The organism is Pectobacterium carotovorum (genome assembly GCF_900129615.1).
GTDB lineage: Bacteria > Pseudomonadota > Gammaproteobacteria > Enterobacterales > Enterobacteriaceae > Pectobacterium > Pectobacterium carotovorum.
The window spans coordinates 1-115,343 of the sequence record NZ_FQWI01000005.1 but is presented as its reverse complement, the minus strand read 5'-3'; the positions used below and the strand labels follow the sequence as shown (position 1 = coordinate 115,343).

Below are 115,343 nucleotides of genomic sequence, written 5' to 3'. Positions count from 1 at the left end.
TAACTGCCCCTATCAGGATCGTCTGCGCTATCTATGCTGAAGCCCGCGAATCGCTGGAACAGGAGGCAAGCAAGTGAAGAAAGGGATCGACATAAAGCTGACCATGCTCCGTGGAATTATTGACCTAATGACCAGTTGCGACGACTCAACCGAACTTGACACCCTACGCAATGTTGCCCTAACGGCACTTGTGATCGTGGACGACATCAGTGATGAATATTGCCGTGAACAGTTCGACGAGAAGCGTACAAAAGCGAATAACGTCACAGTGTAAACATGCCCGTATTTCCGGAATAAAAGTGTTCACCTTATATTCTCCTGAACGAGCTATACACGCCAGGTTCGATGATATAAATGGTCGCGTAATTGGGTGAGCATAATTTCAAGGAAAGATTGCTAATGATTATTATCAAAATAAATATAAAAATATCTATATATCGAAAAACGCATAGCAGGAAAATAAACCTAATAATGAGAGGTATAAAAAAAATTATACCTCCCTTACCATCATAATTATTTAGACGCCGTTAAGCTGGCAGCCGTAAATTCTGGATAACCAGCCGGTCGGCCATTATTCAGGTTAGTCAGGAAATTACTGTCTTTAAGCGGAATCGAGGCAGAACCGTAGTCAAACGCATTTAATCGGTTACGCAGTTCCTCGTTACTAATACCGTCACCCGACATCGCATACCAGCTGACAATGTCCGGCGTCACAAAGTTGCCGTAAGGGTTTTCCGCCTGTTCATTCGTTTTGGCAAACCGGAAAGCGTGTGTTAACGCGCCGTCTTTGTGGTACACAAATTTTAGGCGACCGCCCTGCTTATCGATATTCGCTGCGGCTTCCGTCGTCAGTTTACCGTGCGCGCTGAAACTACCGTGTGTTACCGCGCCGTTTTTAGTCCAGATGGCAACATGTTCCCAGTCATGTCGATGACCCGTATTCAAACCGCCCAATACCTGATCTTTTAAGAAATAGAGCGCATAGAAGCTACCACAATAGCGAGAGCCACCGGAATCAACACAGGCGTATCGGTGCAATGTATTTGACGATTCGAGAAAATTTCCCCATCGGCATCCGCCTGTCAGACTTCCTGTCGGCTTCAAGCCACCGTTTTGTATCCCGCCTCGGCTAAACCCGGCACTGGGCAAACAACCATCACTGTCGAAATCAAATACCGGCGCAATCGCAAGCGCATTAATACCTGACGGTAGCGCTTGATCCAACTTAGAGAAATTATCCGCATGCGCAGAAAAAGCGACACATAATATGGATATCGCCATGATCGTTTTCTTTCCTGAAAGCATTTTCACTCCTTTAGCAGAAAATAGCCCCTTTATGGACTCGTACCCTTGCAGTTACAATGAAGATAAAACGCAATATTGATAAAAAAATGAAGGCGGGATTATTTTTAACAAGAAAGGAGTGGAAATAAAAATCATTTATTTCCAACAATGAACACCAATATATTTAGCCTGCAAAATAATGCAGAGAATTTATCTATGAAAAACCGCTAACGTTCCTAACGCGTTAGAACCCTTACCCTTACTCACCGACCACACCATAACGCTGACTTGCCGCATCAAAACGGTATTCCAGCAGAATATCACCTCCGCCGTGGGAATAGCAGTTCAGCAGGATGCTGCGATTATCTCCGCCATTTTCAATATTCATATAAACCGGAGTCATGAAGAAGCCAAATTGGCATTGTTGAAAATCAGGCTGGAGAAGCTGATCGACATTGCCGCTCTTCTTGTTAATCGCCTTGATTCCCTCAACGACCATTCCTGCATCACTGTTTTGATACACACCGACGAAACTGTGAGTCGCCGTTTGCCCCCAGAAAGGAATATCAATCTGCCCTTCGACTTTGACGGGCTGCTCGCTATCGTCAAAGGATGCCACGCGCCGTAGGCTAACATCATAACGCGCCTTTCCGTCTGACCACTCGCCGCGGAGTTCTTCCCCTGTCTCGGTCAATTTAAACGGGCAGTGCGTCATATCGCTGTCGGACTTAGCGCCCTGGATGATATATTTGTCATAGTCCTGCGGGGTATGGATTTCGCAGATTTCAAGCGAGGTTTCGGAGAGTCGTCCATACAGAGGGATCGGCGCTCTGTATTTATCGTAAAAGTAGCTCCCAAGAAGGTTCTTCTCCTGGTCAATACTGTATTTCTGCAATGAAAAATGTACTGGATAAGGCCCAATGTGACCTTCGTAATTGCTCACGACATACCAGCCGGCTTGCGCACCCCATGTTGCCGCCCACAGTCCACAGGCTATTAAGGTTGATACCGCTGCTCTCATACATTCACCTTGTCTACCCGTCATACTTCAGGCTGCTTATGCGTTGGTTTGTCTGCAACTCGCATTGTGTTTTAGCGTGTCAATCATGAAGCCGAACGTTCAAAATGGCTTAGCCTATCTGGCTAATCATGGTGGCAGCAGGGGCAGATTTCCACCTCAGACACCATCATGGCTGTTGTGCCTTCACAATCCCATTCAACACGTACGGCCTGCGCTTCTCGCCCTGAGTGGTGCAAATACTTCTCGACCGGGCTTTCCGTCATTCCGGTAATCACCTCCGTGGCAATGAGTTCATCACCAACAAAAACGCGGGCCGTTGCCTGTGAGGCTTCGCGCGTTTCGCCGACTTGCCGATACAAATAATTAACCGTCAGTTTAATGCTAGGCATAGCGCTTCTTAACAGAGGAAAAGACAGGGAAAACAGTGTATCGCGTTCCCCCGCGCTTGTAGAGAAGATATGAAGAAAGGGTTATCACTGCATCACGCTAATACCCTGATAGTTTTCTATTTTTTAAAAATAGAGAGGTTTGGTCACATAAGTTCGCACGATTGGTAATCAAAAAGTTAAATCTTATGCCTTTTGGATATTAATGAAGCAGAAAAAACAGCCGATACCTTTTCCGATAGGGTGTTTTTTAATGCAATTGCATTTTGCATAAATAGTGTTTGGCATAAATACTTTTTACATTAACCGTGTTCTCACTGAACCATTTCGTTAACGTCATAGTGTTGAATAATAGGAAATTATCTCCGGCAGATTGATCCGTCTTTCACGGAAGATAATTATCCTGCTGGTGTTGGTGACCTGAATTTCAACGATTGCGGTATTAACGTATGTGGTTTTAACACACTGAAGTAACTCACTGGTAAAACCATTACCAGCATTAAATAGATATAAGAAGGAGTTATACTGTGGTGATTCCAGATATTCAACTCGTGAATGCGACTACTCCGGCAACCATGCCTCCGATTGGCGCGGCTGCTAACCCGACGGTCGTTGCAGCTATCAGCCCGGGGAATAAAACCGACACATCAACAAACTCCGACTCTCAAAATATGCCGGGCTCAAACGAGAGCACGAAGGTCACGCTGTCTTCTCAAAAGAAGCGCGCCGCTGAAGAGAAAGATGCCCCTCCACCTGAGCAAGTTAAGGCACAGCAGAAAGCCGCCACCGAATACTCACTGGCAATGACGGGTATTCCTTTGTACAACGGCAAGCTCATTTCCGTGGTTAAATACCCAGATGGTAATTCTGAAATGTTCGATGCCTTTACCGGGCAGCGCATTACACAAGAAGATCTGGCACTCATGGGCGCACTTCATAGTTCCGGTGGTGAACAGGTATTACATTTTGAGAGCAAAACGTCATATAGCAATTTGTCTGCTGCCGAAGTTTATCAGCAGATTCAGGAAATGCTGCATGGCTCAGGCGATCAAGAAGAGCTGGCTTAATAAAAAATAGATGCCAAGACAACGCTATTCATTGCCCTGGCATTAAAGAAAAATATAACGTTATCTTAATAATGTAATATGGCTACTTGATGGAAACTGACCGATTAACGAGTATCAATGAGCGCCTCTGAAAACTCAGCTAATCTTGTCAGACCATATTCCCAGGGACCAAATCCCGCTTCTGCATTAATGTGCCCTGCCTCACCGACATCAACCAGTTCACTGTTCCACGCATGCGCCCAGTATTGGGCGCGAGTGAAGCTCATCAGTGGATCGTTATGACTGGCAAATGTCAGCGTCGGAACCGACAACGGTGTAGCCTGAATACGATCGTCAATCTCAAAGCGCATCGGCTCCGCAGGGGCCACCAGCATCACGCCGGCGATCCCTTCCTGACCCTGCTGCACAACATGACAGGAAGCCAGCGCGCCAAAGCTGTGGCCGATCAGAATCACGGGCTGTGTACAGATGCTAAGCTCACGACGGATCGCCAACACCCAGCGATCCAGATCGGCCTGATACCATTCCCGCTGGCGTATACGATGCCAGTAAGGGAAACGCCGTTCCCAATGGCTTTGCCAGTGTTCATCATCGCTGTCCCGCAATCCCGGCACCAGCACCATCGTTAGCTGCTGGCTCACTTCCGTTAGCCGCCGATCGATTTCTGTTGTCTGCATCCGCCTTTAACACTCCTGTCAGTTACCCGTGGCCCTTCTGTCTGGTATATCAGCCACCGATTACTTTAACAATCTGGCCTTGCAGCTTTTTCCTTTGATTTTACCTTTCTGGAGCTGCTGCAACGCGCGCTTAGCACTGGCTTTACGGATTGCCACATAGGCATGCATCGGGAACATATCAATTTTCCCCACTTCTGCTGCCGTTAATCCTGCATCACCGGTTAACGCCCCGAGGATATCGCCGGGACGAATTTTGGCTTTTCTGCCACCATCAATGCACAGCGTCATCATCTCAGGTTCGAGCGCAACCTCGCCACTGCGGCCAATCTCATCCGCCGGTGTCCATTTAATGCGTATACCGAGATAGTCTTCAATCAGATTCGCGCGGTTCATTTCCTGTGGTGTACACAGGCTCACCGCCAGCCCCTTCGTACCCGCGCGTCCCGTTCTGCCAATGCGGTGAACGTGAACTTCAGGGTCGAAAGCCAGCTCAAAATTCACCACCAGCTCCAGCTCTTTGATATCGAGGCCGCGAGCCGCAACATCGGTTGCCACCAGCACACGGCAGCTGCGGTTAGCAAAACGCACCAGAACCTGATCGCGATCGCGCTGCTCCAGATCGCCATGCAGCGCGGATACGCTAATCCCACGCATGTCCAGCGCGTCAAATACGCTCTGGCAATCACGTTTCGTATTACAGAACACCACGCAGGACGCAGGCTGATAATGGTCCAAAATGGCAATCAACAGCGGCAGGCGCTGCTCTTTCGTCGTCTCATAGAAACGTTGTTCAATAGCTGGCTCTTCTACACCATCTGCAACCTCGAAACGTTGCGGCTGACGCTGAACGCGTGCGCTGATCTGCTCGATCTCTTCCGGATAGGTAGCAGAAAATAGCAGAGTTTGACGATCGGTCGGCGTATAGGAAATCACATCATCAATCGCGTCAGTAAAGCCCATGTCCAACATGCGATCCGCTTCATCCAGCACCAGCACTTTCAGGCTATCCAGAGACAGCGACTGCTTGCGTAAATGGTCCTGAATACGACCCGGCGTCCCGACGACAATATGCGGGGCGTGAACCAGCGAATCGAGCTGCTGGCCCATCGGCTGACCGCCGCACAGTGTCAGAATCTTAATATTTTGCGCAAAACGCGCCAGACGACGCAGCTCTTTGCTGACCTGATCGGCCAGCTCACGCGTCGGGCACAGTACCAGCGCCTGCGTGGTAAAATCGCTCACGACAATACGATCCAGCAGCCCAATGCCAAATGCCGCCGTTTTGCCGCTACCAGTTTTCGCCTTGGCCCGCACGTCTGCACCGCTCAGAACGGCTGGCAGCGTCGCCGCCTGGACTGGCGTCATTTCGGTATAGCCCAGTTCATTAAGGTTGGATAACTGCTCTGCGGGCAGCGCGAGGGAAGAAAAAGAGGTTGTACTCACAGTGATTACTCTACCAAGGACGAGATAACGAAAGGTGACGCCGAGCTAAAGAGCGGCGCAGATATGCCGCAATCATAGCAGAGTTCCTCATCGTTGACCGATTTACCTCCCGTTCTGCAACTAAAACAGCGAGGCGAATCCTTTGCTCACCAGAAAGCCTTGTCCTTCAGGTGATAAAAGGTAGTTCGCCAGCAGCCGCGCTTCACGCCGGGCAGGCTTCATAACGGCCAGCATGTACTCGGCATCAATACGATAGAGATCGGGTAAATGAACCACATGCAGATCCGGTTGATTGAGCAGTAACGGCAGATAGCTGGCATAGCCAATGTGCATATCGCTCTGCCCAGTCCGAATCAGGTAACTTCCCGCCGTCATACCTGCTGGGATGGCATGGTCAAGCGCTCCACCCACCAGCGGTTTTGCTTTGTCGCGCAGTTGATTTCCCCATCCCCGATGCAGACGTTCGATGCGATCAAAGAGTTGAAATGCATAATCCCCACCGGGATCGCTGCCGGGCGTTGAGGTTGACAGCACAAAACGCGGGTCACGCAGCGCCATCAGCCAGGATTGCGTGGTGAGTTCCGGTACGTTACGCATCACAATACACAGATGGTTGCGCGTAAACACGGTGGTTTCCTCCGCCAGCCCCAGCGCTTTCAAGCGTAAAGGGTGCGCGCAATTCGCCGAGGCGAAAATATCCACCGCATCGCCGTGCATCATTTTTTCACTCAGCAGCCCCGCCGGGCCGAAAGTCGGCACAACGTCCACCGCATAGCGTTCGCTGAACGTCGCCAACAGCGGAGCGAATGCAAGGCGCAGACTGCCAGCCGCATACAGGCGCAGGGGGGTAATCATAGTGACTCCGTCATGGTCAATATCGGTATCAGCGCATAATACGGCTGCGGCGCGATGTCCACGCAGACCTGCCGCATCGGAATGCCGTACAGCCGTGACAGGTTATCCTCCGTCACAACCTCATCACAGCGGCCATAAAGATAGTGCTGATTATCCATCAGAAGCAGTGCTCGATCGGCAATGGCCAGCGCGTGAGAGGGATCGTGTGTGGTCAGAAGAATGCTCAAATGCTGCGTTTTAGCCAGATGCTTCAATAACCGCAGCACCTGCGCCTGATTTTGCACATCAAGCGCCGCCGTCGGTTCGTCCAGAATCAGCACCTGACACTCCGAGGCCAACGCGCGCGCGATGAGCACGAGCTGTCGCTGCCCGCCGGACAACGCACTAAATTCACATTCAGCAAGGGAGGCGATTCCCAGCATGGTCAGTGCATTCTGAGCCACGGTGATGTCATGCGCAGAAGGCATGGCAAACAGCCGGACACGCCCCGCACGCCCCATCAGCACCATGTCCAGAACGCTATAAGAAAACGGCGGCGTAAATAGCTGCGGCACAAAGCCAATGTGCCCATCGCGCTGGATCGTCCCGGAAAGCGGCGATAAATGCCCCATCAGCGTATTCAGCAGCGTCGTTTTCCCTCTGCCGTTCGCGCCCAGAATCGCCGTAATTTCCCCTTCCAGACAGCACAGATTCAACGGTGAAAAAAAGCCCTGCCTCTGTTGGTAGCCATACACCAATTCTTCTGTCGATAACCTGATAGTCGGCATGCTAGCGTCCTCTCCCCTGTCGCTGTGTTTTATACAACAGCACGGCAAAAAGCGGTGCGCCAAGTAGCGCCGTCAGAATGCCCAGCGGAATCTCCGCCTCAGTGAGATTGCGAGCCAGATCGTCCACCAACACCATAAAGCCCCCACCCAACCACAGCGACACCGGCAGCAGGCGACGGTGATCGGCTCCCACCAGCATGCGTGCGACATGAGGAATCACCAGCCCAATCCAGCCAATACTCCCGCTGACCGCCACCTGCGCGGCGACTATCGCGGCACACAAGCTCAAAATCAGCCAGCGCAAGGGCTGTACGGCGACACCCAGCGCACGCGCATCCTGCTCACCCATCGACAACACGTTGATGTGCCAACGCAGCCGCAGCAGTAACCCACCCGCAAGGCCTAGCGGCACCGCCATGGTCATCAGCGAGTTCCAGTGTGCGGTGGCAAAACTGCCTAACAGCCAGAAAACGATGCTCGGCAGCTTCTCTTCGGTATCCGCCAGATATTGCATCAGACTGACCAACGCACCGAAAAAGCCGCTGAGGATGACGCCCGCCAGAATCAGGATCAGCACGTTCTGTTTGCCGAATGCGGCGGCCATCATGAAAATCAGCAAGAGCGCCAGCATGCCGAATGTAAACGCAGACAGCAGCAAAAGCAGCGGCGTCCAGCTTAATAGAATCGCCAGCGTGCCGCCGAAGGCCGCGCCTGCGGACACACCGATAATATGCGGATCGACCAGCGGGTTACGGAAAACGCCTTGCAGCGTAGCCCCGCTCAGTGCAAGCGCCGCACCCGCACACCAGGCTAATAACACGCGGGGTAAACGTACGCTCCACACCACTTGCCGCTCGATATCCCCAAGCAGCGGTTTTTTTCCGAACAGCAGATCGTTGCCAGACAGCGGCTCGACAAGGATCTGGATGATGCGCCACGGGGATAAGCTAAAACGCCCTATCCCCAGTGAGCACACGGCAATCAACAGCGTAGACACCACCACCGTCAGCAGCGTGATCCGATAGGTGCGATAACTCATTGTGCCGCAGAGGCGTCCGCACGGTAGTCCATACGGTAGAAGCGTTGGTAATACGCATCGGCCGCTTTTTGCATATCGATATCGGCAAAGCGCTCAGGGTACAGCTTTTTCGCCATCCACAGTTCGCCAATCGCTAACGCTTCCGGCATCGGGTAACCCCAGGCTTTGGCGTATTCCGGCATCAGATACACGCGATGCTGTTTCACCGCCTCAATCGCCTGCCAGGCCGGATCGTTAACGATCTGTTTCACCACATCCGGGTAGCGATCCTGCACAAAAATCACCTCTGGATTCCAGGCCAGCACATTTTCAATTGATACCTGTTTAAAGCCTTTTATCGAAGCGGCCGCCACATTCAGCGCCCCTGCATGCGACATCATCAGGCCGGTATATTTCCCTGAGCCGTAGGTTGTCAGGTCAGGGTTAGCCATATACACGCGGATTCGCTTTTCTTCTGGAATCGACTCCAGACGCGCACTCACATTTTGCCGCTGCGTAAACGTATAGTCGATCAGCGCTTCCGCCTGTTTTTGACGCTCAACGACGTCACCAATCAGCCGAATCCCTGCCTTAAGCCCTTCGTTATATGCCGTGTTTTCATCACTCATCGTAGGATTGATTTTGTCGGCCTCTCCCGGCTGATCCTGACGCAGCGAGATCGCCACTACCGGAATGCCTGTCCGCTCAATCTGCGCAATCATTTCCGGCGGCGCATAGTTAGCGACAAAAACCACCTGCGGTGACAGCTTTAGCAGGCTTTCAATATTGACCTGCGTGAGATCGCCCGGCATCGGTAAATCCGCCAGACGAGGAGCCAGCCGCACATAATGCTCGCCCAGCTGTTTCTTCCAACTGGAAAGCACACCCACTACGCTCTCTTGTGCATCCAATTGCACCAGCAGATTTAAGGTTTGATGCTGTAACACCACCACGCGGTTAACGTGGTCGGGAATCGTTACATTACGCCCCAGTTGATCGGTCACCTGACGCACTGCCCAAGCGTTAGAAAACACCAAAAACAGCCCAGCAACCCACAGCGTGTAGCCAAATTTCTTTATCATGTTGGTATCCTGATTTTCGCTATATATAAAATGATACAGCGTTAGCGACAAAGAAAATACTGATCTCGCTCATAATAATATCTGGATACCAATTTTGGGGTAGATAAACCCAGACTGGGTTTTCTGCTTGAGTTTTCTGCTAAATAACCAGCGGCGATTTATTCTTCAAAATATTAGTCAGATAAACTGAATTATTACGTTAAAAAAATCATATTTATTCTCACTATTAATCGCGTAGAGTGCTTCTATTACTGATCTATATACCCTTGCTGTGCAGGGTAAATATGCTAAATATTTGTCTGAATATAAGGATAAATACCCTATGAAGAAGATTGGCTTTTTATCATTCGGCCACTGGGCCCCATCGCCGCAGTCTGGCACACGTTCAGCGGCTGACGCACTACTGCAATCTATCGACCTTGCCGTTGCCGCTGAAGAGCTGGGGGCTGACGGCGCTTATTTCAGGGTGCACCACTTTGCCCGTCAGTTGGGTTCGCCTTTCCCACTGCTGTCCGCGATTGGGGCAAAAACCAAAAGCATTGAGATTGGTACTGGCGTCATCGACATGCGCTACGAAAATCCGCTGTACATGGCTGAAAACGCCAGCGCCGCCGATCTGATCTCTGGCGGACGCTTGCAGCTCGGCATCAGCCGTGGCTCACCTGAACAGGTGATCGATGGCTGGCGCTACTTTGGCTACCAGCCGACAGACGGGGAATCGGAAGCAGACATGGCACGGCGTCATACCGAAGTGCTGTTGGATGTGCTGCGTGGCGAAGGGTTTGCAAAACCGAATCCACAGCCTATGTTCCCGAATCCACCGGGCCTTTTGCGTCTGGAGCCTTATTCTGATGGGTTACGTGAACGAATCTGGTGGGGTGCCGGATCGAATGCTACGGCAGTATGGGCAGCGAAGCTGGGCATGAACCTGCAAAGCTCCACGCTAAAGGATGATGAAACAGGCGAGCCTTTTCATATCCAACAGGCACAGCAAATTCGTGCCTATCGAGCTGCCTGGGCTGAGGCGGGACATACGCGCACGCCACGTGTCTCCGTCAGCCGTAGTATTTTTGCATTGATGGATCACCGCGATCGCGCCTATTTCGGCGGAAGCAGTAACGATAGCGACAAGGTGGGTTTTCTGGATGAAAACACGCGCGCGATTTTCGGCCGCAGCTATGCCGCCGAACCAGAAGCACTCATCCAACAGTTAAAACAGGATGAAGCGATTGCCGAAGCGGATACGCTATTACTAACAGTGCCGAACCAACTGGGCGTGGATTACAATGCGCATGTGATTGAATCAATTCTGAAGCATGTCGCGCCTGCGATGGGATGGCGGGATTAGGTCTACGGCCTAACAATGAAAGCCTATTCAGCAGGCGTAAAACCGACGATAACAGCGTCAAGAATCGGGGAGATTGAGGGGTTATTTTTACTCGTATCTCCCCGTTTTTTTCAGCCTGTGAAACGGCTCGACGCTTTTTAATGCTATTTTGAAAATATAGTTTCTGGACCTCTTGAATTCCCCCCCTCACTGGGCGTAGATTTAGCGCCGATCCCGTCATAACTGGTGTGACTCTGGTGATGACAACGGGAAAGATTACCCTTCGGTGACATCACCGGCAGCGTAATTATTTCCTTCCATAATAAAACGCACAATCGGGATCGTTGCTGGCGTGGTTTCTGCTGGAGAATAAATCGGTGAAGTATTTTTTTATGGGTATCTCATTCTGTTTAGTCGTTTGGGTGAGTACCTTTATGCTGATGGTAGAATAACCTGTCATTTGCCCGGCAAAGATTTATTCATTGAAGGGCACACACAGATAAAGATAAAAAAGGCTGATGGTATTTATACCCTCAGCCTATTTTTATGCCTGCCGATCTATGTTCAGCCGACGGTTATTCAGCCGATAATTCGTATTGCCTTTGTCATTCTCTACAGATTAAATCCGTTCATTATCACGCCGAACACCCCACCGATTGCCAGCCAGGGGCCAAAGGCCAGCGGTTTAGCCGTATCCTCTTTACGCAACCCGCGCCAGATGAGAGTCACGGCCAGCCCGCTCAGCGCCGCCACCAAAACCAGATTCGGCAATGCCTGCCAGCCCAGCCAAGCCCCCAGCGCAGCCAGCAACTTAAAATCACCGTACCCCAGCGCTTCTTTGCCCGTTGCGTATTTGAATGCCCAATAAAGTAGCCACAGAGATAAATAACCGGCCATCGCGCCGACTAAGGCATCATTCAATGAGACAAATGTCCCTGACAGATTAAACAGCAACCCCATCCACAGAAGCGACAGCGTAAGCACATCCGGCAGCAGCAGCGTTTTTATATCAATAACGGTCAGCACCAACAGGAAGGACAGTAGGATCAACGCCCCCCACAGCGCCATACCGGGCAACCAGAGCAAACCTGCCGCCAGAAAAGCCAGCATGGTGATGACTTCCACTAACGGATATTGCACAGAGACCGATTGATGGCAGCAGCGGGAGCGGCCGCGCAGCCACAGCCAGCTGAATAGCGGGATATTATCTTTTAGCGCAATAGCCTGCTGGCAGTGCGGGCAAGACGAAGGCGGCCACCACAGGTTGTAGCGCGTATCAGGATCGGAATCGGCCACGCCCGTTTCAAGCTCGATGTCCTGCCGCCAGCGACGCTCCAGCATAATCGGCAAGCGGTAAATCACCACGTTCAGAAAACTGCCAACAATCAACCCCAACACGCCCAGCGCCCCAAACCACCACGCCGGAAACAGCTGTGCGAATTCCCTTAAATCGTCCACGTTAGTCCCTGATTGTTGATAAAGAAACGATATGAATGAGCGGTTTATTTTTGCGCTCGACTACGCGGCACCGACAGCGCTTACCGCTATTACAGCAAGCGCCCCTGAAAATTCAGCGTTCTGGCACCCTGATCATCGGCTTTACCGGTGGTTGCCAGCAGTTTTTTCATCGTCGCGGGTAAGTCATTTCCGCTGCTAAGCTGCCCCGTAAAACGATATTCGCCTTTCGGGGTGACGCTGCCTTTGCCAGACAATTGCAGATGTGAGGAGGTCTGCCGCAGGCTCGCTTCTAGCGCGCCTTGCTGGCAGCGTAACGTGGCCTGCGGTGTCGCAAGCACTAGTCCACCGAGCGGCGTTTTCACCCGCGCGCCCGGCCAGGTTACGTTGGCATCCAGAGATTGGCAGCCCGAACGGTCTACCGTCGCCTCTTGTAGATTTAGCTGCACGTTTCCTTCGGCCCCGATTGGCACAATAAAGCGCATATGGCTAAATAAATAGCCTGCCGGTACAGAAAGCTGCCATTGATAAAACTGCGGCTGCTGCCAGCCGCGAATGATCCCACGGCCTGCAATGCCTTCTGGGTTTTTAAACGCAATATCCAACGCGGGCATAAAATCCGAGAACGTGATGTTCCAGTGCACATCATCCAGCGTTAACGTGCGCCAGCTAAACCGTTGCAGGCTCCCCTGCCACAGCGTTCCGGCGGCCTCTGCAACCACCATTCCAGCAGGCAGCGGCACGGCAGTGAGCAAGCGGGCAGGCGCATAGCTCGCCAGGAACAGCCCATAGGCCAGAACCAGAGCGACACCAGTGCCGATGCCGGACTTAAGCTTCATCCGTCCGTTCCAACATCAGTCTGGTAACATCTACGATTCCTGGGCTTTGCTCGACGGCATTCACATCCAGCGATATCACTTTCACGCCATTTTTCTGTTCCAGTTCACCAAGCCAACGCAGCAGACTATTAAAATCACTCTGCCCCAGCGTCACCGATGCCTGACTGCCCTGCGGCTGCAAACGCACGACGGTCAGCCCGTAACGCTTGGTACTTTGCGAAATCAAAATCGGCAGACTGACGTCGCGCTGACTATTGTCCCCCTGCGCCTGATTTCCCTGCGGAATCGATGAGGCCTGTTTCTGCATCCAGTTGACGGTCTGCTGCTCGCGGGAAATTGTGCGACCCCACAGATCTTCCCGCTCCTGCCAAGGCTGGAGGATAGCGTAATACACCACACAGAGCAGAAGCACCGCCGCGCACACCACCATAAGCTGACGTTCGCGCTGGCTCATCGCCTGCCAGCGTTGCCGTAATTCATTCATTGCTGGCTCCTTAATGTTAAGCGACCTTCAACCCGATCGTTCTCCTGCCGCATCTCTCCCGCCTGTACCTGATAATAAGCGGCAGCCTGCTGCTGAAATTGCTCGAGTTCCTGATATGACGTGCCCTGCAACGCCAGCCGGAACTCACCCGCAGCGCCGTCGTAAGACAGCGACTGAATTTTGATCGCACTATTCTGTGTCATGAGCTGCTGCAAAGGAGTCAATTGATCCAGCAGTGCTTTCCCTGCTCCCCCGGCTGCCGTACGTTGCAGGTGCTGCTGCATCTGCGCGCGCGGGTTAACGACATTCGTCTCGGAAGGGAAAATCTGCCGATAGACACGCACGCTTTCCTGCCGCCAATGTTCGGCCTGTTGATAAAGCTGATAGTGCGCCCAGCCAGCATCCGCCACGACAAGCAGGAGGTAACAGGCAAACGCGATCCCGACGCCGCGCCACGGCAGCAGAGTGTTTTGCCAGGCTTTATCCGGCGTATAGTCGCCTTGTCGCAGATCGACCGAGGCAGGTAAGTGCGCCGTTGCCGCCAGCGTGAAGAGATCCGTTTCCGGCTGCGCCTTCCATTCGCCCTCTTCCTGCCATTCGTACTGCGACAACTCACCGCCGACCGATGCAGAGCTGTAGCTGTATATTGCTGGCAGCGGCATAGACGCTTTCAGCAGGTCGCCGCACCAGGAGGATTCCGCCGCCATCGCATGGCCCGTCGGCTGGCGAAACAGCCACATGTCATCATGCTGCAACGCGCTCCAGCCATCCTGATGTTTCGGCAATACGCGCGCGTCAGGCAATAACGTATCGACGCTGAGGCCCAGCGCATCACACTGTGCCAGCCAACGCTGCATCCGGTTTTTTTCCACCACGGCAACCGTGCCGTCGTCGCCATGAATTTCCAGCACGGCAAAATGCAGCTTTTCAATTTCCGTCGCCAGTTGGTCTTCCAGCATAAACGGCACGACTTGCGTCAGCTGACGCCTCGCCTGTCGGGGCAACGTCAGGGCATAAAACGTTACGTCAGTGGCTGGTACCAGAACGCGGGTAAACGTCACGGACGGGTAGGCCGCCAACGCAGGACGAACCTGCTCTATGCTACCGCGCCCCTGACTCAGTAAACTTTCCCCATTGGATGAACGCACCTGCCATTCGATCTCTCCCTGCTCTTCTACCGGAAGACGAACAATGAGGCACGGATGTCGAGCGACCGTTCCTCGATGTAATGGGGCTTTTGCGGCTTTTCGCTTCCATTTTCCCGCTATTTTCATGGATTCACCGTCCTATATCCTCCATATTGCCGCTGCACGACCTGTACCTTTTGTCCACTCAGATGAAGCAAGCTACGTTGATGAAAATCGCTGTCGCCGACACGCACCTGAAGTTTTACAAAGAACCATTCACTTTTTACTGCCAGCACTCGCTGCGCGGTATTTTTACTATTCGGGGGCAATAGCCCGGTTTGTTGCAGAACCTCAAGACTTGCCCACCCCATACGTGGGCGCTGCTGCACCAGCGCTTTTGCCTGCGACATCGTCATTTCGTTCAGGAATACGGCAGATAACAGTGGGGCATCAAATTCGGTTAGCGTGTTGATATTAATGGACATCGCATCCACCGGCAGCGCACAGACATAGGGCAACAGCCGACGATAGAGATCGCTATCAATACCATACACTGAGCGTAATTCACTGATTTCACTCATTCTCTGATTCGCGGTACGATAAGGCACTGGCAGCGTGGCATAGACGTCGTCTTCTGCGCCGTTCGCCGACGGATAGTTATCCGCGTCGATCCAGTCACGCACCGCCGCGGTAATTTTTTCTGCACGATCCGTTTCCTCGCCCAAATTTTTCAACAGCAAACGAAAAACCTGTGCCGGATAAGGCGTCTTCACCAGCGTGCTTTCGTTATCCACGCCTTGATTGATCGCATTCACATTAAAGCAGGTACGCGCATCGCTAATCTGGCCCGTGATCTCCCCACCGTCCACGGGGAAACGCAGCCCCGGCTGCGACCAGTTCTGTCCGGCAAACGTGCGCCCCGGCATATTCCGCGCATCGCGCTGTAATATCTGCCCGCTTAGCGTTTCCGCGCCCAATGCATACCATTTCGCCTGCTGACGGCTCAAATGACTTTCGGTGCGCAAAAACGCTTTGCCCGTGCGTTCCGTAATCACCGCGGCAATCGTCACCATTAATGCCAGAATCAGGAGCACCACCAGCAGTGCCGCGCCGCGCTGACGCGACCTCATTTAACCGGCCCGGTGGTAATCAAGAACATACGCGACATCTCTCCGTAATCCCTTAAGGTCAGCACCACTTCAATCCCTTGTGGCAATTGCGTACTGTTGTCCCAGCGATCGCGCCAGGTTTTATTGCTGAAAAAGCGCAGGCGGAAGCCATCGACCTGGGTGAGAAGCGGTTTTACACCGGGATCGAGCCCTTCAATCGGGTCAGGAGTCACATGCGTTAACCGTTCCAGCGTGTGTTCCCGCAGCCGATAGGCCACAGGCTGAAGTTCAGAGCGTGGCAGAATGCCAAACGGGTTCTGCCAGCCATTGCGCATGAAGCTGACACCCCAGTCATCACTTTTTAACTGATCGCGACCGGCGTAAAACATCGAGGTACTTCCTCTGCTGCCGCGTGCGATCATCTGGGAGAAATCGTTGTCCATTTGTGAGAATGCGCGCTGTATTTCAGCCAGACGCTCGGCTTTACGCTGCGAAATTTCATCATTACGCATCACGCCGTTCAGCACCTGAAACGCGCTAAGGCTCAGCGCCGCAAAAATAGCGATCGCCAGAATCATCTCCAGCAGCGTAAACCCCTGATGGCGCTTCTGTCGCGCGGGCTCTCGCCCCCTTCTTGTTTGGCTACACGTCCCTGTTTTACTAGACATTATTGCTTCACCACATAGGTGCGCAGGGAAGCATCGGCGGCAAAGGCATCTTTATTACGTCGCACTTCCACATCCAGCGCTTTGGTCTGAGGATCGCCGGTCTCTACGCCCTGCCAGCGCCAATGCCAGCGCTGGCCTGCGAACTGTGTTTCGCCTCTCACCCACGACGCTTCCGGCCAGCGCTGTTCAAGCCGCAGTTGAACCTGCTGGTTTTCCGCCACCCAGCCTGCAAACGTCTTCTCTTCCAGCCGGCTCAGGCTGCTTGCCTGTCTGGCTGTCGTTTGTAAAACGGCAATGCCCGCCAGCGCAAAAACACTCAGCGCGACCAGCACCTCCACCAGCGTCATCCCTTTCTGTCGTCTCATCGTTTCTTGCCCTGACTCATCGACGTCACAAATCGTCCGGTGTTATCCACCTGGAGCCAATTCGAGAGCGCTTTGTTTTCAGATTTAACGAGCAGACGGAAAGGCGTGATTTCGCCACCGGGCAAAATCAGGATATCGGGGTCGCCGCTCTGCGTTTTATCCACCTTTTTCCCATCAGCCTGTAATAGCTCAAGCCGTAATGCCTCGGGTAGCGTCGCCGATGCGCTCACCCGATGCGGTTGCCACGGCTGCCATTTATAGCCCTGCCAGCGATCGCCGCTCGGGATCGGTATCCCTTCTGATGTAGCGGGTCGCTGGAGCTGATAAAACTGCCAGCGATCGGGATAGATACGAACACCCAGCATGTATTCGTTAACCTGACTGCTTTCAGCGGCAAACTCTAGCTGCGCCTGAAAACGAGCCAACTGCCAGGCGCTGTCATTCTGGCGCTCGGGAGGAAACGCCATGACCACCATGCCAGCGGCAATGCCAGCCAGTAACACGACCAGCATCATTTCCAGCAGGGTGAACCCCTGCTGCTTCCTAGTTGACCGCTTCATTGCGCTTTTGCCGTCCTTTTCCCGCCGCCATTGATAGCAACTACCCACAACAGTCATCCACTGCCGTCATCAATAAAGACAGGCATATTTATTTGAGGTTGCCGACAAAGTCCGTATGGCGGTAGTAACGGATAGATCGTAAAGACGCTGTAAATACATCCCTGTACGCTCGGATTGCGCCATCCATGGCGCAAACGCTTTACTCTTCTATTCCGTTACTCCCGTTCTCGTTCAATAAATAGGTTTGTCAACAATCTGCAACAAAGACCGACGTCTTTATTTTTTATCAAGATTCCAGTTGCCGATGTCATCTTCCGTCCCCGGCATGCCATCTGGCCCCAGAGAGAAGATATCCAGTTTGCCGTGCTGGCCAGGGTTCAGAAGTTGATAGTCCGTACCCCACGGATCCTGCGGAAGGCGGCGAATATAGCCATCGGCTGGATAGTTACGTGGTTCCGGCTGTACCGTCGGCTTCGTTACCAGCGCCTTCAGCCCCTGCTCTGTGGACGGATAGCGGTTGTTATCCAGCTTGTACATGTCGAGTGCGCTTTCCAGAGAAACAATATCGCTGACGGCTTTTTGCCGATCCGCCTTTTCCTTATTCCCCATCAGATTGGGCACCACCAGACTCGCCAGTACGCCGAGAATGACGATGACCACCATAATCTCCAACAGGGTAAAACCACGCTGACGATAACCGCTCTGACCATAACTATTTTGTCCACAACCACGCTGAGACTGTTGCATCCTTACTTTTCCTCATTCAATTGTTGGTTCTCTTACGAACTCATTAACGTATTCAGTTGCAGAATCGGTTGTAAAATCGCGAGTACGATAAACAACACCACCGCCGCCATGCTAACCACCAGCAGAGGCTCAAATAGCCCCAGTGCCAGCGTCATCTGCGAACTGAATTCCCGATCCTGATTATCCGCCGCCCGTTCCAGCATGCTGTCCAGCTCGCCGCTGCGTTCACCGCTGGCGATCATATGGCGCATCATTGGGGGGAAGAGCGCCGTCTGTTCCAGCGCTTTGTGCAGGCTGACGCCCTCTCGTACCGCATCCGTCGCCAGAGAGAGCCGATGGCGGGCATAGTCATTACTCATGACATCGCCGCTAATGCGCATCGCCTGTAACAGCGGCACCGCACTGGCGTTAAGAATACTGAGCGTCCGCGCGTAACGTGCCGTATTTAAGCCACGCGCTATGCGGCCGATCAACGGTAAATGCAGCAAGCGTCGATGAAAACTGACGCGTCGCTTTTCCTGCCGCAGCATCACGCGGAACGCCATAAATCCCGCCAGCAATGCCAGCAACATCCACGGTCCAAACGTGCGCACGGCATCACTCATCCCCATCAATACGCGGGTTGAAAGCGGCAACGCCTGCTTCATATGAATAAATTGCTCAACAACTTTCGGCACCACGACGGACAGCAAAATGCTGACCACGGCAATCGCGACCACGGTTAGCACGCACGGGTAGATCATCGCCTGCTGGATGCGGCTGCGCATCTGCTGGCGCTGCTCGGTGTAGTCGGCTAACCGGTTCAACACGGCATCAAGGTGACCGGATGTCTCGCCTGCGGCAACCATCGCGCAGTACAGCCGTTCAAAGCTGCCGGGGAAGCATTTCATGGCATCGGCCAGCGAGTGCCCCTCCATGACCTTGCTGCGTACCGCCGCCATCAACTGGCTCAGATGTGGCTTTTCGCTCTGTTTTGCCACCGCATCGAGCGCTTCTTCCAGCGGCAACGACGCCGCCACCAGCGTAGCCAACTGGCGAGTCAATAGCGCCAAATCTGAGGTGCTGAGCCGAATTTTGCGGCGCAGAGAGAGTCCTGTAGAACCGGATTTCTGCTGATCGCCTCGGTTTTCATCAACCGACAGCGGCACCAGCCCGCGCTCCCGCAATAGCTGACGCGCCTGTCTGGCAGAGTCGGCCTCCTGAGTGCCACGGCATTTTTTCCCCTGCGCATCCAGCGCCTGATAGTGGTACTGTGCCATATCATTCCTCTTTGGTTACGCGGATCACTTCTTCCCAGGTCGTGAGCCCCGCCAGTACCTTATTCAACCCGTCCTGACGAATGGTGGTTCGACTCCCCCCCAGAATCTGCGCAATCGCCATTTCACCGTCACTGCGGTGGATCGCGGCGCGGACGTCGTCATTAATCAGCACCAGCTCATGAATGCCGATACGTCCCCGGTAGCCGGTAAAGCTACACTGCGGACAGCCAACGGGATTATGCAGTAGCGTACCGGGCGCGATCCCCATCTGTTCAGCCTGAACCGGATCGACCGGCTGCGGTTGGCTACAGTCAGAACACAGCGTCCTGACCAGACGCTGCGCGAGTACGCCCAGTAGAGAGGTTGACAGCAGGAAAGGCTCGACGCCCATATCCTGTAAACGAGACAGCGCGCCCAGCGCACTATTGGTATGCAGAGTGGATAACACGAGGTGACCGGTCAGCGAGGCCTGCACAGCAATCTGCGCCGTTTCACCATCACGAATTTCCCCCACCAGCACGACGTCCGGATCCTGACGCAGAATGGCACGCAGCCCGCGGGCAAACGTCATATCGACCTTGGTGTTGACCTGCGTTTGCCCGATGCCTTCCAGTTCATACTCGATGGGATCTTCCACCGTCATGATGTTACGTTCCGAAGCATTCAGGCGACTGAGCGCAGCGTAAAGCGTGGTACTTTTCCCCGAGCCTGTCGGGCCGGTGACCAGAATAATGCCATGAGGACGATGGATCAGGCTGTCCAGCAGTTGTCGATTGCGTTCCGACATCCCCAGCAGCTCAAGATCGAGCTTAACGCTGTTTTTATCCAGCAAACGCAGCACGACGCGCTCGCCGTAGTTCGACGGCAGCGTGGAGACACGGACATCAATCGCCCGCCCCCCTACTCGCAGCGCCATACGTCCATCCTGCGGGACACGCTTTTCGGCAATATCCAGCTTTGCCATCACCTTGATACGCGACACCAGCAGCGAAGCCAGCTTACGCTGTGGACGCAAAATCTCACGCAATACGCCGTCAACGCGGAAGCGGATCAGCAAATAGCGCTCATACGTTTCGATATGAATATCCGACGCTTTATTCTTAATCGCTTCGGTCAACATGGCGTTGATGAGGCGGATAATCGGCGCGTCGTCATCGGCATCAAGCAAGTCATCGCTATCTGGCAGTTCTTCCACCAGCGTATAGAAGTCCATCTCATTACCGATGTCCTCCATCATACGGCGCGCTTCTTCCGAGTCGCGCTGATAGCTAATGACTAATTGCCGCTCAAATTCCTCATCCGTAACGCGCTCAATCTTGAGCGAACAGCCCGCAATCCGGCGCGCTTCCAGCAAAGCGGCTAGCGGCGTTTGCGCGACGCAAATTGTCTGCAGGCTCGCGTCATTTTCCCTCTGCAACAGCAGAATTTGCTGCGATCGCGCATAGGCAAAAGGCAGTATGGGGCGTAATTCTATAATCTGGGAGGCAACGTCACTCATTTCCCGCCCGCCGGATAGAACGCCACAATGGAGGACTGAACCTGACGGAACGTATAAGCATTCCCACCTTCCGGCAGACGCAGCAAATCGTTATCCAGAAGCCCTCCCTCACCATTACTCACGTTTCGCTGTTTATTTTCTTCAGCACTGAACGAGTGATACTTACTGGCAGAGGCGCTCTGGAATTGGCTGCGATCGCGAATAATGGAAGGACGGATAAACAGCATCAGGTTACGTTTTTTCGTTTCCTGACTGTTGGAACGGAATAAGTATCCCAGAACGGGAATATCCCCTAAAAATGGCACCTTACTTGCAGACTCATTCGTACTTTTATCCAGCAAGCCGCCTACCACCACGGTTTCGCCGCTGCTGACCAGCACCGCGTTATTAACGGTACGCGTATTGAAGGTTGCCCCTAGATTGGTACTGCTGCTGGAGGCCGCATCTGCCACGCTGGAGACTTCCTGCTCGATTTCCAGCAAAACGGAGTCACCTTCGTTGATTTGCGGCTTCACCTTCAGCTTGATACCGACCGTTTTACGCTCTACCGTTTGGAAAACGTTGTCACCGGATGTCGTCTGTGAACCCGCCAATACGGGCACTTCCTGACCGACATTAAACGTCGCTTCCATATTGTCCAGCGTCACAATGCTGGGCGTCGCCAGAATATCGTTCTTGCTGTTGCTGGACAGCGCCGTCATCAGCATGCCCCAGTTGCCCTGATAGAAGCCCGCGGCAATGCCGTTGAAGCTGCCAAGTGCACTTGTCGCTGCCGTGCCAAGCGTTCCATCACGCCGATACTGGTCCGCTCCCGCCATCATGGTCGTGATCGGTAACCCGGTATTCGTGAACTGCGTTACCCCCGCATTTTTATTGGCCCACTGCACGCCGAGGTTCATCCCATCGGCATCTTGCACTTCCGCAATAATCGCTTCGACCAACACCTGCGGACGGCGGATATCCAGCTGTGAGATCACCTGTTCCAGATCGCGCATGATGTCCGGTGCGGCATTCACAATCAGGGAGTTAGTTTGTTCGTGCGCCTTAATCGAAATGTCTTTACGCAGCGCAGGCAGCGCATTTTGCTGATCGGTTTGGATACTGTCCCCGACGCCGGTGAGCACTTCGACCAGATCGGCAGCCTTGGCATATTTGAGGTAGATAACTTTGGTGTTGCCCTGTACCGCCTGCTGGCGATCGAGCTGCTTGATCATATCAATCACGCGCTGGCGTGAATTCGGCTCACCGCGCACCAGCACCGAGTTGGTTCGTTCGTCAGCCACCACGTTGGCGGTCAACATGCCGGGCAAGGCGGATTTCTCATCCATCTTGTTCAGCTCATTCACCATCTTCACCACTTCCGTTGAGGAAGCGTAAGACAGCGGTATGCTGGTCACATTCCGATCGCCCGTCTGATCAACCCGTTCGACAATCGTCATCAGCCGCTGGATCACCCCCGCGCGGCCGGTCATCAGCAGCACGTTCGATGGTTCGTAATGCACCACGCTCCCGGCACCGGCGTTGTCGTTCAACTGGCGCAGCAGCGGTGCCAAATCGCGGGCCGCAACGTTGTTGACGGGCACGACGCGCGTCACCACCTCATCACCAATGCCCGGCTGTTCATCAGTCGCCAGCGGCATAGACGTCGATTTCGCATCCTTCGAGCGAATAATTTTCAGGACGTTGTTATCCATCGGAATCACGGTGAACCCATAGACATCCAGCACGCTCAGGAAGAACTGGTAATACTGTTCTTCATTCATCATGTCATAGCTGCGTACGGTAATCGTTCCGCTGACCGACGGATCGATAATGACCGTCTTATTTAGATTCTTACTGACGGTATTAATAAACTCCTGAATATCGGTGCCTTTAAAACTGGCGGAGAATTCGGCACTCCACGCCAATGATGACGCCATCAGCAGAACACTCCCGCTGAGCAATAGCATGCTCTTGCGGCGTACCTGACCAAGCCATTGGTTTTTATTCTTCGAAAAAACCTGACGCTTAAAAAATCCCTGTCCCTTGCTAAACAAATTAGTGGTCTCCATCCAGTGCCAGATATATATCCTGCTGTTGACCATCACGCTCGACGGTCAAATTAAATTTGCTCATCCCTGCCAGTTGCGCCATCGCCTGCTGTGCCTGATCCGCATCACGTAAATCCATGCCATTTAATGACACGGCGAGATCGTTATCCTGCAAGCCTGCGCGGTAGAAAAGATCGGGATTTTTGCCGGGGTTTAACTGATATCCTTTCAGGACTTCTTCTTCCGTGACGGGAGAAATGGTCAGGTAGTCCTGCGCCGAGAAGGGATCTTTTTGTATCTCATCTTTCACCTGATTAAATGCGCCAGACGACGACGGCGCGCCAGTCGCTTCTTCTTCCTGATACAAATGCAGCGCCTCATAGCGCCCCTGATACTGGAGCACGACACGATCGGCAGAGATAGTCACAATTTTGGCTTCATAGCCCGGAATGGCATCGCCGACGTTGCGACTGTATTGCTGACTATCTTTAGCGATAATGGCAATCGAACGCTTGGCGTCTCCACTCGCCAACACCCCAGTCAGGCTGATATTTAACGAGGTTAGCGGAATATCGCCGGATAATGCGGCGTCGTTAACCGCAGACGCATCTGCATCGGGGGCATGGCCGAATAAGGTAAAATCACCCGGCGTTGAGGGCTTTTCTTTCGCCTGAGCAGGCGTGACCGACACGCCAACAATGCGTGAGTCTTCAGGTAGGAGAAAGCGCCAGGTCAATACGGCCAACTGCTGACAAATCAGCAGCAAAATCAGCCCCAACACAATACGGCGGATCAGCGGAGCTGGCAGTGACCGAAAAGTGGCAACCAACGAATGAAAAGACGGATCTTTGAAAGCTTGCAATCGTGCCATAGATAATCATCCATAATACTCCCCACGCCGATTGGCGTGGGGAAAATGCCTTATTCCGTTGCGGCTTCCCGGGTGATGGTTTCATCACCGCTGGTCGTCAGCGCGGCATCCTTATTTACACGGTCTTCGAGCCTGATATTTTCAATATGACCGAAATTCCAGGCTCCCGGTACATTCTCAAAAATGACATTTTTAAATTCACTGTTCTTCAGGAACGTAATGTCCGTCGCTTTTACATTTTTGAATTTTACATTCTCAAAATGCAAGCCTTGGTGATAGGCATCACGTCCAAAAGAGAACTTATACGCATCAGCCATTTCAGCCACAGTCATCCCATCGACCATGATACTGTTTTTCTTCGCTGTACCATCAACCGTGACGTTGGAAACGGTCACATCACGGAACTGTGCAGGCTCAGCGGCAGGCTGGGTATCGTTCACGTCCGCTTTATATTTAATCGTGAACACAAACGGCTCGTTGACAATATCACGCATCGCGTTATTACGGAATACCACGTCACGCGAGCCACCACCATAATAGGGTCGGCTCTTCATGCGCAGGCCAACATCCGTCTTATTCATTACGTTATCTTCAGCAACAATTTTTTCAATCCAGGCACCGGTATGGCTACCCGTGACCACCGCACCATGCCCACGGCGGAAGTAGTTATTGAAGATCCAGGCACCACTCTGCGCTTTTTGCCCCAGCGTGGCGACTTCGGCACCGTATCCCGCGGCAAAGTTTACACTGTCATCACCTGTGTCAAAAAAGTTATTGAATACCATGACGTTCTGGCTGTTGCCGAATTCAATACCATCCGCATTATTGGCATCGTACGTCGTGTGTACCAGCGCATTCATCGCCACATTTTCGGATTCAAGCACCATCACACCGTGGAAAGCCGGGTTCAGAATCGTCAGCCCTTCCAGATACATGTTGCTCACGCCGCGCAGCGTCATCAGGCTGGAGCGCCGGTTTTTGTACGCCTCATCCAGTAACATTCCTTCAGCAACGGCTTTTGCCGTTTGGTCTTTTGCCAGAATACCGTCACTACCAACATTGGCGGCTTTGCTCGCACGGTAGAGCGGCAATTCATTCTTTAATTCATCAATTTCAGTAATGTTTGTATCGCTGGCTTTAATGCCACGCGTCCAGCCGTTGCCATCAATGGTGCCCTGCCCGACGATACGAATATTTTTAAAGGTGCCTGCATGGCTGCTGCCCTGATCGTCCGCTTCCAGTACGTTAATCAGCGAAGGTGGGCGCTTCGGCAATTTAGGTGAACTGTAAGGGTAGAGATAGTAGCCGCGGGCGAGCGGGTAATCGTCACCGTTTGCCGATCCCAGCAATATGGCACCTTTCGCGACTTCAAACGTCATATCACTGTGCAGGAACAGCGCGCCAGTTTTAAACGTTCCCCCCTCAACCACGACCTTACATCCTTTCGGATACGCGGCTGGCGTACAGTCATCAATCGCCTTCTGAATCGCCACCGTGTCGTTGGTTACACCATCCCCTTTCGCACCATAGTTGGTCACATTCAATGAAGCTGGCGTCGCCGTCGTTTTCTGCACGACGGTTTCACTATCAACGGATTCTTTGCCATCGTCATAAAGCGCACGCACCGTGAAACGGTATTCCGTTTCCGGTGACAGATTAGCCACTTTGAAATTATGGAAGCTGACGCGGACATGCCAGTTATCGGTATCGATCGAATTGTAGAAGTTATCGATATACGGCTTGGCCGGCGAATGGGTGTTCTGGTTATCAATAGTTCCGCCCAGCAAGGTTCCATTCATGTAGACACGGTAATCCTTAATGCCAGCGGCAGGTTTGGTCGGTTTTTCCCAGGCCAGTACCACGCTGCTGTCATCATAAGCCAACGTCGGCACTTTAAGATTTTGTGGCGCGGCGGAACGATCAATACCGACATCCGGCGTTGAGTCGCTATCGCTGCATCCGGCAATCAGGCCGCTCAGAACTAATGTCGCGCAGAGCGTAAGACGGGTACGAGGTAAAAAGTCAGTCATAGCATTTCCTGTATTTTTACTATTATTTTGTCCGATGTATTTCGCCCTGCGGCAGGATCGTTGCCACAGAGCGAAACTTATCGGCAGAGGGCTTACAGATAAAAATAATGCGTTGGAACAGACGTTCTACGGCAGAGAAATATCCAATTTCCCCGCACCAGCATTGTCCAGAACGTATTTCTCAACGGCGGCGATGGATTTCCCAGCGCTATAGGCATAAGGCGGACTCCATTCCAATTCATTGGTGCAGGTTTCCAGCGCCCATGCCGGAGCGGCTTTCCCAGAAGTCGTGGCGGCGGCCTTCTCGGCTTCTTGCAATACACTGCATTTGTCTACTGCGATTTGATTCAAATTGCTTGCCGGATTGCCATTGAACCAGGAGCCGTTGTCTTTAAATTTACTTCCCTTGTAGGCACCGATGATCAGCTTTTCATCCGCACCGCCGCCCTGGAAATTAAACACGTTACTTTCGGAAAGAATGGATGAATCGAAGCCCATCCCAATGGCATAGAGAATGGGGTAATTCGTATCCGTTGCCCCGCGATGGTAGTTATTGAGCAAATGCACCTGGCCAAAGCGTACACGCGGTGAACGCTGCACGCTGTTGTCCCATAAATTGCCTTCAAAGGTGATTCGGTATTCCCCTTTATCACCATCGCCGGAGCCAATTAATACCGTTTTGTCATGCTCGGCAAAAATGTTGTAGGAAATCGTCAGGTAGTCGGCACCGTCTTCGATATCCAGCAAGCCGTCGTGGCGTTGGATATGCTTGCCAAATAGCACCGGTTCCTGATAGTCAGGATGTTCACCATCCGTAAAGGTACAGTGATCGACCCAGACATTTTTGCTGGCGTTAATCGACACGGAATCATAACGCGCATTCCAGTTCCCTTTATCTCCGTCGCCCGCATCCCAAGCCGGAGCAAAGTCACGCGGTGCCTGAAACGTAATATTACGGATAATGATATTGCTGTTATCCGTTTTGCCGAACGTGTGGCTCAGGGTATTGAGGGATAAATAACCTTCCACCAGTTTTGCTTCGCTACCCACGCCTAAAATCGTGGTATTTGGCGGTACCTGAAATTGAATCTGCGCCTTCTGGTTGTTGGCATACTGCGAGCGTTGACCATTTTGCTTTTTAAGCAGGCTAAGTTCAGCGCTAGCCGCCGCCGCATCGCTGCCGCCAGCATCCGCCGTCGCTTTCAACTGCGCCATGTAATCCTGATCGAACGCTTTGACATATAAATCAAAATCAAACGTCGTTTTATTCGGCTTGGTTTTATAATACTCAGCATCCGCATAGCGTCCATTACCTAAATCATCGCCGCGAACCGTGCCTTGCCAGTAGATAATTTTGGGCTCTAACTTCGCCTTCAATTCCGCATCAGCATCACCGGCGATATAACGGGGGCTGCGGATATTATTTAATGCATCTTTTAATTCCTGACGGCTGGTGACGACATAAATGCTATTTTCATGCGCACCCTCGCCCCCCGTCGTCGCATAAAATTTACCATCCGTATTATGATATTGCGCAGCCCAACCAAACGGTGCCGTTTTCACCTGTAAATCTGGCGGAACCGCTTCTTCCACGGGCTGCTGACTATTATCACACCCAGAAAGCACGATCCCGGAAAGGGCAATAGCTACCGCACAGGTGCGTAAACGACCAGTCCCAATAACCGCTCTAAACATTTTATCCCTCAGTATTTTTTAATTATTAAAATAACAAAATAAATCCGCACAAAACCCTGCGATATTAATCGCATACTTTAAAAGTACTTTTATTCTTAATGTCGTGGCAGATTGACACGTCCCTTATTGATAAAAAAGCAGCGCACTCTCTGTAGTAAAAAACCACATAATAGTACTGCCCATTTAGCACTCGGGACTGTTAATTAAATGATGATGGCACCACCCCACGCTGATTGATTATCGACCACCAAAAAGAAACGTTATACCTACAATGGTAAAACATGGTTTCATTAAAGCAAATTCACACGTTTTTTTTGCGACCCGCATCAAGATTCCATCTGTGATTATTATGACTGTAATAGTTTTTAATCAAAATGGAGGAACTGTCACATAACCGAGAGATTCAGTTTTCTGGCTCTTTCTATTTTTTGCAAAATAAGGCAGACGGCACCATCCTACGCACCCGACTTTCGTTTATGATGTGATGCTACACGGACTAAGTACCCCCTAAAAATGAAGGATGAGCGCGTGGATAACGCACCGGACGCACAGACACACTCACAGCCAGCGCTGCTTGCCAGATACCCAATGCCCGGTTATCTGATGGTTATTTATGCTCTGCTTTTTATCGCTCTCGGCTGGTTCAGCCACCAGCGCTGGGGGAGCCCTGCTTCTCCTGAGCTCGCTTTGGCTGCTCAAGCTGCTACCTTGCCTATGGTAGAAGAGCAAACGCCAACCGTTCCCACAGCAACGTCTCATCAAGAAGCGCCCCATACCGATACGCCAGTTCCCCCAGAGAAAAGGACCACACTGTCGTTACCCGCCATCAGCAACGGTGAGATTCCACCGCTGACCTACAGCGCACATGTTTATACGTCGGATGAAACCAAGCGCAGCATCACGCTCAACGGCCTGCAATTCCGCGAAGGGGATTCGCCAATAGAAGGGCTGACCATAGAGCAAATTCAGCAGGATATGACCATTTTTAGCGTAGAAGGTGAAGTGTTTATTCTGGAAGCACTGGAAGATTGGCCGGGCGGAAAATTCAACGAGAATGAACGTTCCGCCGACGATGAAAGTGGAAACGCTACGCCTTAGCCCCGGCTGCGAATGGCGTCAATAAACGGCGTCAGCGTACGGTTAAATTCCGAACACTGCGCCTCTTTTGGCGTACTGTCTTTCAATAACCCTTGATACAGGCTTTCACTGCGCTGCGGTAAAGCCTGATAGCTCGCGACATTCCAGCCTCGCTGTTTCGCTACAGCCAACGCGACATTGGCAATCGTCGCATCATCAGGCAGATCGCTGCGATTACACTTCGATTTGAGATAGCGGGTAGCCGCAACCAGCGACGCCAGTTGATTCATTTGATCGTTAGGAGAAACCGTTACCGCAGAAGACTGACCTGCCACCGTTCCTTTTTGGGCAGACGTTCCTGTTTGTTGGCACCCGGCCAGCGTGACGCAAAGCAGCGTTAACGCAGAAATTTTAAACAGAGATAATGACATGACAAACTCATCCTGATTGAGATTAACGGTAGGCATTCTAGCAAATGATAAGCCGCTGTCACGGCATGTTTATGTGCTCCCGGTCAGACAACCGGGAGCCGTGGACATCAGGAAATCACTATCAGGCAGCCGTGCCCTTGCCGGGTAAGGATTTGGTGGTTGGTAGGAGACCGTCAGCACGGAACATGGCCTTAATACCGCGCACCGCCTGCCGAATACGATCCTGATTCTCAATTAAGGCAAACCTCACATGGGTATCACCATAATCGCCAAAGCCAATACCGGGGGAAACGCAAACCTTCGCTTCCGACAGCAGTCGCTTGGCAAACTCCAGCGACCCCATATGCGCATAGGCTTCAGGAATTTTCGCCCAGACGTACATTGACGCTTTCGGTTCATCAACCATCCAGCCAGCCTCGTGCAGACCACGCACCAACACGTTACGGCGCTGGCGATACTGCTCGGCAATATCCCGCACACATTGCTGATCGCCTTCCAACGCAGCAATCGCCGCCACCTGCAACGGCGTGAACGTGCCGTAATCATGGTAGCTCTTAATCCGCGCCAGCGCGCTGACCAGCTCCGGGTTGCCGACCATAAAGCCGATGCGCCAGCCCGCCATGTTGTAGCTTTTTGACAGCGTGAAGAACTCTACCGCGATATCCTTCGCGCCGGGAACCTGCATGATCGACGGCGCTTTCCAACCGTCATACACGATATCGGCATAAGCCAGATCGTGGATCACTAACACGCCGTACTGTTTCGCCAACGCTACAACGCGTTCAAAGAAATCCAGCTCGACACACTGCGCTGTCGGATTCGACGGAAAACCGAGAATCATCATTTTCGGCTTCGGAATACTCTCGCGGATCGCGCGTTCTAATTCATTGAAGAAATCAACGCCTTCTACCAGCGGCACAGAACGCACCTGCGCCCCGGCAATCACCGCACCATAAATGTGAATCGGGTAACTGGGGTTAGGCACCAGCACCGTATCGCCATGATCCAACGTTGCCAGCATCAGGTGCGCCAGCCCCTCTTTGGAGCCAATCGTGACGATAGCTTCGCTTTCAGGATCGATATCAACCTCATAGCGATCGGCGTACCAGCGGGAGATCGCACGACGTAAGCGCGGAATGCCTCGGGATGTCGAATACCCGTGAGTATCTTCGCGTTGTGCAACCGTACAGAGTTTTTCCACGATATGAGGAGGTGTCGGGCCGTCAGGGTTACCCATGCTGAAATCAATAATATCTTCGCCACGACGACGCGCAGCCATTTTTAATTCAGCAGTAATATTAAATACATACGGGGGAAGACGATCGATGCGCGTAAAACGGCGCGGAGAAGTAGAATCAGCCATAACATCCTCAGATTAACGTGAGCGCCCGGACCGTCCGAGCGACGCAGTGCCTGTAAAGGCACTCTACTCAGCATCATTCAAATCGCAGTAAACCCGTTTTCGTTGACGACAGCTTTCGTTGACGACAGCTTTCGTTAACTACAGCTTTCGTTAACTACAAGGGTACAGGCGACCTGAAGTGTGATGAGCTTATTCAAGCTATCTCAGATAATTCGTCCTGTCGATACCGTGCTCATAAATTTTTCCGGCCCAGAATTAAGCCTCATCAATTTCTGGCTAAAATCGCGAAAAATGAAGAATACGCACCGAAAGAAGCATTACACTTGATGACCCGCTCAGGCCTTGTAAATAAGGCACTTATGCCAGTGAGGCACAGGATAGTTAATCCGAGAGTAAGCTTATGACTGAGATGCGATATTTCACCGAGAGTTGGCCAATAGAAGGCGCCTTTACCATTTCACGCGGCAGCAAGCGTCAGGCGGATGTCGTTGTGGTGGCGCTCCAGTCTGGCAACGTGGCAGGCTATGGCGAGTGTGTCCCTTATTCACGCTACGGCGAGTCCCTCGACAGCGTAATGGAACAGATTGCCTCACTGCACAGCGACTTTTGTAACGGTTTAGATCGGGAGACGCTGCAAACCATCCTGCCTGCCGGCGCGGCACGCAATGCGCTCGATTGTGCATTCTGGGATCTGGAGTGCAAACAACATCAGCAGCGCATTTGGCAGCGTTTGGATCTCCCTTCGCCTACAGCGTTGGAGACGGCCTATACGCTATCGCTGGATACACCAGACCGTATGCGCCACGCCGCAATACATCATGCCACTCGCCCTCTTCTCAAACTAAAACTGGCAGACGCAGACGATCTGGCCAGAGTTGCAGCCGTGCGCGAAGGCGCGCCATTAGCACGTCTGATTGTGGACGCCAACGAAGGGTGGGATATCGAGCGCTATCTGGCACTGGTTCCTGAACTCGCCGCGCTTGGCGTAACAATGATCGAGCAACCTTTCCCGGCAGGCAAAGACGATGTGCTAGCAGAATTGCCCCGTCCGATTCCCGTTTGTGCCGATGAATCCTGTCATGACAGTCAGTCGCTGGCCGCTCTGGTCGGTCGCTATGACATGATCAACATCAAGCTGGATAAAACCGGCGGACTCACTGAAGCCCTGCGTCTGCGAAAATACGCACAGGCGCAAGGTTTAAAAATTATGGTCGGCTGCATGGTGAGTACATCACTCTCGATGGCACCCGCATTTGTCGTGGCACAAGGTGCCGCCGTGGTCGATTTGGATGGCCCGCTGCTCTTGCAGCGCGATCGCACTAACGGGCTGCACTATAACGGTAGCGAAATATTACCGCCCAACGCATTATTGTGGGGATAACGCGCGTTAACCTGCATTGAGCAACTATTAAGGAGTGTTGTGATGCAACGTCTTGTTTATGTTGATGGACAGTATTTAGAAGAAAATGAAGCAAAAATATCTGTATTTGACCGTGGTTTCCTGTTTGCCGATGCCGTCTATGAAGTGACAGCGGTCATCGATGGCAAGCTGGTTGATTTTCCCGATCATATCACTCGCCTGCAACGCTCCTGCCACGAGCTATCGCTCACGTTGCCTGTCACACCTGAGGCACTCAAAGAGATTCACGATGAGCTGATCAATAAAAACGATCTGAAAGAAGGCGCGATCTATTTACAGCTTAGCCGTGGCAATGCTGGCGATCGTGATTTCTATTTCCCTTCTGCTGACGTCAAATCCACGCTGGTTTTATTCACTCAGGCACGTTCGCTGGTCGGTAACCCGAAAGCCACCACGGGCCTGCACGTTGTCACCACCGAGGATATTCGCTGGCAGCGTCGGGACATCAAAACCGTCAGCCTGCTCGCCGCCAGCCTGGCAAAAGAGTATGCCCATGCCAACCAGGCCGACGACGCTTTCTTTGTTGAAGAAGGTTTCATTACCGAAGGCAGTTCCTGCAACTGCTACATCGTCCTGCATGACAACACGGTTGTGACCCGCCCACTGAGCAACGCTATTCTGCACGGCATTACACGTCAGTCGCTGCTCAAATTGGCAGAAAAGGATGGCATTGCGCTGGAAGAACGCTTTTTTACGCCGGAAGAGGCGTATCACGCCAAAGAGATTTTTGTCAGTTCAGCCACCATGCTCGTTCTCCCCGTCGTGATGCTGGATGGAAAAACGATCGGCGACGGCAAGCCCGGAAAAATTACTCAGCGGTTGCGTGAAATCTATCTCGATATGATTAAACAACAGGAAAGATAGCCGCACTTCACATCCTGTAAGCACGGCTTCGATGTTCATCCGTTACCCGTTCAATGCCGGATAACGGATGGCTGAGCACATTATTTATCCTCACCCGAAATGCCGTCAGGCAGCGCAAATCCTGAGTTTTCCAGCACCATCTTCTGCGGTACGGCCAGCGGAATATTTGATGCCCGTAGCCGCTTGATAATCTCAAACAGCAGATCGCTCTTCGCTTCCGATACCATTCTCGGGCTGCTGACATAGCCCGTGACGCTCAGCACCATGCCCGTTGGGTTTAACTGACTGAACTTCACTGACGGTGCGGGTGTTTCCAGAATCGCCTCATGGCTGATGTAAGCATCCAGCAAAAGCGTCCGAACTTCTTCAGGATCGATATCGAGCGGGAACGTCAGCGCCAGCGTAGCGACCCCAAACGGATTTCCCATCGTAATATTGCGTACATTCTGTGAAATGAATTGAGAGTTCGGCACAATCACCGTCGAACGGTCGCCCAGCTGAATTTCTGTTGCCCGCACGTTAATCCGCCGGATATCCCCTTCAACGCCGCTGATACTGACCGAGTCGCCGACTTTCACCGGGCGCTCCGTCAACAAAATCAGGCCAGAGATAAAGTTCTTCACGATCTCCTGTAAACCAAAACCGATACCCACCGACAGCGCGCTGACAATCCATGCCAGCTTGTTCCATTCAATCCCTAATGTCGCCAACGTCAGCAGGATAATCAGGATGTAGCCGATGTTGCTGAACAGCGTCACCAGCGACGCCCGGATTCCGCGTTCTAACGTCGTTTTAGGAAGAAATTCATCTTCCAGCCAGCGTTTTGAGGAACGTAAAACATAAATCCCCACCACCAGAAAGAGAACAGCATTGACCAGATGCGCCGGCACGATGCTCAGCGTTTCCAGCCCTTTCCCGCCCCAGATTTCAACGGCTTTTTGCACGAGTTCCAGAGGGGTCGTCGTACCAAACGTTCCGTTAAGTAAGGCGACGGCTGCCATTAAAATTAACAGGACTTTACCGCCGGCCGACAGAATCAATGTGGCCTGAGCCAAATGCCGATCGTCCAGATTAAGCGAATTTTTCATTCGCTTGCCGCAGGCATTGTTGGGAGAAAAGAGGCTTTCGCAGATATCGGTAATAAACGTTGAGAACAAATACAGACAGGAGAACACCATGCCGATCCACACCAGTTCGAACGCCAGGAAGCGAGCCAGTGAGATATAACCGATGACCAGCGACACCAAAATAGCAAACGCCGTCGCCAATACGGCAAGATGAATAATGCCGGATAATGTCGAACGCGCTTCCGGCTGTTCCCCTGAGTGCACCATCTGCCGACGGATCTGATCGCTTTTCAGCGTGATCGTCCCCGCAGTAAAGGCCAGGAACAGTGCAGATAAGCCATTCACCATAATGGTTGCCGCGACCGATGTCCCTACCGTCGCCGTGATTTGTTCAATAAAACCGAAGATCAGAATAATGCCAGCGGCAACCACGGGAAACGGCTTCATGGCTTTTGCGACGGGGTTAGCAATCGCAGGCAAACGCCATGAAGGGCGTTGATTCGAAAGAAACGCACGTCCCAATCCAGCGATCATCGAACAGAAAATTGCCTGTCTCACCAATGCATCAAGGAACGACACGACGCGTTCTGAAGCCTCACCGTGGCGCGTAAACGTAAAGTCGATCAGATTTACCGCAATACCGATCGTGACCACGGTTGAAATAACCGACGCCGTGGCTAAAAAGCTCCGCCGCAGACGCCCTTCCGGCAGCCAGTTAATTCCCGCCCAGGCCAGACATTTCTCCATATACCGACGCCCCGCCGAACTCATAGCCATGGCGATCAAAATCAGGAGTGCGGAACCGTAACGCCAGTCTGGCTCCCAGGCCACCGTAAAGGCATCACTTAATTGATCCTGAAAGGTGCTCAGGCGGCGTACATCCTCAGCCTGCGGAGCCACAAGCGGTGCCCAGAAGCGACCGCCCAGAATACTACCGGAATTCAATGCCAGCTGCGTTTTCAGCGCATTACGGCGCAGAGTCACTATTTGCGCGGACAGATTGGCCGCTCCGGTGCGTAAGGCCTGAATCTGCTCGATCTGCGCATCCATTTTTGCTTTTTGCGCATTCAGACTGTTTCGCTTACGCGTCACTTCGCTGGTTTCATTAATGCTGGATCCAGACTCTGGCGCTGGCCCTAAGACATCCAACTGAGCCTGAATTTGAGCGCGCTGCGGTGCTACCGCATTAGCAAGCTCGTTGGCGCTATTCACCAGTTCCTGCGTTGTGTCATTCAACGCGCCGAATTTGCTGTCGTTATTGGTGCCTGAAACCTGCTGCTTGATGTTATCTAACTGTTTTTGCAGCTTGATCAACTCGGCATCAACATTAATTTTTACGGGCGCATCGGTCTGCGCGGGCTGTGGGTCAGGATCAGAATCCGCACTCGCCGCCGATGCATATCCAACAGGCAGCAGCAACATCGCCAGCAGACAAACGCGCAAGAATGCGGATGAAAGAATGTTCATAAATCAAAAGATTCCAAAGTTCGACAAAATAGCGGATCCACAAATGACCGGACGATAAGCCCGACACGTGAAAGCAGCCCACACTCATCCAAAACCCAACGAATGCGGGCATAGTGTACCAACAGCGCAGGATGCAGAATACGCCCGATCATAACTTGAAAAGAATTACTGGAAGCATCTAGCAGATAAAACTGAAATTTTCATTGCTATGTGTAGTTCATGTGGACGAAGCTCGCAATTGTGCAAAAAAGTCACACCAGAGAAAGCGACAGTTACCAAAGTTGTACAGGGATTCACCGTATAGCGTAAATCCAGCGCCAACCCGTTGACTCACTGGGACGTGTGGGTATAATCCAGCCCACTGTTGTAACAAGCAACAGCCATTTCTTTTTGAAATGCGCCCTTAGCTCAGTTGGATAGAGCAACGGCCTTCTAAGCCGTAGGTCACAGGTTCGAGCCCTGTAGGGCGTACCATAATTTCGTCTTCTGACGTCTTTTAAAGTCTACAATTCCCTTTAAAATCAGAACTATCCTCTACGGAATGGGCTATCAAGGTCTAGTGTGGTCTCTTGAGTTCTAGCATCACTTGGGGGTATGTTTGGGGGTATTCGCAGGTTCAATAGAAGTGATACCCCCAAATGAAGCTAACTGCTCGCCAAGTAGAAACAGCTAAACCCAAAGATAAGCCCTATAAGCTTACTGATGGTGCTGGATTATATCTGCTGGTTAACACCAATGGCTCACGCTACTGGCGTTTAAAGTATCGTTATGCAGGAAAAGAAAAACTGCTTTCTATTGGCACATATCCCGATATCTCACTGGCTAATGCAAGAACAAAACGTGGGGAAGCCAAAAAGCTTCTTGCGAATGGCGGCGATCCGAGCGAAGAAAAGCAGGTTGAGAAACAGGCAAAAATCGCGGCAGTCAACAACAGCTTTCAGCTTATCGCATTAGAGTGGCACGAACATAAGCGCCCTAACTGGTCGAAGGGCTATGCTGAAGACATTCTTGAATATCTGAAAAAAGACATTTTCCCCTACCTTGGTAAACGGCCAATCACTGACATCAAGCCAAAAGATATGCTGGATGTGCTGAGAAAAATGGAACAGCGGGGCGTACTGGATAAACTGAAAAAGACTCGTCAGGCTTGCCGACAGATTTTCACCTACGCCATCGTATCCGGTCGGGCTGAATATAATCCGGTAACGGATTTAGCTGGGGTATTGAAAGCGCCGAAGCAAAAACACTTCCCTCACCTGTTGGCTGATGAACTTGGTCCCTTTATTCAGGCACTGAGTGGCTATAGCGGTAGTCGCATTACTCAAATTGCCACCCGCCTGCTGATGCTGACCGGACTGAGAACCATCGAGCTACGATCTGCTGAATGGCAGGAAATCGATTTTGGCAAGAAGATCTGGCAGATCCCCAAAGAGCGTATGAAAATGCGCCGTCCCCATCTGGTTCCCCTATCCACTCAGGTTTGTGATCTGTTGTCGGAACTACAAAACATCACTGGGGGTTTTCAGTTGGTTTTTCCGGGTCGGAACGATTCCAGTAAATCAATGAGCGAAGCGAGTATCAATCAGGTCATCAAACGTGTCGGATACGATAAAAAACTGACTGGACACGGTTTTCGCCATACGATGAGCACCATCCTTCATGAGCAGGGTTTTAATAGTGCATGGATTGAACTCCAGTTAGCCCATGTCGATAAAAACGCTATCCGTGCCACTTATAACCACGCGCTATATCTGGATGGTCGGCGGGAAATGCTTCAATGGTATGCGGATTATGTTGATAAGTTGGGAAAGAGTAATATCTCTGAATTCAGTCTTATTGCTTAGTATTGCTTTCTGAGAGCAACAGGATGTGTAGAAGAAAAATCAGATGGGTCATCAAGAACGCAATCAGGCTTAGCATCTCGATGAGCGTAAGCTGATGATGCAATGGTGGGCAGATTTTCTGGATGCAAACCGCAATCACGTGATAAGGCTATTGAGTCTGCTAATAGAGGATAGATCTCACAGTAAAGAATAGCTTACACTGTAAAATATCTTCACTCAAAGAGTTTTCTGTCATTACCCCCTGAAACCATGCGGTCTAGTCCACTAAAGCAAATCTTGTAATGATGAGTAATTTTCTCAGCATTAACTAATGAAGTGAATAGTCTGGCTGTTTAGATTTGCAAAAAGAAATATAAAATCTAATATACAGATATGGTTGAATAACAACTATTGTATATTAACTTCAATCGCAATTATTTTTTAATTCCAAAATATTATATCATACATATCTTGAGGGAAAAATGAGCATAAGCATATTCTTAAGTCATAATAACAGCGATAAGGATTTTGTCAGAAAATTGGCAAGAGATCTGGAAAATCATGGTGTTCGATATTGGCTTGATGAAGCAGAAATGAAAATTGGTGATTCATTAATAATGAAAATTAGAGAGGGCATAGATAATGTAGATTACTTTGCCGTTATTCTCTCCCCCAATTCCATTAATGCTCCTTGGGTAGTAAATGAACTTGATGTGGCAATGAATCAACAAATAAGTGGAAGGAAAATAAAAGTCTTACCAATAATGCTTAAAGAGTGTGAACCACCTGGGTTTTTATTGGGGAAACTTTATGGTGACTTTAGATGTGAAGAAAATTACGAAGAATCATTTAGAATACTAATAAACAGTATTGGAATAGTTTTCAATAAAAACATAATGAGAAATGAGAAAACTCCTCATAATTTATCGACCGCATTAGATAAAGCATTCTATAAAAACTTACCAATGATGTCTAAACCATTTCACCGACCATTTCAGTATATAGGAATGACAACTTCTCAAGTGGAGAAAGAAACTGGATGTAAAGCCAATGATGTAGGGAATATCATCATTGAAGATGAAGATTGCCATATGCTACTTGAGGCAGAGGGTAATTTTATAAGTTATGTTGAAATTGATCTTAAAAAGACAGCCCCTCATTATCAGAACCAAGAATTTGACTCTGAAATTCCACTCGGCGCATTGAGTATAGGGCTATCAGAAATAGAGTTAGCAAGAAAAAAAACTCATTATCATACATATTATGACCACCGTAAGAAACTAAAAATCAGTGTTAGCTGCTCATATGATGGAGCACCTTTGACTGTTGGTTTTAGTTCAAAGTATTATGGAATGTGATATCAAAGATCAATACTATCATATAATTTTTTCAATTATTTATTGAAGACCTCGCTATAAAGCCTCATAATCGGGGCTAATAAGGAGGTTCATATCGGCCAAATACTCGGAGAAAACATATTATATATTTTAAATAGAAGTACTTATTTTTTGAAATGATTTGTATATGATAAAAAATCTAGATTTTAATTGCAAAATTATATGGGATACTTACACGACCTAAAACTCTTCACTCCTAATTATAGTTAATCTTTAGGAGTGATTATAACGATAGAATTGTCAATATACATTTTAGTTGCCTGTTCTTTATTAAATTTCATTATTTCCGCCAAAATATCAATATCTACATCCTTGCATCTCACCAAGATTTGATTAAATACTTCTGACTGGTTTATATAAGATTGAAGTAAAACATAATTTTTGAGATATTTCTTTTTTATCAATTCAGCCGCTTTAGACGGAAAATTTTTCAAAAAATCATTAATCGTGATTAAGAGATCGTCGACTAATGTTATAAACTTTTCTGTCAAATCAACATACTTCATAAGCAAATCTTCGCTCAGCAAATCCCTCACATCTTTGGTTTTTATTTCGCCATTTATATCTGCACGGGAAAGCAACGGTGCTAAATTTCCTTTCACTTTTTCATCAAGTTCATTTCTTATTGTTAGCAATTCTACAAACATATTAAAGTTAGCATATGTTGCAATAAATGAAGATATATTCATCCACGGATATTTTTCAAAATCTATTTTTCGCACATACAATAGCTGTGCTAATTCGTGTGGTTTGAGATTCACTGTTTCAATTTTTATAGGCATTATTGGAACATTCAAAGCCCGTTGTATCGGGTGTGTAGTTAAATCCTCACAATAATTTTTCTTCACTGCAATTAGATTTGATTGCATGATCTGCATTTGCAGAATAACAGTATTAATTAAATCAGCCTTCATGCGTTCAGTTTTCGATGCTTCCTGATATTGGTAGCCTCGAATGGCGATAATATATGCTGTTATAGCTGAGAGAATAACAACAAAAACAGGCATAAAATAGTCTTTAAAAAAGTTTGTTTGGTTTGCAGCATCCACAGCATCTATTAGATGATTTAAAGCAAAGACAATCGAGTAATGGTCGAATGATTTCATGAATAAATCCTTAGAGTTTTAGTGTAAGGTTTCCGTTCATCCCTTCGGCTCAATCCCCTGCTTGCGAAGCTCTTTACGGGCAAGTTCTTTGAACCAGTTCCCAAGGCTGACGCCCTCTTTTGCAACTATCTCATCAAGCTGTTCGCGTAGCTCAGGGGAGATGCGTATCTGGAAGGTTGGTGATTTACCTGCTGATGAAGATTTTTTCGTATCGCGTTTTATCGTTGACATGTACGTACCTTTTTAACTATGCTGGGTTTTATAGGTACGTACCCTATCACAAAAGCATCTTATACACATCACCCGTTTCGCCCCTGAAAGGTAGTGGAATACCAAACAGGGGCTGACCACAACGTTATAGGACTAACGATATGCCTATCAACAAGTCTAGCAATTCCCTTTTTGAAGATCAGCAAGTTAAGCAGTCTATTAATCGTTATTTTAAGCGGTTCCTGCAAGAGAGTGTGGAGGTGCGTTATGTTCGATAACACACCATTAGAGCAGGAAGAAATTATTGATCAGTGCCGGGCCTTGATCTATGCCGTTATCGAGACCAAACAGCCACAGGTTAAAGAGATCCTGACGTTCATCCTCTGGGAAAGACTCGACTGGCTGTATCAGGATGTTCATGCGGAAGAAGCTGTATAGATATTTTATTCGACTGTATTCATAATATATCGCTCTGAGACTATAGCTTTAAAAGCAAATTTTATTCACAACTGATCGTTAGTATCTATATTAACGATCAGCATTTATTTATCAATTAAACAACCTCATTAATTATTTTTTGGCCTATAAGATTTCTTCTTATATATTAAGTCATCTACGGGTATTTTACATATTCTAACCTCATAACCAAAGTTAGAAATAGATTTATAAAAATTCTTAAGATTTATCTTTGAAAACAGTGGGAGTTCATTAGGTATATTTTTATTAGTTGCTATTGCAAAAATTATTTTATAATTTCTTGCATCTGGTCTCAATATGTGATCTTTTAGTTTTAAATTAACAGGGAGTTTATCATTAAGTTTTTCTCTGAACTCAGAATCACTTATAAAAAGTTCTGAGCTAATAAATCCCTGAGAGAACAAATGGCTCATGCTTTGAGAACCATTATAATATTTTACGTGTATGAAATCGTTACTTCCTCGGATTAAATCGCAAAACTCAATCTTACTTTTCCCACTGCCATGATGTATAAATTTTTGATCCATATGGGTAAAGGAGGCATCAAGCCCACATATATTGCTATTATAATCCTCTTCTCTTTTAAAAGAATAAATAGGAAATTTATCAGCATTTTCATAAGGTAAAATTTTACTTATTTCATCATCTATAGTTGACAGAAATTTCCGGTCAGCCACGTACCAAATTGAATCTCTCAGGATATAGTTTTGATCGCCATTTTTTATCTCAGCATAAAGACATCTATAGATTGACCATTTCTTTATTGATTGATAATCAGCATCTAATATGTGTATGTTTTTTTCTTTCAAATTATCAACTGTGATTTCTATTTCTTTCTCTTCGAAAAAATCACAAACATGGTTCATAGATAAGCTTTCATAAATTATGCTACGTTGCCGCTTCTCAAAGCAATAACCTATCTGACTTTCCCAATCAACAATTTCAGGTTCACCAAGCCAAATGTCAGAAAAATCTTTCGCTTTAATTAAGTCCATAAGTAATAAATCAAGTATTTCAATTTCTGACTCATCTGCTTCTTGTATATTATTTACCCATTCGAATTCCTCAGGAAGAGGAAGGCTATATATATCAATGATTTTTTCCAATAAATCTGGGATACTATTTAAAACAACATCTGGTGTTATGACAAAAGCATCTCTTCCCGTTATTTTATTACCTAATATCTCTTCCGTAGAGGTTCCTGTTAAAGTTGTTAATATATCTAATTCTGAGTCTATTTTTAAATTATAAATATCAACTTCTTTACTGCTCTGGTTTCGAGTAAGGAGATTTGTCTCGTTATGATTTCCTTTATCAATACTACGTATTTTTTTATGTTCAATGCAGTTAAGAGTTGTTTTAAGACCAAATCCTTTAACTATATAATTATCATTAATTAGATGATGACCAGTTCCAAATGGAATGAGGTATCTTTCGTCATTAAGCTCCACAACAAGAACCGCACCAGTGTTGCTATTCTTTCCAAAAAAATCATAACCTAGATCTAAATTAGCATTTATAAACAACGTTGCCCATTCAGGTACTTGTGGCTCAACATATTCTTTAGCATATAGATACATTCGTGCTTTTTCATTCTCAAATTCAATGGAAGATTTCACTCTTTCCAGATTTAATACCTGATCAATACTGTCACTAATTTTTTTTGCTTTATATATTGATAGTTTAATCTTCATTGAATTTACTCTCTAATATTTATAATTAATGGTCTAAATCACAGAGGTAATGTAGTGATGGGTATACAGGATTTTCGTAGAAGGGATTGGTATGAATAAAGAATCGTTCAAATTCAAACTTGATGGTATCGTCAAAGGACTCAAAAGAGACGATCCAGTCGTTGTTATCTACTCCCAGTTGCCATCTCGTGTAAGTAGACATCCAATGCGAACTATTTATCATCACCCATTCAGAATGTTTTTTTTCTATAGTTTTTATAAACATTGCTGTCCTGTTTAATTAATAACAATTTAAAAAAATTACAGACGTAAAATATTTTTATGCTAATGATTTTTAAAATACTACTTATACGATATAGCTCTACTATCAGAAAAGATCCACCTGAGAGATAAAAATAATCATTTAATGGTCTTCGGCCACATAAAGATAGCAAGGTAATAATATTAACATTGTTTAATTCGCATTCAACTAATAAGCATGTTCGAAAGTCCTCTCTTCTGCTAGATTGGAAGAGTTACCAGACAATACGCCGATGATGCAGCAGTACTTTTCTAGACAATCTAAGTTAATGATCTAAAATGAATAAAAATAAAAATCCTCATCAAAGGTTACATATAGGCTACATATGAAAAGAATAATCGGTTATCTCCTTACCTTACTTTTACTTGTTATCCTTGTGTATGCAGGATTAGTAAAGGGTGATGTGTTCCCTGAATGGATCATGAGCAAGAAGCTAATGATCCGTTGTGGACTGATCGGAGTGCTTGGTGGGACTCTTTACTGCCTCCGTGGTGTATATCTAAACAAGTGTGTTAGAAACTGCTGGGATGACCGCTGGCATGTTTGGTATGTGTTGAGACCTATCGTTAGTGGTATCTGTGGTGTTGTGGCCTACCTGTTCCTTAAAGCGGGTTTGATAGTGTTAGATGCATCACAAAACGGTAGTGGTGGCGATTATGGATATATGGCATTTGCCTTCTTTGCTGGCTTGAATGTAGATAAATTCGTTGGCAAAATCGAGGATGTAGGTATGGCTATTTTTGGGATTGAGAAATCTCGCACAGCAAGATCGGGAGATAATACCGATCAGAAATAATTAATAAGGATATAATATGTCTGCAAAGATATGTTTCTTCCCCGTTGGTAATGGGGATATGACCCTCATCCAAACGGAAGATGGGCAAAATATTTTAATCGATTGCCACATAAGAAAAGGGAAGGAACACCCTGATGTTCTTTCTCAGTTAAGAGAAAAGCTGGATCGTGATGAGAAAGGTAGATTATTTATCCACCTATTTATTTGGTCTCATCCCGATAAAGATCATTGTTCTGGAATTTCTGAGCACTTCCATTTAGGCAAACCCGAAGACTGGAGTGAAAGGTCAGATAAAATCTTTATTAATGAAATCTGGTCCAGTCCGATAGTATTTAGGCGACACCATGCGCAAAATCATAATTTAGTCCAAGATGCAAGAGATCTTAATTCAGAAGTAAAACGAAGAGTTAATCTTTACAAAGAAAAACGATATTTAGATGGTGTCGGTAATCAAGTTTTAGTCTTAGGTAAAGATGAAAATGGTAAAACTGATGATATCCCTAATATTGTACTGCACCTTGATAATACAACTCGACTAATTAATGGTGCATATTCATACAATTTTGAAGCTCATTTGCTTGCACCATCACCAAAAAAAGATTTGGATGAGGATGAAGATAAGTTAGGTAAGAATCATTCAAGTGTAATTATCAATTTTGAGTTAAAAGGCGATAATAAAACAGCATTCTTTTTAAGTGGTGGTGATGCGGAAGTTGTTTGTTGGGAAGGTGTCCGTAACCGCCTGTTTAAAAATTACAATATGTCGTGGCTTGATTACGATATACTACAAACCCCACATCATTGCTCTTGGCGATCTTTATCGCATGATAGTTCAAGCGGTAAAGGTGATGAAGCAAAAACCTCCGAACTGGCGATGGAAGTATTCAACCGGGCAAAACAAAATGCATTCATAATTGCAAGTTCAGATCCTATTGCAGATGATGCTAATGATCCCCCATCATATCGAGCAAAAAAAGAATACGAAAATATTGTTGATAATGTACAAGGTCAATTTTTATGTGTATCGGACCATAAAAAGAATGGAGAGAATATTCCGTTAGAAATTGAAATTTCAGATAATGGTATTAAGAAAATTGCAGCATCTGCATTAGGCATGGCTGAATCATCAAGTGCCGCTGTAAATAGACAAGGTGGTGGTGGTTATGCCTGATTGTCTTAAAAAAAAGATAGATCAGTTGAGCACAATCCTTGCACCTTATGGTGCAAGGAAGCTTTCTATGAATGAATTAATAAAATTCGATAATAGATATGCTTGCGCTTGGGAGTTACCAACTGATTTAGAATTTAGTAATGAACCTATTGTATTGCAACTAAGATACAAAACTCTTAGTCAATTTGACATTCCAGATGTGTTTATTTCCTCACCTAAAATTGATGTTTGCCAACTCCCGCACTTAGAAAAAAATGGCAAGTTATGTGTTTGGCCTGACAGTTATATCATCGATCATAATGATATGACCTATGCAGTCGACTTACTAAACGATGCTATACTAATGCTAAGAAAAGGAATAAATGGAGATTTAAATGAGGATTTTATTGATGAGTTCCAGAACTATTGGATTTATCAATGTAATAAAACAGATCGACTTATAAGCCTGTGTGATCTAACAAATAAAAACACAAGGTTGGTTTTCGGTTATCGGACTCGGAAATTTGGAGTAATATATTCTGACACACAAAAAGAATTAATTAACTGGTTGGAAAACCAAAAAATATTGCTAATAGAATCGGATGAAAGTAATTCAAAAGATAAGCGAATAAGGCAACAGCAACTCTCTAAAATAATTTCAATTCCATTGATATTCTTCGATGAAGCCTGGTATCCGAGTCAGTATCCCAAAACTGCAAGGGATTTTTTTGAACTAATAAATCAGCAACAGGAAGATTCAGAAAGCACTATTGAATTGATCTTAAGATCTTGTGCTAATATGTTCAATGTCAAGCCAATAATTCTAATTTCATTCCCAACCCCTTCTGGGATGAATATTATAGGAATACAGATTCCTAAGGGAGTTAGTGATCTTGCCTCCGATCGTTTCGATACCAGAGGTATTAGTCGGGGTCGATTCAGGAATACAGCTTTATTAGATGGTTATAGAAATTACATCGATGGAAAGATTTTAAAAAATAGAATAAGTCAAACTAAAACAGAAAATCTCATAGTAGACCGTTCTGACGATTTTTGGTTAACTGGCCGTGAGCATAACAAAACTTACAAGAAAATCTCTGAACATAAAGTAGCTATCGTCGGATGTGGTTCAGTAGGTTCTTCGGTCTCAAGACTATTACTTCAATCAGGCGTTAGAAAAATGATGCTTTGGGATGATGATTTAATGAAGAGTGAAAACTCCTCTCGTCATCTATTAGGATTTGATTCTGTTTATAAAAATAAAGCATTAGCTCTTGCCTCAAGACTACGGGAAGAGTTTCCAAATGCCTATATAGAAGCATTTAATGAAGATTGGACAGAAGATTCCAAGAATAACCAGAAAATTGCAGAAGCTGACATTATAGTAAGCTGCACTGCACATTGGAATACTGAACAGCAGTTAATTAAAAGACAGTCGGAAGACATTCTTGGTGCTATTGTCTTTGCATTTGTTGAAGCTCATGCAATGGCTGGGCATGTAATAGTCAATCAAGTGGATTCTAATGCTTTTAATAGCTGGCATATTACAGAAGGTAAATATATTGGTGCATTAAAATATCCTGCTACTTACTGGAAAGAAAATACTCGCAAAAGAATAGCTGCATGTGCCGGAGAGTTCCAGCCATACGGAGCTATCCCATTGACTAATTTACATGCTCTAACTGCAAGAACAGTAATAGATCTTATTATGACTCGTTTTTCAAATGAATCTTTTGCTTATAGTTATTTAGGAAGAGAAGCAGAACTATTAGAGCTGGGTGGAAAATGGAATAATAAATGGATAGCACAATTCGGAAATCCAGAAAAAGGTGATTGTATTATACCTCTTATTTTTAAAAATTCTAATTGGGAAAAAATGTGATGCATAAATTTCATTGTACCGAATTAGATTTTAAAATATGCATCAGCCAAAGCATAGTAGATGAATTATTTTCTCATCGTCAAACTCACTGTTTCAGTAAAGAATCTGGAGGTATGTTATTTTCAAATAATCTTAATGATTCAGAGGTTGAAATTAATAAAATTACTATCCCCGGCCCTTCTGACTTGCGGAGAAGAAATTATTTCAAGTTAGACGAGAAGAAAGCCAAAGAAGATATTACTTCCTTATTTAAAGAGGGATTTCACTATTTGGGTGATTGGCATACACATAACGAAGCCGTAGCAAACCCTTCTGGGACGGATATCCGCAGTATCCAAGACTTATTTATAAAATCAGGACATACAAGACCCTTTTTCATCATGCTAATAATTCCGAACAAAGCGAATATTTCCAATTGTTATTTGGTAGCAGCAGATGGGGGAAAATTACATAAATTTAAATATTGTTTAGAAAGGAAGGGTTTTGAATGAATAACTCATTACATCCAAACTGTATCAAAGCTGCATTAGGGATAGTGGGCATTGGATTTATAGCTGTTATAGTGGTAGTCATTGTAAAAGAACTCAACAATGAAATCCTTTCTAAATATTGGTTGCTAGTTCCTCCAATTTTAATATCTTTTGGTTTTTCTATTTTCTACGAAAAATTGAAAAAGATTGCAGAGTTTATTTTCTCCATTGCTTCTGCATTGGGAGCATTGACTTTGTGTATTGATACTTTGGCAAATACACAGAATAATCTATTCCCATATTTTTTTCAAAGTGTTATAGGGTATTTAATTATAGTTGTAATAGCTTCTCTTTCATTAGCAAAAATAATTTCCGCAATTATATTAAAAAGATTACCATAAATACGGATGAATGCTAATAATGCGGAGATTATACCTTATCTCTGCATTTATTTTCAAAAAAGTAAAAGAATGGGAAAGCCATCATGTAAAAGAAACTAGCTAATACTACTAATACCTCCACGACACTTCCATCTTTATATAATGGCTGACTGAATGGTAGATTAAAGAAAAAACAGACTACAAAGATTATGGCCATTAAATTTTGATATCTTTTATTACCCTTCATATATACCTCTTTTATATAATTGCTATGTTTAATTCTTTATACATTATGAAACAAGTTTGTCAATTATCTAAACTTCTTATATTATTATTTAGCAAGGGCTAACTCAGCGAAGCGCTACGCTTGCTTCTTCGAGTTGCTCCTTGTTTTTTCGCCCTTTGGTTGAAAAAATAAAAAGCAGAATCAACACCATCCATTGACATTTTTAGCATCTATCATATAAATAAAATAAGCATCACGGACATGCTTATTTTACTTCACTATATGAAAGGAGTTCATATGAATGGTGAAAATCGTACTTTTAATAAAATTATTTCAGATAGAAAAATTAGCGATATTAACTCTAATTCGTCTAAATTTCCTGCCCAGAAGATACGCTCTCATTGTATAAGTGTCAGATTGAATGATGACGAGTTATCACACGTTGACGGCGCACGAGAGCATCTCAATCGTGCGGTGTGGATTCGTATGTCGGCTTTAGAGCATCTCCCACAAAAAATTCCTGAAATAAATCTGACTGTCTGGAAGGCTTTGGCTAGAGCATCTCAGGATCTGAACAACCTTGTTCAGCATCTCAACAATAAATCACATGATAGTCCTTTTACCATCACCGAAATTTATACCGTACAAAAAAGAATAAAAGCATTGAGAGATGCTCTGATCTCAGCAACTCCATCAGTCAGTGATAAATAATGAAGATAATGTTGAGGTTTAGTGATTTTTTCACCTAAAATATTAACACCCTAGTTTCGTAGTAGCATAGCGAAGATTAAAACAACTTGGGTGTTCCCTTATAATTTTGATAAACCTCAACTCTACAATTTCATACACATAATTAACAAAGGAAAAATTAACACATGAATACAAATGAATTCGAACAATGGTTGAGTCAGGCCGACCCCGATGGGACAGAAGAAATATATGCACTATATGAAGCTGTAACTACGGAGGAAGGTGATGGAATTTGGAATGTCACTAGAAAAGGAAAAAAATTAATAATATCTATTGGTCATGTAGAAGATGATTTGATCATAGACTCTGAAGAAGCTAAAGCCAATTTTCTTAGCATTTTAAAAGAAGATTACATGTCTGGAGCTGATGATGTAGAAAGTTGGTATGGCTTTCAAAGAAATATGGATAATCCTAAAGCTTAAAAATGCTATAATTTTAATCCATTTCGACGGATACAAAAGCCTAAGTTATAAATTAGTTTAATTATAAACTCTCCCTTATTAAGTTAGTTCTTATAGGGGAGAGTTGTTAATATATCGATCTAGGTATTTTAAAATAAAATCACTTTTAAAATGGTTAGAAACCATCCCCTACCTCGATGTGATTTATCTTATGCTGAAAAACCTCAAAATCCCAACCCTTAAGCGCCCAGGAAAACACAAAACCATTACTGGCGTGAGGATGGTAGATATAACGCCGTCAACCCCAAAAACCGGCATTGATACACCACATAAATCCCGCAGAACTTCGCTGTCAATGTAGGGCTGGCAAGCCTTCTGATAACTCTTTCTTTATACGTATAGACTGATAAAACGATCGATATAAACGATCTATAATCAATTTATGATAGTTAATAGCTATTATAATTCATGCATCGATCGGTACAAGTGATTTGCCTTTCCTGTAAACCCAGTCAAAATGTGATTTCACGCCAAAGAACATAACAGACTGATTTACCTAGTCTATTTACGCACTCAACTAACACGCAGGTTTTGAAATGGCTGATACCGTCTCATCTGTAGTCCCTGATTTCTTCATACATCGAATATGAATTTCACATCTAACACAAAGGAACTTGTATGAGTATCACCACCACGAAACGCCACAGTGAAGAAACTAAAGCTGGTCTTTCTGATCGTCTGAAAACCGAGATTACAGCGCCCAAGTTTGATCTGTTTGGTGAAACTTACACGTTTGTTGAGACTTTCTCTCGTACCGTCATTGATTCCGATCCAAATAATGGTCAGATCTGGGTAAAAACCGACGCCGGGGATGAGAAGCAGATTTCCGACTATGGTATCCCGTTCAGAAGTTCACACACTATCCATAAATACGAGCTTCGTCGGTATAGTGAAGATGGTTCGTATGATGCGTATAAAGATGCCCTTATCGTTAATAAGAACACGGGTGAACATGAAGTAAACTTAAACAGGAAAACAGTTGTTATCCCCGCTTTTATGACAATGCTTTTCCATAATGCTTCCACAGCTTCGTATTACAGAGCAATGCCTGTTCCAAAGATGTTCTCCGTTATTTTTATTTTACTTTGTGCTGTTGCACTTATTTCATTTCTCACATTGCCTTGGGGCTTTAAAGACGGCTACATGTGGAGCGACCACAAATATATGTGGTTTACGTATCTTTTCTCAAGAATTGGAAGTTTTATTTGCATCAAGTTGATGAAAAGAAGAAGCGAAAGATTTGAAAATGAACTCAGAAACCTTATTGAGTCAGTAAAACGCTAAAAGTTAAAAATAAAAAGGAAAGTGTTGTATGAAAAAAATCATTATCTCAGCATTCGTTTCTCTGGCTCTTGTGGGTTGTTCTTCTGTGGGTAATCAGTCCCTGAAAAATGAGACGCAGGAAAGTGTGAAAACCAAAATTGTTAAAGGCAAAACTACAAAACAGGACGTGTTAGCATCGTTCGGTGAACCTGACAGCCATTCCTTGATCGATGGTGAAGAGCAATGGTCATACACTATGTATAACAGCCAGTCCAAAGCAACCTCTTTCATCCCCGTTGTGGGACTGCTTGCAGGCGGAGCAGACTCACAAACGAAATCTCTGACAGTTTCTTTCAAAGGCGAGAAAGTAAGCTCTTACATCTTTAATGCCGGAAAAAGCAACGTGAAGACGGGTGTTTTTTAATATCACAATGAGAAGATGTTTTGGTGAAGTGAAATAACCTATCAAAATATCTTCTTATAAATAAAGCAACAGGGAAATTATTTTCACTTATATTTGACAAAGAAAAAAATGTACGTCATAAGATGAATAATATGGCTACCAGCGCGAACTGGTAGCCATACATCAGCACAACTTAGTATAGTGATGAGCTATACAAGAGTAGGCTGATAAAAATTACCATCCTTAGCACTTGTAGGTGATTATTTTTCATAACTCACCTCCTTTTTTATTATTGTTATTTTTAAGGACTCATGGTCCAAGCGTATAGTAACAGCAAAAGCATCCATTAGGATGCTTTTTTTATAGGCAATTAACTTCTACGAATAATAATTAACCATGAAATAATTACAATTAATGATGATTTTTATTATATTATTCAACAATGAAAAATAAATTAAAACTGCTTATTCTACAACAATCACAATCCATATTTTCTTTTCTTCTCTTTCATGGATAACTCTTTTTTTAACATATTTTCATCATGCTTATTTTTCTCATGAACATAGATTTTTTCAGTTCTGCTACCATTGTTAATCATGAAATTAATCAATGAAGAACATACGCTTTTCATTCGTCCTTTATCGATCATGTCATTCTCAATTTTATTGATATAACAATAATAAGAGAGAAGTAAAAAATTCAACACTACTTCCCTGTTTGAGAACGTTAGTTTTTCTATTTCAGACTGATATTTAATGTAGAACCCAGCACAAAACAGGTATGATTTTTCTATAATTTCTTTTTCTTCAAAGCCTGATTGCGTAAGCTTATCAACAAACCTATCAAGCAGAATAAGGTATCTTTCCATTAGATTGATATTCATCTTTTTCATAATATGCATCCTTGCAGTGATTTTGTCATCCTGACATCAAATAAATATCAGCATTAAATTAAAAATCAAGCACTCCGTAAAAATATATTTACACAGTAAATATTAACTTACATTTCGAGTGCGTTTTTCAGGTAATGATGCATTAAGTTGATGTTCTTTCATCCCATGCTTATAAGCACCATATTGCCATCGGGTGAATTGCTCTTTATACCTGTTATTCTGCTTTTTGAGTAATTCGATTTCTGCGGCCATATATTTAATTGTCTTCGCCGCAATGGTAAGGTTTGCAGGCTTCTTTAACGGAATATCGATTTCTTTGATCAGCTTCTTTTTCAATAAATACGCATCAACAATATCTTTATGCATGTTTAATGACTGTCGGGTTGGTCTTTTTCCGATACGTGATTTTACCGCTTCACACAGCGCTTCCCATGTTAATTTCCCTTCCCACAGATGAATAACGCCTTTGATTTTATTAATATCGGATTGTGTTAAATGCTTCGCCATACTGCCTCCTGTTTATTTCATTAATTTTTATAAGTTATTTTTAATTTTTCTGGTTATTTTTATCTAAAATGAACAACACTTCTTCGTAGTGAGCAACCCACCTATCGGCACCATAATGATCATCATCCACAGCATCTTTAGCTGTTTGCCAGAGTGAGCGGATTTTTTTAATGTTTTGTTCTCTTTGCTGTTCGCTCATTTCGTTATGTCCTGCCCATCCATAATGAGTGGTTTCGGATAATTTCCTGCAAGGGGGAATGACATAATTGTGAATACAATATCCATGAGGCGTTAAGTGAATCGCTCCACTCACTGAATCATGAAACACCTCAGCCCCGACAGGCAGAGTCTCACCAGGCTTGTCGTCAGGTTTGGGCTGGTAGCAATAACGATGGTTCCCCAGCTTCAGCGTCCCGACTTTTTCAAGCATCTCTTCCTGCGAAGTATGGTTGTAGTCTCGGTTTTGCATCACGCTGACTCTACCCGACCATTTTGCGATATCTAATTCTGATAATTCACCGAGATGAGCAAGTGTGTTTAACAGATGTCTTGGCTGATGAGAACGCAGGTATAACGCTTTGCCTGAATCATTCAGATAACCGTAACGGGCAAAGATATTTTTCATTGCCTGTCTGTTCTTTCTCTCCTTCTCTATATCCTGCGTAAAGAAGTCATAGGTTGGTCGGTATAATATGTAATCAACCGTCATTTTCAGTTCATGGCACTGATGCAGATTCAACAAACACAATGCATTGCTGTATTTCACTGACTTCTCTTCATCAAACCAGGGAAAATCCGCTGGAAATAGGCCAGTTATCATTTTCCATAGTGTTCTCAGTGTGTAATGCCCGTCTGTCGGGTTAAGAAATGTAATGCCACCGTCAAGACTCGTGCGCTTCAGTTTTTCAATGCATTGTTTCTTATCATTCAGTGGATAACCCAGCGCGTGGCAAACCTGAATAACATCAAGTGATTCATCTTCATTTACTTCTGGGCAAAGCGGGTGTCTGTAAAATTTATCCGGCGAGGATTCATACCATCCTGCAAGCGTGCGTGCGTTTTCAGACAGCCTGCGCAGTCTGCTAATGGCTTTTCTCGCAACGGGCACCATTACGTCAGGTATCCACTTAATAGTAGCGCCATAGCCTTTTACGGAATAAAAACGCAGCCCGTAGCGCTCTACCCCGCTTTTATCATTTCGGGTAATTTCACAGTCAGCAGGCAAGGCCAGTATTTCTGAGGCACGACTTGGTGAACACATCAGTAGCGCAAAAGCAGAGGTTGTAAACAGATCTCTCTCACTGAGTTCTTCATCCGGTCGGGAAAAAATTTCAGCGATAGCGAGTAAAGCTCGCTCATCCGGTAATTTATTTTTTCTGTCTTCATCTTCTTTCTCAGGAAGATAATTATTTTTAGTATGTGGTTTAACCGGATTGACCCAACCAAGGAAGCCACATTTCACAAAATGATGTTCAGACAAAAACTTAGCCAGTTTTTCAATCTCATAACCACACTTATACAGGACATTATTTTCATAATACTGACCTGCAATCTGCAAAGCTTCATCAATAACAATGACTGAAGTATTATAAACATAAGCGTTCTGATGAACCTGTAAAAGTGCTTTTTCCAGGCACTTCAAGGCCGTTATTGCTGTGCCAGGCTTTTTAACTGGGTTCAGTGCCTGCTGATATCGAATATAGCTTTTTGCAAAATCTACAAAGTTTTTATCTAACAGGTATTCATCTTTAAATGCGCCACTGCCAGTGTCCAATTTTCTAAAAATGGCAATACCTTTCCAGACAGGTGAATCCCATTTCAGCTCTGTTCCGAACACGGTTAATTTATCACGGCAAAAGCTGATAAATTCCTGAACATTTCTTTCCGCATCTAAATCGGAGTGAGATTTGAATACAACGACATTATTCATATATCACCTCTTTGTTATCAACATTATTGTGTAATGGTCTGAAATAAATACAGCTATGACAGGGTATTGCTGAAGTATCGGCGCAGGATGAACATGTTTTTTTCGTCAATAAACCATGATTGCCACTGGCTCTATCCCCCTCAACTTTCCCAAGAAAAACATCAGCAAGAAAGGCCAGTTTCTCAGAAACTGCCTGACTGATTTTTTCGGCATTATCGGGCAGGTTTTCAATATAAATTCCTGCACTGGCGATTGAAGAGTGATCTAACAGTTCGGCAATAATCTGTACACTACACCCTTCGCGGGCTAATCTTGTCCCAATGGTATAACGAAGCCTGTGCGCACTCATTTTCATGGGCTGTGCCGTTCTTTCCGAAATCACATTTTCTTTTTTGATAATCTTTTTCAGGATAATGTCGACAGTATGCTTTGACGCATGAAGTCTGTCAGAAACCAGTAAGCCTAAAACATCCTCGCTCCCGACCAGCATCTTACAATGTGTTTTGTCAGGGAATACGGGAGCCTCATCCTTTTCTGCTGGCTTGAGTGCCCTGCCAATATGCGATTCAATAAGCTCAACAGAGGCACTGGCCTGTTGGCTGAGGATATCAAAAAGGGACTTATTAACATTCAACGACCTGAAAGCCTGTCTGAACCTAAGACCTTGTTTTATTCTGGGGATGTTTATAAAAAACCTCACCTCGCCATTGTGTGTCTTTTCTTTTACTATGTCCTTCAATTTTAGTGACGTGATTTGTAATGACCTTCGCCCTGAAAAACTCACTAATAATGCCGCAGAAAATTCATGCAGTGCTATTTTTTTATTTCTGTAAGCACTGTATATAGCCTTATTAAAAATCTCATGCTCATTATCTGTCAATGCCCCTTTATCTGGGTTGTCCTGTCTTATGATATCCCCTGCCTCTTTAACTCTTAACCTTGTTGCTTTCAGAAGTGTTATTACTTTTTCATCGATACCATAGTAGCCAAGAGAATGCCATTTGGTGAAAAAACATCTCAGACTCACTAAATTCTGAATTTCCCATTTAGATAGTGAAGACCTGTAGTTTAAGATAACTGACTCATCAATATAATCAGGAGATACCTTACCGATAAAATCGGTCATGGCATTATTTATTTTCAATACATAGCTAGGACTGTATCGGCAGGCATAAAAAGCAAGTGTATTGAGGTATCCATCAATTAATTTTGGTTCAAGGAGAAGCGATACCGCCTCAACATTAACAAGGCTATTTCTGTTTAATCTCCACTTCTCATCATTGATACAAAACGAATAATCAGGCTGTTTTGCTTTTAAAAATACGCTATCTTCCTGATAGTTTAAATCATTCATTAATGTATCCCTCCATAAGTTGGTTCTGCATGGCAAGAGAAGTTTTGTGAGCCTCTTCAACAAGATGTCTTCTGTTATAAATTTGCGCCGTTCCAGAACCCGTTTTCCATCCCATAAGATACGATCTGATTTGTTCTTCCTTTTCCTCCGAAAAAGTCTCATCCATTCCATCTACCAGTGAGGAAAACTCATAATTCCATGTATGTCTTAATTTATGTCCTGTCAGTTCAGCCAGTTCAGGTGAAGTCTCGCTTATCATATTAATAATTTTATGATACGCAGAAAAAGACAATGGCTTTCCCTGTGAATATCCTTTTTTATAGGTAATGAAGAGAAAATCATTATCTTTTGAATTTTTCACATTACGTCTATCCTGCGTAATATAATTAAATAACTCAGCCATTAATGCATTGCCCACAGAAAACATTCTCTCACAAGTCTTCACAAGTGGTTGATTAACTCTTGGGTCAAACTTATCATCGGGTCGCCTTTTTATTACAATCCTTCCAGAAGAAAAATCAATGTCCCTGATGCGAAGATTCAACAGTTCTCCTGCCCTGATCCCAAAAGAAAAAAGCAGTAATATAATCAATCGGTTTCTTGACTGAACTTCATCAGCAAAAGGATTGAGTTCAGAGCCGGGCCTGACCACCTCAAATAAAATATCAAGCTGTTCTCTGCTTAATGTTTTCTCAGGAATTTGGTTTTTATATCTGTCTTCATTTGAGGGTCTTTTATTTTTTAGCTTATCAATAAAACTGTCCATCATTTTTTGATTATCTTTACTCTTAGTTCCGATTGCGTTGACTTCACACAGCCATTCAAGATAATTAAAAATAACGGTTAATCTGAAATACTTTGTCGGTTCTTTAACAATACTACGCTCATGCAAAGATGTTGTTCTTTTGTTTTTGAAGTTTTTCGAAGCGAAATCAGCCAAATCATCAATTTCATTAAGCGCCAGGAATTGTAATGTAGCTATTCTTTCTCTGATATCTATTCTTCTGAGAGAGAAAAAACGATAAAGTAATGCCAGACTTCCGGCAACAGCCTCCATCGTGTTAATCGACTCTGACCTGTTCCTGACTCGTGTCGTTATATAGAGAGTAGGGTCATACAATGGTTCCCCTGTCTTCTTATCAATGACATGGCAGTATCTTTCACCATTTTCAAACATAAATGTATTTGTTACTATCCTTTCCATCACTGCGTCCTTTTTATTTAATTTTACAAATTGATAGAGGTGAGATATATAATCAAATATAGAAATTTATTTTACAAAAATATCTTCATAGGAATTATCTGTTTGTTGTCTGATAACAAAGAGAAAACCAAAAATAATTACATATATCAGTAGTGGTGAATCTAGTTATCTTTGTATTCACCAATTACCTCCAGACACGCATCAAACCCTTTAAATAAAAGCCTCTCCGAAAAGCTGTAAAATATTCTGTAAAATAAACCGCTGTTTTTCGCTTTAAATTTTACATTTTACTTTAAGCGACATGGTTTCTTGAATTTTCGATAGTTAATTGAATCCACTCATCGATTTCGCTTTCAACAAAAGCGATGGCACGAATACCGATTTTTACTGGCCGGGGAAAGCGATTTTGGCTGATAAGACGGTAAATCCAGGCTTTACCGAATCCTGTTCTTTCTAAAACTTCCGACAGGCGAATAAGACGTGTACATGGCTGATTCATGGTATTTTCCTCATCTGGGTTGACGGAAATGACTATACGAATGAATCAGCGGTGAAAAGAGCGACCTTCATATCGCTGGGGGTATGGACATCAGTCTTTTTCAGAATCAGCGATTTTCATCACGTCTGAAACTCTGATGTTTTATTTATATGCATAAAATACGAAAAGCTATGTAAACAAACATCAACAATACTAATGAAATTATTTTATATAGAATAATTAGCAATGTAGGTTAGTTATAAAGTCGCAGTTTAGTTAATTTAATGAGATGTAGTGTTTTGATGAAAAATCATTAGACATTTTAAGTTATTCATAGATATATTATGCGAACTAACCTACCCAACTAATGAAACCTTTATTTAAAATAAGATGGAGTTATTTAATGTCCGAGCAACTTAAAAAATGCATTGTGTGTAATAAGGAACTGAGTGCATTAGCAACAACATGCAATGGGTGCAACTCTCCTGATCCATTTGGACACAACCAAGCAAGGATCAGATTACATAACCGTATTACTTTATTAATTATTGCCGTCATTTTTTCTGGTTTAGCTTTATGGTACTTTGGTGTTATTGATCCCATCAAATTATTAGGCCTTGATAAAATCATCAAGTAATTTTTTCATTGCATCAAAATCTTGCTCCAAAGATTTCCTCCAATATTTAAATGATTTTTTTCGTGGATTCTCTGGAGCAAGGCGGTAAACAATTTCATAATCACCATTGAAGTTAGCTATCAGACTCCACCCCCAGTTTAATTTTCCCAATGAAGATTCTGAATCATCTCTTAAGATTTTTTCTAACTGCTTTGCTTTAAGTTCCGTAGTTTTAAAGGCAATATAAGGTTTAACTATATTAGTAGGAATACCATGCCCTTGACACGAAGCATAAGTATCATATCCAACCTTATTCATGAAAATCACAAGATCTTTTATTTTTGGTTCTATATATACATTCATATTAACTCCTTTTTTATTTTAACTAATATTCAATTAATATAAACATGTCAATATGCGGTTATTATTTTATGCAATAACCTGAATAGATGAGATTTGTCCCGTTATTCCTTATCAGAATCCGCGATTTTCATCACGTCTGAAACTCTGATGTTTTTGAGATGGCTATTCTTATTGATAAACAGATGAAACTGCCTGATAAAAGGTATACTCGCCGCCTTTAAAGCTAGTGGTCTGTCCGTATCCCTAATCTGATGGTTAAGGCGGGTTTGTTCTTCATCATCATCGTCCGTGTAAAGGAGGCGGGAAAGACGATCTTCTGATATCCGAACCTTGTGCAGGTTTGACCATACCAAAATGTCGATCATGGGTATCAGTCTGTAATTGATGATTTTCTTGATAGTGCCATAGCCAAAACGAACAGCATCCGTTATGTCCGGTTCTATACCAAGGACTTTACGCCATTGCGGAAGTGCGGCTTTCAGGGATTCAGCGATTTCTTCGTCAGTGCCACTGGATAGATCGATTTCTACCATCACCGTATTAGTAAACAGACGTGGCAGCACCTCCGACACCGGAGCATCGAGATATTCACGGTTTACCGAATACTCATCGCCACCATCCCAGAAAAACAGTGAATTTAGGCCATTAATACTCAACTGTGCCAGCCTTTCAGTTGTCGTCAAAAAGAAGTGTGGTGGCTGATACAACGTATCTTCTCTTGTGAGATAGCCAAGGTGTTTTTCAGTAATGAGGAAAGGATTACCACTGAAAATCCGTTCAATGTATAGACCGACCGCTTTCGCTTCAAATTCTTCATGGTAGGGTTTGAAGAACAGTGTCCTTGCCAGTAGCTCATGATAAAGCTGTATGAGCGAAAGCGCTTCAAATCCGCGATATGTATCGACATCCAGCCATTTTTTAACTTCTTTGGTGTGTTCCGTTGACCAGTTTTTCATGATTGCCATTCAGTGTCTTTTGTTCTTCCATCCAGAAAGGATAGTTGATCCAGACTGAGCAACCACATGAAAAAGTGTATTATGAATTCGGCTAATAAATAAGTTTGTTTTCCTGTCGTTTTTTTGAACAAAAAATGTAATAGCATTCGTCAGTAAAAAAGTTGGGGGTATTATTGGGGGTGTCAACAATCGCTGAACAAAAAATCTTTAAATAAAAACAATATCCTACTCTTCAGTATCGAATCCTGTAGGGACCATTTCGAAGTAAACAGACGTCAACTGACGTCTTTTTTTATGCCTAAAATTCAGTAAACCAGAAGACAATTAGCCGGAGCCGTTCCGGCTTTCACACAGGTTGTATGCCGGCCACTGATTTAATCGGGATCACGTTAGAGAGATTCAGTGGAACTGGAATATCCAAATACCCATCGGAAGATAACAACTCAATATCAGATGGGTTAGCTATTGCTCAACAGAACACCAAACAGACAGCTTATTTAGCCAAAAGTTGTTAACACAGGGGTGACTAACCAGTTAGCATGTGCCTGTGAAAAGACTCTGGAGGAATGTCCGTCAGCTAATAATCTAACTGAATATACCAGATGGATGTAAGACTTAAGACGCCCTTGACAGACCGATTTTGAAACCCGCCTCTTTTCATATGCGCAATGGAAAATATAAATATGTTAATCAAAGCAGCGGTTCTTGCTGACACCAAAGAATTGGAAGAAATTTACTCCTCCTCTTTTGAATCAAATGCCGCCTTTTTCCCTGATGATATGGAAGAAGAAGATGACGATGGTGAAGAAGATTTCTCATTTGAGTCCGCAATAACAATGTCGAACAAAACCGTCCTGGGATTTTGGGAAAATGCTCGTCTGATAGGACGAGCAGTTATTTCACAAGATGTTTGCGAAATAAACCTACTTGAGAGGTTATTTATTCTGCCTGAAAAACAGGGAAAAGGTTATGGTTACCGTGCATGGATGGAAATTGAGAGGATGTATCCGTGCGTTAGAGAATGGAGACTGAGAACGCCGACATGTCTTATCAATAATGTATGTTTCTACGTCAACAAGTGCGGCTTTTCAATCGTTCGTGTAGAAGATATGGGTAATGATGGCGTTGGAATGTATGTCTTCTCAAAACCAGTACGCTAAAACGTCAGCTTATCAACAGTAATGCTTCTTTAGGCTGCGCTATCGCATGGATGTTAAGCAGCCTATCCACTGACCTATCTCGTTTGTAATTTAAAACGGTCAATAACACCTTGTACGAAATGATATTTTCATTGCGTACAAGGATAAAAATTAAATAACTAACAAGGCCTTAACTACCGATACGCTTATCCGACGCAAGTATGCCGGACAAAGCGATTACGATCGCCGCGAGTATGAAGCAAAAAGCAACGATCGGCCAACTTGTACCAACCGGGAAAATAGAGATGATGATCGTCCCAATACAGCCTAATAATATTCCACCTAAACAGAAATAAACGGCAGTAACCGTTCCTGCAATCTCATCAAATCCCTGTAAAGCACCATTAGGGGCAATGGAAACCGACATAGCAATGCCCATTCCTATTATCCACATTGGTGCAATAAAACCTGGAACCCAAAACGGCAACAATAATTCACTTATCATCAGCATCATTCCGCCTAAAATAAGACATCCCATCGCTATTCGCATTACTTTAAGGCTTCCCCAGACAGGAATTAATTTCCCTATTATTCGAGCCGTTATCATCATTGCGATAGCGACGGTAGCAAAAACCATGCTGAATAAAAGCGGTGACAGGCCTTGTCTACCCATCATTATTTGTGGGGCGGTTGAGAAAAAAACAAAAAAGCTCCCCATCCCTGCGCTGTAACAAAAAGTATAAAGCCAGAAGTTCATTTTTTTCAGCGGGAGTAAAAACTGTGACCAGCTTAAATCAGTGGTACGCTGATGCCGGGTTTCAGGCCAGAATCGCCATGCAGATACATAAGCTATTGCCATCAAAATACCGAGGACGGCAAAAATTAGCCGCCATCCCATCCACATATCGATTAACGCCCCCATAATAGGCCCAACCGCCGGTACAATGGCGAGCATTGAACCTAGAATTCCATAGATAACATTGCTTTCCTCACGGCCTGCGTAGATGTCGCGCACAGTTGCAAACATCGCCACCAAGCAAGCTGAAGCCCCACATGCCTGAGCAAAGCGGCATACCAGAAATAGATCTATTGAAGATGAGACCGCAAGTCCAAATGATGCAAGCAGGTAAACAAAACTGCCCCACAGTAATATTGGGCGACGGCCAAAACGGTCAGATAGCGGGCCGAATAGCAATTGTCCGACACCGAGCATGACGAGGTAAATTGATAATGTTAGCTGAATGACGTTCGGGGTCGTGCCTATAGCATCCGGCATATAGGATACAACGGGCAGATACATATCCATGCCCAGTGAAGCCAACAGATCAAAGGGTGATAATAGCAGTAAAGTTACTGTAAGAGAGTAAGGCCAGATAGTGTGAGTTGAGCGCACCAGATTATCTCCTGAATAAAGGATTTAGCGGCGCTCTTAAAGAACAAAGAGAGTTTTGAGAACGCCGCAACAACGTAAATGAGAGTTGTTGCGGCTTAGTTATCTGCTTTTTTGGTCATGCTCTCAGTTTTCATCACTCAGGGATAATGTCGCATAGTAACGGATAAGCCGTGCCCTGTCCTCACCCAGAATAGGATATCCCCCTACTACGGATAACCCGCAAAAATCCAGCCAGAAGGATTTAAGGTCCATCGAGCTTTACCGGGAAAAGCGCAATAAACCATAAAAAAACCCCAGATAAACCTATCCGGGGTCTTTAAATAGTGAAGAATCGGCACTGATTCAGGCTTAGCCGCGATTCTCTTCAATGTAGCGAGCCAAATCCGCAGGGGTTTTCAATACGGTAGCGACTTCGGTTGGCGGGATCACGCAGCCATAAACGTCCTGCACTTCCAGCACCAAATCGACTGCCAGAATAGAGTCGAGAATATCGGACTCAATTAGCTCATCGTTAAAGCCCACTTTACGGGATAAGATCTTTTCAAACAGCGCGAGTATTTCTTGTTCCATCATTTTTCCTGGGTAATTAGATCGTGCGGGCATGGGTATCCAGCAGCTTACGGTCGATTTTGCCGTTAGGATTAAGCGGCAACGCGTCTTTGATAATAATTTGGGAAGGTACCATGTAGGGTGGAATCACCTTCGAGAGCGACGTTTTAATCGCTTCTGGCGCTAAGTTCGTCACGCAGAACGCGGCGATGCGAAGAACGCCACCACCCGATTTCATCAGCGGCAGAACAACCGCTTCGCTGATGTCGGATATTGCCAGCAGACGATTTTCAATCTCATTGATTTCAATGCGATAGCCATTCAATTTGATCTGGCTGTCATTGCGACCCTGACAGTACAGCAGCCCGTCTTCGTAGCCCAAGTCGCCGGTTCTGTAGCCGCGGAACGCTTCGCTCTCCCGGTGCAGCAGTTTTTCCGCATTCTCTTTCGCGAGCCCGAGGTAGCCACGCATCACGTTTTTACCCCAAATGATCAGCTCCCCCTCAGACGTAATTTCCATTCTGGAGTCCGGCATCATCGCACCAACCGGCAGCAGGTCGTTTTCACTGTGCAGGATTTCATCGGTGATTTCTATGACGGTGGTCGCGATCGTTGCTTCCGTTGGGCCATAGGAGTTGAGAATTTTGGCGTGTGGGAAGCGGCGGCGTAACTGTTTTACCAGCGCTTTGTTGAGCACTTCGCCAATGAACACGAAGACGTTGAGTTCAGGTAAATATTCACTGTTGAACTGGGGAGAAAGCAGCCTCTGGTAGGCGAAAGAAGGCGTTGAAACCCAGACGGAAACGCCGTTGTCTTTCAGGCGGTCGAGCCAGTTTTCTGTCGCGATATCCTCTTTCGCATTCAGAACGATGTGCCCTCCGGTTGCCAGATTCGCCAGCAGCGGGATCAGAGAGAGATCGAAGCTGAACACCGCATGGTTCATCAGCACAGGCACGTCAGGCAGCTCAAAGTCCTCACGCACCCACTTCATGAAATGCCACAGGCTTTCACGTCCGATCTGCACCCCTTTGGGTTTTCCGGTGCTGCCAGAGGTGAACATGATATAGGCGAGATCTTGCTCGACCAGCGCCTGACCCGCCTCACCGGTAGCAATGAACTGTCTGGTCGCCACATCGTAATAATAAGGGGCGCTCGCCAGATGGCAAATCTCGTTGAGCCGCTCCTGCGGATAGATGCAATCCACCGGGATATAAGGAATGTTGTGTAGCAGACAGCTATAGATTGCCACGGCAAACTCGGCCTGCTGATGTCCATATAACACAACCGGCGATCCAGCAGGCTGCTGACAATGCTGATAGCGATCAGACCAGTCGGTAACGGCGACAGAGAGTTGTTGCCAGGTCATCGCGTCATCGCTTCCGCTAATCGCCAACTGATCTGGGTTCGCGGGGTCGAGTAATGCCGCCCGGAGGAAATCTTGCAGTTCCTGAAGCTCTGAGTGAAGGTTCATAGAGGAGACATTCCGCTAAAGATGTAGAGGGAGGCCGCAGCGCTTGCCAGCGTCAGAATGCGACCGATGAACACAATAACCGGATGATGTAGACAACTGCTCAGCGCTGGACTGCGTTTGGCTGACCACTGCAGCATGTTGTGAGCAACGGAAATAGCGCCAAACAGCGCGCCGCTAATGACATAGTGTCGTTCGAGCCCGTTCCATGCCCCCATACAAAACAGGGTGCAGAAGATGCCAATATTCTGCGCCAATGTTTTGTTCTGTCGGAAAAAGTCGAGCTTCATCAGATTCATATAAATTGGCATAAAGACTACATCCCTCAGCCATTCAGACAGGCTGATGTGGAAGCGTCGCCAGAAGTCCTGCGGGTTTTTCGCCAGAATAGGCATATTGAAGTTCGCTGGGATGTTCAGACCAAATAAGCGCCCTGCCCCGATAGCCATATTGCTGTAACCGGCAAAATCAAAGTAAAGGTAGGCGCTGTAGGCCAGCGACATCACGACACCCACACTTAATGTAAACGGGCGCTGACTCCACGACTCAATAACCAGATTATTGATCAGCATGGCGAATAAGAACTTCTGGATAATACCGGTGAAAATTTGCTCCATCGCCACTAAAAACTGCTCACGGGTAATAATGAAGACCGGTTTATTAATGTCATTCACCCATGTCCGCCAGCGATACATCGGGCCAGCCAGAATAATGAAAGGCATAAAGAGGTAGCAGAAGTAATGCAGGACGTTATGACCATCTTTTTTGCTGCGATAAAGCAGCACATCAATGGCACGGAAGGTCATAAAGGACAGGCCTATCATGCCCCAATGGTTGTTGAGGTGTAATTTCACCAAGAACAACGGGAGCAACGTTAGGCTGACCGCTTGCCAGGTTTTTAACCAACCTTTCTCTTTTAAGGTGACGAGAACATAAAAGCTCAGGAACACGGCCACGGGAACAATGTAATCCCCTTGGAAAATATACCCCCAGCCGAATACAGCCAATATGGAAAAGGCGGATAAATACGTCAGCCGATAACTGAATACGCGATTAACCAGCGCAAACAATAATGCTGATGAAAACAGAAGGAAAAAAAACATTCCGGAGCTGTACATCATTCATCCTTCAGAATTTTTGATATTCAAAATGCACTTTTAAACTCATGCTTTCATCAACAGAGGTCCACGCGACAATGGTGACTGCCAGAAAGAGATAAAGGAAAAAAAGGCGAATGGCGGTTTTCATCATTTAAAACTCTCTGCAATAAATTGATCCATCGCGACCCATGCTGGTTCAGTTGGATGCAGGCGATCCCAATTCCAGCCGTTCTGATAAGGCTGCGCATACATATCAAAATAACGAACCTGATTTTCTTCCAGCATCGACCTGATCTGGCTGTCGACTGGCTGGAATTTCTGGGAGTTATTAATCGCCCACGGATTAATCGGATCAACAATGACCACAAACTGGACATTGCGCGCTTTCAGCAGTTGGATCGTCGCCCGTAATGCTTCCATCTGCGCCGGAACAATCGGTGCGTTATCCCACTCTTCCGGCGTTTGATCGTCTGCAAACACAGTTTTATCCATCCACAATGTTTCTGCACTTTGCTGGCGAGATTGGTTCAGCACATGAGCCTGCGCCAACTCGTGATTCCAGTCTGGAATCATGTTGGACGTTGGCTGCTGAGGCCACCGTTGTGCAGGCTGAGGGACAATATGTAGCATCGCCAGCCAGTCGTTTTTTATCAGCTCGCAGAAATTAGCAAATTGATAACTCACTTCCTGCCAGATAATTTGCGGATCCCAACCATAGACCTTCATTTGGCCAAAGGTTAAATGGCTTATCTCTTCTTTATCGATATGCTGTAGATAATTGACCAAAAAGGGACGCGCCTGCTCATCCTTCATCAGCGGATTAAAAACAGGTGCAGGGAAATTGTTGGCAAAAATGGCCGGGGGAATACCGTCTGAATAAAAACTATCGGGCGCAAGCAGCAAAACAACCTTACTGTTTGCGTTAAGATCGTTTTTAAAGCGCGAGAGCAGTAAAAAATGTGTGACGCTATCGACATAGCTATCACCATAGGCCACGACCGGACGATGTAGCTGGTTATTAAAGTAATTATATACCGCGTAATGTTCGTCTTCAGATGTCGAAACCTCAGAAGCCCCGAGAAAGAAAATCGCATTCCCCTGTAAGGCATGGGAAATGGTGGCAATTTTTTCCTTTTGTTCTTTTGCCGTCCCTTCCATTGTGTTAATCAGCGGCTGGAACGTTAGTGCCGGATCAATGCTCGCCACTAGCGGGGGAACGCTAAGAAACAGGATGGCAAGGGTAGCCATCAGGATATGTAAGCAGAGAGTATTTTTGATTTTCATTATAAAGTAAGGCTACATAATATTTATTGTTTAAAATTTGTGAATTTTTATCTTCACGGTAAATCGATCCCTGTGTTTTGGGATTATATACCAGGCTTATCTGCGATGATGAGCGTTGCTGTGTAACGGTATGTACAGTGTTTATGTCCGTCACATAATAGGGCCAACGCCCCACACGAGATCGAGGCAGGAGAAGGGTTCTCTGACATTCATTCGCCCTTACGCGGTTCGAATATGCGGTAGTAAAAGCTCGATGGCGGGAACCAGTTAAGACTCAGTTTACTTGTGATTGCGGAGATGATGAGGTTCAAGCGCTTTAGGCGTTATGTGAATAAGGATCAGTAACGTCCAGTTCAGTCCTTGACTGCTTCTTGTACAGTGAATTTGATTCAGAGAAATGTAGAATGGCAGGATGGGAAAATAGCGGTCATTATTGAAAATAACCGCTATTTACTTCAATTCGCTACCCGATCTAAATCGCCACGAAATGAATACGTATCGATTATTTCAAGCGTTTTTTAATTGCCTGACTCATGTAAGGAGGCAGTGAATTTATCATCGTCACTATTGCATCAATGGTGCTGTTTTCTTCATCAGCCACGCTGCTGTTTCTCATTACAGAGACTCTCAGCAACTTATTAGGTAATTTGCCAAAAGAGGACAACAGTTCCGCAACCTTCCCCATCAACAGCTCTTTTTCTTTTCCCTCTGCGGCAACGGAGAAACGCGATAAATTACTTTCGGACGTGCGCCCATCAAGGTTGTCCAGATGTTGAATGTATTTGTCTCTATCCATCCCTGCATAACCGACATATTTGCTCGGGGCAAGAAGCCAGCCATCACGTGATTTATAAGCGTACCAGGCCCGAAAATAAGGCAGGTAATCGTAGAGTTTATGGTCAGTTGATGACAAAATTTCATCGTTGAATTTTTCAATATTTTCAATGCACTGGGATTCGTTCGTGATAGGTTCCATGATCATCATTCCTTTCAACGTCATATAACGCTTATTGCGTTGAAATAATAGTACAACATGAAGTTCATCATGTTCAAGAACTTTATCATCATAATTTTCGTTCAGAGGAAAATGTCACAAAACGATTGCCGCTGGCGGAGTCAAAGCACTCCGCCTTACTGGCATCCCCCCAACCGCTAACGCGGGTAGCGCAGCGCTTCCACAAACAGTGAGAAGGCAGTGGTATGCTGTTTACGGCTGGGATAATACAAGTAATAGCCGGGGAACGGTGAGCACCATTCCGTTAGCACCCGAGTCAGACGCCCACTGGCAATGTCATCTCGTACCGCATCTTCCGGCACATAGGCCAGACCGAGCCCGATGAGTGCCGCGTCGATCCGCTGGCGCAGGCTATTCATGGTCAGCTGTCCCTCAACGCGCACCTTGATTTCCCGACCGTTTTTTTCAAACTCCCATGCATAAATGCCGCCCATCGTCGGCAGACGCATGTTAATACAGCGGTGATGCTGCAAATCCTGTGGCGTCGCGGGGGCAGGATTACGGGCGAAATAGTTCGGGGAACCGACCACCGCCATGCTCATTTCCGGTGCGACACGCACAGCAATCATGTCTTTCTCCACCTGTTCCCCCAGGCGAATACCCGCATCAAAGCGGCCGAGAACGATATCGGCTAAAGCGTTATCCATCGTAATTTCGACGTTAATATCGGGGTAATTCGCCAAAAATGGCTTTAACACCGGCCATAATACCGAATCAACCGCATGCTCCCCTGCCGTGATACGAATGTTCCCCGCAGGCCGCTCGCGCATGTCGCCCAGCGCCACCAGCTCACTTTCAATATCCGCGAAGTGCGGGCCGAGGCTATGTGCCAGCTTCTCTCCCGCTTCCGTCGGCGCGACGCTGCGCGTGGTTCGGGTCAGCAAACGCACGCCAAGTCGTTCTTCAAGGCCGCGAATCGAATGGCTTAGCGCCGACTGGGAAAGCCCGAGCTTCGCCGCCGCTTTGGTAAAACTACGTTCTCTTGCCACCACAAGGAACGAAATGAGGTCATTAAAATTTTCTTTTAACATCAGCGTGTCCGAAGAGTGGTGTCATGAATGATGCCCATGTGAAACGATCAATCGCTAATTAAACCACGCTGAAAATCAACAGCGGGACTTAGCGTCCTGCATTACGCGGCGTAATTAATGAATATAATTCATAGCCGCTTGCTGGTTTTGTCCTCTGGTGCTTCTCCGTAAATCGCAGTAACGTTTTGCACAGCCGCTGTCTTTCATCTTTCACCAACCCTGAATAGTTCAATTACAGCGAATCTTTCAGTAACTACAAATTTTTCAACAACAGCTACGCTTTCCATGAGATGACTTACCGCCTCTGCCGTGATGTTATCCATGTTAGCCTCGGCAGTGATTGCCGAAAGGGAGGAAAAATTGAAAATTACCCGCAGTGGTTCACACCCGTCCCAGCCTGGCCCGGAAAGCTATTTTTCCGGCAACGTTCGTATCGATGCGCCCTTTCAGGGCACCGCCCCCGCTCGGGTTGGCGGCGCGACGGTCACCTTTGAACCCGGCGCACGCACCGCATGGCATACCCATCCGCTAGGTCAAACACTGATCGTCACGCAGGGTCGGGGCTGGCTTCAGGAATGGGGCGGCGACATTCAGGAGATCAATCAGGGTGATATCGTCTGGATACCCGAAGGTGTAAAACACTGGCACGGCGCGACGGCACAAACCGCGATGACGCACATTGCCATTGCCGAGTCACTTAACGGCAGCCCGGTCGACTGGCTGGAAAAAGTCAGCGACGAGCAGTACGGAAACGGGAAATAGCATAAGGAAAGCGTCGCTATAAGAAAAATAGCGGCGGGCAGAAACAGCAAAGCCACTCAGCGTGAAACTGAATGGCTTTTCCCTTTGCTCAACGATGCAGCTAGCGCATGTGGAGATTGACGCCAGAGACCTCTTTTCTGAGTTCAATAATCTCTTCAGCCAGCTCACGGCATAGCATCGCATTCATCAGGTGATCCTGCGCGTGTACAACAATAAGTTCGATATTGGCTTTTTCCTTACTCTGGTTGCCAATAAATCCGGCCTGGATCAACTGCGCCCGGTTCAGCGCCACCGCCGCCATTTTTAATAGTTCATCGACGTGATCCCACTCCCCTCGACGAGCGGATCTCAGTGCTTCCATTGCGCAGGAACGTGTTTCGCCAGATTTAACGATAAGCTCAATCATCCGCGTTTCTACATCCATTTTTCCATCCCCCGAATATCAGTTGCTGTGTCACCTTTTTGTCGGTCAATTAACCCCAAATTGCAGACAAGCGCACGTGACACCGAGGCAAATACGGTGCATTTGTTGTATCGCTACTCACAGCCTGCACAGTAAATATAGATGATGAATCAGTATTTGTTTCTGTAAATCATGACGTTATATCTCATTTCCGATGAAATAAATTTCACAGAAGCGTCAGCCTGCTTTTTAGGCGATAGATTTATACACATTCACACTGCGACACGCGTTGAAATAAAGTGATGCCCGAAATATCACATTCACCGGAACCTTAATTTAACCTTAAGAAAGCGAAATAATAATAACTATCATTATTATTACCGATATGTAGAATTCTTTTCCGACTGCCACTACATCCCGTCCTGTGTCGCCAAATAGCATGGCTATCGTGAGCGGCGTGGGGAACGCATGTAGGCCAGCAATACGCAAACACGACAGGTATTGATAAGGGTAAATAATATGAAGCTTGGTTTTGGATTACTGAGTTCTGCCGTTTTATTCGCTTCCGGTTTGGCTCTCAGCGCATCGGCAACTGCAGCAGAAAACGATGAAGGGATTGTGATTTACAATGCCCAACATGAAAACCTCGTGAAATCCTGGGTTGATGGTTTTACCAAAGAAACCGGCATTAAGGTGACACTGCGCAATGGCAGCGACACCGAATTGGGCAACCAACTGGTGCAGGAAGGGAAATCGTCCCCTGCCGATGTCTTCCTGACTGAAAACTCACCGTCGATGGTGCTGGTCGATAATGCCGATCTCTTTGCTCCGCTGGATAACGCGACCCTTGCTCAGGTGCCGTCCGACTATCGTCCGTCCCACGGCCGCTGGATCGGGATTGCCGCACGCTCCACCGTCTTTGTCTACAATCCGACCAAATTTACCGACGCTCAACTGCCGAAATCCCTAGCCGATCTGGCGAAACCAGAATGGAAAGGCCGCTGGGCGGCCTCCCCATCCGGTGCAGATTTTCAGGCCATCGTCAGCGCCTATCTGGAGCTGAAGGGCGAGAAAGCCACGCAAGAATGGCTGAAAGGCATGAAAGAGAACTTCACCGCCTACAAAGGCAACAGCACGGTGATGAAAGCCGTGAACGCAGGCCAGATTGATAGCGGCGTGATCTATCACTATTACCGTTTTGTCGATCAGGCTAAAACCGGCGAAAACAGTAACAACACGAAGCTGTACTACTTCAAGCATAAAGATCCGGGCGCGTTCGTCAGCATTTCAGGCGGCGGCGTACTGGCATCCAGCAAACATGCGAAAGAGGCACAGGCCTTTATTCAGTGGATTACGGGCAAATCCGGTCAGGAGGTCTTGCGTACCAACAATGCGTTTGAATATGCCGTTGGCGTCAACGCAGCCTCAAATGACAAACTGGTTCCGCTGAAAGATCTGGATGCACCAAAAGTCGATGCCGCCAAGCTCAACAGCAAAAAAGTCGTGGATCTGATGACGCAAGCTGGCTTGCTGTAACGCATCGATCGTAACGCGTGGATTGTAATACAGAGGCTGTAACGACAGCCCCTTTCGTCAGGGCGTTCGCGTCCTGACGAATCTTCACCCGAATGCCCGCTCAGCGCGGCTTCATCGTCTTAAAATACCGTCTTGACGAGGCAGCTACAGGCCGTATGACAAACGTTAGCTATAGCGAAACCACCACGTTCACCGCCCCCTCACCGCCATTACGCAAGCCAGCCGCGCTGCTTACGATCGTCGCCCTGACGCTATCCCTGTTAGGGTTCGTTCCGCTGGGCTTTGTGATTGGCGTCAGCATTGATACCGGCTGGGAAACGGCCCGCGCCCTGCTCTTGCGCCCACGCGTCGGTGAACTCCTGACAAATACGGTGCTGCTGGTTGTTCTGACGCTGCCGATTTGTACGGTGCTGGGCGTGCTGCTGGCCTGGCTGACAGAACGTACGACTCTGCCTGCCCGACGCCTGTGGTCACTGCTGCTCACCGCGCCACTGGCGATCCCCGCATTTGTACAAAGCTATGCCTGGATCAGCGCTGCGCCCGGTCTGCATGGCCTGCCGGCTGGCGTGTTTTTATCCGTCGTCGCCTATTTACCGTTTCTGTATTTACCCTGCGCCGCAACGCTGCGACGCCTTAACCCGGCGCTGGAAGATGTCGCGGCTACGCTGGGCGTCCCTCCTATTACCGTGTTTTTCCGCGTGGTGCTGCCACAGCTAAAGCTGGCTATCGGCGGCGGGCTGCTGCTGATTGCGCTGCATCTGCTGGCGGAATATGGCCTGTTTGCCATGATCCGCTTCGATACCTTTACTACCGCGATTTTCGATCAGTTTCAGTCAACGTTTAATGGTCCGGCAGCTAACATGCTGGCTGGCGTGCTGGCGTTGCTGTGTTTGTTTCTGCTGTGTGTGGATGCCCGCGTGCGCGGCGTTACGCGCTATGCACATGTCGGATCTGGCGCGCCGCAGGTTGTCACACCGGTACGCCTGTCGCCGTTTTCGCTGTTACTGGCTCTGCTGTTACTGACCACGCTGGTCGTGCTGACACTCGGCGTGCCTTTTATTACGCTGTTTCGCTGGCTGTGGTTTGGCGGCTGGGAGGTGTGGCAGCGCCGCGAACTGCTTGATGCCTTTAGCCAAACTATGACGCTGGCGCTGAGCGGTGCGGCCCTGACAACGCTCGCCGCGATCCCGATGGCCTGGCTGACAATCCGTCACCCCAGCCGCCTGTTTCGGTTTTTGGAAGGGTGTAATTACATCACCAGCTCTCTGCCGGGTATCGTCGTTGCGTTAGCGTTGGTGACCACCACCATTCACCTTATCAGGCCGCTCTATCAGACCGAATTCACCGTGTTGCTGGCTTATCTGCTGATGTTTATGCCAAGGGCGCTGGTTAATCTACGCGCGGGTATCGCACAGGCACCGGTGGAACTGGAGCAGGTTGCCGCCAGCCTAGGGCGTTCGCCATTACAGACGTTAATGACCGTGACCATTAGGCTGGCGGCACCCGGCGTTGCAACCGGGGCAACGCTCGTCTTTCTGGCGATCATTAACGAACTGACCGCCACGCTGCTGCTGGCACCCAACGGCACCCGCACGCTGGCGACGGGTTTTTGGGCGCTCACCAGTGAGATCGATTATCCCGCGGCGGCACCCTACGCACTTATTCTGGTCCTACTGTCGCTGCCGTGGACCTGGTTTCTCTACACGCAATCACAAAAAATGGCGGGGCTGTAATCATGTTGGAACTTCATCGCGTCAGTAAAAGCTTTAGCGGGCGCACCGTGCTGTCTGACATTCATCTGACGCTAGAAAACAGCCGCCGCACGGCGATTGTCGGTCCGTCCGGTTCGGGGAAAACCACGCTGCTGCGCCTGATTGCCGGGTTTGAAAAACCGGGTACTGGCGTCATCACGCTAAACGGGCAGACGCTCTGCGATAACGGGCTGTCCGTTCCTGCCCATCAGCGCGGAATCGGCTACGTACCGCAGGACGGCGCGCTGTTCCCGCATCTCTGCATCGCAGACAACATCGCCTTTGGGCTAAAAGGCACGAAGGCGGAAAAGCAAAAACGCGTGGATGAGTTGATGGAGCTGGTTTCCCTTCCGGCGCATTTGCGGAAGCACTCACCGCATGAAATTTCCGGCGGTCAGCAGCAGCGTGTCGCACTGGCTCGCGCGCTAGCGCAGCGCCCTGCATTGATGCTGCTGGATGAACCGTTTTCCGCGCTGGATACCGGCCTGCGTGCCACCACCCGTAAAGCGGTGATGGATGTCTTGCAGCAGGCTAACGTGGCATCGATTCTGGTAACTCACGATCAGGGAGAGGCGCTGTCTTTTGCTGACCAAGTTGTCGTCATGCGTGATGGTCAGCTGTCTCAATCCGGCTCGCCGTGGGCGCTTTACCACCAGCCCAACAGTGAGGACATCGCGACCTTCCTCGGCGAAACGCTGATTCTCGATGCGCAAATTGACGGCGGTCAGGCTAACTGTCTGCTTGGGCGCATCGCGGTGGATCGCCCAACGGCAAACGGGAAGGCAAGAATCATGCTCAGACCGGAGCAGATTGTGATTCAGGATGAAGGGGTTGATAGCGTTGAGGTTGATAGCGCGGCAACCATTCGCGCGACCATCCGTAAAGTTGATTTTTCCGGCTTCGTTTCCACATTGACGCTGCACGTCCACCATGCAGATGCCAGTATCATTGAACTGAAAACCGTCAGCCACGCCGCTTTTGCCGTCGGCCAACAGGTCAGCCTGAGCGTGAACGGTGCGGCACACGTTTTCAGTCAATAATCACCTTCGCAGGCGGCTTAGCGCACCGCCTGCGCGTTACGACTCACCAGCCAGACACCCAGTAGAATAATCAGGACGCCGAGGGTTTTACGCAGGCTCATCGGTTCATTCAGCCACGGCAGGAAAACCGCCGCCAGATAAACCACCGCGTAGCTCAGACTAATCAGCGGATAGGCGCGGCTTAGCGGCAGATAGCGCAGCACCATAAACCAGCACACCATCGACAGCCCGTAGCAGATCATCCCGACCAGCACCGCAACCGCAGGCCAGCCCGCCACCAACGAGCTTAGCGACGGCCAGTGCGCGAAGGAAATGCTCGGCAGCGCCAACATGCCGCTTTTCATTAACACCTGTGCGGTGCTGGCTAGCACAATGCTGATAATCGCCCAGACATAGCCTCTTTTCGCCATCATCCCCCCTGCATCAGATAGATACCGGTGACAATCAGCGCAATGCCCCACCAGTGGTGCCTGTCCACACGCTCGCCAAACCCGTAGTGCGCCAGCAGCGTGACCAAAACAAAATTGATACTCAGCAGCGGATACGCCACACCGAGCGGGAGATGCTGCAACACCACAAGCCACAGCAGCAGCCCGATGCCGAGCAGCAAGGCCGCCACCATCAGCCATCCCAGCGTCACACGCTGGCGTCGATGCGTCGGCAAACGCCGCCAGCACTCTGCCGCCTGTTTCTGGCACAGTTGCCCTAAACTGGTCAGCAGGCAGACGATGGCAACTAATAGATAACTCATGGCGCTACCTGCTTATAAAACAGCAGTACGTAACGGTGCGATTTTCTCAACTGATCGGGCGCAGGCAGATTGCGATACTCGTCATCGCTGTCCCGGTCGATCTTCAGCATCAGCGCGACATTTCCGCTACGCCGTTTCTCGGCAAGCCAGGTTGGAAAAGCGCCCTCATCGACAAAGCGGTCAGCGGAATCGGCATAGTTCAGCCCATAGTTCAGCTCGCCCCGCGCCTTAAATAAGGTGATATCGCTACGCTTTAACTCCCACGCCAGTCCGGCAGCCAGCCCCACCTCGTCGCTAAGTACATAGCGGCTGTCTTGCAGCAACGGCTGATGGCTACGAATAAAGGTTTGGGGGTTCTTTGAATCCACCACGCTCGCCGGAATACTCCCGCCAACGAGCAGCGCCAGAAATAACGGACAGCCCGCCACCAGATAGCCCCACGCTCGCTGCTTTTTCAGGCTGACAGCGGCAAAGGCCACCCAGCCGATGAAGCAGACAATCCCCGAGACGATGGTCAGCCCTTCTCCCGGTTGGTAGACATGGGGTGCGACCAGTCCGAAGCCCAGCGCCGCAACGGCGAGCGCCAGCACGCTGCCGAAGGCAATATTGAGCCAGCTATTGATGCGCAATACACGTTCGCGTACCGCAGGCACCAGCCCAGAAATCCACGCCGCCATCAGCAGCGCCAGCGGTGCAAAGCACGGCAGAATATAAGTCAGCAGCTTACCTTTGGCGATGCTGAAAAACAGCAGCGGCATCACCATCCAGCACAGCAGGAGGAACCGCTCCGGGTACGCCTTCCGTTCCGTCCAGCCGCTACGCAACGCGCCCGGCAGCAGCGCCAGCCAGGGGAACGTCCCGAGAATCAAAACGGGCAGGTAATACCAGAACGGCGCTTTATGCTGCGCATCGTCTTCGGCAAAGCGCTGGATGTGCTCAATCCAAAAGAAGTAATGCCAGTAATCGGCTTCTCGCGCATGCACCGCCAGCGCCCACGGCGCACTTAGCAATACCGCGACGACAATCGCCAGCGGCCCGAACAGCAGCAATTCCTTAATCCGCTTTTGCGCTAGCGCCACCGGCAGTACGCTGATGACCGGCAAGGCCAGCGCCAGAAAACCTTTGGTCATAAACCCCATGCCGCAGGCCACCCCCATCAGCCCCCAGGCCACGAGCCGTTCGCGCGTCAGCGTGGCGCGCTGAATCAGCACGTGGCTGAACAGCGCCGCCGTCATCCAGAGCGTCACCATCGGATCGAGAACGCTGTAAGTACCTATGCCGTATACAAGGAGTGAGGTGAGATAGATCGTCGCCGCCAACAGCGCGGTACGCTGGTTTTTCCACAGCAGCATCGCCAGCCAGAACACCAGCAGCGCGCTCAACCCGGTAGAAAATACCGAGGCAAAGCGCACGGCAAAATTGGTATGACCTAATAACCACTGGCTGATGTTATTCAGCCAGTAGCCCGCAACGGGTTTCTCAAAATAGCGAATCCCCAACAAATGCGGCACGATCCAATCGCCGCGCTGAAGCATCTCGCGGCTGATTTCGGCATAGCGCGTTTCGTCCGGCGACCACAGCCAACGACCGTTAAGCGGCAACAGGTAGAGCAAAGCAAATAGCACCAATATCATGGTGCTTTTCAGCCTTATCATGCCTTTTTCCATGTTATCTCCTGCTTTATTTATTCTTCCGTTTGCACACCAAGCCACCCTTCCCGCCCGGGAAACGGCGCGCGTTCAATCCGCCCGACGGGCAACGTGGCTCGGTCATCAGGCAGTAATGCGGAAAGCGGACAAAATTCGATGTGCTGCTGGCAGGCGCGGAGCAGCAATTGGCGGAACAGCGCCAGCTTCGCGCCACCTTCAACCTCCGCATGGATGGTGTAGACCGGCACGCCGCGATCCTGCTGGATCGCCTCAAGAATGAAGTCATTAAATTCGCCGTCACTCACGCACTCGCCGATGACTTCATCGTAGGTCGGCAATGTGACCGGAATCTGCACAGTACCTAGCTCACCATTTTTCAGGCGTGGTCGGAAAGGCCGGGTGCCGCGGCAGTCGCTGTTATAGTCCAGATTCCAGCGCTGCTTCATCTCGACAACACGCGAATCAGCTCGCCAGCCCGCCACAGCGGAGCAGCGCACCGGCGATGGCAGAATCGATGTCAGCGCGTCCATTCCTTCACGGAACTGCGCCGCTAATTGCGCCTCCGACCAGCGGGCGACATTCGCCTGCCAGCCATGATGATCCCAGGCGTGTAGCCCCACCTCATGCCCGGCGTCGTGCGTCTGGCGGATTAACGAGCCAAACCGTGCGCCGATATGACGCCCCGGCCACGCCGTACCGGCCAGCAAGATATCCCAGCCGTAGAGCGAGGCCGCGTTGGAACGCAGCATCTTCCATAAAAAGCGTGGACGCAGCAGACGCCACAGGTGACGTCCCATGTTGTCCGGCCCAACGCTAAAAAAGACACTCGCCTGAATATCGAACTCCGCCAGCACATCCAGCAGCGCAGGCACGCCGTCCCGCGTACCGCGCCAGGTATCGACATCTATCCGCAGGCCAACACGCGTCATCCCTGCGCATCCGTGGCATCAGCAGTGTGCTGGGACTCAACGGTACGCAGAAAATAGTCCAGCGTCTCCGCAACGGTTTGCTCCATTTTCACCGTTGGTTCCCATTCCAGCAGCCGTTTGGCGTTGCGAATGCTCGGCGTGCGGTGTGCCACATCCTGATAGCCCTTGCCGTAATAGCTGCTGCTTTCCACGTCAATAAATCCGGCGAACGGCGGGAAGCGATCGCGCAGCGGGTGCGCATTAAAGCTGGTCAGCAGCATTTCACCCAGTTCGCGGATACTGGCTTCATTGTGCGGATTACCGATATTGATGATCTGCCCGTCGCACTGGCCGTTACGGTTTTCAATAATACGGAACAGCGCCTCAATACCGTCGTGAATGTCGGTAAAGCAGCGTTTCTGCTCCCCGCCATCCACCAGCTTGATTGGCGATCCTTCCACCAAATTGAGGATTAGCTGAGTAATGGCTCGAGAGCTGCCGATGCGTGCAGCATCCAGCGTATCCAGACGCGGCCCCATCCAGTTAAACGGACGGAACAGCGTGAAACGCAGGCCGTTTTTCGCGCCGTACGCCCAGATCACCCGGTCCAGCAACTGCTTGGATACGGAATAAATCCAGCGCTGTTTGTTGATCGGCCCGACAATCAGGCGCGAGGTGTCTTCATCAAACTCTTTGTCATCACACATGCCGTACACTTCTGAGGTGGACGGGAAAACGATGCGTTTGTTGTAACGCACGCAGTCGCGCACGATTTTCAGGTTCTCTTCAAAGTCCAGTTCAAACACGCGCAGCGGGTTACGGGTGTATTCAATCGGCGTGGCAATCGCCACCAGCGGCAGAATGACATCGCATTTCTTGATGTGATATTCGATCCATTCGTTATGGATGCTGATATCGCCTTCCACAAAATGGAAACGCGGATCGCCAAGAAAACGGGCGATGGCATCTGAGCTGATATCCAGCCCGTAGATCTCATAGCGATCGTCACGCAGCAGACGCTCGGTCAGATGGTTACCGATAAAACCGTTCACACCGAGGATCAGGACGCGCGTGCGGCGTCGCTGCACACGGCTGGCGAGGTTACCCAGTCGCGCCTGCGGCACCATGCCCATTTCCGCCGCCAGTCGGCTGCCCGACATGTACAGCCCGGCTTCACTCTGCCCACTGACGATCTCAAGTGCGTCCTCACCGCAGGACACCACCAGCGGCGATGTCGAGATAATCGCGCCCGGCTCACCACCGATCTTGTCCTTTACAACACGAGCGCGCCAAATCGTCACTTTACGCTCACCGAGAAACGTAAATGCTCCGGGATACGGCTCCGTCACCGCGCGGATCAGGTTGTTAATCTCACGGGCGCTTTTGTGCCAGTCGATCAGCCCATCTGCCGCCGTGCGACGTCCGAAATAGCTGGCCCGACTTTCATCCTGCCGCGTCAGCGTAATCTCACGCGAGCGGATCAGCGGTAATTGCTGCGCCAGCAAAGCGGCAGCAGCGGTACGGCATTTGCCATGCAGCGTCAGCGCAGTATCTTCCTCGTCAATCGCCACCACGGACTGGGCAACGATATCACCCGCATCAGCGCGAGAAACCATCTTGTGCAGCGTCACGCCCGTCTGCGTTTCACCGTTCACCAACACCCAATTCACCGGCGCACGTCCCCGGTAGCGCGGCAGCAGTGAGCCGTGCAGATTGAATGCGCCAAACGACGGTAACTGGAGAATGTCATCGCTTAATAACGTGCGGTAATAGAAGGAAAAAATAACATCCGGTGCCAGTTCCCGAATGCGGTTCACCCAGAGCGGATGGTTAATGTCTTCCGGTGCAAACACTGGCACATCCATCTCGGCCGCCGCTTTCGCCACCGACCCATAGAAGTGGTTCTCGCCCGGCGCATCGCTGTGCGTGAACACGGCCTGAATCTCATAGCCCGCAAGCTTTAACGCCTCAAGACCGACGCAGCCGATATCATGGTAGGCAAATACGATCGCTTTCATTCTTCTTCATCCCGTAAACTGGTGGTCAGTGGCGTTGCCGCACTCACTGTTTTTTGCACAAAATAGCGTGGTCGGGCACGGACATCGGTATAGATACGGCCGATGTATTCCCCTAATAGCCCCATCCCGACGAACTGCGCGCCGATAAACATGAACAGCACGGCAAACAGCGTGAACACGCCCTCTGCCGCCCATTCCGCACCGAAGAACAGACGCAGGCCGATCAACAACAGCGCCAGCAGGAAGCCCGACAGCGCAACGACGCTGCCGATCAGGCTGAGTATGCGCAGCGGCGTCGTCGTCAGGCAGGTCAGCAGGTCGTACATCAGGTTAATCAGCTTCAGAAAGCTGTATTTGGACGTGCCGAATTCGCGCTCGGCATGCATCACGTCGATCTCGATGGTTTTCCGGGCGAAGGTATTAGCAAGGATAGGAATAAAGGTGCTGCGTTCGTGGCAGCGCAGCATCGCGCTGACAATGTGACGACGATACGCTCGCAGCATACAGCCGTAATCCACCATCGATTTCCCGGTTGAACGCCGGATCATCATGTTGATGGTTTTCGAGGCCAGTTTGCGAAACAGCGAATCCTGCCGGTTTGCCCGCACGGTGCCGACCACGTCATACCCTTGCGCGGCGTACTCCACCAGCCGTGGGATTTCCTCCGGCGGGTTCTGTAAATCGGCATCCAACGTGATCACAACATCGCCTACCGCCTGCTGGAATCCAGCCATAATGGCCGAATGCTGACCATAGTTGCGATTCAACAGCACGGCAATAATGTGCTTTTCCGGGTCACTCGCCGCTTCGGTCAGCAATTCCGCCGAGCGATCGCTGCTGCCGTCATCAACCAGAATGATTTCCCAGGGTTTACCGATCTGCCGACAGGCTGCCAGCGTGCGTTCGAGCAGTACCGGCAGGCTCTCCTCTTCGTTATAAACGGGAATCACAATAGAAACATTTTTGATGTCATCAATCACGAACAGACTCCAAAATCGAGGTTAGCGCCGCGACGACGCGATCGACATCGCTGTCCTGCATATCGGGGAACAGCGGCAGCGTCATCAGCGACGCCGAATTCCATTCCGTTGCCGGCAGGCGCAAGTGGGGATAGCGCTCGCGGTAATATTTCTGTGTATGCACCGCTCTGAAATGCAACCCGGTGCCAATGCCGTGTGCCTGCAATGCCGCCATCAGGCTATCGCGCGATATGCCGCACCGTGCTTCATCTACGCGCACCATAAACAGATGCCAGGCATGCAGATGGGGATAATCAGGAACGGCCAGCGGCTGGAGCGGCAGCGAACGCAGTTGGGTGAGATAGCGCGCCGCAAGCTGCTGACGGCGGGCGTTGATCGCCGGGAGTTTATCCAGTTGAACCAGCGCAATCGCCGCATTGATATCCGCCAGATTGTATTTAAACCCCGGCGTCACCACTTCGGCCTGCGGTTTGCGCCCTTGTAACTGCCTGTCGAACGCATCCACGCCCAGCCCGTGAAACTTCAGGCTGCGTAGTCGTTCGGCGAGTGCCTCGTCGTCCGTCACCACCATGCCGCCTTCAGCACAGGTGATATTTTTAATCGCGTGAAACGAGAAAATGGCGGTGCCACGCGCGCCGATCCATTCATCACGATATTGCGTCCCGACGGCGTGCGCCGCATCCTCAATCAGCGGGATGCCGTAGCGTTCACTGAGCGCACGCAGCGCATCCAGATCGGCAGGCGCACCGGCATAATGCACGGGAATAATGGCTTTGGTCTTCGGTGTGATGGCCGCCTCAATATCCTGCGGTCGCACCATCAGCGTATGCCGATCCACGTCGACCATCACCGGTTCCGCTCCCAGGAGCGTGATGATGTTGACGGTTGAAACCCAAGTTTGGGATGGCGTAATCACCTCATCGCCGGGGCCAATGCCAAGCGCCATTAGCGTCACGTGCATCCCGCCCGTCGCCGAACTGACCGCTATCGCCTGTCGACACCCTATTCGCTGGCAAAATGCCTGCTCTAATTGCTGACATTTCGGCCCCGTGGTTATCCAGCCGGATCGTAATACTTCCGCCACGGCAGCAATTTCCTCTTCGCCCATACTCGGGCGGGAAAAAGGCAAAAAATCCGTCATAACGTATTCCCAAAATAAATAATGGCGAGAAATCATCATTGAACAGTCTAAATAACGAAGCCTTAAGCCAACCTTAATTTATTGCGATAATCATAAAACCACAGATAAACGGCACGACATGAAAACACGGGAAAAGACATAATTCATTACAATGCAAAAATGAACTTTTCGCGAATAACAAAATGTCGGATTATTGATTTACGGCAAGAAATCAATCTTCGCCAAATAAGTCTCGCGTATAGACTTTCCCCATCACATCTTTTAATTCGTCGGCATAACGATTGGTAATAATAATGTCACACTGCTGTTTGAAACTGTCGAGTTGATGAATGACAGGAAAATCCAGAAAATCATCACCATCAATCCCCGGTTCATAAACCACGACCTTGATTCCCTTCGCTTTTATCCTTTTCATAATCCCCTGAATGGAGGAAAAGCGAAAATTATCCGACCCTGCTTTCATGATAAGACGATGAACGCCGACAGTTTTCGGATGACGACGGATAATCGTGTCGGCGATGAAGTCTTTCCGCGTATGGTTCGCGTCCACGATCGCCTTGATCAGGTTATTCGGCACGGTACGATAGTTAGCCAAAAGCTGTCGGGTATCCTTCGGTAAACAGTAGCCGCCATAGCCGAAAGAAGGATTATTGTAGTAATCACCGATACGCGGATCGAGGCACACCCCTTCAATAATCTGCCGGGTATTCAGCCCCAGCGATTCGGCATAGCTGTCCAACTCGTTAAAGTAGGCCACACGCATCGCCAGGAAGGTATTCGCAAACAATTTTATTGCTTCTGCCTCGGTTGGGTCGGTAAACAGCACGCGAACATCTTTCTTTAATGCACATTCCATCAATAAGTTAGCGAAGAACCTTGCCCTTTCTGACCGCTCACCCACCACAATCCGTGACGGATAAAGATTGTCGTGTAGCGCCTTTCCCTCACGTAAAAACTCGGGCGAAAAAATGATGTTATCCGTATCCAACTGCTGGCTGATTTTCTCGGTGAAGCCAACGGGCACCGTTGATTTAATCACCATAATGGCCTGCGGATTAATCGCCAGCACGTCGCGAATAACCGCTTCTACCGACGACGTGTTGAAATAGTTGGTTTGCGGATCGTAATCCGTCGGCGTCGCGATAATCACGAACTGCGCATCGGTATACGCTTCATGCTTATCCAGCGTAGCGGAAAAATTCAGCGTTTCATGTTGTAAAAAACGCTCAATCTCGGCGTCATTAATCGGCGATTTTCGTTGATTCAACAGCACCACTTTTTCAGCCACAATATCCAACGCCACAACCTGATGCTGTTGCGCTAATAATAATCCATTCGATAAACCGACATATCCCGTTCCGCTAATCGCTATTTTCATGAAGGGCTCTTTATTTCATTACTGGCTAAACAAACCTATTTCGCCGCAGTATCTTTCTTCTGTTTTCATCTGAATAGAGATGTAACATGTCAATTTATTTCTTGTTCCTCGCCCGCGATGCATCTCTATCATTCACAAATACACTTTTACCTTATCCGTCGATAACCTCTGAAGCACAACATCCTTATCATTAGCAATTCCAGTTAAACGCCAATTAAACATAGCGTATTTAATGATAAATAAAGATCTTCTTACACCTTGTGACTTTTTTAAATCATTAGCGTGAAAACAAAATTTCATGACGTGATGTAACACAACGTCATTTATCTTAGATGATATTGGCGAATAAACATGATGATACCGGTTTATTTTCGAGTTTTTATCAACGCTATATGGAGATACTGTGTAGAGACGTTACTTTATTATCAAAGCGGCTTATTACTCGATAAAACCGACAAAAAAATCATAAGCACGTCTCATCAATTGCCAGCGCAACTGTCAGAAACGTCTACACTTATCATCAGTCATCTCTCTGGCTAAGGATGGGAAGGACAATGAAGGTCAGCACGCGCGACAAGGCCAGCCACTATCAAATGCCGCTGCAAAAATTGATGATCGTTTTTATGCTCTTCATCATCACCACGGTAGTGGCGCTGAACGGATGGGCAGTCTTCAATTCTCACCAACAGCTTATCGATTCCACGGAGAAAAACGCCAAGAATCTGTCGCTGTCGCTGGCCCGCCATGCCGAAGATACGTTTTTACAAGTCGATATACTGTTGCAGGATTTACAAGAGCGCATCGAGCAGGATGGTCAATCACCCACGCAATTGAACCGCTTGGGCGATATTCTAAAAAGCCGTAAAGCAGCGCTGCCGCAGTTGCATGGCATCTTCATTTACGACAACAAAGGCGAATGGCTGGTGAACTCCGGTATAGCAAAACCGGCCAATGCCAATAACGCCGACCGAGAGTATTTCAAGTATCACCAGAACAACGTCAACCATTCCATGTACATCGGCAGTGTAATTCAGAGCCGCTCGACGGGCGATCTGATTATCCCCGTATCTATGCGTATCAGTAAGCCAGACGGCAGTTTTGACGGCGTGCTACTCGCCACCCTCTCACTGAACTACTTCAAACAGTATTATGGTTACTACTCCATGGGGAACATGGATGTGCTCGCCATTCTCCTGTCCGATGGCCGCATTCTGTACGGCCGCCCTTACGACGATTCCTACGTCAACCGTAATGTGTCTAACGGCCCGCTCTTTTCTGAGCATCTGAAACAGTCCGAAAGCGGCACGGCAACCTTTGTCTCCACGCTCGATCACATCGAACGGATTTATGGCTACACCAAGTTAAAGCGCTACCCCATCGTCATCGCCGCAGGTTACGACCTCAATCTGGTGCTCCAGAAATGGAGAACAGACAGTCTGGTCTACGGTGCCATTACCTTAATTCTGCTATTCACCATCACCCTACTCGGCCTGATCGTGCTGAGACAGATTCGTATAAATGTGAAAAATCAGATCGATTTAACCATCGTGCGCGATGAACTTACGTCGGTTAACCACACGCTGCAAACGCTGGCGCTGTTCGATGGCCTGACAGGCTTAGCCAACCGCCGCCAGTTCGATATTTTCCTGCAACAAACCCTATTGCAGGCTGCGGAGAAGCGGCAGTGTATCGCGCTTATCATGATCGACGTCGACGCTTTCAAGAAATATAACGACCACTATGGGCATGTGGCAGGCGATGAGTGTCTGCGCAAGATTGGTAACCTCCTGAGCAATATGCTGCGGCGTAACGAAGATTTGGTCGCCCGCTATGGCGGTGAGGAGTTCGCTATCATTATCACCGAGACTGATAAACAAAGCGCCGCCGCGCTGGCTCAGCGTGCGCTGGATTTAGTGCGCGAGGAAAAGATCCCGCATGAAACAACGCTGTTCCCAGAAAAAATCGTCACCATTAGCGCCGGTGTCTATGTGTTCTGCGCCGATAGCCCGCCACCAGCGGCATCGTCCGTTATCGATATTGCCGATGCTGCACTGTATCGCGCCAAACATGGCGGTAAAAACCGGTTCGAGGTGAGTGAATAGCGCCCTCAATCTCAATGTAGATACAATTAATATTGATGCAATGCCTGACAGCGCACGCAGCTTCTGACAAAATAGCGGCCATCTCCCCCTATTTCAAATTGATGGGTCTCTTCTCAGATGGCAGCAAAGATTATTGATGGTAAAACGATTGCGCAGCAGGTCAAAGACGAAGTTGCCGCACGAGTCACGCAGCGTTTAGCAGAAGGAAAACGCGCACCGGGTCTGGCTGTTGTGCTGGTCGGTGAGAATCCAGCGTCACAGATTTATGTCGCCAGCAAGCGCAAAGTGTGTGAAGAAGTCGGCTTTATTTCCCGCTCTTATGATTTACCCATCACCACAACGGAATCTGAGCTGTTGGCGCTTATCGACCAGCTCAACGCCGACCAGACGATTGACGGTATTCTGGTTCAGCTTCCGCTACCGGAAGGCATCGATAACACCAAGGTGATTGAACGCATCGCACCAAGTAAAGATGTGGATGGCTTCCATCCTTACAACGTGGGTCGTCTGTGCCAGCGCGCGCCAATGCTGCGCGCCTGTACGCCACGCGGCATCATCACGCTGTTGGAACGTTATAATATCGACACCTTCGGGCTGAATGCCGTTGTGGTCGGCGCGTCTAATATCGTTGGTCGCCCGATGAGTCTGGAACTGCTGCTGGCAGGCTGTACGACTACCGTCACGCACCGTTTTACCAAAAATCTACGCCACCATATTGAAAACGCCGATCTGCTGGTTGTCGCGGTGGGTAAACCGGGCTTCATTCCCGGCGAATGGATTAAACCGGGCGCGATTGTGCTGGACGTGGGTATCAACCGTCTGGAAAGCGGCAAAGTCGTCGGCGATGTGGAATTTGAAACGGCGCAGGAAAGAGCGTCTTACATCAGCCCCGTACCGGGCGGCGTCGGCCCAATGACCGTTGCCACACTGATTCAAAACACGCTACAGGCGTGCGAAGAGTATCATGACCACGCCGAATAATTGGCGATCCCCGTCATACTTCAAGTTGCTTGTGCGTTGACTGCCCTTACTCACCCCAGTCACTTACTTATGTAAGCTCCTGGGGATTCGTGCGGTTGTCGCCTTCACGCAACTCGAATTATTTAGGATATATTCGGTCAAACACCGATAAGCAGGAATTTATGGCAACCTTTAATCTTGAAAAGCATCCGCACGTTGAACTGTGCGACCTATTGAAACTGCTGGGCTGGAGCGAAAGTGGCGCAGCAGCCAAACTGTCTATCGCCGCGGGCGACGTGACCGTTGACGGCCAGACGGAAACGCGCAAGCGCTGCAAAATCGTTGCCGGGCAAACCGTTCAGTTCAATGGCGAAACGGTAAAAGTGACCGAGTAACCCTGACGGTATCGATCATGGCGAAAAAAAGCCCGCAATTTCATTTTTGCGGGCTTTTTATTTACTGAAAGCGTATTACAGGAAGAAAGCGTTACTTACGGCGCCAGATCGTTCCCTGCGAGCCATCTTCCAGCACGATCCCCATTTCATTCAAGCGATCGCGAGCCTGATCCGCCAGCGCCCAGTCTTTGGCCGCACGCGCATCTTTACGCTGCTGGATTAACGCTTCGATTTCTTTCACTTCCTCGTCATCCACCTGCGCGCCATTTTGCAGGAATTGCTCCGGATCCTGCTCCAGCAGGCCAAGCACGCCGGACAGTTTACGCAGTGCCGATGCCAGTTGGTTCGCCGCTTGTACATCTTCCGCTTTCAGGCGGTTAACTTCACGCGCCATATCAAACAGTACCGAATAGGCTTCCGGCGTGTTGAAATCGTCGTCCATCGCTTCGCGGAAGCGAGCTTCAAACTCGTCACCGCCGTGCGCCGCAACGCTAGCATCCGTTCCACGCAGCGCCGTATACAGACGATCCAGCGCCGCACGCGCCTGTTTCAGGTTGTCTTCGCTGTAGTTCAACTGGCTACGGTAGTGGCCTGACATCAGGAAGTAACGCACGGTTTCCGGATCGTAATACGCCAGCACGTCGCGTACGGTGAAGAAATTATTGAGCGACTTTGACATCTTTTCGCGGTCAACCATCACCATGCCGGAGTGCATCCAGTAATTCACATACGAACCGTCGTGTGCACAACTGGACTGCGCGATCTCATTTTCGTGGTGCGGGAACATCAAATCTGAACCGCCGCCGTGAATATCAAAATGCGTGCCCAGCTGTTTGCAGTTCATGGCAGAACATTCGATGTGCCAGCCAGGGCGCCCTTCTCCCCACGGAGAAGACCAGTGAGGCTCACCCGGCTTGGACATTTTCCACAGCACGAAGTCCATCGGGTTACGCTTCACTTCGGTAATTTCAACGCGCGCGCCAGCCTGCAACTGATCCAGATCCTGACGAGACAGCACGCCATAGCCCGGCGCGGTATCAACGGAGAACATCACATCACCATTACTCGCAACATAGGCGTGGCGACGGGCAATCAGCGTTTCCACCATTTCAATGATGTCGGCAATGTGGTGCGTCGCACGCGGTTCGGCATCCGGGCGCAGAATATTCAACGCATCGAAATCGGCGTGCATCTCTGCGATCATGCGGGTCGTCAGCTGGTCGCTGGTTTCCCCATTTTCGATCGCACGTTTAATAATTTTGTCGTCAATATCGGTGACATTACGCACATATTTCAGTGAATATCCCAGATACCGCAAATACCGCGCCACCACATCAAACGCCACGAAAGTACGCCCGTGACCGATATGACACAGGTCATAAACGGTGATGCCACACACATACATTCCCACCTGACCGGCGTGGATAGGTTTAAATTCCTCTTTTTGGCGACTCAGCGTATTAAAAATCTTTAGCATCAGGGCGTTCCAGTGTTTTTATAAAAAATGGTTTTCACAAAAAAATGGTTTCAAAGAAATGGTCTTCACAATCGCAGTTAGCGTCAGCAACATCAATGCATTCAGGGTTTACACCCCAACGGCGTATTGAAACCTGAACCCTACTGTATTGCAAGGTTAATAAGAAGAGGGAATCAGCGAGAAAGGATAAAAATGAAACGGCCCGGAAAATCCGGGCCATTTCACATCATTGGCGGTCACTGACAAAAGCAATCCGCCGACAAAAAACCATTAACGCCAGCGCGGATTGGACATCACAGAGTATTTTCCGCTACCGAGCAGGGCAATCGCGATACCCGCAAAGAAGAACACCGCCGTGCCTTCAACACCCCAGGCACCGGTTTTGGCCAGCGTGACGAAACCACCAGGGTGAACCAGTAACGTCGCCACCACCATCGTGAAAGAGAAGATCAGCGCAGAAGGACGTGTAAGAATCCCGAGAATCATCAGAATCGGAGTGATGACTTCTCCGACATAGACACCGTAACCAACAAAAGCAGGGAGCCCGGCCGAGGTCAGCATGCCTTCAATGGCACCGATGCCGCCATGTACCTTATGCCAGCCATGAAACAGCATCAAAACGCTGAAAGATACGCGCAAAAACAGTTTGCCAAAATCCGGTTTGTCTAATAAACGATTAACACTATCCAGAATACCCAGCATAGTTCACCTATCTCTTTAGAGTTATTTATGAAGAATAAGAATTACTCTCAGATTAATCTGAGCCACAAAAAAAGAACACGTTGATTACGCAAAACATTGATCTGGGGCAATAAAAATCTCATTCAAATTAATTAACTGTTATATGAAATTTTAATCAATTTATTTGTTTTTAAAAGTCCCCATTGCCTGATTAACACCTTATTGCGCACCATTCTTAAGCGCACATATTATTTGGCGCCTACCAAAATCAGAGTAGTAAACCTTTTTATACGATTTTCTCATCCATCCAACCGCCAACAGCGGTGCGGTAAGCGCGAAGTACTGACTCAATCGACCAGTTATGCTATAACAGCGCTCTTGTTGTTCACCGCCTTTTGTGAACAGCACTCTTAATCACTAAGGCTATCTAGGGTTCATTATTATGATTACGCTTCATACCAACCACGGCGATATCGTTATTAATACGTTTGCAGACAAAGCGCCGGTTACCGTAGAAAACTTCCTGAACTACTGTCGCAGCGGTTTTTATGACAACACGATTTTTCACCGCGTGATTAATGGTTTTATGATTCAGGGCGGCGGCTTCGCTCCCGGCATGGATCAGAAAGAAACCAATGCGACAATCAAAAATGAAGCCAACAACGGCCTGAAAAATACCCGTGGCACGCTGGCGATGGCACGTACTAACGATCCGCACTCTGCGACTGCGCAGTTCTTTATCAACCTCGTTGATAACGATTTCCTGAACTTCCGTTCAGAGCGTGCCGATGGCTGGGGCTACTGCGTATTCGCTGAAGTCACTGAAGGCATGGACGTCGTTGATAAAATCAAAGGCGTTGCTACCGGCCGCAGCGGCATGCACCAGGACGTACCGAAAGAAGACGTGGTGATTACCCACGTAACGGTCAGCGAATAATCCGACCTGCATGGCAACGCTGTTCATTGCCGATCTGCATTTAAGTGTTCATGAACCGGCGATTACCGCCGGTTTTCTGCGTTTTTTACGCCATGACGCGATCCATGCCGATGCGCTGTACATACTTGGCGACCTGTTCGACGCCTGGATAGGTGACGACGATCCTCAGCCGCTGCATGCGACTGTCGCCACGGAACTGTATGCCTTACATCAGCGCGGCATTCCCTGCTATTTCGTGCACGGTAACCGTGATTTCCTGATCGGTAAGCGTTTCGCCAAGCAAAGTGGAATGACGCTGCTGCCGACAGAAACGGTGCTCGATCTCTACGACCAAAAGATTCTCATTCTGCATGGCGATACGTTGTGCACTGACGATCGGCATTACCAACAATTCCGCCGTCGGGTACACAACCCATTTATTCAGCGACTCTTCCTGCTATTACCGTTGTCGCTACGTATGAAAATTGCGGCGAAGATGCGGGCAACCAGCCAGCACGAAAACCAAAAAAAGTCGCAGCAGATTATGGATGTCAATCACGACGCCGTGCTTGAACGTTTGCGACATTATCAGGTGGAGACGATGATCCACGGTCACACGCACCGTCCGGCCATTCATCAGGTCGATCTCGGTGAATCGTCTGGTCGTCGCGCCGTTCTCGGAGCCTGGCATGAAGAAGGGTCGATGATTAAGGTCACGCCACAAAATATCGAACTGATTTTCTTCCCATTTTAATGCGTTTCCTGCCATTGACTTAACGGCCTCTCGCCTTATTCCCCCAGCATTTCCGTATACGCAACCGTTTTCCTCGCCATAATGGCGTGATATGCTCTACGCCCTCAACGCCAGACCCTCCCTGTCTGGCCGACGCGAACGCGTCACGAACACGTACAATCACAGGAGCGTTACAGGCATGTCATCCAACGTTGCCCCGGCTAAAATTGCCATCGTCATGGGTTCAAAGAGTGACTGGGCCACCATGCAGTTTGCTGCGGAAATCCTCACCACGCTGAACATTCCTTTTCATACCGAAGTCGTTTCCGCACACCGGACGCCAGACAAGCTATTCAGCTTCGCTGAGCAGGCGGCACAGAACGGTTTTGATGTGATTATCGCGGGCGCAGGCGGCGCAGCACACCTGCCGGGTATGCTGGCAGCAAAAACGCTGGTTCCCGTGCTTGGCGTGCCGGTACAAAGCTCAACGCTGAGCGGGGTAGACAGTCTGTATTCCATCGTCCAAATGCCGCGTGGTATTCCGGTCGGCACGTTGGCGATTGGCAAAGCGGGCGCAGCGAATGCGGCTCTGCTGGCCGCACAAATTCTCGCCCTGCACGACAAGGGCATCGCTACCCGACTGGCAGACTGGCGTCAGGCGCAAACCGATGATGTGCTTTCTCATCCCGATCCGCGGGAGGAGGCATGAAACCGGTCTGCGTATTAGGCAATGGTCAGTTGGGCAGAATGCTGCGTCAGGCTGGTGAACCGCTAGGCATTGCGGTTTACCCCGTCGGTCTGGATGCTGAGCCGGAATCAGTTCCGTTTCATAACAGTGTCATTACCGCCGAGATCGAACGCTGGCCGGAAACCGCCCTCACCCGCGAGTTGGCCGAGCACACGGCGTTTGCGAACCGCGATATTTTCCCACGTCTGGCCGATCGCCTGACGCAAAAGCAGCTGCTGGATTCGCTGAATCTGGCAACCGCGCCTTGGCAACTACTGGCTAGCGCCGACGAATGGCCACACGTCTTTGCCTCATTAGGTGAACTCGCTATCGTTAAACGCCGCGTCGGTGGTTACGACGGTCGTGGACAGTGGCGCTTGCGCGATGGCGAACAACAGACGCTGCCCGCTGACTGCTACGGCGAGTGCATCGTTGAGCAAGGCATTAATTTTTCTGGCGAAGTCTCGCTGGTGGGTGCACGCAATACGCACGGCAAGTGCGTGTTCTACCCGCTCACTCATAACCTGCATCAGGACGGCATTCTGCGTACCAGCGTGGCTTTCCCTCAGCCCGATCCGCAGTTGCAACAGCAGGCAGAGCAGATGCTGTCTGCAATAATGAATGCGCTGGGTTATGTGGGCGTGATGGCGATGGAATGCTTTATCGTCGGCGATCGCCTGCTTATTAACGAGCTGGCTCCGCGCGTACACAATAGCGGACACTGGACGCAAAATGGCGCGTCGATCAGCCAGTTTGAGCTGCACCTGCGCGCCATTCTGGATCTGCCGCTGCCAGTACCGGTTGTCGAAACACCGTCGGTGATGGTCAACCTGATCGGCACTGACGTGAATATCGACTGGTTGGCGCTGCCGCTGGTACACCTGCACTGGTATGAGAAAGACGTTCGTCCTGGTCGCAAAGTTGGACACCTCAATCTACCGTCGTCGGACACCGCACAGTTGCAACGCACGCTGCAATCGCTGGCACCTCTCTTACCAGAGGAATACCACAGCGGTCTGGCGTGGGCAGAAGAAAAACTCACCGCCTGACAGATCGGTGACCATTATCCGGCAGGTTGCAATCTGCCGGATAACTCTCGTCTGAGGTGATGCAACAGCAGGAACCGCACCATCGATACGTCCGCAAAAGAGAAAAACCATCATTACGCGTGACATCAGAAAAATTGCGTTTATTATTTCATCTGCCCTTTATTTTATTTATTGTTCATTTTTCATCACTCAGCAATTAAATAAAGTATCAATAACGAGCCGTTAAAAATATTTAAAATAAAGTATCAAGATTGATATTTTAATTTGCGCGGAAATTTATTAAAATATTTCCCGTCAATTCATTTCTGTGATCGCCTCAATATTATTCGCTGACCACCACGATATAGAATGCCGCCACAAAACAGTATTGACCTACTGACATAATTAGCAACATGTCTCGTTCGTTTTTTAAACTCCGTAACGGCAACTTGCCGATACTGTAATTTTTATAATCCACATCATGTGGCAATATCCTTGTAACAGGGTATTAATATGTTCACCGAGGAGAGATCAGTATATGAGCACCATTCAAGATAGCAGCCAGGTGTTAGAACAGGCTTCAGGATGGCGTAAAAGCGACACCGTCTGGATGCTGGGCCTCTATGGCACGGCCATCGGCGCTGGCGTGTTATTCTTACCTATCAATGCTGGTATTGGTGGGTTAATTCCGTTAATTATCATGGCACTGATTGCCTTCCCGATGACATATTATTCTCACCGTGCCTTATGCCGCTTTGTATTATCCGGCAAGAAAGGTGGTGAAGATATTACCGAAGTCGTTGAAGAACATTTCGGCGTTGGTGCAGGTAAATTAATCACTTTGCTTTATTTTTTCGCTATTTATCCGATCCTATTAGTTTATAGCGTCGCCATCACCAATACGGTAGATAGCTTTATTACTCACCAATTGCATTTGCCTTCTCCGCCACGTGCGCTGCTGTCATTAATATTGATCCTCGGATTAATGTTTATTGTCCGCTTCGGTGAAGCGATGATCGTGAAGGCAATGAGTATTCTGGTTTACCCATTCGTTGCTGTGCTGATGTTGCTGGCGCTTTATTTAATTCCAAACTGGAATACCTCTGTTTTTGAAAACATTTCTTTGAGTTCCAGCGTAACGGGCAACGGTCTGTTGGCGACATTATGGTTGGCTATTCCGGTGATGGTTTTCTCCTTCAATCACTCACCAATCATCTCTTCTTTCGCCGTTGCCAAACGTAAAGAATATGGCGATGACGCCGAGCAAAAATGCTCACGCATTCTGTCTTACAGCCACATCATGATGGTGCTGACCGTGATGTTCTTCGTCTTCAGCTGTGTACTGAGCCTTTCTCCGGCTGAGCTGATGGAAGCGAAAGCACAGAACATTTCTATTCTGTCCTATCTGGCGAACCACTTTAACAACCCGGTAATCGGCTATCTGGCGCCGGTTATTGCCACCATCGCGATCTCTAAATCGTTCCTGGGTCACTATCTGGGTGCGGGCGAAGGCTTTAACGGCATGATCGTGAAATCCCTGCGCAGCCGAGGCAAAACCATTTCCAACACCAAATTGAACCGCATCACTGCGCTGTTCATGCTGATCACCACCTGGATTGTTGCGACGCTGAACCCAAGCATTCTGGGGATGATCGAAACGTTGGGCGGCCCGATTATCGCGTGCCTGCTGTTCCTGATGCCGATGTACGCCATCCAGAAAGTCCCAGCAATGAAGAAATACAGCGGCCAGATCAGCAACGTCTTTGTCACCCTGATGGGACTGATCGCGATTTCCGCTATCGTTTACAGCCTGAGCGAACTGCTGTAATCCCCCCACCCTAATTTAACGCCGGCACGTTGTTTAACGACCGGCGTTTTTTTTCAAGGAAATCGCTATGGTCAGCGTATTTGATATCTTCAAAATCGGCATCGGCCCGTCCAGTTCTCATACCGTCGGCCCGATGAAAGCGGGTAAAATGTTCACTGACGATCTGGTGAACCGCGCGCTTATCTCATCGGTGACACGTATTGTCGTTGATATTTACGGCTCACTTTCCCTGACGGGGAAAGGACACCACACCGATATCGCCATCATTATGGGGCTCGCGGGTAACCTGCCAGATAGCGTAAATATCGATAGTATTCCGGCGTTTATTCAACAAGTGAAAGACACTCAGCGCCTGCCGATGCTTAACGGTCAGTATGAGGTCAGCTTCCCGCTGGAATCCTCCCTGCGTTTCCAACCAGAGAATCTGCCGCTGCATGAAAACGGCATGATCATTCGCGCCTATAACCAGCAAGAGTTGGTCTATAGCAAAACGTATTACTCCATCGGAGGCGGATTCGTCGTCGATCAGGAAAATTTCGGCAAACCCAATCTGGCCGAAGAAAGTGCGCCCTACCCGTTCTTTTCTGCCCAGAAACTGCTGCAACACTGTCACGATCACTGCCTGTCTTTATCCGCTATCGTCCTGAAAAACGAGATTGCGATGCATGGTCGGGAAGCGCTTGAGCACTATTTTGCCGACGTATGGAAAACCATGCAGGACTGCATGCATCGCGGCATGAATACGGAAGGCGTATTGCCCGGCCCATTGCGCGTTCCGCGCCGGGCATCAGCGCTGCATCGCCTGCTGTTCATCAACGATCGTTTTTCTAACGACCCGATGGATGCGATGGACTGGGTGAACATGTTCGCGATGGCCGTGTCGGAAGAAAATGCGGCTGGCGGACGCGTCGTCACCGCACCAACGAACGGTGCGTGTGGCATTATTCCTGCCGTGCTGGCCTATTACGATCGCTACGTTCAATCCGTCACCCCAGAATCTTACCTACGCTACTTTCTGGCATCCGGCGCTATCGGCATGCTCTACAAAATGAACGCCTCGATTTCCGGTGCAGAAGTGGGCTGTCAGGGAGAAGTCGGCGTGGCCTGTTCGATGGCCGCAGCAGGTCTGGCTGAACTACTTGGCGCGAGCCCTGAACAGGTATGCATCGCGGCGGAAATTGGTATGGAGCATAATCTGGGGCTGACATGCGACCCAGTCGCGGGTCAGGTTCAGGTACCGTGCATTGAACGCAACGCTATTGCCTCCGTGAAGGCGATCAACGCCGCCAGAATGGCGATGCGCCGCACCAGCGAGCCACGTGTATCACTGGATAAGGTCATTGAAACCATGTATGAAACCGGCAAAGACATGAACGCCAAGTACCGTGAAACGTCTCGCGGGGGATTGGCCATTAAAGTTGTGCTGTGTGAGTAAGAAATAGCAGGGGATACGCCTTGTCGCATTAAATGCTCGGCAGATTAACGCGAAAATCAGGGGTTAATGTGTATGGTTTCGCATTAGCCCTTTATTTTTTATCGCTTTCAGGCAGCGACCAGACAATGTTGTTTTCAGCCGCCGCGATATACCAATCTACCGTGCTGTTAGCCGGTTTCTTGATATTTTCATGCTTGGTGAGTGCTTTGGCAGGAAAGGTCGCGGCTTTCTTTCTGATACGCAGCGGCGTCTGTTTTTTCTCACCGCTGATCTGCGCATGGAAGGATTCCACTTCAGCATCGAAGAGCACGCCTTCAATCTGATGTAAACGATTTAATCCGCGCAGAATGGAGAGCAGGCTGCTTAGCGTAATGGATTCGCCCATTTCCGCACGCTTGATCGTTGCGATTCCCAGCCCTGCCCGTTCAGCAAGATCGACCTGCGATAAACGTTGTTGAATTCTGGCGTCTTTTATTCTCCGGCACAGCTCGGTAATAATTTCGCCTTCGTTCATGGTACTGAATTTCATCTTACCCACCACTTGCCAGAGTTAAAAAATTTGCGCGCATTTTATCATCAATTTTTCAAATGGCACGGACAATTGATGAACGGTATCCATAATTTTTTTATGGTTTGATGATACCATAGACATCCCATCAGGCTTGTCGTAGATACGGGTTATATTTAATCGAAACAATTAAACAATATAATAATTAAAACCACTAATTAGAAATCAAAAAGAGATGTTATTTAAATAACAAAACAAAAACAATGAGTTAAAAAATAACTCATTGTTTCCTGAATAAAAAGAAGACAAATACATTAACTAAGGTAAACTTTATTCTATATTCACACGATTGCACTGCATAACAACGCTCTACTATTAAATTTCACTCTCACAGGAAAGGAACTTCCATAATGAGCATTACAAGCCTTAATGGTATCGCTAACTACTCAGCCCCCTCGGTGAACCGTAAAGAACCTGCGGAAAACGTATTTTCACTCGCTGGCAACACGTCAAAATCAAGCGTCAATTCTGTTGCTGCCAATACCCCCTCAACGATCCAGTCAAGCAAACGTTATGATTTTTCCAATATGACACCACAGGAAGCGATTGACGCGACAAAAGATCTCACCGCCTCCGGCGATATGTCATTTGAAGAAAGTCTGGAAATCGGTATGGCGGCGCTGCTCATTTTGCATCCTCCAATTGACGATGTCGCCCCCGCCGATCCCAACCAGAAAATCAATTTTATCCAAATGCTAAAAAATGGGATAAGCGGTTCGCTATCACGCGGCGAGCACTTACATGCAGAACAGCAGAAATCAGTATTAGATAAGCTAGCACAACTTAGTTACATGCCGATTAGCGTGAAGGCATAATGAAAAGCAGGTCCTCTTTTAAGAGAACCTGCTGAGAATGCGGTGTTATCGAATATTCAGTGAAGTGCTAAGCGTTCTAAAAGGTGCATTAATCGAAGTAGATTGATAGCGGAAAGGACCTGACTGCATGCCATCGCCATTGAAATAAGCCATCCATCCCACATAAGTCGAACCTGCAGGGCATGACTCGGTATAATAACCACCGACGACACAGACGCCATTAACCTGATAGGGACTCTTTTGCGTACCATTCACCCAACCAAAGCGGTTATTACCATAGCCCACTTCCAGCACTGCAATTCGCAGTTGCGCTCCGCCATGATCCTGAGTTGTCGCAAGTTTATTTGGGCCAATATATTCCCAGGCTCCACCATTCTGTGTTGATGCCACAGCATAGACATAGACAGAACTCAATGCAGGCGCTGGCGCACGAAGAGGCTTATAGTCCTGAGAAGAGGATTCATTTGCAGATGTTGGGTTCTCCAGAAGGGGAGAGTCGAATGCTGTAATTACCTCCGCCACTGGCTCTTCCTGAGCCTGAGAATAAGCCGGAAACATCACACTAACCAACATACTGAATGCAACGCCAATATATATTTTCTTTCTCATCCTGAGTAATTCCATTTAAATACAGCCAATCGCTGCATATAAACTATGAATCAAAATTTCATTTTTTTCAGTAATTAAATCACAAAAAACAAAAACTTTTAAATTAAAAAAAATAATAATTAATCGGTTATTTATTTTTATGAAAAGTTTAAAAATATTCGCAATATCATTACCATTCATAATAAAATGATACGCATAGAAATGATATTGCATTCTATTATTTAAGTACGGTTCTAACCAAAACGCCCAGTAATATAATCCTCTGTGCGGCGCTGAGTCGGAGAGGTAAATAGATCGTCCGTACGATTGTATTCGATCAGTTTGCCCTGATTGATAAACGCGGTGTAATCCGACACGCGAGCCGCCTGCTGCATGTTGTGCGTCACCAGCACCAGCGTGAAATGTTGCTTTAGCGTTCCCATCAGTTCCTCGACAACCAGCGTCGAAATGGGATCGAGCGCGGAGGTCGGCTCATCCAGCAACAACACTTCCGGTTCAATGGCGATCGCTCGGGCGATCACTAAACGCTGCTGCTGGCCGCTGGATAGCGTTAGCGCGTTGTCGCTCAGACGATCCTTTACCTCATGCCACAGTGCCGCCGCACGTAGCGCGCGCTCAACGGCATCATCCAGAAAGCGGCGATCGCGTAGCCCCTGTAATCTCAGGCCATAAATCACATTTTCATAGATCGACTTGGGAAACGGATTCGGTCGTTGAAAAACCATACCCACCCGACGGCGCAACGTGGCAACATCCAACTGCGGGTCGTTGACAGGCATTCCATTCAGCCAGATATCACCTTCGGTGCGACAGTCATCCACCAGATCGTTCATACGATTAAAGCAGCGTAACAGCGTGGATTTGCCACAGCCCGACGGGCCAATCAGCGCCGTCACCTGATTCTTCGGAATACGAATCGAAATATCGTTCAGTGCCTGCTTGTCGCCATAGTAAAGATTCAGATGTTCCACGGTTAACGTCGTCTGCTCATCACTCAGTTGATGAACATCAGGCAGCGGTGCCATCTCCTTTTGTGTCATAAATCCCATAACTTCATCCTACTTTCAGAGTGATAACGAACGGTATTTCTCACGCAGAACATGGCGAATCCCAATCGCTGCAAGGTTCAATCCAACAACAATCAACACCAGCAGCAGTGCGGTGATGTACACCAGCGGCCTTGCCGCTTCCACATCTGGGCTTTGGAACGCCAGATCGTAGATTTGGAATCCCAGATGCATAAATTTTCGCTCAAGATGCAGATAAGGGAAAATGTCATCAACCGGTAAAACCGGCACCGACTTCACCACGCCGACCAACATCAGCGGCGCGGTTTCCCCCGCGGCACGCGCCACAGCGAGGATCAAGCCCGTCATCATCGCGGGAACCGCCATCGGCAGCACAACATGCCACAGCGTTTCGGCTTTGGTAGCCCCCAACGCCAGTGAACCGTGGCGCACAGACATTGGAATGCGCGACAGCCCTTCTTCCGTCGCCACAATCACCACCGGTAGCGTCAGCAGTGCCAGCGTCAGCGACGCCCACAACAGCCCCGGCGTCCCAAACGTCGGATTCGGCAGCGCCTCGGAATAGAACAGTTGATCCAGCGTACCGCCGATGAGATAAACAAAAAAGCCTAACCCGAACACGCCGTACACAATGGACGGCACCCCCGCCAGATTGACCACGGCAATCCGCACCCAGCGCGTTAAGCTGTTTTTCCCCGCGTACTCATGCAGATAAACCGCGGCGATCACACCCAACGGCATCACGACAATAGACATCAGCACCACCATCAGCACCGTGCCAAAAATGGCGGGGAAAAGGTGGCCAGCGCTGTTGCTGTCCGGCGAATAGTGCACCAGCATGAATTTCGCCTGCTCGCCCCAGTGGCTGACTTTTTCCCACAGGTTCATCGCATTAGGGAACCAGGCCTGTTCAATGTCCCTGAGCGGGATAAGATGAACGCTGCCGTTTGCGTCGCGTAGCTGCACGGTATCTCGATTAATGTCCAGATTAAGTGAGGTTAACTGGCGCGACAGCTCATCGAAGCGGCGTTGCAGTTCAATGCGCTCAGCCTGAAGACGGGCTAACGCCTGATTATCCAACGTCTTGGCCTGCTGCCGCTTTTTCTCTTCCAGCCGCAGCGTCTCAAACTGCTGGTTGATCTTCGCCATCTCTCCCATGCGGATGGCCTGCGCCTTCGCCAGCAACCCCTGCACCTGCTCGACGCGATGCTGCAACGTTGCAGGGAGATCCGTCGCCACCAGCGGCTGCTCACCCTCCAGCATGCCAGACAGATAGCCATAGGCCGTGCCATTGTTCGTCCGCTTTAACACCAGAATATCGGCAGGTCTATCAAAGCGGACAATATCGCGCGACAGCAGCGAGCGGAAACTCTGCCCATAGATTTCACGCTGGCCAATTTTGATCAAATAGCGGGTTTCAGCGTCCCCGGGCGAAGAGGACAAACCGGCCTGTTCCAACTGCTGGGACGAAAGCGTCTGCTCCGCATAAATTTCCCCTATCAGCGCACGCTGCGCACCTTGTTCCGGCTGCAACGTCAGCAACCAAACGGGCTGCGGCCACAGATAGCGCATGCCCTGCCCAGCCAGCAGCACGATGATTGCCAGCATCGCCAGCAGGCTAATGGAAATTGACGATGCGGTCAGCCACACCCAAGGCCTTCCCGAACGGAACCAGCGCTTCACGCGTTTTCTCCTTCATCACGGTAGCGTTGGCGTAAGCGCTGCCGGATAGTTTCAGCCAGCGTGTTCACGATGAACGTGAAAACAAACAGCGTTAATGCCGTTAAGAACAGCACCCGATAGTGACCGCTGTTCGTCACCGCTTCCGGCATTTCAATAGCGATATTCGCCGCCAGCGAACGCAGACCCTGAAGCAGGCCTTCATCCATAATCGGCGTGTTGCCCGTCGCCATGAGCACAATCATGGTTTCCCCCACGGCGCGACCAAAACTCAGCATCAACGCGGCGAAAATCCCAGCGCTGGCGGACGGCAGCACAACGCGCCACAGGGTTTGCCACGCCGTCGCCCCCAGCGCCAACGATCCCTGACTTAAACGAGCCGGTACGCTGAACAGCGCATCCTCCGCCAGCGAAAAAATCAGCGGGATCAGCGCGAAGCCAAGAGCAACGCCCGCCACCAGCGTATTACGCTGCACAAAATCATCGCCTAACCACTGGTACAGCGGCTGCCCTAGCACCCAGATCTCCATCCGTGGCGCAAGCCAGCAGCCGACCACAAATGTCAGCAAGATCGTGGGGATGAGGAATAGCACGTCCCAGCCCGCAGGGAAACGGACGCGCCAGCGCGTCGGCAGGCACTCAATCAGCCAGCCGCAGCCAAGCACGGCCAGCATCCATAAAATCGGCATGACCAGAATCGCGGACAGATAGGTCGCAAAATGCGGGGCCAGCCAGATGGCCGCAATCAGGCCGACAACCACCGTCGGCAGTGCGCCCATGATTTCCAGCGTGGGTTTAATCCAGCGTCGCAGCGTCGGCGACATAAAGCAGGCGGTATAAATCGCGGCGGACAACGCCAGCGGCGTAGCAAACAGCATGGCGTAAATCGCTGCCTTCATCGTGCCCAGCATCAGCGGCATCATGCTGAATTTGGCCTGATAGCTGTCGTCCGCAGACGTGGATTGCCAGATATAAGCAGGCTCCGGATAGTTCTCGTACCACAGCTTTTGCCACAGCCCGCGCCAGCCAATATCGGGATACGGGTTATCAACCTGATAGCGATGCCAGCCCTGCGCCGTTTCAACCAAGATGGCAGAACCGCGTGGCGAAAACGCCAGCGTTTGTGCATGGGCCGGTAGCGTCTGCGTCAGCAGTGCATGAGACTGTTTACTGGCAAACAGTGACAGTTCACCCTGTGCGTTCAATGTGGCAAAGACTCGTCGCTGCGCCTCCGTTGCCAACAACACCGATTCGCCCACAACGTGCGGAAACTGGCGCGTCTCTGTCAGCGTCGCACCCTTTTCGCCCGGAACCTCAAACCATTGGCTAATCCGCCCGTCAGCAGCCTGCACCAGCAGCGATCGTCCACCGGACAACAGCGCCAGATGCAGCGGTTCCGCCAGTTGTAACTGTCGCTCTTCCCGCAGCGTCAGCGCGTTCGCCCCCACCTGCCACAGCGTTAATGTCTTACCGCTGAGCAAATACACCTGCTGTCCGTCTGGTGTCAGCAGTAGTTGGCTAACCGTACCCGCAGGAAGCGTAATCTGTGCCCGTTGCCGCACACCATTTTTATCAACATCGGCAATAATCAAGGCATTTTCCTGTCCGATCGCCGCCACAACAGCATGCTTTTCACCCACTGCTGCCACTGCCAGATAACGCAGCGGCTGCGCAGGTAACCCAAGCGAATACGCCTGCTCACCCAGCGGATAATCCCAGCCTGGAGAACGGTTTTCCATACGCGATAAAACAGGTTGCACGAAAACCAAACGGCCATCAGGCTGGCTCAGGGCATAAACCTGTCGCTCCCCCTGACTCTGCGCCAGTAAACTCAGCGCAGGCACCAGTTGAATACGCGACATAGGCTGGTTTTCCGCAAACGGAATAAACTCGCCATATCCCTGACTGTCGATGCGAAACCCGATTTGCCCGTTATCGCTAAGCCCCAGCGCCAGCGAGGGCTCCGCACCGTGGCGTGACACCGTTTTTTGGCCGTTAACGGTGGGGGAAAGGAACAGTGGCGTCACCACATACAGTAGATAGAAGAAGATTAACAACAGCATAGCCAGCACTAGCAGCCCACTGCCCGCAACAATGCGGTGAACCAAGCGGTCGATCCACGCTCGCCGACGATCCCGATACTGTGATGTGTTGCCTGTGTTTACCATTATTCTCGCCGTTAGAGTGAAGCCGCCAGAGTCGTGTTGCTAACGTATTGCGGGTAGCATATGTTGCCTTTACGCCCATAATATGACAATGGTAAGTCTGTCTATGAATTAGATTTTATCGTCATCAACACGCCATAATGTTGTTGTACCCTATCCTCACAGAGGAAGGGTATGAATATTGGATGAACCTTCAGTACATGAGTTGAGCGGAGTGACAATGGGTCAGGACAAACTCTACATAGAGAAAGAATTAAGTTGGTTATCCTTTAATGAACGAGTACTTCAGGAAGCAGCAGATAAAAGCAATCCGTTAATCGAACGCATGCGCTTTCTTGGCATTTACTCCAGCAACCTTGATGAATTTTATAAAGTCCGTTTTGCCGATTTGAAAAGACGCATTCTGATTAATGAAGAGCAAGGTCTGGACGGCAATCTGCGACACCTTTTAGGCAAAATTCAGGCGCGCGTACTAAAAACCGATCAAATTTTCGATAGCTTGTACAACGAACTGCTGCTGGAGATGGCGCGTAACCAGATTTTTCTGGTCAACGAACGTCAGGTTTCCCCTAATCAGCAAGAGTGGCTGAGAGATTACTTCCGGCAATATCTGCGCCCGCACATCACGCCAATACTGATCTTTGACGAAACCGATCTGGTGGAGTTCCTGAAGGATAACTATACCTATCTTGCCGTCGAAATTATTCGTGGCGATGAGATCAGTTACGCCCTGCTGGAAATTCCTTCGGATAAAATACCGCGCTTCGTCAACCTGCCAGCGGAAGCGCCACGCCGCCGTAAAACCATGATCCTCATCGACAACATTCTGCGTTACTGTCTGGATGATATCTTCAAGGGCTTCTTTGATTATGATGCGCTGAACGCGTACTCCATGAAGATGACGCGCGATGCGGAATACGATCTGGTGACGGAAATGGAATCCAGTCTGCTGGAGCTGATGTCTTCCAGTCTGAAGCAACGCCTGACTGCCGAGCCGGTGAGATTCGTTTATCAGCGCGATATGCCGGACGCGATGGTCGCCATGCTACTCGAGAAACTGGGGATCTCTTCTTATGATTCCGTCATCCCCGGCGGGCGCTACCACAATTTCAAAGACTTTATCTCTTTCCCGAACGTCGGACGTGCCAATCTGGTCAACAAACCCCTGCCGCGCCTGCGACACACCGGGTTCAACCATTTTCGTAACGGATTTGATGCGATCCGTGAGCGCGACGTTCTGCTCTATTACCCGTACCACACCTTCGAACACGTATTGGAACTGCTGCGACAAGCCTCTTTCGACCCTAACGTGCTGTCCATCAAAATCAATATTTACCGCGTCGCCAAAGACTCGCGCATCATTACTTCTATGATCCATGCGGCGCACAACGGCAAGAAAGTGACGGTCGTGGTCGAGCTACAGGCACGCTTTGACGAAGAGGCAAACATCCATTGGGCTAAGCGCCTGACGGAAGCGGGCGTGCACGTCATTTTCTCAGTGCCTGGGCTGAAGATTCACGCCAAACTGTTCCTGATTTCCCGCCGCGAAGGGGAAAACATCGTGCGTTACGCGCACATCGGCACCGGCAACTTCAACGAGAAAACCGCACGCCTGTATACGGATTACTCGCTGTTGACCGCCGACGAACGCATTACCAACGAAGTCCGTCGCGTCTTCAACTTCATTGAAAACCCCTACCGCCCGGTCAGCTTCGAGCACCTGCTGGTGTCACCGCAAAACTCCCGCGACAAGCTTTACCAATTGATCGATACCGAGATCGAAAATGCGCTGGCGAATCGTGATGCAGGCATTACGCTTAAGGTAAATAATCTGGTGGATAAAGGGCTGGCGGAAAAGCTGTATCAGGCTTCGTCTGCGGGCGTAAAAATCAATCTGCTGGTACGTGGCATGTGTTCACTGATTCCTAATTTACCGGGGATCAGCGAAAATATTCAGGTCATCAGTATTCTTGACCGCTATCTGGAACACGATCGGGTGTATGTCTTCAACAACGGCGGGGACAAGAAAGTCTATCTCTCTTCCGCAGACTGGATGACACGCAACATTGATTATCGCATTGAAGTCGCAGTGGAAATCCTGGATCCCATTTTGAAAAACCGCGTACTGGAAACGCTGGATATTCTGTTCAGCGATACGGTAAAAGCCCGTGTCATTGATAAAGAGTCGAGCAACCGCTATGTCTCACGCGGCAACAAGCGTAAAGTACGCGCGCAAAATGCCATTTACGACTACATCAAGGCGTTGGAGCAACCTGGAGATAAGCCTGAATAATGCCGTTAACGAACAATGAAAAAACCGAGATAAAGCCGCAAGAGTTCGCGGCTATCGACCTGGGCTCCAATAGTTTTCACATGGTGATCGCACGCGTGGTAAACGGTGCGCTTCAGGTATTGGGACGTTTAAAACAGCGAGTGCATCTGGCCGACGGGCTGGACAGCAAAAATGTGCTCAGCGAAGAAGCTATTCAACGCGGCCTGAGCTGTCTGGCGCTGTTTGCTGAACGCCTACAAGGCTTCCCCGCAATGAACGTGTCCATCGTCGGCACGCACGCGCTGCGTCAGGCGGTCAACGCGCAGGAGTTTTTGCGCCGCGCGGCGGACATCATTCCCTATCCGATAGAGATCATTTCCGGCCATGAAGAAGCCCGTCTGATTTTTATGGGCGTGGAGCATACGCAGCCGGAAAAAGGCCGCAAGCTGGTCATCGATATCGGCGGCGGTTCTACAGAGCTGGTCATCGGTGAAGATTTCGAGCCGATGCTGGTGGAAAGCCGTCGTATGGGGTGCGTCAGTTTCGCACAGCAGTTTTTCCCGAACGGTGAAATCAGCGAAGCCAACTTCAAGCGCGCCCGGCTGGCCGCGGCGCAAAAGCTGGAGACGCTGTCCTGGGAATACCGCATATACGGCTGGAAATTCGCCCTCGGCGCGTCTGGAACGATCAAGGCCACGCACGAAATTCTGGTGGAGATGGGAGAAAAAGACGGCCTGATTACGCCCGAGCGGCTGGAAATGCTACGCACGCAGATCTTGCAGTTTAAGCACTTTAAAGCGCTGAGTCTGCCGGGCCTGTCCGAAGATCGTCAGTCGGTGCTGGTTCCCGGTCTGGCTATTTTGTGTGGTATTTTCGATGCGTTGGCGATCAAAGAGTTACGTCTGTCCGATGGCGCGCTGCGCGAAGGCGTGCTGTACGAAATGGAAGGGCGTTTCCGCCATCAGGACATTCGCATCCGTACCGCGCAGAGTCTGGCGACCCATTACAATATCGACCGTGAGCAGGCACGACGCGTGCGGGAAACCACACAGCAGCTTTACGCGCAATGGGCAGAGCAAAATCCTAATCTGGTGCATCCACAGCTCGAAGCCATCTTAAACTGGGCTTCCATGCTGCATGAAGTTGGATTAGGCATTAACCATAGTGGCATGCACCGTCATTCCGCTTACATTCTGCAAAATACCAATCTGCCCGGCTTCAATCAGGAACAGCAGCTTGTGCTGTCCCTAATCGTGCGATTGCACCGTAAAGCGATCAAACTGGAAGAGCTGCCGCGGTTGAACCTGTTCAAAAAGAAACAGTATTTACCCATGATGCAACTCTTGCGCCTTGCCACGCTGTTGAATAACCAGCGTCAGGCAACAACAACGCCGGAATCGTTACGGCTGCATACCGATGACAACTACTGGACGCTGACGTTCCCACGCGACTTCTTTACCAATAACACGCTGGTACAGCTGGATTTGGAACGGGAACAGGAATATTGGCAGGACGTCACTGGCTGGAAGCTGATGATTGAGGAAGAAAAAGCCTGATTGATTAAAACATTACGTGAAAACTCGAACCTACGCCGAACAGTACCGTGGCGCAAAATTGTGCAACTGAGCTGGCTGGTGAAGTCCGGTTAACGTAAAGTTTACAGAGATGGGGCCGATACCCAAATGATGGCTGGCGAGAATTTTCGCCAACATCATGCAGCCTCGGCGGAAAGGTGCGCTTCCTTTCCATACCGGATATCAATCCAACTCAGTGTTAAGGAGAGTGAAATGGATGTATCACAGATTGCATCACTCGCTACCGACCTCAGCAACATGCGTACCAGCAGTGAGGCCAGTGCGCTTGTACTGAAAAAAGCGCTCGATAGCCAAGAGTCTGTTGCTTTAGGTATTTTGCAGGCATTACCACCTCTGCCAGCAAATCCGGCGATTGGGCGTAACATCAATACCACGGCGTAATCCCCTTGCACCACACAACCCGCTTATTCGTTTTTGAGCGGGTTTTTTACTGATTCCCTTTTTCCCTTATGCCCTTTCCTCTTCGCGCGGGGTTCTACCCCCTCTCTCCTTGCACCGAACGTGCGAAAACCGGATCGACCATCATCTTTTTCACTGAGGTAGATTGACCTCCCCTACTGCTTGTGCCTAAATAAACAACAGCGAATGTTCGCTTTCACAGAGGATTAACTGGTAATGTCCACGCTTACCCATAAACGACGATTATCGATACGCCCGCGACGAAGTGGTTCTCGGATCGCCCGTGCCGTTTTACTCATCAGCTTCATTATTCTTTTAGGCCGCTTTGCCTACTCCACCATCACCGCGTTTGGTCATCATCAAGACAAACAGCAGCAGCGTGCTGAACAATTACTGCTTCCTGCCAACGTACTCGTTAATCAGAAAGAGTAGCGCTTAACCAACCCGTTCCTTATATTCTCTTTTTTCTTCATCAGGCTTTGTTGCCCTCGTATTCCCGTGCCCGTCATTCACGCCCGTTGCCTATTGAGATGATGCCGTACCAATAAAAAAACGTCGGGAACGTTTTTCAACGTTGCGCAGCAACGGCCCGAAGGGTGACGGACGAGGATATCCGTCATAAAAAAACGGCAGTGCGAATCTTCGCAGCCACCGTTTTTATTAATCAATTTTGTTCATTAATCAATCGTGTTCATCAATCATGAACTTGCTTCAAACCGGACTTAGACGATAGTCAGGGTCACGTCGATATTGCCGCGCGTTGCATTGGAATATGGGCAAACGATGTGGGCTTTCTGCACCAGATCTTCGGCCACGGCGCGATCCAGACCCGGCAGGGAAATTTTCAGTTCGACTTCAATACCAAATCCTGTCGGGATGGCACCGATACCTACGCTACCATTTACCGTGGTATCAGCAGGGACAGCAATTTTCTCACGCGCACCGACAAACTTCATCGCGCCAAGGAAGCAGGCAGAGTAGCCCGCAGCAAACAGCTGCTCTGGGTTCGTCCCTTCACCGCCTGCGCCGCCCAGCTCACGTGGGGTCGTTAATTTAATATCAACCGCTTTATCGGAAGACACCGCACGACCATCACGGCCACCGGTAGCTTGAGCATGAGCAACGTATAATACTTTTTCAATAGACATAATGTGACTCCAGATAGTTAGGGAATGACCTAAGGCAGTGTAGATGCTGCTCAGGTCTAATTAAATAGCGAAAAATAGAATCGCACACTACTTATTTACTTAAAACAAAACACTTAGACATGGACTACTTAGCAAATATGACGCTGTCTGACAGGCTTCGGATGCTCAAGACAACCGCGAGTATCTTCAAAGATGCCCAATCAGATTCTTACGCAGCGTCTCTAAATCTTTTTTGATCGTCTGCAACTGGTCAAGATGACATTCCGTCGCGCAAAACACGCTTTCAGGAATCGCTCGTGCCTGTTGCTGAAGTGCTCGTCCTGCTTCGGTTAACCCGATCAGCACCTGACGCTCATCTTCCGTTCCCCGATTACGCACCACTAAACCCGCGCTTTGTAACCGCTTGAGCAACGGCGTTAGCGTGGCAGAATCGAGATACAGACGCTCGCCCAACTCAGACACCGTCAAACCATCACGCTCCCACAGCACCAGCATCACCAGATATTGGGGATAGGTCAGATTCAGTTCAGACAGCAAACGACGATACAATTTATTCATCGCCAGATTGGCTGAATACAGTGCGAAGCACAGCTGTCCATCCAGTTTGTAAGCGTTGTCGTTCATCGTCTCTGCCATCGGTCTTTGTTACGTTTCTAGAACTGACTATATATCGCCAAAAACTAAGTAGCAAGCGATTTAATAATACATTAGATAAAATTTTCCATAAAAACCCGTCTGGGTACTATCACACACCTTTCAGACGGCGATTCACCAGTAATCCTATTCTTAATCTACTGATTTTGCGCTACGTTTAATAAAACACGGATAAAAAACAGATCGAGCATAAAACATTATGTCGAGTGTAAAAAAACTTACCGACCTCCGTCGCCGCATCTCCCTTCTGCTGTTGGAAAACAAAGAACTGGTTGAAGACATTATCAACCGGCAACCGCGTGTTACAGCAGGCGATGACGCAACGTTGGGCGACAATGCTGCATTAAATAACAAAATCAGGCTGCGCGAAAAAAGCATCCTGCTCGATCAAACCGCAGAAATCAGCGAGCTTATCATCGGGCTGCATGCCGCTGACCTTGCCGACCTGCTGGAATCCTTACCACAGGATGAACGGCTGGCGCTCTGGCGGCTTATCCCCATAGAGAAGCGCGGCCGCGTATTGATTGAGGCCTCTGACAGCATATCTGACGATCTGATCGGCGATATGCAGGACAAAGAAATCCTGAGAGCGGTTCGGATACTGGATGTTGATGAGCAGGCTCAACTGTCTCGCCTCGTCCCCCGTCATCTGTTGGGCAGAATACTGACGTCGCTTGAGCCGAAGCAGCGCGCGCAGCTACGCGCCGCCATCAATTATGATGAAGACTGCCTTGGCCACATGATGGATTTCAAACTCATCACCGTGCGCGCCGATGTCACGCTCGCGGCCGTACAGCGCTATCTGCGCTACCGCAAAAAGATCCCCAATTCCACCGATAAACTGTTTGTTACCGATCGCAAGAACACGCTGATCGGCGAGCTGTCGCTGGCCAGCATTCTGCTCCATTCGCCTAATGCTCTGGTTACTGACGTCATGGACGATCAGCCGTTGAGGTTCCAGCCTGAAGATAAAGTCGAAGAGGCCGCAGGGGCTTTTGAACGTTACGATTTAATTTCCAGCGCCGTAGTCGATAGCAAAGGGAAACTCATGGGACGCCTGACGATTGAGGATATCCTCGACGTCGTGAACCGGGAAAGCGACAGTAATCTGCGGCGTTCAGGGGGCTTAACACCTTCTGAAGACGTCTACGCGCCCGTGTATAAATCATTTCGCAATCGCTGGGCGTGGCTGGCCATCAATCTTTGTACGGCGCTCATCGCCTCGCGGGTCATCGGCCTGTTCGAGCATACGCTGTCCCATTTGGTCGCGCTGGCGACGCTCATGCCGATTGTCGCCGGCATCGGCGGGAATACGGGCAACCAGACGATCACCATGATTGTGCGTGCACTGGCGTTGCATCAGCTTGAACACGGCAAGAAATCGTACCTGCTGCTTAAAGAATTAGGCGTTGCGCTGGTCAACGGGGTGATATGGGGCACGATCATGGGCGTGGTGACCTTCCTGCTCTATGGTAATGCCGCGATGGGGGGCGTGATGATGCTGGCGATTCTGCTGAACCTGCTGCTCGCCGCGCTGATGGGCGTCGCTATCCCGTTAGTCATGATGAAACTCGGTCGCGATCCAGCCATCGGCTCCAGCGTAATGATTACGGCCATTACCGATACTGGCGGTTTCTTTATCTTCCTTGGGCTGGCGACGCTGTTCCTGCTGCCTTGATAAAAGGGCTAGAATTAACATTAATGATTCATTAATAAACATATAAGTTGTCATTTTATACAAATAAGTTAGTGTAGTTATAGGGTGAAAACTGAGCAACGTGGCGGGATGCCAAATGAAATATTCTGAATTCAGACGCTGGCTTCTGCAACAAGGAGCAGAATTCACTAAAGCATCGGGAGGTGGGAGCCACCTTAAAGTTAAATTAAACGGAAAGGCATCCGTTCTGCCTTTTCATGGCGCAAAAGAAATACCTGAGCCTCTTCGTAAGAAAATCATGAAAGATTTGGGACTATGATACTTAAGGCTTACCAGATAATTTGGCTATCTCATATACCAAAATTTCTGTAAATTCAGCGAATTGGTTAGAAGAACCACTAATATGATTACGTCGATACCACTATAATCTATGTAAGTGCGATTCTCGTTACATCGGGGGAAACCCCATTTAGAGGTAAAAGTATGTTCAACTATCCCGTAAAACTGGAACTCGACGAAGCAACCGGACAATACGTGGTTTCTTGCCGCGATTTGCCATTAATGAACTCGGTTGGTGACTCCGTTGACTCAGCCCTTCTGGAATCTGTTGACGGAATTGTTACCGCCATAGCCATCGAAATTGAAGAACGCCGCCCTGTTCCTTACGCTAGCGCGCCAATAGCAGGAGAGCACGTTGTCACGATCCCAGTATTAGTGACGATGAAGGCTGCATTACATAATGCAATGATTGAAACAGGAACGCGTAAAGCTGAACTTGCCAGACGCTTAGGCCAAAAAGGCCCGCAAATTGATCGCCTTTTGGACGTTGAACATTCATCAAAAGTTGAAACGATAGAGTTAGCTCTGCGCCAGCTTAACCGTGACGTTAATGTTTCTATTTCCCCACAGGCTCGACAGTAAATTGAAAAGGTGAGGTATCCCTCACCTTTTCCAGCCTAAACTTAACTCACACGCCCTGCACCGCCGGATGCCTGACACAGATAGATGGACGGCTGAAGGCCGGTGCGCGACGGATATTCACGTTCGATCACCTGTTTGACTTCATCCGTCAGCGCAGAGGGGATAAGGGCAACAATACAGCCACCGAAACCGCCGCCGGTCATACGCACACCGCCCCGCTCACCCACATACTCTTGAATCAGATCCACCAGCGCATCGATCGGCGGCACGGTAATTTCAAAATCGTCGCGCATGGAGACATGCGATTCCGTCATCAGCGTAAACAAACGGTGCGCATCCTGACGCGCCAGCGCATCGGCCGCTTCCAGCGTACGGCGGTTCTCGGTAATAACGTGTCGCGCACGGCGTACCGCTACTGGATCCAGCCCCTCGATTCCCGCTTCAAACTGTGCGAGTGAAACATCACGCAGCGCCTTGACGTTAAAGTGACGCGCCGCGGCTTCACACTGCTGGCGACGTGTATTGTATTCGCTGTCCACCAGCCCACGACGCACGTTGGAATTCACGATCAGCACGTCAACGCCGTCGAGCATACGCACAGAACGCCCTTCCAGAGAACGGCAGTCGATCAACAGCGCCTGACCGACACGTCCTTGAGCGGAAATAAACTGATCCATAATGCCGCAGCTACAGCCGACAAAATCGTTTTCCGCCTGCTGGCCGTTCAACGCCACATCCAGTTGGCTGATATCCAGATTATTCAGCTCTTTGAACGTCTGCCCGATAGCGACTTCCAGCGAGGCCGATGAACTTAGTCCTGCGCCAGAAGGCACATTACCGGATACCACCATATCCATGCCGGTGAGCGGCAGGCCACGTGCCTGCAAAAACTTCACCGTTCCACGGATATAGTTCGCCCAGGTGTAGTCCGGGTGAGGCACAATCTCTTTGGCGAGATCGAATTCATCCTGCTGGTTGTCAAAGTCCACCGCCACCACCCGCACGATGCCATCCTGACGTACCGCCGCGCTGACCACCGTCTGGTAATCGATAGCACAAGGCAAGACAAAACCATCGTTATAGTCGGTGTGCTCACCAATCAGGTTGACCCGGCCGGGAGCCTGAACGGCCGCGTGCGGCGCATAGCCAAATAATCGGACAAAAACAGACTCGGTTAACTGACGTAGAGAATCAATACGGCTCATAAAATGACCTCAAATTTGCTCACGAAAATGGATATCACTCACGCTGCGTAAACGTTCAGCGGCCTGCTCTGCCGTCAGATCACGCTGTGCCTCAGCCAACATTTCATAGCCGACCATAAATTTGCGCACGCTGGCGGAACGTAATAACGGGGGATAAAAATGGGCATGCAGTTGCCAGTGTGCGATGTCATCACCCTTGAACGGCGCGCCATGCCACCCCATCGAATAGGGGAATGAACACTGGAACAGATTGTCGTAACGGCTGGTCAACTTTTTCAGGAGCAGCGCCAAATCGTCACGTTGAATGTCATTTAGCTGTGGCAACCGCTGTACGGCGAACTTGGGAAGCACCAGCGTTTCAAACGGCCACGACGCCCAGTAAGGGACAACCGCCAACCAGTGTTCCGTTTCCACCACGATGCGCGAACCGTCAGCCTGCTCGCGGCGAACGTAGTCCAGCAGTAACGGCGAGCCGTGACGGGAGAAATAGTCTCGCTGTTGCTCATCCTCACGCTGTACTTCGTTCGGCAGAAAATCGTTAGCCCAAACCTGCCCGTGCGGATGGGGATTGGAGCACCCCATCATCGTCCCTTTATTCTCAAAGACCTGAACCCACGGATACCGCTTGCCCAACTCTTCAGTCTGCTCGCTCCACGTATCGATCACCGCTTTCAGCGCTGGCAGCGAAAGCTGTGGCAGACTTTTACTGTGATCGGGGGAAAAACAGATGACACGGCTGACGCCACGGGCTTGCTGCACGCGGAAAAGCTCGTCGTCGCCCGACGGTGCCTCAGGCGTGTCCTCCATCAGAGCCGAAAAATCATTCGTAAAAACAAAGGTGCCCTGATAGTGCGGGTTGATATCGCCAGTAATGCGTTTATTGCCCGCGCACAGATAGCAGGTCGGATCGTAAGGTGGCGGTGTGGCACGATCCGGTTCATCCTGCTGCCCCTGCCAGGGGCGCTTGGCGCGATGCGGAGAAACCAGAATCCATTCGCCTTTCAGCGGGTTAAAACGGCGATGCGGATGTTCAGTTGGCTCAAACTGCATAAGCTATTCCTCAATACAAAACACAAATTCGGTACAACTGCGGCACCATCCGCAGCCCATTGTATGGCGCTAACAGTCCGTCAGAGATCTCGGAAAGGCATCAGGTCTGTCTGTAAACTCAGCCAGAAAAACCCTTTAATGTAATCAGTTTCACTATATGGCATGGATAAAATAGCTGTAATAATGCTGAATAAAGATAGCCAGCTATCGTTTAGCCACCACATAAGTGTAATCGGTTACCCTAAATTTAAACCTCGGAATGGTATTTTGGAAGAGAGAAATGACCGATGATTGTTGATAGCGATCACATAAGTACGGTCTGGATCAAAAAGGAAAGGTGGTCGGATAGGTAACATCCCCCAAAAACCTGTACATTTATAAATATAAGTAATCGATTTTTTCTTTTAACGTGTGCGTTAGGCTGCGGTCCGCCTCACCACGCATTTGACCGCTCAGGAATGCCAATGGCCACAATAAAGGATGTTGCTCGTCTATCAGGTGTATCAGTCGCTACGGTTTCGCGCGTGATTAATAACTCGCCCAAAGCCAGTACCGCCTCAAGGGAAGCCGTACACAAGGCCATGGCGGAGTTGCAATATCATCCGAACGCCAATGCCAGAGCGCTCGCGCATCAAAGTGCAGAGACTATGGGGCTGGTCGTTGCAGACGTATCCGATCCCTTTTTCGGGACGATGGTTAAATCTGTCGAACAAATTGCTCAGGCAACGGGAAACTTCCTGCTGATTGGTAACGGCTACCACAATGCCGAGCAGGAAAAGAAAGCCATTGAGCAGCTAATTCGCCACCGCTGCGCGGGGCTGATCGTGCATGCAAAAATGCTTTCAGATGAGGAGCTGGCGGCGCTGATGAGTCACATTCCTGATATGGTGCTCATCAACCGCACCTTACCCGGTTATGAAAACCGCTGCGTTGCACTCGACGATCGCTACGGCTCCTGGCTGGCAACACGTCATTTAATTCAGGAAGGACATCAGCGGATCGGTTTTCTCTGCTCTAATCACCAAATTTCCGACTCCGCCGACCGCCTGCAAGGCTATGTGGATGCGCTGCAAGAGCACGGCATCGCACGGGATGAACGTCTCATTGCCCGCGCCTCGCCAGACGAGGTGGGCGGCGAATCGGCCATGATGGAACTCCTGAGTCGGGGCGGCAACATGACGGCAGTCGTGTGTTACAACGATTCCATGGCCGCAGGCGCGCTTTCTGTCCTGAGTGATAACAGCATCAGCGTACCGCAGGATATGTCGGTGATTGGGTTTGATGACGTATTGATCGCTCGCTACCTCCGCCCTCGCCTGACCACCGTGCACTATCCAGTTTCCGCCATGGCAATTCAGGCCGCAGAATTAGCCATCGCGCTATCTCACGGTAAACAGCTCAGTGAAACCACGAATATGTTTAGCCCGACGCTGGTACGCCGCCATTCGGTGAGTCCCCCGGCCCGTAAGAAGTAGTCGCCTTTCACCAATGTCGCTTGCCTGACGCAATACTCATTTGCATCAGGCAAGCGACATCATTGCCTTCTGACCTCACCCCCCTTGTTTGCGCTTTCCTTTTAACTGACCTCCTTTCCCTCTATTCCAAAAATGTTTCCTACTCGGCATCGCATCACTCCTTTTATGTAACGCCACCGATTCTGACATAAAAAAATTTTATGCTAAATTTTATGCATGCAAGTAAAACGTGTAACCAGTTACACCTCATTACATAGCGAATAACATCAGACAAATACTGATAAACACCCTAAAGACAGTCTGTAGTATCGTTAAATCAGTGTAAATTTTGGTGTAACTCTTTTGTATTTTGTGAGAACAATCATGTCACGCGCCATTTTATTCCCCCATAATCCTTCGCCATGAGTGGAAACGCTTTACCTCCGTTCACGTCATGTTATTTGGAACATCCACATTCTTACCCGAATAAGCGAAAGGTATATTATGAAAAGAAAACTGCTGACAACATCCATTGCGCTGAGTTTGGCAATGCTGGCAACCCCTTCTTATTCTGTTGATTTTTCAGGGTACTTCCGTTCTGGCGTGGGGGCTTCAAACCACGGAAAACAACAGGCAGCCGATAAAAGCTATGTAGGAAGATTAGGTAACGAAGATGACACCTACGGCGAAATCCAATTAGGGCAGCAGCTGTATAACGAAAATGGGAAAACGTTTTACTTCGATAGCATGATTTCCATGTTCTCCAACGGCTCGAACGATAATGAAACGACAAAAAATGACGATGCCGAGTTTGGTTTGCGCCAGTTGAATCTTCAGGCAAAAGGCTTTGTGCCAGGCCTGCCGGATGCCACAGTATGGGCGGGGAAACGCTACTATCAGCGTCATGACTTGCACATCATCGATACCAAATATTGGAACATCTCTGGTGCAGGTGCTGGGATCGAAAACGTCAAGGCTGGCGAAGGTGCGTTCTCGTTTGCCTGGATCCGTGCCGATGCCGAAAACATGAAAATTAACTTAGGCTGCGACGCCAATACTGACGAATGTAAAAAAAGAATAGACACCTACGACGATCTGAATATCAACTATCTGGATGCGCGCTATGCAGGCTGGAAGCCGTGGGACGGCGCGTGGACGGAGTTCGGTATCTCCTACGCGATGCCAAATGAAGCGGACACGCAGAAAAATATCTTCCTCGCGGAAGGGCAAAAATTCGATCCTAAAAACTCGATGATGATCACGGGTGAGCTCAGCCACTACTTCTCTGGCCTCAAATCCAACCAGAAACTGGTGCTGCAATATGCCGACAAAGGGCTGGCGCACAACATGGTCGATCAGGGCGGCGGCTGGTATGACGTCTGGAGCATCAACGACAGCGCCAAAGGCTACCGCGTCATTCAGGCCGGAGACCTGCCAATTACCGATACTATTTCCCTTAGCCATGTTCTGACCTACGGTAAAGCGGATGAAATCAGCCGCTGGCGCGACAGTACAGAATTATTGTCTGCGGTAGGTCGCGGCCAATATGCCTGGACCAAGAACCAGAAAACCTATCTGGAAGTGGGTGCGTATCAGAAAACCGATAGCTGGAAAGCGGGTACAGAAACCAAATACAGTGGTGAGAAATACACGCTGGCACACGCCTTCAGTGCCGATATTCCTATGCTGACACGCCCGGAACTACGCTTCTTCGTGTCTTACCAAAACCGTGGAAATGAAAACCGCAACACCTTCAACGACGATCGCAGCAACGCAGTGAACTTCGGTATTCAGGCAGAAGCCTGGTGGTAATACCGCACTAACCCTCAGCTCGACGGGCCAATCATTCTCGTCGGGCGTTTCCCAAAAGGCTTTCTACGGAAAGCCTTTTTCTGTTGCGGATGGTATCCGCTATAAAACGTTCACTGCATCCTGTGTGGTAGTGCGAAAATTTCGTGCGTGTTAACTACTGAGCAAATCTGTGATTTCACCACACGCCCGACAAGGCGCGCTTGTATCTTTCTCACGTAGTGATTAGCTATCACTACATGAAACAGAGTGAGCTTCAAAGGCGCGCTAAGGCTATCAACCTTGCGATTGAGT

At 48.7% G+C, this 115,343-nt stretch carries 108 protein-coding genes, 1 tRNA gene and 2 pseudogenes; 46 read left to right on the top strand and 65 right to left on the bottom strand.

Going from position 1 to position 115,343, the window contains the following annotated elements:
- Positions 1 to 73: 73 nt before the first annotated feature.
- Positions 74 to 274, top strand: a complete 201-nt coding sequence (locus BUB06_RS11885) for a hypothetical protein (RefSeq protein ID WP_039471223.1) — start codon at positions 74 to 76, stop codon at positions 272 to 274.
- A gap of 239 nt (positions 275 to 513) precedes the next feature.
- On the opposite strand, the gene BUB06_RS11880 is transcribed toward BUB06_RS11885, so the two are convergent.
- From BUB06_RS11880 to BUB06_RS11870, 3 genes are all read right to left on the bottom strand, one after another.
- A complete protein-coding gene (locus tag BUB06_RS11880) occupies positions 514 to 1,305 on the bottom strand; it encodes an NPP1 family protein (protein ID WP_039471222.1) in 792 nt (263 codons plus the stop codon).
- 238 nt (positions 1,306 to 1,543) lie between these two features.
- Positions 1,544 to 2,305, bottom strand: a complete 762-nt coding sequence (locus BUB06_RS11875; RefSeq protein ID WP_039471220.1) for a hypothetical protein — start codon at positions 2,303 to 2,305, stop codon at positions 1,544 to 1,546.
- Positions 2,306 to 2,427: 122 nt separating this feature from the next.
- A complete protein-coding gene (locus BUB06_RS11870) occupies positions 2,428 to 2,694 on the bottom strand; it encodes a hypothetical protein (protein ID WP_039471218.1) in 267 nt (88 codons plus the stop codon).
- A gap of 524 nt (positions 2,695 to 3,218) precedes the next feature.
- On the opposite strand from BUB06_RS11870, the gene BUB06_RS11865 reads away from it, so the two are divergent.
- On the top strand, positions 3,219 to 3,758 hold the full coding sequence (locus tag BUB06_RS11865; protein ID WP_039471216.1) for a hypothetical protein: 540 nt from the start codon (positions 3,219 to 3,221) through the stop codon (positions 3,756 to 3,758).
- A 104-nt stretch (positions 3,759 to 3,862) separates the two neighbouring features.
- On the opposite strand, the gene BUB06_RS11860 is transcribed toward BUB06_RS11865, so the two are convergent.
- The 6 genes from BUB06_RS11860 to BUB06_RS11835 form a co-directional block, all read right to left on the bottom strand.
- The gene (locus BUB06_RS11860; RefSeq protein WP_039471214.1) at positions 3,863 to 4,435 is read right to left on the bottom strand and encodes an alpha/beta hydrolase; all 573 of its coding nucleotides are present in this window, start codon (positions 4,433 to 4,435) and stop codon (positions 3,863 to 3,865) included.
- Positions 4,436 to 4,495: 60 nt separating this feature from the next.
- Positions 4,496 to 5,878: an ATP-dependent RNA helicase DbpA gene (dbpA, locus tag BUB06_RS11855; RefSeq protein ID WP_039471212.1), complete on the bottom strand. Its 1,383-nt coding sequence runs from the start codon at positions 5,876 to 5,878 to the stop codon at positions 4,496 to 4,498.
- A gap of 120 nt (positions 5,879 to 5,998) precedes the next feature.
- The gene (locus tag BUB06_RS11850; protein ID WP_039471210.1) at positions 5,999 to 6,733 is read right to left on the bottom strand and encodes a molybdate ABC transporter substrate-binding protein; all 735 of its coding nucleotides are present in this window, start codon (positions 6,731 to 6,733) and stop codon (positions 5,999 to 6,001) included.
- Positions 6,730 to 7,500, bottom strand: coding sequence for an ABC transporter ATP-binding protein (locus tag BUB06_RS11845; protein WP_039471208.1), 771 nt, complete (start codon positions 7,498 to 7,500; stop codon positions 6,730 to 6,732). Before BUB06_RS11845 ends, BUB06_RS11850 begins: the two co-directional genes overlap by 4 nt.
- A gap of 1 nt (position 7,501) precedes the next feature.
- Positions 7,502 to 8,539: a FecCD family ABC transporter permease gene (locus BUB06_RS11840; RefSeq protein ID WP_039471206.1), complete on the bottom strand. Its 1,038-nt coding sequence runs from the start codon at positions 8,537 to 8,539 to the stop codon at positions 7,502 to 7,504.
- Complete coding sequence (locus tag BUB06_RS11835) at positions 8,536 to 9,600, bottom strand: ABC transporter substrate-binding protein (protein WP_039471205.1); 1,065 nt, start codon at positions 9,598 to 9,600, stop codon at positions 8,536 to 8,538. The genes BUB06_RS11840 and BUB06_RS11835 overlap by 4 nt, the downstream gene beginning before the upstream one ends.
- Before the next feature lie 322 nt (positions 9,601 to 9,922).
- On the opposite strand from BUB06_RS11835, the gene BUB06_RS11830 reads away from it, so the two are divergent.
- Both BUB06_RS11830 and ypdK read left to right on the top strand, forming a co-directional pair.
- The gene (locus tag BUB06_RS11830) at positions 9,923 to 10,948 is read left to right on the top strand and encodes an LLM class flavin-dependent oxidoreductase (protein ID WP_010302944.1); all 1,026 of its coding nucleotides are present in this window, start codon (positions 9,923 to 9,925) and stop codon (positions 10,946 to 10,948) included.
- Between the two features lie 356 nt (positions 10,949 to 11,304).
- Positions 11,305 to 11,379, top strand: a complete 75-nt coding sequence (gene ypdK, locus BUB06_RS21930; RefSeq protein WP_099606229.1) for a membrane protein YpdK — start codon at positions 11,305 to 11,307, stop codon at positions 11,377 to 11,379.
- Between the two features lie 160 nt (positions 11,380 to 11,539).
- On the opposite strand, the gene BUB06_RS11825 is transcribed toward ypdK, so the two are convergent.
- The 15 genes from BUB06_RS11825 to BUB06_RS11755 form a co-directional block, all read right to left on the bottom strand.
- Complete coding sequence (locus tag BUB06_RS11825; RefSeq protein WP_039471202.1) at positions 11,540 to 12,385, bottom strand: prepilin peptidase; 846 nt, start codon at positions 12,383 to 12,385, stop codon at positions 11,540 to 11,542.
- A gap of 89 nt (positions 12,386 to 12,474) precedes the next feature.
- Positions 12,475 to 13,221 carry a type II secretion system protein N gene (locus BUB06_RS11820; protein ID WP_039471200.1) on the bottom strand — a complete coding sequence of 249 codons (747 nt, stop codon included), beginning with the start codon at positions 13,219 to 13,221 and terminating at the stop codon, positions 12,475 to 12,477.
- Positions 13,211 to 13,705, bottom strand: coding sequence for a type II secretion system protein GspM (gspM, locus tag BUB06_RS11815; protein ID WP_039471198.1), 495 nt, complete (start codon positions 13,703 to 13,705; stop codon positions 13,211 to 13,213). Before gspM ends, BUB06_RS11820 begins: the two co-directional genes overlap by 11 nt.
- The gene (gene gspL / locus BUB06_RS11810; RefSeq protein WP_039471197.1) at positions 13,702 to 14,979 is read right to left on the bottom strand and encodes a type II secretion system protein GspL; all 1,278 of its coding nucleotides are present in this window, start codon (positions 14,977 to 14,979) and stop codon (positions 13,702 to 13,704) included. Before gspL ends, gspM begins: the two co-directional genes overlap by 4 nt.
- The gene (gene gspK, locus BUB06_RS11805; protein ID WP_039471195.1) at positions 14,976 to 15,962 is read right to left on the bottom strand and encodes a type II secretion system minor pseudopilin GspK; all 987 of its coding nucleotides are present in this window, start codon (positions 15,960 to 15,962) and stop codon (positions 14,976 to 14,978) included. Before gspK ends, gspL begins: the two co-directional genes overlap by 4 nt.
- On the bottom strand, positions 15,959 to 16,609 hold the full coding sequence (gene gspJ / locus BUB06_RS11800; protein ID WP_072012981.1) for a type II secretion system minor pseudopilin GspJ: 651 nt from the start codon (positions 16,607 to 16,609) through the stop codon (positions 15,959 to 15,961). The genes gspK and gspJ overlap by 4 nt, the downstream gene beginning before the upstream one ends.
- Positions 16,609 to 16,974 (bottom strand): type II secretion system minor pseudopilin GspI, encoded by a 366-nt coding sequence (gene gspI, locus BUB06_RS11795; protein ID WP_010302972.1) that lies wholly within the window; start codon positions 16,972 to 16,974, stop codon positions 16,609 to 16,611. Before gspI ends, gspJ begins: the two co-directional genes overlap by 1 nt.
- A complete protein-coding gene (gspH, locus tag BUB06_RS11790; RefSeq protein ID WP_039471192.1) occupies positions 16,971 to 17,534 on the bottom strand; it encodes a type II secretion system minor pseudopilin GspH in 564 nt (187 codons plus the stop codon). The genes gspI and gspH overlap by 4 nt, the downstream gene beginning before the upstream one ends.
- Positions 17,535 to 17,810: 276 nt before the next feature.
- Positions 17,811 to 18,281: a type II secretion system major pseudopilin GspG gene (gspG, locus tag BUB06_RS11785; protein WP_048329249.1), complete on the bottom strand. Its 471-nt coding sequence runs from the start codon at positions 18,279 to 18,281 to the stop codon at positions 17,811 to 17,813.
- Between the two features lie 32 nt (positions 18,282 to 18,313).
- On the bottom strand, positions 18,314 to 19,540 hold the full coding sequence (gene gspF / locus BUB06_RS11780) for a type II secretion system inner membrane protein GspF (protein WP_010300139.1): 1,227 nt from the start codon (positions 19,538 to 19,540) through the stop codon (positions 18,314 to 18,316).
- 1 nt (position 19,541) lies between these two features.
- Positions 19,542 to 21,038, bottom strand: coding sequence for a type II secretion system ATPase GspE (gene gspE, locus BUB06_RS11775; RefSeq protein WP_039471190.1), 1,497 nt, complete (start codon positions 21,036 to 21,038; stop codon positions 19,542 to 19,544).
- Positions 21,035 to 22,987, bottom strand: coding sequence for a type II secretion system secretin GspD (gspD, locus tag BUB06_RS11770; protein WP_161530415.1), 1,953 nt, complete (start codon positions 22,985 to 22,987; stop codon positions 21,035 to 21,037). Before gspD ends, gspE begins: the two co-directional genes overlap by 4 nt.
- A gap of 88 nt (positions 22,988 to 23,075) precedes the next feature.
- On the bottom strand, positions 23,076 to 23,939 hold the full coding sequence (gspC, locus tag BUB06_RS11765; protein WP_039471186.1) for a type II secretion system protein GspC: 864 nt from the start codon (positions 23,937 to 23,939) through the stop codon (positions 23,076 to 23,078).
- 50 nt (positions 23,940 to 23,989) lie between these two features.
- Positions 23,990 to 25,969, bottom strand: a complete 1,980-nt coding sequence (locus tag BUB06_RS11760; RefSeq protein WP_039471185.1) for a glycosyl hydrolase family 28 protein — start codon at positions 25,967 to 25,969, stop codon at positions 23,990 to 23,992.
- A gap of 126 nt (positions 25,970 to 26,095) precedes the next feature.
- Positions 26,096 to 27,664 (bottom strand): pectate lyase family protein, encoded by a 1,569-nt coding sequence (locus tag BUB06_RS11755; RefSeq protein WP_039471183.1) that lies wholly within the window; start codon positions 27,662 to 27,664, stop codon positions 26,096 to 26,098.
- A gap of 528 nt (positions 27,665 to 28,192) precedes the next feature.
- Here BUB06_RS11755 and gspB point away from each other — a divergent pair.
- Positions 28,193 to 28,762, top strand: a complete 570-nt coding sequence (gene gspB / locus BUB06_RS11750) for a type II secretion system assembly factor GspB (RefSeq protein ID WP_039471181.1) — start codon at positions 28,193 to 28,195, stop codon at positions 28,760 to 28,762.
- Here gspB and gspS read toward each other — a convergent pair.
- Together gspS and alaC are read right to left on the bottom strand one after the other, a co-directional pair.
- Entirely contained in the window at positions 28,759 to 29,172 is a 414-nt protein-coding gene (gene gspS, locus BUB06_RS11745; protein ID WP_039471180.1) for a type II secretion system pilot lipoprotein GspS, read from the bottom strand. The two genes, gspB and gspS, sit on opposite strands and share 4 nt — an antisense overlap.
- A 121-nt stretch (positions 29,173 to 29,293) precedes the next feature.
- A complete protein-coding gene (gene alaC, locus BUB06_RS11740) occupies positions 29,294 to 30,535 on the bottom strand; it encodes an alanine transaminase (protein ID WP_039471178.1) in 1,242 nt (413 codons plus the stop codon).
- 400 nt (positions 30,536 to 30,935) lie between these two features.
- Between alaC and dgcA the strand changes: the two genes are divergently transcribed.
- Both dgcA and BUB06_RS11730 read left to right on the top strand, forming a co-directional pair.
- On the top strand, positions 30,936 to 31,916 hold the full coding sequence (dgcA, locus tag BUB06_RS11735; protein WP_039471176.1) for an N-acetyl-D-Glu racemase DgcA: 981 nt from the start codon (positions 30,936 to 30,938) through the stop codon (positions 31,914 to 31,916).
- Between the two features lie 42 nt (positions 31,917 to 31,958).
- Positions 31,959 to 32,819 carry a D-amino-acid transaminase gene (locus tag BUB06_RS11730; RefSeq protein WP_039471174.1) on the top strand — a complete coding sequence of 287 codons (861 nt, stop codon included), beginning with the start codon at positions 31,959 to 31,961 and terminating at the stop codon, positions 32,817 to 32,819.
- An 80-nt stretch (positions 32,820 to 32,899) separates the two neighbouring features.
- On the opposite strand, the gene BUB06_RS11725 is transcribed toward BUB06_RS11730, so the two are convergent.
- Positions 32,900 to 35,353: a DUF3772 domain-containing protein gene (locus tag BUB06_RS11725; protein WP_039471173.1), complete on the bottom strand. Its 2,454-nt coding sequence runs from the start codon at positions 35,351 to 35,353 to the stop codon at positions 32,900 to 32,902.
- A gap of 397 nt (positions 35,354 to 35,750) precedes the next feature.
- Between BUB06_RS11725 and BUB06_RS11720 the strand changes: the two genes are divergently transcribed.
- From BUB06_RS11720 to BUB06_RS11710, 3 genes are all read left to right on the top strand, one after another.
- Positions 35,751 to 35,827 (top strand) — tRNA-Arg (locus BUB06_RS11720).
- A 164-nt stretch (positions 35,828 to 35,991) separates the two neighbouring features.
- Positions 35,992 to 37,197 carry a tyrosine-type recombinase/integrase gene (locus BUB06_RS11715; RefSeq protein ID WP_039471171.1) on the top strand — a complete coding sequence of 402 codons (1,206 nt, stop codon included), beginning with the start codon at positions 35,992 to 35,994 and terminating at the stop codon, positions 37,195 to 37,197.
- 461 nt (positions 37,198 to 37,658) lie between these two features.
- Positions 37,659 to 38,534 carry a toll/interleukin-1 receptor domain-containing protein gene (locus tag BUB06_RS11710; protein WP_039471169.1) on the top strand — a complete coding sequence of 292 codons (876 nt, stop codon included), beginning with the start codon at positions 37,659 to 37,661 and terminating at the stop codon, positions 38,532 to 38,534.
- Positions 38,535 to 38,779: 245 nt separating this feature from the next.
- Here the strand turns inward: BUB06_RS11710 and BUB06_RS11705 are convergent, their stop codons facing one another.
- Entirely contained in the window at positions 38,780 to 39,679 is a 900-nt protein-coding gene (locus BUB06_RS11705; RefSeq protein ID WP_039471168.1) for a hypothetical protein, read from the bottom strand.
- 36 nt (positions 39,680 to 39,715) lie between these two features.
- The gene (locus BUB06_RS11700; protein ID WP_039471166.1) at positions 39,716 to 39,910 is read right to left on the bottom strand and encodes a type II toxin-antitoxin system HicB family antitoxin; all 195 of its coding nucleotides are present in this window, start codon (positions 39,908 to 39,910) and stop codon (positions 39,716 to 39,718) included.
- A gap of 246 nt (positions 39,911 to 40,156) precedes the next feature.
- Between BUB06_RS11700 and BUB06_RS22140 the strand changes: the two genes are divergently transcribed.
- Entirely contained in the window at positions 40,157 to 40,327 is a 171-nt protein-coding gene (locus BUB06_RS22140; protein WP_165587505.1) for a hypothetical protein, read from the top strand.
- A 128-nt stretch (positions 40,328 to 40,455) separates the two neighbouring features.
- Here BUB06_RS22140 and BUB06_RS11695 read toward each other — a convergent pair whose 3' ends face one another.
- Positions 40,456 to 42,060 (bottom strand): TIGR04141 family sporadically distributed protein, encoded by a 1,605-nt coding sequence (locus BUB06_RS11695; RefSeq protein WP_039471165.1) that lies wholly within the window; start codon positions 42,058 to 42,060, stop codon positions 40,456 to 40,458.
- A 626-nt stretch (positions 42,061 to 42,686) separates the two neighbouring features.
- On the opposite strand from BUB06_RS11695, the gene BUB06_RS11685 reads away from it, so the two are divergent.
- From BUB06_RS11685 to bamE, 10 genes and pseudogenes are all read left to right on the top strand, one after another.
- Positions 42,687 to 43,157: a hypothetical protein gene (locus BUB06_RS11685; RefSeq protein ID WP_039471163.1), complete on the top strand. Its 471-nt coding sequence runs from the start codon at positions 42,687 to 42,689 to the stop codon at positions 43,155 to 43,157.
- A gap of 16 nt (positions 43,158 to 43,173) precedes the next feature.
- A complete protein-coding gene (locus BUB06_RS11680) occupies positions 43,174 to 44,328 on the top strand; it encodes a ComEC/Rec2 family competence protein (protein ID WP_039471161.1) in 1,155 nt (384 codons plus the stop codon).
- A gap of 67 nt (positions 44,329 to 44,395) precedes the next feature.
- On the top strand, positions 44,396 to 46,189 hold the full coding sequence (locus BUB06_RS11675; protein ID WP_236689865.1) for a ThiF family adenylyltransferase: 1,794 nt from the start codon (positions 44,396 to 44,398) through the stop codon (positions 46,187 to 46,189).
- Complete coding sequence (locus BUB06_RS11670; protein WP_039471157.1) at positions 46,189 to 46,680, top strand: Mov34/MPN/PAD-1 family protein; 492 nt, start codon at positions 46,189 to 46,191, stop codon at positions 46,678 to 46,680. Before BUB06_RS11675 ends, BUB06_RS11670 begins: the two co-directional genes overlap by 1 nt.
- The gene (locus BUB06_RS11665) at positions 46,677 to 47,060 is read left to right on the top strand and encodes a hypothetical protein (protein WP_039471155.1); all 384 of its coding nucleotides are present in this window, start codon (positions 46,677 to 46,679) and stop codon (positions 47,058 to 47,060) included. The genes BUB06_RS11670 and BUB06_RS11665 overlap by 4 nt, the downstream gene beginning before the upstream one ends.
- 502 nt (positions 47,061 to 47,562) lie before the next feature.
- A complete protein-coding gene (locus BUB06_RS11655; protein WP_039471152.1) occupies positions 47,563 to 47,976 on the top strand; it encodes a hypothetical protein in 414 nt (137 codons plus the stop codon).
- Positions 47,977 to 48,140: 164 nt separating this feature from the next.
- On the top strand, positions 48,141 to 48,437 hold the full coding sequence (locus BUB06_RS11650) for a hypothetical protein (protein WP_039471151.1): 297 nt from the start codon (positions 48,141 to 48,143) through the stop codon (positions 48,435 to 48,437).
- Between the two features lie 139 nt (positions 48,438 to 48,576).
- Positions 48,577 to 48,777: pseudogene (locus BUB06_RS22255) on the top strand (relaxase/mobilization nuclease domain-containing protein); the annotation flags it as partial.
- A gap of 317 nt (positions 48,778 to 49,094) precedes the next feature.
- Positions 49,095 to 49,760 (top strand): hypothetical protein, encoded by a 666-nt coding sequence (locus BUB06_RS11640; RefSeq protein WP_039471149.1) that lies wholly within the window; start codon positions 49,095 to 49,097, stop codon positions 49,758 to 49,760.
- Positions 49,761 to 49,860: 100 nt separating this feature from the next.
- Complete coding sequence (gene bamE / locus BUB06_RS11635) at positions 49,861 to 50,163, top strand: outer membrane protein assembly factor BamE domain-containing protein (protein WP_139294544.1); 303 nt, start codon at positions 49,861 to 49,863, stop codon at positions 50,161 to 50,163.
- Positions 50,164 to 50,620: 457 nt separating this feature from the next.
- Here bamE and BUB06_RS11630 read toward each other — a convergent pair whose 3' ends face one another.
- The 6 genes from BUB06_RS11630 to BUB06_RS11605 form a co-directional block, all read right to left on the bottom strand.
- On the bottom strand, positions 50,621 to 51,034 hold the full coding sequence (locus BUB06_RS11630) for a hypothetical protein (RefSeq protein ID WP_039471147.1): 414 nt from the start codon (positions 51,032 to 51,034) through the stop codon (positions 50,621 to 50,623).
- Positions 51,035 to 51,136: 102 nt separating this feature from the next.
- Positions 51,137 to 51,541 (bottom strand): hypothetical protein, encoded by a 405-nt coding sequence (locus tag BUB06_RS11625; RefSeq protein WP_039471145.1) that lies wholly within the window; start codon positions 51,539 to 51,541, stop codon positions 51,137 to 51,139.
- A gap of 40 nt (positions 51,542 to 51,581) precedes the next feature.
- Complete coding sequence (locus BUB06_RS11620; RefSeq protein ID WP_039471144.1) at positions 51,582 to 53,471, bottom strand: DNA-binding protein; 1,890 nt, start codon at positions 53,469 to 53,471, stop codon at positions 51,582 to 51,584.
- On the bottom strand, positions 53,464 to 54,825 hold the full coding sequence (locus tag BUB06_RS11615) for a site-specific integrase (RefSeq protein WP_236689864.1): 1,362 nt from the start codon (positions 54,823 to 54,825) through the stop codon (positions 53,464 to 53,466). The genes BUB06_RS11620 and BUB06_RS11615 overlap by 8 nt, the downstream gene beginning before the upstream one ends.
- Positions 54,818 to 56,029 (bottom strand): tyrosine-type recombinase/integrase, encoded by a 1,212-nt coding sequence (locus BUB06_RS11610; protein ID WP_039471142.1) that lies wholly within the window; start codon positions 56,027 to 56,029, stop codon positions 54,818 to 54,820. The genes BUB06_RS11615 and BUB06_RS11610 overlap by 8 nt, the downstream gene beginning before the upstream one ends.
- 292 nt (positions 56,030 to 56,321) lie before the next feature.
- Positions 56,322 to 56,528 (bottom strand): helix-turn-helix transcriptional regulator, encoded by a 207-nt coding sequence (locus BUB06_RS11605; RefSeq protein ID WP_039471141.1) that lies wholly within the window; start codon positions 56,526 to 56,528, stop codon positions 56,322 to 56,324.
- 382 nt (positions 56,529 to 56,910) lie between these two features.
- On the opposite strand from BUB06_RS11605, the gene BUB06_RS21925 reads away from it, so the two are divergent.
- Positions 56,911 to 57,144, top strand: coding sequence for a hypothetical protein (locus tag BUB06_RS21925; protein ID WP_139294540.1), 234 nt, complete (start codon positions 56,911 to 56,913; stop codon positions 57,142 to 57,144).
- Here BUB06_RS21925 and BUB06_RS11600 read toward each other — a convergent pair.
- Positions 57,118 to 57,486 carry a hypothetical protein gene (locus BUB06_RS11600; RefSeq protein WP_039471139.1) on the bottom strand — a complete coding sequence of 123 codons (369 nt, stop codon included), beginning with the start codon at positions 57,484 to 57,486 and terminating at the stop codon, positions 57,118 to 57,120. The genes BUB06_RS21925 and BUB06_RS11600 overlap by 27 nt on opposite strands.
- Before the next feature lie 101 nt (positions 57,487 to 57,587).
- Complete coding sequence (locus BUB06_RS11595; protein ID WP_039471912.1) at positions 57,588 to 58,442, bottom strand: DUF6387 family protein; 855 nt, start codon at positions 58,440 to 58,442, stop codon at positions 57,588 to 57,590.
- Between the two features lie 683 nt (positions 58,443 to 59,125).
- On the opposite strand from BUB06_RS11595, the gene BUB06_RS11590 reads away from it, so the two are divergent.
- Entirely contained in the window at positions 59,126 to 59,602 is a 477-nt protein-coding gene (locus BUB06_RS11590) for a GNAT family N-acetyltransferase (protein ID WP_039471137.1), read from the top strand.
- A gap of 205 nt (positions 59,603 to 59,807) precedes the next feature.
- Here the strand turns inward: BUB06_RS11590 and cml are convergent.
- The 7 genes and pseudogenes from cml to BUB06_RS11555 form a co-directional block, all read right to left on the bottom strand.
- A pseudogene (cml, locus tag BUB06_RS11585) lies at positions 59,808 to 60,974 on the bottom strand (CmlA/FloR family chloramphenicol efflux MFS transporter); the annotation flags it as partial.
- Between the two features lie 348 nt (positions 60,975 to 61,322).
- Complete coding sequence (locus BUB06_RS11580; RefSeq protein ID WP_010300175.1) at positions 61,323 to 61,544, bottom strand: acyl carrier protein; 222 nt, start codon at positions 61,542 to 61,544, stop codon at positions 61,323 to 61,325.
- A 16-nt stretch (positions 61,545 to 61,560) separates the two neighbouring features.
- A complete protein-coding gene (locus tag BUB06_RS11575) occupies positions 61,561 to 62,994 on the bottom strand; it encodes an AMP-binding protein (RefSeq protein WP_039471134.1) in 1,434 nt (477 codons plus the stop codon).
- On the bottom strand, positions 62,991 to 64,109 hold the full coding sequence (locus BUB06_RS11570) for a membrane-bound O-acyltransferase family protein (protein ID WP_010300179.1): 1,119 nt from the start codon (positions 64,107 to 64,109) through the stop codon (positions 62,991 to 62,993). Before BUB06_RS11570 ends, BUB06_RS11575 begins: the two co-directional genes overlap by 4 nt.
- 129 nt (positions 64,110 to 64,238) lie before the next feature.
- Positions 64,239 to 65,375 carry a D-alanyl-lipoteichoic acid biosynthesis protein DltD gene (locus tag BUB06_RS11565; RefSeq protein ID WP_039471131.1) on the bottom strand — a complete coding sequence of 379 codons (1,137 nt, stop codon included), beginning with the start codon at positions 65,373 to 65,375 and terminating at the stop codon, positions 64,239 to 64,241.
- Between the two features lie 502 nt (positions 65,376 to 65,877).
- Positions 65,878 to 66,351 (bottom strand): hypothetical protein, encoded by a 474-nt coding sequence (locus tag BUB06_RS11560; RefSeq protein WP_039471129.1) that lies wholly within the window; start codon positions 66,349 to 66,351, stop codon positions 65,878 to 65,880.
- Between the two features lie 176 nt (positions 66,352 to 66,527).
- On the bottom strand, positions 66,528 to 67,421 hold the full coding sequence (locus BUB06_RS11555) for a LysR family transcriptional regulator (protein WP_039471127.1): 894 nt from the start codon (positions 67,419 to 67,421) through the stop codon (positions 66,528 to 66,530).
- Positions 67,422 to 67,742: 321 nt separating this feature from the next.
- Between BUB06_RS11555 and BUB06_RS11550 the strand changes: the two genes are divergently transcribed.
- Positions 67,743 to 68,183, top strand: coding sequence for a (R)-mandelonitrile lyase (locus BUB06_RS11550; RefSeq protein WP_174447490.1), 441 nt, complete (start codon positions 67,743 to 67,745; stop codon positions 68,181 to 68,183).
- A gap of 100 nt (positions 68,184 to 68,283) precedes the next feature.
- Here BUB06_RS11550 and BUB06_RS11545 read toward each other — a convergent pair whose 3' ends face one another.
- Entirely contained in the window at positions 68,284 to 68,607 is a 324-nt protein-coding gene (locus tag BUB06_RS11545) for a PTS sugar transporter subunit IIA (RefSeq protein ID WP_039471125.1), read from the bottom strand.
- Positions 68,608 to 69,105: 498 nt separating this feature from the next.
- Between BUB06_RS11545 and BUB06_RS11540 the strand changes: the two genes are divergently transcribed.
- The 3 genes from BUB06_RS11540 (at position 69,106) to BUB06_RS11530 (ending at position 72,913) form a co-directional block, all read left to right on the top strand.
- Entirely contained in the window at positions 69,106 to 70,122 is a 1,017-nt protein-coding gene (locus BUB06_RS11540) for an iron ABC transporter substrate-binding protein (RefSeq protein ID WP_039471123.1), read from the top strand.
- Positions 70,123 to 70,277: 155 nt separating this feature from the next.
- Positions 70,278 to 71,855 carry an ABC transporter permease gene (locus BUB06_RS11535; RefSeq protein WP_039471909.1) on the top strand — a complete coding sequence of 526 codons (1,578 nt, stop codon included), beginning with the start codon at positions 70,278 to 70,280 and terminating at the stop codon, positions 71,853 to 71,855.
- A 2-nt stretch (positions 71,856 to 71,857) separates the two neighbouring features.
- Positions 71,858 to 72,913: an ABC transporter ATP-binding protein gene (locus BUB06_RS11530; protein ID WP_039471121.1), complete on the top strand. Its 1,056-nt coding sequence runs from the start codon at positions 71,858 to 71,860 to the stop codon at positions 72,911 to 72,913.
- A 17-nt stretch (positions 72,914 to 72,930) separates the two neighbouring features.
- On the opposite strand, the gene arnF is transcribed toward BUB06_RS11530, so the two are convergent.
- From arnF to BUB06_RS11490, 8 genes are all read right to left on the bottom strand, one after another.
- On the bottom strand, positions 72,931 to 73,323 hold the full coding sequence (gene arnF, locus BUB06_RS11525; RefSeq protein WP_039471119.1) for a 4-amino-4-deoxy-L-arabinose-phosphoundecaprenol flippase subunit ArnF: 393 nt from the start codon (positions 73,321 to 73,323) through the stop codon (positions 72,931 to 72,933).
- Positions 73,323 to 73,664 (bottom strand): 4-amino-4-deoxy-L-arabinose-phosphoundecaprenol flippase subunit ArnE, encoded by a 342-nt coding sequence (gene arnE / locus BUB06_RS11520; RefSeq protein ID WP_010300208.1) that lies wholly within the window; start codon positions 73,662 to 73,664, stop codon positions 73,323 to 73,325. Before arnE ends, arnF begins: the two co-directional genes overlap by 1 nt.
- Positions 73,661 to 75,331, bottom strand: coding sequence for a lipid IV(A) 4-amino-4-deoxy-L-arabinosyltransferase (gene arnT / locus BUB06_RS11515; RefSeq protein WP_039471116.1), 1,671 nt, complete (start codon positions 75,329 to 75,331; stop codon positions 73,661 to 73,663). The genes arnE and arnT overlap by 4 nt, the downstream gene beginning before the upstream one ends.
- Before the next feature lie 17 nt (positions 75,332 to 75,348).
- Positions 75,349 to 76,242, bottom strand: coding sequence for a 4-deoxy-4-formamido-L-arabinose-phosphoundecaprenol deformylase (gene arnD, locus BUB06_RS11510; protein WP_039471115.1), 894 nt, complete (start codon positions 76,240 to 76,242; stop codon positions 75,349 to 75,351).
- Complete coding sequence (gene arnA, locus BUB06_RS11505) at positions 76,239 to 78,239, bottom strand: bifunctional UDP-4-amino-4-deoxy-L-arabinose formyltransferase/UDP-glucuronic acid oxidase ArnA (RefSeq protein ID WP_039471113.1); 2,001 nt, start codon at positions 78,237 to 78,239, stop codon at positions 76,239 to 76,241. The genes arnD and arnA overlap by 4 nt, the downstream gene beginning before the upstream one ends.
- Positions 78,236 to 79,219 carry an undecaprenyl-phosphate 4-deoxy-4-formamido-L-arabinose transferase gene (gene arnC / locus BUB06_RS11500; protein ID WP_010307408.1) on the bottom strand — a complete coding sequence of 328 codons (984 nt, stop codon included), beginning with the start codon at positions 79,217 to 79,219 and terminating at the stop codon, positions 78,236 to 78,238. Before arnC ends, arnA begins: the two co-directional genes overlap by 4 nt.
- Positions 79,212 to 80,360 carry a UDP-4-amino-4-deoxy-L-arabinose aminotransferase gene (arnB, locus tag BUB06_RS11495; protein ID WP_010307412.1) on the bottom strand — a complete coding sequence of 383 codons (1,149 nt, stop codon included), beginning with the start codon at positions 80,358 to 80,360 and terminating at the stop codon, positions 79,212 to 79,214. The genes arnC and arnB overlap by 8 nt, the downstream gene beginning before the upstream one ends.
- Positions 80,361 to 80,571: 211 nt before the next feature.
- Positions 80,572 to 81,738, bottom strand: a complete 1,167-nt coding sequence (locus tag BUB06_RS11490; protein WP_039471111.1) for a nucleotide sugar dehydrogenase — start codon at positions 81,736 to 81,738, stop codon at positions 80,572 to 80,574.
- Positions 81,739 to 82,292: 554 nt separating this feature from the next.
- Here BUB06_RS11490 and BUB06_RS11485 point away from each other — a divergent pair.
- From BUB06_RS11485 to ybcJ, 3 genes are all read left to right on the top strand, one after another.
- Positions 82,293 to 83,840 carry a sensor domain-containing diguanylate cyclase gene (locus tag BUB06_RS11485; protein ID WP_039471109.1) on the top strand — a complete coding sequence of 516 codons (1,548 nt, stop codon included), beginning with the start codon at positions 82,293 to 82,295 and terminating at the stop codon, positions 83,838 to 83,840.
- Between the two features lie 117 nt (positions 83,841 to 83,957).
- Positions 83,958 to 84,821, top strand: coding sequence for a bifunctional methylenetetrahydrofolate dehydrogenase/methenyltetrahydrofolate cyclohydrolase FolD (gene folD / locus BUB06_RS11480; protein WP_010307420.1), 864 nt, complete (start codon positions 83,958 to 83,960; stop codon positions 84,819 to 84,821).
- Between the two features lie 161 nt (positions 84,822 to 84,982).
- Complete coding sequence (ybcJ, locus tag BUB06_RS11475) at positions 84,983 to 85,195, top strand: ribosome-associated protein YbcJ (protein WP_010307422.1); 213 nt, start codon at positions 84,983 to 84,985, stop codon at positions 85,193 to 85,195.
- 91 nt (positions 85,196 to 85,286) lie between these two features.
- Here ybcJ and cysS read toward each other — a convergent pair whose 3' ends face one another.
- Both cysS and BUB06_RS11465 read right to left on the bottom strand, forming a co-directional pair.
- A complete protein-coding gene (gene cysS, locus BUB06_RS11470) occupies positions 85,287 to 86,672 on the bottom strand; it encodes a cysteine--tRNA ligase (RefSeq protein ID WP_039471107.1) in 1,386 nt (461 codons plus the stop codon).
- Between the two features lie 270 nt (positions 86,673 to 86,942).
- Positions 86,943 to 87,374, bottom strand: a complete 432-nt coding sequence (locus BUB06_RS11465) for a DoxX family protein (RefSeq protein ID WP_010307428.1) — start codon at positions 87,372 to 87,374, stop codon at positions 86,943 to 86,945.
- 421 nt (positions 87,375 to 87,795) lie between these two features.
- Between BUB06_RS11465 and ppiB the strand changes: the two genes are divergently transcribed.
- The 6 genes from ppiB (at position 87,796) to BUB06_RS11435 (ending at position 94,020) form a co-directional block, all read left to right on the top strand.
- Entirely contained in the window at positions 87,796 to 88,290 is a 495-nt protein-coding gene (gene ppiB / locus BUB06_RS11460; protein ID WP_010280320.1) for a peptidylprolyl isomerase B, read from the top strand.
- A 10-nt stretch (positions 88,291 to 88,300) separates the two neighbouring features.
- Positions 88,301 to 89,023, top strand: a complete 723-nt coding sequence (gene lpxH, locus BUB06_RS11455) for a UDP-2,3-diacylglucosamine diphosphatase (RefSeq protein ID WP_039471105.1) — start codon at positions 88,301 to 88,303, stop codon at positions 89,021 to 89,023.
- Positions 89,024 to 89,201: 178 nt separating this feature from the next.
- Complete coding sequence (gene purE / locus BUB06_RS11450; protein WP_014699034.1) at positions 89,202 to 89,711, top strand: 5-(carboxyamino)imidazole ribonucleotide mutase; 510 nt, start codon at positions 89,202 to 89,204, stop codon at positions 89,709 to 89,711.
- Entirely contained in the window at positions 89,708 to 90,778 is a 1,071-nt protein-coding gene (gene purK / locus BUB06_RS11445) for a 5-(carboxyamino)imidazole ribonucleotide synthase (protein WP_010300928.1), read from the top strand. The genes purE and purK overlap by 4 nt, the downstream gene beginning before the upstream one ends.
- A 517-nt stretch (positions 90,779 to 91,295) precedes the next feature.
- Positions 91,296 to 92,585 (top strand): HAAAP family serine/threonine permease, encoded by a 1,290-nt coding sequence (locus BUB06_RS11440; protein WP_039471103.1) that lies wholly within the window; start codon positions 91,296 to 91,298, stop codon positions 92,583 to 92,585.
- A gap of 67 nt (positions 92,586 to 92,652) precedes the next feature.
- Positions 92,653 to 94,020: an L-serine ammonia-lyase gene (locus tag BUB06_RS11435; RefSeq protein WP_039471100.1), complete on the top strand. Its 1,368-nt coding sequence runs from the start codon at positions 92,653 to 92,655 to the stop codon at positions 94,018 to 94,020.
- Positions 94,021 to 94,111: 91 nt separating this feature from the next.
- Here BUB06_RS11435 and BUB06_RS11430 read toward each other — a convergent pair whose 3' ends face one another.
- The gene (locus BUB06_RS11430) at positions 94,112 to 94,549 is read right to left on the bottom strand and encodes a helix-turn-helix domain-containing protein (RefSeq protein WP_039471098.1); all 438 of its coding nucleotides are present in this window, start codon (positions 94,547 to 94,549) and stop codon (positions 94,112 to 94,114) included.
- Between the two features lie 389 nt (positions 94,550 to 94,938).
- Between BUB06_RS11430 and BUB06_RS11425 the strand changes: the two genes are divergently transcribed.
- Positions 94,939 to 95,403, top strand: a complete 465-nt coding sequence (locus BUB06_RS11425) for a hypothetical protein (protein ID WP_039471096.1) — start codon at positions 94,939 to 94,941, stop codon at positions 95,401 to 95,403.
- 45 nt (positions 95,404 to 95,448) lie between these two features.
- Here BUB06_RS11425 and BUB06_RS11420 read toward each other — a convergent pair whose 3' ends face one another.
- The 4 genes from BUB06_RS11420 to BUB06_RS11400 form a co-directional block, all read right to left on the bottom strand.
- A complete protein-coding gene (locus BUB06_RS11420) occupies positions 95,449 to 96,012 on the bottom strand; it encodes a YolA family protein (RefSeq protein WP_039471094.1) in 564 nt (187 codons plus the stop codon).
- A 233-nt stretch (positions 96,013 to 96,245) separates the two neighbouring features.
- Positions 96,246 to 97,061 (bottom strand): phosphate ABC transporter ATP-binding protein PstB, encoded by an 816-nt coding sequence (gene pstB / locus BUB06_RS11410; RefSeq protein WP_039471090.1) that lies wholly within the window; start codon positions 97,059 to 97,061, stop codon positions 96,246 to 96,248.
- A gap of 15 nt (positions 97,062 to 97,076) precedes the next feature.
- The gene (gene pstA / locus BUB06_RS11405) at positions 97,077 to 98,723 is read right to left on the bottom strand and encodes a phosphate ABC transporter permease PstA (protein WP_039471088.1); all 1,647 of its coding nucleotides are present in this window, start codon (positions 98,721 to 98,723) and stop codon (positions 97,077 to 97,079) included.
- Positions 98,720 to 100,888, bottom strand: coding sequence for an ABC transporter permease subunit (locus BUB06_RS11400; RefSeq protein WP_039471086.1), 2,169 nt, complete (start codon positions 100,886 to 100,888; stop codon positions 98,720 to 98,722). Before BUB06_RS11400 ends, pstA begins: the two co-directional genes overlap by 4 nt.
- A 217-nt stretch (positions 100,889 to 101,105) precedes the next feature.
- Here BUB06_RS11400 and ppk1 point away from each other — a divergent pair, with 217 nt between their 5' ends.
- From ppk1 to BUB06_RS11380, 4 genes are all read left to right on the top strand, one after another.
- Positions 101,106 to 103,178: a polyphosphate kinase 1 gene (ppk1, locus tag BUB06_RS11395; RefSeq protein ID WP_010300957.1), complete on the top strand. Its 2,073-nt coding sequence runs from the start codon at positions 101,106 to 101,108 to the stop codon at positions 103,176 to 103,178.
- Complete coding sequence (gene ppx / locus BUB06_RS11390) at positions 103,178 to 104,713, top strand: exopolyphosphatase (protein WP_039471085.1); 1,536 nt, start codon at positions 103,178 to 103,180, stop codon at positions 104,711 to 104,713. The genes ppk1 and ppx overlap by 1 nt, the downstream gene beginning before the upstream one ends.
- A gap of 231 nt (positions 104,714 to 104,944) precedes the next feature.
- Positions 104,945 to 105,133, top strand: coding sequence for a YjfB family protein (locus BUB06_RS11385; protein ID WP_039471083.1), 189 nt, complete (start codon positions 104,945 to 104,947; stop codon positions 105,131 to 105,133).
- Positions 105,134 to 105,367: 234 nt separating this feature from the next.
- Positions 105,368 to 105,583, top strand: a complete 216-nt coding sequence (locus tag BUB06_RS11380; RefSeq protein WP_010300967.1) for a YfgG family protein — start codon at positions 105,368 to 105,370, stop codon at positions 105,581 to 105,583.
- Between the two features lie 290 nt (positions 105,584 to 105,873).
- Here the strand turns inward: BUB06_RS11380 and BUB06_RS11375 are convergent, their stop codons facing one another.
- Both BUB06_RS11375 and BUB06_RS11370 read right to left on the bottom strand, forming a co-directional pair.
- Positions 105,874 to 106,299, bottom strand: a complete 426-nt coding sequence (locus tag BUB06_RS11375; protein ID WP_010285606.1) for an organic hydroperoxide resistance protein — start codon at positions 106,297 to 106,299, stop codon at positions 105,874 to 105,876.
- A 186-nt stretch (positions 106,300 to 106,485) separates the two neighbouring features.
- Positions 106,486 to 106,935 (bottom strand): MarR family winged helix-turn-helix transcriptional regulator, encoded by a 450-nt coding sequence (locus tag BUB06_RS11370; protein WP_010300970.1) that lies wholly within the window; start codon positions 106,933 to 106,935, stop codon positions 106,486 to 106,488.
- 217 nt (positions 106,936 to 107,152) lie between these two features.
- Here BUB06_RS11370 and mgtE point away from each other — a divergent pair, with 217 nt between their 5' ends.
- The 3 genes from mgtE to BUB06_RS11355 all read left to right on the top strand — a co-directional run bounded on the left by mgtE (position 107,153) and on the right by BUB06_RS11355 (position 109,531).
- The gene (mgtE, locus tag BUB06_RS11365; protein ID WP_039471081.1) at positions 107,153 to 108,631 is read left to right on the top strand and encodes a magnesium transporter; all 1,479 of its coding nucleotides are present in this window, start codon (positions 107,153 to 107,155) and stop codon (positions 108,629 to 108,631) included.
- A gap of 115 nt (positions 108,632 to 108,746) precedes the next feature.
- A complete protein-coding gene (locus BUB06_RS11360) occupies positions 108,747 to 108,929 on the top strand; it encodes a type II toxin-antitoxin system HicA family toxin (protein WP_039471080.1) in 183 nt (60 codons plus the stop codon).
- Positions 108,930 to 109,093: 164 nt separating this feature from the next.
- Entirely contained in the window at positions 109,094 to 109,531 is a 438-nt protein-coding gene (locus tag BUB06_RS11355; RefSeq protein WP_039471078.1) for a type II toxin-antitoxin system HicB family antitoxin, read from the top strand.
- A gap of 41 nt (positions 109,532 to 109,572) precedes the next feature.
- Here the strand turns inward: BUB06_RS11355 and galK are convergent, their stop codons facing one another.
- Together galK and galT are read right to left on the bottom strand one after the other, a co-directional pair.
- On the bottom strand, positions 109,573 to 110,736 hold the full coding sequence (galK, locus tag BUB06_RS11350) for a galactokinase (RefSeq protein ID WP_039471077.1): 1,164 nt from the start codon (positions 110,734 to 110,736) through the stop codon (positions 109,573 to 109,575).
- A gap of 9 nt (positions 110,737 to 110,745) precedes the next feature.
- Complete coding sequence (gene galT, locus BUB06_RS11345; protein ID WP_039471075.1) at positions 110,746 to 111,786, bottom strand: galactose-1-phosphate uridylyltransferase; 1,041 nt, start codon at positions 111,784 to 111,786, stop codon at positions 110,746 to 110,748.
- A 464-nt stretch (positions 111,787 to 112,250) separates the two neighbouring features.
- Here galT and galR point away from each other — a divergent pair, with 464 nt between their 5' ends.
- Positions 112,251 to 113,261, top strand: a complete 1,011-nt coding sequence (gene galR, locus BUB06_RS11340; protein ID WP_029368336.1) for an HTH-type transcriptional regulator GalR — start codon at positions 112,251 to 112,253, stop codon at positions 113,259 to 113,261.
- Positions 113,262 to 113,744: 483 nt separating this feature from the next.
- Positions 113,745 to 115,052: a maltoporin gene (locus BUB06_RS11335; RefSeq protein ID WP_039471072.1), complete on the top strand. Its 1,308-nt coding sequence runs from the start codon at positions 113,745 to 113,747 to the stop codon at positions 115,050 to 115,052.
- The last annotated feature ends 291 nt before the right edge of the window (positions 115,053 to 115,343 follow it).

What these genes read in the sequence shown, in the direction of transcription:
- BUB06_RS11880 (WP_039471222.1), bottom strand. Translation starts at nt 1,305, where the DNA reads ATGCTTTCAGGAAAGAAAACGATCATGGCGATATCCATATTATGTGTC.
- BUB06_RS11875 (WP_039471220.1), bottom strand. Translation starts at nt 2,305, where the DNA reads ATGAGAGCAGCGGTATCAACCTTAATAGCCTGTGGACTGTGGGCGGCA.
- BUB06_RS11870 (WP_039471218.1), bottom strand. Translation starts at nt 2,694, where the DNA reads ATGCCTAGCATTAAACTGACGGTTAATTATTTGTATCGGCAAGTCGGC.
- BUB06_RS11860 (WP_039471214.1), bottom strand. Translation starts at nt 4,435, where the DNA reads ATGCAGACAACAGAAATCGATCGGCGGCTAACGGAAGTGAGCCAGCAG.
- BUB06_RS11850 (WP_039471210.1), bottom strand. Translation starts at nt 6,733, where the DNA reads ATGATTACCCCCCTGCGCCTGTATGCGGCTGGCAGTCTGCGCCTTGCA.
- BUB06_RS11845 (WP_039471208.1), bottom strand. Translation starts at nt 7,500, where the DNA reads ATGCCGACTATCAGGTTATCGACAGAAGAATTGGTGTATGGCTACCAA.
- BUB06_RS11840 (WP_039471206.1), bottom strand. Translation starts at nt 8,539, where the DNA reads ATGAGTTATCGCACCTATCGGATCACGCTGCTGACGGTGGTGGTGTCT.
- BUB06_RS11835 (WP_039471205.1), bottom strand. Translation starts at nt 9,600, where the DNA reads ATGATAAAGAAATTTGGCTACACGCTGTGGGTTGCTGGGCTGTTTTTG.
- BUB06_RS11830 (WP_010302944.1), top strand. Translation starts at nt 9,923, where the DNA reads ATGAAGAAGATTGGCTTTTTATCATTCGGCCACTGGGCCCCATCGCCG.
- BUB06_RS11820 (WP_039471200.1), bottom strand. Translation starts at nt 13,221, where the DNA reads ATGAAGCTTAAGTCCGGCATCGGCACTGGTGTCGCTCTGGTTCTGGCC.
- gspM (WP_039471198.1), bottom strand. Translation starts at nt 13,705, where the DNA reads ATGAATGAATTACGGCAACGCTGGCAGGCGATGAGCCAGCGCGAACGT.
- gspL (WP_039471197.1), bottom strand. Translation starts at nt 14,979, where the DNA reads ATGAAAATAGCGGGAAAATGGAAGCGAAAAGCCGCAAAAGCCCCATTA.
- gspK (WP_039471195.1), bottom strand. Translation starts at nt 15,962, where the DNA reads ATGAGGTCGCGTCAGCGCGGCGCGGCACTGCTGGTGGTGCTCCTGATT.
- gspJ (WP_072012981.1), bottom strand. Translation starts at nt 16,609, where the DNA reads ATGTCTAGTAAAACAGGGACGTGTAGCCAAACAAGAAGGGGGCGAGAG.
- gspI (WP_010302972.1), bottom strand. Translation starts at nt 16,974, where the DNA reads ATGAGACGACAGAAAGGGATGACGCTGGTGGAGGTGCTGGTCGCGCTG.
- gspH (WP_039471192.1), bottom strand. Translation starts at nt 17,534, where the DNA reads ATGAAGCGGTCAACTAGGAAGCAGCAGGGGTTCACCCTGCTGGAAATG.
- gspG (WP_048329249.1), bottom strand. Translation starts at nt 18,281, where the DNA reads ATGCAACAGTCTCAGCGTGGTTGTGGACAAAATAGTTATGGTCAGAGC.
- gspF (WP_010300139.1), bottom strand. Translation starts at nt 19,540, where the DNA reads ATGGCACAGTACCACTATCAGGCGCTGGATGCGCAGGGGAAAAAATGC.
- gspE (WP_039471190.1), bottom strand. Translation starts at nt 21,038, where the DNA reads ATGAGTGACGTTGCCTCCCAGATTATAGAATTACGCCCCATACTGCCT.
- gspD (WP_161530415.1), bottom strand. Translation starts at nt 22,987, where the DNA reads ATGCTATTGCTCAGCGGGAGTGTTCTGCTGATGGCGTCATCATTGGCG.
- gspC (WP_039471186.1), bottom strand. Translation starts at nt 23,939, where the DNA reads ATGGCACGATTGCAAGCTTTCAAAGATCCGTCTTTTCATTCGTTGGTT.
- BUB06_RS11760 (WP_039471185.1), bottom strand. Translation starts at nt 25,969, where the DNA reads ATGACTGACTTTTTACCTCGTACCCGTCTTACGCTCTGCGCGACATTA.
- BUB06_RS11755 (WP_039471183.1), bottom strand. Translation starts at nt 27,664, where the DNA reads ATGTTTAGAGCGGTTATTGGGACTGGTCGTTTACGCACCTGTGCGGTA.
- gspS (WP_039471180.1), bottom strand. Translation starts at nt 29,172, where the DNA reads ATGTCATTATCTCTGTTTAAAATTTCTGCGTTAACGCTGCTTTGCGTC.
- alaC (WP_039471178.1), bottom strand. Translation starts at nt 30,535, where the DNA reads ATGGCTGATTCTACTTCTCCGCGCCGTTTTACGCGCATCGATCGTCTT.
- dgcA (WP_039471176.1), top strand. Translation starts at nt 30,936, where the DNA reads ATGACTGAGATGCGATATTTCACCGAGAGTTGGCCAATAGAAGGCGCC.
- BUB06_RS11730 (WP_039471174.1), top strand. Translation starts at nt 31,959, where the DNA reads ATGCAACGTCTTGTTTATGTTGATGGACAGTATTTAGAAGAAAATGAA.
- BUB06_RS11725 (WP_039471173.1), bottom strand. Translation starts at nt 35,353, where the DNA reads ATGAACATTCTTTCATCCGCATTCTTGCGCGTTTGTCTGCTGGCGATG.
- BUB06_RS11715 (WP_039471171.1), top strand. Translation starts at nt 35,992, where the DNA reads ATGAAGCTAACTGCTCGCCAAGTAGAAACAGCTAAACCCAAAGATAAG.
- BUB06_RS11710 (WP_039471169.1), top strand. Translation starts at nt 37,659, where the DNA reads ATGAGCATAAGCATATTCTTAAGTCATAATAACAGCGATAAGGATTTT.
- BUB06_RS11705 (WP_039471168.1), bottom strand. Translation starts at nt 39,679, where the DNA reads ATGAAATCATTCGACCATTACTCGATTGTCTTTGCTTTAAATCATCTA.
- BUB06_RS11700 (WP_039471166.1), bottom strand. Translation starts at nt 39,910, where the DNA reads ATGTCAACGATAAAACGCGATACGAAAAAATCTTCATCAGCAGGTAAA.
- BUB06_RS22140 (WP_165587505.1), top strand. Translation starts at nt 40,157, where the DNA reads ATGTTCGATAACACACCATTAGAGCAGGAAGAAATTATTGATCAGTGC.
- BUB06_RS11695 (WP_039471165.1), bottom strand. Translation starts at nt 42,060, where the DNA reads ATGAAGATTAAACTATCAATATATAAAGCAAAAAAAATTAGTGACAGT.
- BUB06_RS11685 (WP_039471163.1), top strand. Translation starts at nt 42,687, where the DNA reads ATGAAAAGAATAATCGGTTATCTCCTTACCTTACTTTTACTTGTTATC.
- BUB06_RS11680 (WP_039471161.1), top strand. Translation starts at nt 43,174, where the DNA reads ATGTCTGCAAAGATATGTTTCTTCCCCGTTGGTAATGGGGATATGACC.
- BUB06_RS11675 (WP_236689865.1), top strand. Translation starts at nt 44,396, where the DNA reads ATGAATGAATTAATAAAATTCGATAATAGATATGCTTGCGCTTGGGAG.
- BUB06_RS11670 (WP_039471157.1), top strand. Translation starts at nt 46,189, where the DNA reads ATGCATAAATTTCATTGTACCGAATTAGATTTTAAAATATGCATCAGC.
- BUB06_RS11665 (WP_039471155.1), top strand. Translation starts at nt 46,677, where the DNA reads ATGAATAACTCATTACATCCAAACTGTATCAAAGCTGCATTAGGGATA.
- BUB06_RS11655 (WP_039471152.1), top strand. Translation starts at nt 47,563, where the DNA reads ATGAATGGTGAAAATCGTACTTTTAATAAAATTATTTCAGATAGAAAA.
- BUB06_RS11650 (WP_039471151.1), top strand. Translation starts at nt 48,141, where the DNA reads ATGAATACAAATGAATTCGAACAATGGTTGAGTCAGGCCGACCCCGAT.
- BUB06_RS11640 (WP_039471149.1), top strand. Translation starts at nt 49,095, where the DNA reads ATGAGTATCACCACCACGAAACGCCACAGTGAAGAAACTAAAGCTGGT.
- BUB06_RS11630 (WP_039471147.1), bottom strand. Translation starts at nt 51,034, where the DNA reads ATGAAAAAGATGAATATCAATCTAATGGAAAGATACCTTATTCTGCTT.
- BUB06_RS11625 (WP_039471145.1), bottom strand. Translation starts at nt 51,541, where the DNA reads ATGGCGAAGCATTTAACACAATCCGATATTAATAAAATCAAAGGCGTT.
- BUB06_RS11620 (WP_039471144.1), bottom strand. Translation starts at nt 53,471, where the DNA reads ATGAATAATGTCGTTGTATTCAAATCTCACTCCGATTTAGATGCGGAA.
- BUB06_RS11615 (WP_236689864.1), bottom strand. Translation starts at nt 54,825, where the DNA reads ATGAATGATTTAAACTATCAGGAAGATAGCGTATTTTTAAAAGCAAAA.
- BUB06_RS11610 (WP_039471142.1), bottom strand. Translation starts at nt 56,029, where the DNA reads ATGGAAAGGATAGTAACAAATACATTTATGTTTGAAAATGGTGAAAGA.
- BUB06_RS11605 (WP_039471141.1), bottom strand. Translation starts at nt 56,528, where the DNA reads ATGAATCAGCCATGTACACGTCTTATTCGCCTGTCGGAAGTTTTAGAA.
- BUB06_RS21925 (WP_139294540.1), top strand. Translation starts at nt 56,911, where the DNA reads ATGTCCGAGCAACTTAAAAAATGCATTGTGTGTAATAAGGAACTGAGT.
- BUB06_RS11600 (WP_039471139.1), bottom strand. Translation starts at nt 57,486, where the DNA reads ATGAATGTATATATAGAACCAAAAATAAAAGATCTTGTGATTTTCATG.
- BUB06_RS11595 (WP_039471912.1), bottom strand. Translation starts at nt 58,442, where the DNA reads ATGAAAAACTGGTCAACGGAACACACCAAAGAAGTTAAAAAATGGCTG.
- BUB06_RS11590 (WP_039471137.1), top strand. Translation starts at nt 59,126, where the DNA reads ATGTTAATCAAAGCAGCGGTTCTTGCTGACACCAAAGAATTGGAAGAA.
- BUB06_RS11580 (WP_010300175.1), bottom strand. Translation starts at nt 61,544, where the DNA reads ATGGAACAAGAAATACTCGCGCTGTTTGAAAAGATCTTATCCCGTAAA.
- BUB06_RS11575 (WP_039471134.1), bottom strand. Translation starts at nt 62,994, where the DNA reads ATGAACCTTCACTCAGAGCTTCAGGAACTGCAAGATTTCCTCCGGGCG.
- BUB06_RS11570 (WP_010300179.1), bottom strand. Translation starts at nt 64,109, where the DNA reads ATGTACAGCTCCGGAATGTTTTTTTTCCTTCTGTTTTCATCAGCATTA.
- BUB06_RS11565 (WP_039471131.1), bottom strand. Translation starts at nt 65,375, where the DNA reads ATGAAAATCAAAAATACTCTCTGCTTACATATCCTGATGGCTACCCTT.
- BUB06_RS11560 (WP_039471129.1), bottom strand. Translation starts at nt 66,351, where the DNA reads ATGGAACCTATCACGAACGAATCCCAGTGCATTGAAAATATTGAAAAA.
- BUB06_RS11555 (WP_039471127.1), bottom strand. Translation starts at nt 67,421, where the DNA reads ATGTTAAAAGAAAATTTTAATGACCTCATTTCGTTCCTTGTGGTGGCA.
- BUB06_RS11550 (WP_174447490.1), top strand. Translation starts at nt 67,743, where the DNA reads ATGTTAGCCTCGGCAGTGATTGCCGAAAGGGAGGAAAAATTGAAAATT.
- BUB06_RS11545 (WP_039471125.1), bottom strand. Translation starts at nt 68,607, where the DNA reads ATGGATGTAGAAACGCGGATGATTGAGCTTATCGTTAAATCTGGCGAA.
- BUB06_RS11540 (WP_039471123.1), top strand. Translation starts at nt 69,106, where the DNA reads ATGAAGCTTGGTTTTGGATTACTGAGTTCTGCCGTTTTATTCGCTTCC.
- BUB06_RS11535 (WP_039471909.1), top strand. Translation starts at nt 70,278, where the DNA reads ATGACAAACGTTAGCTATAGCGAAACCACCACGTTCACCGCCCCCTCA.
- BUB06_RS11530 (WP_039471121.1), top strand. Translation starts at nt 71,858, where the DNA reads ATGTTGGAACTTCATCGCGTCAGTAAAAGCTTTAGCGGGCGCACCGTG.
- arnF (WP_039471119.1), bottom strand. Translation starts at nt 73,323, where the DNA reads ATGGCGAAAAGAGGCTATGTCTGGGCGATTATCAGCATTGTGCTAGCC.
- arnE (WP_010300208.1), bottom strand. Translation starts at nt 73,664, where the DNA reads ATGAGTTATCTATTAGTTGCCATCGTCTGCCTGCTGACCAGTTTAGGG.
- arnT (WP_039471116.1), bottom strand. Translation starts at nt 75,331, where the DNA reads ATGGAAAAAGGCATGATAAGGCTGAAAAGCACCATGATATTGGTGCTA.
- arnD (WP_039471115.1), bottom strand. Translation starts at nt 76,242, where the DNA reads ATGACGCGTGTTGGCCTGCGGATAGATGTCGATACCTGGCGCGGTACG.
- arnA (WP_039471113.1), bottom strand. Translation starts at nt 78,239, where the DNA reads ATGAAAGCGATCGTATTTGCCTACCATGATATCGGCTGCGTCGGTCTT.
- arnB (WP_010307412.1), bottom strand. Translation starts at nt 80,360, where the DNA reads ATGACGGATTTTTTGCCTTTTTCCCGCCCGAGTATGGGCGAAGAGGAA.
- BUB06_RS11490 (WP_039471111.1), bottom strand. Translation starts at nt 81,738, where the DNA reads ATGAAAATAGCGATTAGCGGAACGGGATATGTCGGTTTATCGAATGGA.
- BUB06_RS11485 (WP_039471109.1), top strand. Translation starts at nt 82,293, where the DNA reads ATGAAGGTCAGCACGCGCGACAAGGCCAGCCACTATCAAATGCCGCTG.
- folD (WP_010307420.1), top strand. Translation starts at nt 83,958, where the DNA reads ATGGCAGCAAAGATTATTGATGGTAAAACGATTGCGCAGCAGGTCAAA.
- ybcJ (WP_010307422.1), top strand. Translation starts at nt 84,983, where the DNA reads ATGGCAACCTTTAATCTTGAAAAGCATCCGCACGTTGAACTGTGCGAC.
- cysS (WP_039471107.1), bottom strand. Translation starts at nt 86,672, where the DNA reads ATGCTAAAGATTTTTAATACGCTGAGTCGCCAAAAAGAGGAATTTAAA.
- BUB06_RS11465 (WP_010307428.1), bottom strand. Translation starts at nt 87,374, where the DNA reads ATGCTGGGTATTCTGGATAGTGTTAATCGTTTATTAGACAAACCGGAT.
- ppiB (WP_010280320.1), top strand. Translation starts at nt 87,796, where the DNA reads ATGATTACGCTTCATACCAACCACGGCGATATCGTTATTAATACGTTT.
- lpxH (WP_039471105.1), top strand. Translation starts at nt 88,301, where the DNA reads ATGGCAACGCTGTTCATTGCCGATCTGCATTTAAGTGTTCATGAACCG.
- purE (WP_014699034.1), top strand. Translation starts at nt 89,202, where the DNA reads ATGTCATCCAACGTTGCCCCGGCTAAAATTGCCATCGTCATGGGTTCA.
- purK (WP_010300928.1), top strand. Translation starts at nt 89,708, where the DNA reads ATGAAACCGGTCTGCGTATTAGGCAATGGTCAGTTGGGCAGAATGCTG.
- BUB06_RS11440 (WP_039471103.1), top strand. Translation starts at nt 91,296, where the DNA reads ATGAGCACCATTCAAGATAGCAGCCAGGTGTTAGAACAGGCTTCAGGA.
- BUB06_RS11435 (WP_039471100.1), top strand. Translation starts at nt 92,653, where the DNA reads ATGGTCAGCGTATTTGATATCTTCAAAATCGGCATCGGCCCGTCCAGT.
- BUB06_RS11430 (WP_039471098.1), bottom strand. Translation starts at nt 94,549, where the DNA reads ATGAAATTCAGTACCATGAACGAAGGCGAAATTATTACCGAGCTGTGC.
- BUB06_RS11425 (WP_039471096.1), top strand. Translation starts at nt 94,939, where the DNA reads ATGAGCATTACAAGCCTTAATGGTATCGCTAACTACTCAGCCCCCTCG.
- BUB06_RS11420 (WP_039471094.1), bottom strand. Translation starts at nt 96,012, where the DNA reads ATGAGAAAGAAAATATATATTGGCGTTGCATTCAGTATGTTGGTTAGT.
- pstB (WP_039471090.1), bottom strand. Translation starts at nt 97,061, where the DNA reads ATGGGATTTATGACACAAAAGGAGATGGCACCGCTGCCTGATGTTCAT.
- BUB06_RS11400 (WP_039471086.1), bottom strand. Translation starts at nt 100,888, where the DNA reads ATGGTAAACACAGGCAACACATCACAGTATCGGGATCGTCGGCGAGCG.
- ppk1 (WP_010300957.1), top strand. Translation starts at nt 101,106, where the DNA reads ATGGGTCAGGACAAACTCTACATAGAGAAAGAATTAAGTTGGTTATCC.
- ppx (WP_039471085.1), top strand. Translation starts at nt 103,178, where the DNA reads ATGCCGTTAACGAACAATGAAAAAACCGAGATAAAGCCGCAAGAGTTC.
- BUB06_RS11385 (WP_039471083.1), top strand. Translation starts at nt 104,945, where the DNA reads ATGGATGTATCACAGATTGCATCACTCGCTACCGACCTCAGCAACATG.
- BUB06_RS11380 (WP_010300967.1), top strand. Translation starts at nt 105,368, where the DNA reads ATGTCCACGCTTACCCATAAACGACGATTATCGATACGCCCGCGACGA.
- BUB06_RS11375 (WP_010285606.1), bottom strand. Translation starts at nt 106,299, where the DNA reads ATGTCTATTGAAAAAGTATTATACGTTGCTCATGCTCAAGCTACCGGT.
- BUB06_RS11370 (WP_010300970.1), bottom strand. Translation starts at nt 106,935, where the DNA reads ATGGCAGAGACGATGAACGACAACGCTTACAAACTGGATGGACAGCTG.
- mgtE (WP_039471081.1), top strand. Translation starts at nt 107,153, where the DNA reads ATGTCGAGTGTAAAAAAACTTACCGACCTCCGTCGCCGCATCTCCCTT.
- BUB06_RS11360 (WP_039471080.1), top strand. Translation starts at nt 108,747, where the DNA reads ATGAAATATTCTGAATTCAGACGCTGGCTTCTGCAACAAGGAGCAGAA.
- BUB06_RS11355 (WP_039471078.1), top strand. Translation starts at nt 109,094, where the DNA reads ATGTTCAACTATCCCGTAAAACTGGAACTCGACGAAGCAACCGGACAA.
- galK (WP_039471077.1), bottom strand. Translation starts at nt 110,736, where the DNA reads ATGAGCCGTATTGATTCTCTACGTCAGTTAACCGAGTCTGTTTTTGTC.
- galT (WP_039471075.1), bottom strand. Translation starts at nt 111,786, where the DNA reads ATGCAGTTTGAGCCAACTGAACATCCGCATCGCCGTTTTAACCCGCTG.
- galR (WP_029368336.1), top strand. Translation starts at nt 112,251, where the DNA reads ATGGCCACAATAAAGGATGTTGCTCGTCTATCAGGTGTATCAGTCGCT.
- BUB06_RS11335 (WP_039471072.1), top strand. Translation starts at nt 113,745, where the DNA reads ATGAAAAGAAAACTGCTGACAACATCCATTGCGCTGAGTTTGGCAATG.